Annotated in this window: 75 protein-coding genes, 2 tRNA genes and 1 pseudogene; 28 read left to right on the forward strand and 50 right to left on the reverse strand. The window is 53.3% G+C overall.

Features of this window, described 5'->3' with window-relative positions; all coding sequences use genetic code 11:
* Positions 1-103 precede the first annotated feature (103 nt).
* The 3 genes from RDM37_RS00965 (at position 104) to RDM37_RS00975 (ending at position 8,614) form a co-directional block, all read left to right on the forward strand.
* Positions 104-3,733, forward strand: a complete 3,630-nt coding sequence (locus RDM37_RS00965) for a fimbrial protein (protein ID WP_308554387.1) — start codon at positions 104-106, stop codon at positions 3,731-3,733.
* Between the two features lie 477 nt (positions 3,734-4,210).
* Positions 4,211-7,228, forward strand: a complete 3,018-nt coding sequence (locus tag RDM37_RS00970) for a TonB-dependent receptor domain-containing protein (protein WP_308554389.1) — start codon at positions 4,211-4,213, stop codon at positions 7,226-7,228.
* Positions 7,229-7,270: 42 nt separating this feature from the next.
* On the forward strand, positions 7,271-8,614 hold the full coding sequence (locus RDM37_RS00975; RefSeq protein WP_308554391.1) for a hypothetical protein: 1,344 nt from the start codon (positions 7,271-7,273) through the stop codon (positions 8,612-8,614).
* 172 nt (positions 8,615-8,786) lie between these two features.
* Here the strand turns inward: RDM37_RS00975 and RDM37_RS00980 are convergent, their stop codons facing one another.
* The 4 genes from RDM37_RS00980 to RDM37_RS00995 all read right to left on the reverse strand — a co-directional run bounded on the left by RDM37_RS00980 (position 8,787) and on the right by RDM37_RS00995 (position 12,919).
* On the reverse strand, positions 8,787-9,158 hold the full coding sequence (locus RDM37_RS00980) for a hypothetical protein (protein ID WP_308554393.1): 372 nt from the start codon (positions 9,156-9,158) through the stop codon (positions 8,787-8,789).
* Positions 9,159-9,344: 186 nt separating this feature from the next.
* Positions 9,345-10,544 carry a T9SS type A sorting domain-containing protein gene (locus RDM37_RS00985; protein ID WP_308554395.1) on the reverse strand — a complete coding sequence of 400 codons (1,200 nt, stop codon included), beginning with the start codon at positions 10,542-10,544 and terminating at the stop codon, positions 9,345-9,347.
* A gap of 16 nt (positions 10,545-10,560) precedes the next feature.
* Positions 10,561-12,183, reverse strand: a complete 1,623-nt coding sequence (locus RDM37_RS00990) for a hypothetical protein (RefSeq protein ID WP_308554397.1) — start codon at positions 12,181-12,183, stop codon at positions 10,561-10,563.
* A 49-nt stretch (positions 12,184-12,232) separates the two neighbouring features.
* Positions 12,233-12,919, reverse strand: coding sequence for an HmuY family protein (locus RDM37_RS00995; RefSeq protein WP_308554399.1), 687 nt, complete (start codon positions 12,917-12,919; stop codon positions 12,233-12,235).
* Positions 12,920-13,250: 331 nt separating this feature from the next.
* On the opposite strand from RDM37_RS00995, the gene RDM37_RS01000 reads away from it, so the two are divergent.
* The 3 genes from RDM37_RS01000 to RDM37_RS01010 all read left to right on the forward strand — a co-directional run bounded on the left by RDM37_RS01000 (position 13,251) and on the right by RDM37_RS01010 (position 14,927).
* On the forward strand, positions 13,251-13,757 hold the full coding sequence (locus RDM37_RS01000; RefSeq protein ID WP_308554401.1) for a sigma-70 family RNA polymerase sigma factor: 507 nt from the start codon (positions 13,251-13,253) through the stop codon (positions 13,755-13,757).
* Positions 13,758-13,795: 38 nt separating this feature from the next.
* Entirely contained in the window at positions 13,796-14,320 is a 525-nt protein-coding gene (locus RDM37_RS01005) for a hypothetical protein (protein ID WP_308554403.1), read from the forward strand.
* 76 nt (positions 14,321-14,396) lie between these two features.
* The gene (locus RDM37_RS01010) at positions 14,397-14,927 is read left to right on the forward strand and encodes a DUF4252 domain-containing protein (protein WP_308554405.1); all 531 of its coding nucleotides are present in this window, start codon (positions 14,397-14,399) and stop codon (positions 14,925-14,927) included.
* 277 nt (positions 14,928-15,204) lie between these two features.
* On the opposite strand, the gene RDM37_RS01015 is transcribed toward RDM37_RS01010, so the two are convergent.
* The 14 genes and pseudogenes from RDM37_RS01015 to RDM37_RS01080 form a co-directional block, all read right to left on the reverse strand.
* On the reverse strand, positions 15,205-15,747 hold the full coding sequence (locus RDM37_RS01015) for a CD225/dispanin family protein (RefSeq protein ID WP_308554407.1): 543 nt from the start codon (positions 15,745-15,747) through the stop codon (positions 15,205-15,207).
* Between the two features lie 278 nt (positions 15,748-16,025).
* A complete protein-coding gene (locus RDM37_RS01020; protein ID WP_000700631.1) occupies positions 16,026-16,505 on the reverse strand; it encodes a Csac_0668 family 2Fe-2S cluster-binding (seleno)protein in 480 nt (159 codons plus the stop codon).
* Positions 16,495-17,976 carry a 23S rRNA (uracil(1939)-C(5))-methyltransferase RlmD gene (rlmD, locus tag RDM37_RS01025; protein WP_308554409.1) on the reverse strand — a complete coding sequence of 494 codons (1,482 nt, stop codon included), beginning with the start codon at positions 17,974-17,976 and terminating at the stop codon, positions 16,495-16,497. Before rlmD ends, RDM37_RS01020 begins: the two co-directional genes overlap by 11 nt.
* A gap of 3 nt (positions 17,977-17,979) precedes the next feature.
* Positions 17,980-19,377 (reverse strand): phosphoglucosamine mutase, encoded by a 1,398-nt coding sequence (gene glmM / locus RDM37_RS01030; RefSeq protein ID WP_308554411.1) that lies wholly within the window; start codon positions 19,375-19,377, stop codon positions 17,980-17,982.
* An 84-nt stretch (positions 19,378-19,461) separates the two neighbouring features.
* Positions 19,462-20,091, reverse strand: coding sequence for a DUF4827 domain-containing protein (locus tag RDM37_RS01035; RefSeq protein WP_308554412.1), 630 nt, complete (start codon positions 20,089-20,091; stop codon positions 19,462-19,464).
* Positions 20,092-20,109: 18 nt separating this feature from the next.
* The gene (locus tag RDM37_RS01040; RefSeq protein ID WP_299369557.1) at positions 20,110-21,198 is read right to left on the reverse strand and encodes a bifunctional oligoribonuclease/PAP phosphatase NrnA; all 1,089 of its coding nucleotides are present in this window, start codon (positions 21,196-21,198) and stop codon (positions 20,110-20,112) included.
* 503 nt (positions 21,199-21,701) lie between these two features.
* Positions 21,702-22,616, reverse strand: a complete 915-nt coding sequence (gene cbiB, locus RDM37_RS01045) for an adenosylcobinamide-phosphate synthase CbiB (protein ID WP_308554413.1) — start codon at positions 22,614-22,616, stop codon at positions 21,702-21,704.
* A 1-nt stretch (position 22,617) separates the two neighbouring features.
* On the reverse strand, positions 22,618-23,637 hold the full coding sequence (locus tag RDM37_RS01050) for an aminotransferase class I/II-fold pyridoxal phosphate-dependent enzyme (protein ID WP_308554415.1): 1,020 nt from the start codon (positions 23,635-23,637) through the stop codon (positions 22,618-22,620).
* A complete protein-coding gene (locus RDM37_RS01055) occupies positions 23,634-25,115 on the reverse strand; it encodes a cobyric acid synthase (protein WP_308554417.1) in 1,482 nt (493 codons plus the stop codon). The genes RDM37_RS01050 and RDM37_RS01055 overlap by 4 nt, the downstream gene beginning before the upstream one ends.
* Entirely contained in the window at positions 25,108-25,638 is a 531-nt protein-coding gene (locus tag RDM37_RS01060) for a histidine phosphatase family protein (protein WP_308554419.1), read from the reverse strand. The genes RDM37_RS01055 and RDM37_RS01060 overlap by 8 nt, the downstream gene beginning before the upstream one ends.
* Positions 25,639-25,643: 5 nt before the next feature.
* Complete coding sequence (gene cobS, locus RDM37_RS01065) at positions 25,644-26,429, reverse strand: adenosylcobinamide-GDP ribazoletransferase (protein ID WP_308554421.1); 786 nt, start codon at positions 26,427-26,429, stop codon at positions 25,644-25,646.
* 22 nt (positions 26,430-26,451) lie between these two features.
* Positions 26,452-27,456: a nicotinate-nucleotide--dimethylbenzimidazole phosphoribosyltransferase gene (gene cobT / locus RDM37_RS01070; protein ID WP_308554423.1), complete on the reverse strand. Its 1,005-nt coding sequence runs from the start codon at positions 27,454-27,456 to the stop codon at positions 26,452-26,454.
* 6 nt (positions 27,457-27,462) lie between these two features.
* Positions 27,463-27,984: a bifunctional adenosylcobinamide kinase/adenosylcobinamide-phosphate guanylyltransferase gene (locus RDM37_RS01075; RefSeq protein WP_308554505.1), complete on the reverse strand. Its 522-nt coding sequence runs from the start codon at positions 27,982-27,984 to the stop codon at positions 27,463-27,465.
* A 60-nt stretch (positions 27,985-28,044) separates the two neighbouring features.
* A pseudogene (locus tag RDM37_RS01080) lies at positions 28,045-28,533 on the reverse strand (histidine phosphatase family protein); the annotation flags it as partial.
* 273 nt (positions 28,534-28,806) lie between these two features.
* On the opposite strand from RDM37_RS01080, the gene RDM37_RS01085 reads away from it, so the two are divergent.
* From RDM37_RS01085 to RDM37_RS01105, 5 genes are all read left to right on the forward strand, one after another.
* Entirely contained in the window at positions 28,807-29,568 is a 762-nt protein-coding gene (locus RDM37_RS01085; RefSeq protein WP_308554425.1) for an Ig-like domain-containing protein, read from the forward strand.
* 29 nt (positions 29,569-29,597) lie between these two features.
* Positions 29,598-30,092, forward strand: a complete 495-nt coding sequence (locus RDM37_RS01090) for a TlpA disulfide reductase family protein (protein WP_308554427.1) — start codon at positions 29,598-29,600, stop codon at positions 30,090-30,092.
* 146 nt (positions 30,093-30,238) lie between these two features.
* Positions 30,239-31,969, forward strand: coding sequence for a DUF6029 family protein (locus RDM37_RS01095; RefSeq protein ID WP_308554429.1), 1,731 nt, complete (start codon positions 30,239-30,241; stop codon positions 31,967-31,969).
* Positions 31,970-32,010: 41 nt separating this feature from the next.
* A complete protein-coding gene (locus RDM37_RS01100; RefSeq protein ID WP_308554431.1) occupies positions 32,011-32,835 on the forward strand; it encodes an Omp28 family outer membrane lipoprotein in 825 nt (274 codons plus the stop codon).
* Between the two features lie 454 nt (positions 32,836-33,289).
* Positions 33,290-35,470 (forward strand): cation-translocating P-type ATPase, encoded by a 2,181-nt coding sequence (locus RDM37_RS01105; protein WP_308554433.1) that lies wholly within the window; start codon positions 33,290-33,292, stop codon positions 35,468-35,470.
* 326 nt (positions 35,471-35,796) lie between these two features.
* Here the strand turns inward: RDM37_RS01105 and cdaA are convergent, their stop codons facing one another.
* The 13 genes from cdaA to trpS form a co-directional block, all read right to left on the reverse strand.
* Positions 35,797-36,579: a diadenylate cyclase CdaA gene (gene cdaA / locus RDM37_RS01110; RefSeq protein WP_308554435.1), complete on the reverse strand. Its 783-nt coding sequence runs from the start codon at positions 36,577-36,579 to the stop codon at positions 35,797-35,799.
* A 25-nt stretch (positions 36,580-36,604) separates the two neighbouring features.
* Positions 36,605-37,510: a dihydropteroate synthase gene (folP, locus tag RDM37_RS01115; RefSeq protein ID WP_308554437.1), complete on the reverse strand. Its 906-nt coding sequence runs from the start codon at positions 37,508-37,510 to the stop codon at positions 36,605-36,607.
* Between the two features lie 81 nt (positions 37,511-37,591).
* Complete coding sequence (locus tag RDM37_RS01120; RefSeq protein WP_299369528.1) at positions 37,592-39,073, reverse strand: acetyl-CoA hydrolase/transferase family protein; 1,482 nt, start codon at positions 39,071-39,073, stop codon at positions 37,592-37,594.
* A gap of 227 nt (positions 39,074-39,300) precedes the next feature.
* Entirely contained in the window at positions 39,301-40,827 is a 1,527-nt protein-coding gene (locus RDM37_RS01125) for an MBOAT family protein (RefSeq protein WP_308554439.1), read from the reverse strand.
* A 7-nt stretch (positions 40,828-40,834) separates the two neighbouring features.
* Positions 40,835-42,037, reverse strand: a complete 1,203-nt coding sequence (locus RDM37_RS01130) for a GDSL-type esterase/lipase family protein (protein ID WP_308554441.1) — start codon at positions 42,035-42,037, stop codon at positions 40,835-40,837.
* 46 nt (positions 42,038-42,083) lie between these two features.
* Complete coding sequence (locus tag RDM37_RS01135) at positions 42,084-43,478, reverse strand: hypothetical protein (protein WP_308554443.1); 1,395 nt, start codon at positions 43,476-43,478, stop codon at positions 42,084-42,086.
* Between the two features lie 31 nt (positions 43,479-43,509).
* Complete coding sequence (locus RDM37_RS01140; protein ID WP_308554444.1) at positions 43,510-44,127, reverse strand: DUF3109 family protein; 618 nt, start codon at positions 44,125-44,127, stop codon at positions 43,510-43,512.
* The gene (locus RDM37_RS01145) at positions 44,127-45,059 is read right to left on the reverse strand and encodes a type I phosphomannose isomerase catalytic subunit (protein ID WP_308554446.1); all 933 of its coding nucleotides are present in this window, start codon (positions 45,057-45,059) and stop codon (positions 44,127-44,129) included. Before RDM37_RS01145 ends, RDM37_RS01140 begins: the two co-directional genes overlap by 1 nt.
* A 28-nt stretch (positions 45,060-45,087) precedes the next feature.
* The gene (locus RDM37_RS01150) at positions 45,088-45,312 is read right to left on the reverse strand and encodes a hypothetical protein (RefSeq protein WP_308554447.1); all 225 of its coding nucleotides are present in this window, start codon (positions 45,310-45,312) and stop codon (positions 45,088-45,090) included.
* A 2-nt stretch (positions 45,313-45,314) separates the two neighbouring features.
* Positions 45,315-45,668 (reverse strand): PAS domain-containing protein, encoded by a 354-nt coding sequence (locus tag RDM37_RS01155; protein ID WP_273475009.1) that lies wholly within the window; start codon positions 45,666-45,668, stop codon positions 45,315-45,317.
* Between the two features lie 16 nt (positions 45,669-45,684).
* The gene (locus tag RDM37_RS01160; protein WP_308554450.1) at positions 45,685-46,164 is read right to left on the reverse strand and encodes a 23S rRNA (pseudouridine(1915)-N(3))-methyltransferase RlmH; all 480 of its coding nucleotides are present in this window, start codon (positions 46,162-46,164) and stop codon (positions 45,685-45,687) included.
* Positions 46,165-46,182: 18 nt separating this feature from the next.
* The gene (locus RDM37_RS01165; protein WP_308554452.1) at positions 46,183-46,665 is read right to left on the reverse strand and encodes a DUF3127 domain-containing protein; all 483 of its coding nucleotides are present in this window, start codon (positions 46,663-46,665) and stop codon (positions 46,183-46,185) included.
* Between the two features lie 49 nt (positions 46,666-46,714).
* The gene (gene trpS, locus RDM37_RS01170; protein WP_308554454.1) at positions 46,715-47,710 is read right to left on the reverse strand and encodes a tryptophan--tRNA ligase; all 996 of its coding nucleotides are present in this window, start codon (positions 47,708-47,710) and stop codon (positions 46,715-46,717) included.
* A 329-nt stretch (positions 47,711-48,039) separates the two neighbouring features.
* On the opposite strand from trpS, the gene RDM37_RS01175 reads away from it, so the two are divergent.
* On the forward strand, positions 48,040-51,492 hold the full coding sequence (locus RDM37_RS01175) for a T9SS type A sorting domain-containing protein (RefSeq protein ID WP_308554456.1): 3,453 nt from the start codon (positions 48,040-48,042) through the stop codon (positions 51,490-51,492).
* Between the two features lie 91 nt (positions 51,493-51,583).
* On the opposite strand, the gene RDM37_RS01180 is transcribed toward RDM37_RS01175, so the two are convergent.
* Positions 51,584-51,657: transfer RNA gene (locus tag RDM37_RS01180), tRNA-Arg, on the reverse strand.
* Between the two features lie 640 nt (positions 51,658-52,297).
* Here RDM37_RS01180 and RDM37_RS01185 point away from each other — a divergent pair.
* The gene (locus RDM37_RS01185) at positions 52,298-54,349 is read left to right on the forward strand and encodes an HDIG domain-containing metalloprotein (protein WP_308554458.1); all 2,052 of its coding nucleotides are present in this window, start codon (positions 52,298-52,300) and stop codon (positions 54,347-54,349) included.
* Positions 54,346-54,882 (forward strand): shikimate kinase, encoded by a 537-nt coding sequence (locus tag RDM37_RS01190; RefSeq protein WP_298886031.1) that lies wholly within the window; start codon positions 54,346-54,348, stop codon positions 54,880-54,882. The genes RDM37_RS01185 and RDM37_RS01190 overlap by 4 nt, the downstream gene beginning before the upstream one ends.
* 323 nt (positions 54,883-55,205) lie before the next feature.
* Here the strand turns inward: RDM37_RS01190 and RDM37_RS01195 are convergent, their stop codons facing one another.
* Genes RDM37_RS01195 through RDM37_RS01220 form a run of 6 tightly spaced genes read right to left on the reverse strand, consistent with a single transcriptional unit; the run spans position 55,206 to position 62,316 of the window.
* Positions 55,206-56,186 carry a hypothetical protein gene (locus RDM37_RS01195; protein ID WP_308554460.1) on the reverse strand — a complete coding sequence of 327 codons (981 nt, stop codon included), beginning with the start codon at positions 56,184-56,186 and terminating at the stop codon, positions 55,206-55,208.
* 4 nt (positions 56,187-56,190) lie between these two features.
* Positions 56,191-57,213: a hypothetical protein gene (locus RDM37_RS01200; RefSeq protein WP_308554462.1), complete on the reverse strand. Its 1,023-nt coding sequence runs from the start codon at positions 57,211-57,213 to the stop codon at positions 56,191-56,193.
* The gene (locus tag RDM37_RS01205) at positions 57,203-58,147 is read right to left on the reverse strand and encodes a hypothetical protein (protein ID WP_308554464.1); all 945 of its coding nucleotides are present in this window, start codon (positions 58,145-58,147) and stop codon (positions 57,203-57,205) included. Before RDM37_RS01205 ends, RDM37_RS01200 begins: the two co-directional genes overlap by 11 nt.
* Before the next feature lie 19 nt (positions 58,148-58,166).
* The gene (locus RDM37_RS01210; protein WP_308554466.1) at positions 58,167-60,302 is read right to left on the reverse strand and encodes a hypothetical protein; all 2,136 of its coding nucleotides are present in this window, start codon (positions 60,300-60,302) and stop codon (positions 58,167-58,169) included.
* A 12-nt stretch (positions 60,303-60,314) separates the two neighbouring features.
* Complete coding sequence (locus tag RDM37_RS01215) at positions 60,315-61,019, reverse strand: hypothetical protein (RefSeq protein ID WP_308554468.1); 705 nt, start codon at positions 61,017-61,019, stop codon at positions 60,315-60,317.
* 4 nt (positions 61,020-61,023) lie between these two features.
* Entirely contained in the window at positions 61,024-62,316 is a 1,293-nt protein-coding gene (locus tag RDM37_RS01220) for an SPFH domain-containing protein (RefSeq protein ID WP_308554470.1), read from the reverse strand.
* A gap of 454 nt (positions 62,317-62,770) precedes the next feature.
* Here RDM37_RS01220 and RDM37_RS01225 point away from each other — a divergent pair, with 454 nt between their 5' ends.
* The 6 genes from RDM37_RS01225 to smpB all read left to right on the forward strand — a co-directional run bounded on the left by RDM37_RS01225 (position 62,771) and on the right by smpB (position 67,628).
* Positions 62,771-64,024, forward strand: a complete 1,254-nt coding sequence (locus tag RDM37_RS01225; protein WP_308554472.1) for a sigma-54 dependent transcriptional regulator — start codon at positions 62,771-62,773, stop codon at positions 64,022-64,024.
* Positions 64,011-64,532, forward strand: a complete 522-nt coding sequence (locus RDM37_RS01230; protein WP_308554474.1) for an LptE family protein — start codon at positions 64,011-64,013, stop codon at positions 64,530-64,532. The genes RDM37_RS01225 and RDM37_RS01230 overlap by 14 nt, the downstream gene beginning before the upstream one ends.
* 8 nt (positions 64,533-64,540) lie before the next feature.
* Positions 64,541-65,251, forward strand: a complete 711-nt coding sequence (locus tag RDM37_RS01235; RefSeq protein WP_299369400.1) for a hypothetical protein — start codon at positions 64,541-64,543, stop codon at positions 65,249-65,251.
* Between the two features lie 24 nt (positions 65,252-65,275).
* Positions 65,276-65,677, forward strand: a complete 402-nt coding sequence (gene secG, locus RDM37_RS01240) for a preprotein translocase subunit SecG (protein WP_308554476.1) — start codon at positions 65,276-65,278, stop codon at positions 65,675-65,677.
* A gap of 181 nt (positions 65,678-65,858) precedes the next feature.
* Positions 65,859-67,133: a serine--tRNA ligase gene (gene serS, locus RDM37_RS01245; protein WP_308554478.1), complete on the forward strand. Its 1,275-nt coding sequence runs from the start codon at positions 65,859-65,861 to the stop codon at positions 67,131-67,133.
* Between the two features lie 24 nt (positions 67,134-67,157).
* Complete coding sequence (gene smpB, locus RDM37_RS01250; RefSeq protein WP_004331305.1) at positions 67,158-67,628, forward strand: SsrA-binding protein SmpB; 471 nt, start codon at positions 67,158-67,160, stop codon at positions 67,626-67,628.
* Between the two features lie 636 nt (positions 67,629-68,264).
* Here smpB and RDM37_RS01255 read toward each other — a convergent pair.
* From RDM37_RS01255 to RDM37_RS01280, 6 genes are all read right to left on the reverse strand, one after another.
* Positions 68,265-68,891 carry a hypothetical protein gene (locus tag RDM37_RS01255; protein WP_308554480.1) on the reverse strand — a complete coding sequence of 209 codons (627 nt, stop codon included), beginning with the start codon at positions 68,889-68,891 and terminating at the stop codon, positions 68,265-68,267.
* Between the two features lie 569 nt (positions 68,892-69,460).
* The gene (gene nadA / locus RDM37_RS01260) at positions 69,461-70,393 is read right to left on the reverse strand and encodes a quinolinate synthase NadA (protein WP_308554482.1); all 933 of its coding nucleotides are present in this window, start codon (positions 70,391-70,393) and stop codon (positions 69,461-69,463) included.
* Between the two features lie 48 nt (positions 70,394-70,441).
* The gene (gene nadC, locus RDM37_RS01265; RefSeq protein ID WP_298886661.1) at positions 70,442-71,299 is read right to left on the reverse strand and encodes a carboxylating nicotinate-nucleotide diphosphorylase; all 858 of its coding nucleotides are present in this window, start codon (positions 71,297-71,299) and stop codon (positions 70,442-70,444) included.
* Between the two features lie 12 nt (positions 71,300-71,311).
* Positions 71,312-72,931, reverse strand: coding sequence for an L-aspartate oxidase (gene nadB / locus RDM37_RS01270; RefSeq protein WP_308554485.1), 1,620 nt, complete (start codon positions 72,929-72,931; stop codon positions 71,312-71,314).
* Between the two features lie 423 nt (positions 72,932-73,354).
* Entirely contained in the window at positions 73,355-77,914 is a 4,560-nt protein-coding gene (locus RDM37_RS01275; protein WP_308554486.1) for a choice-of-anchor J domain-containing protein, read from the reverse strand.
* A gap of 450 nt (positions 77,915-78,364) precedes the next feature.
* On the reverse strand, positions 78,365-79,360 hold the full coding sequence (locus tag RDM37_RS01280) for a hypothetical protein (RefSeq protein WP_308554488.1): 996 nt from the start codon (positions 79,358-79,360) through the stop codon (positions 78,365-78,367).
* Between the two features lie 1,150 nt (positions 79,361-80,510).
* On the opposite strand from RDM37_RS01280, the gene RDM37_RS01285 reads away from it, so the two are divergent.
* Positions 80,511-82,823 (forward strand): TonB-dependent receptor, encoded by a 2,313-nt coding sequence (locus tag RDM37_RS01285; RefSeq protein WP_308554490.1) that lies wholly within the window; start codon positions 80,511-80,513, stop codon positions 82,821-82,823.
* 151 nt (positions 82,824-82,974) lie between these two features.
* Here RDM37_RS01285 and RDM37_RS01290 read toward each other — a convergent pair whose 3' ends face one another.
* Entirely contained in the window at positions 82,975-84,852 is a 1,878-nt protein-coding gene (locus RDM37_RS01290) for a hypothetical protein (RefSeq protein WP_308554491.1), read from the reverse strand.
* A 295-nt stretch (positions 84,853-85,147) separates the two neighbouring features.
* On the opposite strand from RDM37_RS01290, the gene RDM37_RS01295 reads away from it, so the two are divergent.
* From RDM37_RS01295 to tsf, 7 genes are all read left to right on the forward strand, one after another.
* The gene (locus tag RDM37_RS01295; protein WP_308554492.1) at positions 85,148-86,497 is read left to right on the forward strand and encodes an Ig-like domain-containing protein; all 1,350 of its coding nucleotides are present in this window, start codon (positions 85,148-85,150) and stop codon (positions 86,495-86,497) included.
* Between the two features lie 261 nt (positions 86,498-86,758).
* A tRNA-His gene (locus RDM37_RS01300) sits at positions 86,759-86,832 on the forward strand.
* A 340-nt stretch (positions 86,833-87,172) separates the two neighbouring features.
* Positions 87,173-89,902: a pyruvate, phosphate dikinase gene (ppdK, locus tag RDM37_RS01305; RefSeq protein WP_308554494.1), complete on the forward strand. Its 2,730-nt coding sequence runs from the start codon at positions 87,173-87,175 to the stop codon at positions 89,900-89,902.
* Positions 89,903-90,357: 455 nt separating this feature from the next.
* Complete coding sequence (rplM, locus tag RDM37_RS01310) at positions 90,358-90,813, forward strand: 50S ribosomal protein L13 (protein ID WP_299369733.1); 456 nt, start codon at positions 90,358-90,360, stop codon at positions 90,811-90,813.
* 14 nt (positions 90,814-90,827) lie between these two features.
* Positions 90,828-91,214, forward strand: a complete 387-nt coding sequence (gene rpsI, locus RDM37_RS01315; RefSeq protein WP_293964205.1) for a 30S ribosomal protein S9 — start codon at positions 90,828-90,830, stop codon at positions 91,212-91,214.
* Between the two features lie 245 nt (positions 91,215-91,459).
* Positions 91,460-92,353, forward strand: coding sequence for a 30S ribosomal protein S2 (rpsB, locus tag RDM37_RS01320; protein ID WP_308554497.1), 894 nt, complete (start codon positions 91,460-91,462; stop codon positions 92,351-92,353).
* Positions 92,354-92,364: 11 nt separating this feature from the next.
* Positions 92,365-93,189, forward strand: coding sequence for a translation elongation factor Ts (gene tsf / locus RDM37_RS01325; RefSeq protein ID WP_308554498.1), 825 nt, complete (start codon positions 92,365-92,367; stop codon positions 93,187-93,189).
* A 140-nt stretch (positions 93,190-93,329) separates the two neighbouring features.
* Here the strand turns inward: tsf and RDM37_RS01330 are convergent, their stop codons facing one another.
* The 5 genes from RDM37_RS01330 to RDM37_RS01350 all read right to left on the reverse strand — a co-directional run bounded on the left by RDM37_RS01330 (position 93,330) and on the right by RDM37_RS01350 (position 99,883).
* The gene (locus RDM37_RS01330; RefSeq protein ID WP_308554499.1) at positions 93,330-94,493 is read right to left on the reverse strand and encodes a hypothetical protein; all 1,164 of its coding nucleotides are present in this window, start codon (positions 94,491-94,493) and stop codon (positions 93,330-93,332) included.
* A 19-nt stretch (positions 94,494-94,512) separates the two neighbouring features.
* On the reverse strand, positions 94,513-95,211 hold the full coding sequence (locus tag RDM37_RS01335; protein WP_308554500.1) for a ribonuclease H family protein: 699 nt from the start codon (positions 95,209-95,211) through the stop codon (positions 94,513-94,515).
* A 14-nt stretch (positions 95,212-95,225) separates the two neighbouring features.
* On the reverse strand, positions 95,226-96,266 hold the full coding sequence (locus RDM37_RS01340) for a tetratricopeptide repeat protein (protein ID WP_308554502.1): 1,041 nt from the start codon (positions 96,264-96,266) through the stop codon (positions 95,226-95,228).
* A 12-nt stretch (positions 96,267-96,278) separates the two neighbouring features.
* Positions 96,279-98,366, reverse strand: a complete 2,088-nt coding sequence (locus RDM37_RS01345; protein ID WP_374043009.1) for a transketolase family protein — start codon at positions 98,364-98,366, stop codon at positions 96,279-96,281.
* A gap of 536 nt (positions 98,367-98,902) precedes the next feature.
* The gene (locus RDM37_RS01350; RefSeq protein ID WP_308554503.1) at positions 98,903-99,883 is read right to left on the reverse strand and encodes a leucine-rich repeat domain-containing protein; all 981 of its coding nucleotides are present in this window, start codon (positions 99,881-99,883) and stop codon (positions 98,903-98,905) included.
* Positions 99,884-100,318: the final 435 nt, after the last annotated feature.

The following is a 100,318-nucleotide window of genomic DNA, read 5'->3' on the forward strand; positions in this document are numbered from 1 at the left end:
GCTTCCGAAACGAGAAAAAACTTCGCTTTTTACTTGCATATGAACTTAGAAAGCAAAGGGTTACACGACCAACAGCCAATTCGCAAGAAAACACAATAACTATATGACACGTCTGACTAAATACACCATTCATCTCATCAGCGGCTTGCTACTCGCTCTGCTCACCGCAGGGTGCGTCGCCGACCGCAACGTGAGCGACTGCATCACCGAGGGTGAGGAGGTCGAGCTCGAGTTCGCACTACAGGTGCCAGCTCTCGAGACATCCCTGCGCCAGCTTAGCGAAGACCAGGAGAAGCAGGTTGATAATATCACGGTCCTCGTCTTCAACACACAAGACGGTAGTGGTCAAACTCTCCCCGAGTCGGCCGAGACTTTCGCCTACAAGGCTACAGTCAAGAGCACCTCCCCACAGGGCGATGGTACCACGCTACTACGCTGCGCACTCACGGCTACTGCAAAGAAGATGCGCGTCGTCTGTATTGCCAATCATAAGTTCGAAACTTCAGACCTCGTCGAGGGGGCGACTAAGCAAGCCATCCTTGAGGATACACGCATGGTCAATCAGTTCACGACAGCTGGCTGGAAGACCGACGGCACGGAGCTCATCCCTATGTGGGGTGAGAGCGATGCGCAACCCGTCAGCCGCGCCACTAAGTTCAACGATTGCACTGCCACCAACGCTAATGGCGTCATCCACCTCGTCCGTGCCCTAGCACGTATCGACGTAGGTATCAACTTTGACGAGACCAAGCCCGCCGACGAAACCGCTAATGGTGGGGCTAAGTTCAAGATTAAGTCCGTAAATGTCTACCGCTACGCACAGTCCATGTACGTGACCGGTACGCAGGCACTCACCTTCCGTATGGACGGCAACAACACACGTGACCCATTGCCTCACACGCCAGCTACGATGACCGCTGCAGATGACACTAAGCCTCTCGAGTTTACGGCAGGCGCTGGTGTCGATAGCTACGTACGCAACATTTATGTCCCTGAGATCGCTAACAAGACCAAGGACAATGACCATCGCACCTGCCTCGTCATCGGCGGATACTATGACGGTAGCCCCAAGGTGACCTACTACCGTGTTGACTTCATCACACGTGAGACCAAGTCTCCACGAGACGTTATCACCAAGCAGCTAGACGTACTGCGTAACCACCGCTACCGCTTCAACATCACCGATGTAAAAGGCCCTGGTACGGACACCCCCGGGGAGGCGCTGAAGACCGAGCCGGTCAACCTCGCTTACGACGTCGTCGTATGGGACGAGGCTAAGATCGACAAAATCATGTACGACGGACAGTACTACCTCTCCGTCTCCAAGGATAAGTTCCACTTCGGCAAGGATGCCACCAGTGAGAACTACAAGATCCGCACCAACTGGCCTGACGGTTACAAGATCGTCGACGAGACTGGCAAGGTATGGGCTACGAGCCAAGGCGAAGCTGAGACCAACAATCAGTGGGTCTACTTCACCTCCGATGGTAAAGCCTTTGAGAGAGACGTGGACATGACGAGCATCCTCAACGTCCTCGGCAACGACACTGGCAAGGCCCGTGAGATACCCTATAAGAAGCTCTTCGTCCAAGCCGGTCGTATCAAGTGGCCTCTCAAGGTCACCCAGTCCGACAAGATCGAGCTAGACATCAAGATCTACGAGCAGGACAAGACGACGGGTAAGCTCTCTGCCGAACCCATTAGCTTCCTAGAGCTTAAGGAGGGGGCTGACAATGCTAAGCTAGTAGCTGTACGATACACTCCGGGTGCTAATCTAGAGCGCCAGCCTCTGACCACTCCTGAGAAGTACACTTGGACTAGACTAGACAATGGCAAAGAGCCAGGCAAGGCTCTTTATCGGGTTGAGATGATGTCTGGAACAACTACTTCAGAAGACCTCAACATCATTGAGTCTTCTCGCTTTAGAATTACTAAGAGTGGTGCTGAAGCCTATGCCGACCTTGCCGTCTCCTATATGAACTACAACGCTATACCATATAGAGACAAATCCTTTACGGTCAACATGCTGAACAGCACGGAGAACTATGTCCTCATCAACGTTCCAGCGCAATTCTTCATCAAGGCCAATGCTCCTTACAAGCTGACTATCGAGTCTATCGAACCAGATGAAAACTCCGCAATGACTGACAAAACGAAAGTCGTACATGACTGGGTGCCCGAAATGACCCTTCGCGAGTCTGGTGGTATGATCACTGGTGAGAAGATTCCTTTCCAGCCTTTTGACTGGATACATGGTGAGACCTATAAGGGTAAGAGCACCACTACGGGAGGCCTCTCGGCAGCTGTCGTAACCTTTACGATTGCTCCAACAGACCCCGAAAAGCACTTTAAGCCCAAGACCTTCAAAATCAACCTAACTGCAGGTATCGTCCAGCCTGAGGCAAACTGCTACATCATGAAGGCTGATCAGCAGGTACCTATCTTGATTCCTCTCTCTCGCATCAACACTGCCGCTGAATGGTATAAGCAGTACGAAGAGGAGTGTAATGAAATTGCTGAGTCAAGGATTGGTCTTACTGGAACCATGACCATCAGCAAAGCCGACTATGAAGCATATGCACAAGATGGCTATGCGGCACTACCCCGACTAGAAGATGGAGATCATAATGTAGAGGCTGCTGTAATATGGAGCACCATCGGTGCTACCAACAGCGTCAATCCTACTTACAAAACAGGAATATCAGTCCTCAAGACAGTAGTTGTAGGTGGCAAGAATTACCTCTTGGTCGCTTTGGATGCCAAAAACAAGGGTGACGAAGGAAATGCTGTCGTAGGAGTACGCCGACCAAACACTCCAAATGAGTTCTTATGGAGCTGGCATATTTGGGTGGTCACGGAGTATCCTTGGGAACAGCTCTCCTCATACTCTCGTGGTATCTTTATGAATAGGAACTTAGGTGCGCTATATGCAGGTCATGGTCTATTCCCAGGAGAAACAAACTTGAACTACGTTGGCCTCTTCTATCAGTTCGGCCGTAAGGATCCATTCTATATGGATGATATTAGCGGAAATGACATTACCTCAAAGATACCTAAGGAAAGAATTTATCTAGGCTCTCAGACCTTTAAGTCAGGGATTATGAAGGGGCAAAAACCAAGAGTTTATGGAAATGCTGTAGCCGACTACAATAAGCTGTACACAATGAAGCAGCTGATACGCTATCCGTATAAGATTGCAGGGCATGACCGCAATGAGGAGTATATACTTGAGACTGCTGGCCCAAACAAAGGTCGTAAGGTCGGGACTCTCTTGTGGCAAGGTGAAGCAATATATACCCGTCACGATAGGCTCTCTCGAGACCAGATAGCCCTACGTACGAAGAAGACGCCATTTGATCCTAGCCCTTACGGCTGGAAGGTGCCTTCTGTAGGAATGCTGGAGATGGGACGCTTCTCTGAGCTAAACAGCATGTACTTTATCAACAATGGATTTTTTAAAGCGACTGGACTGTCTGCAGAGTATGTTAATAATGGGTTAGTACACCTACACACAGCGACGACAGATATCGGAAGTCAGGGAAATGATGCAGTTTTCAATAACGGAGCATTCTTGATGAAGTATGTAAATAACAGATGGGAGCAAGAGTTCAACACCTCAGCCTTCTATCCAAACGCTCCAGCATCTGCACTGCCCGTTCGTCCAGTTCAGAATGAGCGTGAGACTGACTACAAGAAGTACACCGTGGAGGGCTTCTATCGCTCAGCCCGCTAACCGTACCGACCGTCACGGCTGAGCCGCCCAAGAGCGTGGCTTTGCCGTGACCAACAAACGACCCGAGGGGGTGCCGCCTGCATGTTTGCAGGCAGCGCCCCCTCGCTCGTTACAATAATTTAGAGCCGACTACAGATCGATACGGGATTGTGTCGGGGAAAAGTGATCCCCACGTGGGGATTTTTTATTTCCCAGGTGGGGAAGAAAAAACTCTTCGGAGGAATGAAATGAAACTTCGGAAGAATGAAATGAAACTTCGGAAGAAATGATTCGCCCCCACGTGGAAAATAAAAAACATCCACGTGGGGAATTGAGATTTCCCACGTGGAAATCAGTTTTCCCCGACACAGCACCGTATCGATATGTAGCCGACTCTAAATTATTGCAACTAGCCAGTGAACTGTCTCCTTGTCAGCGAAACGAAACAAACGAGTAACCGTATGATAACATCGCCGCGCTACCTTTGCAGCGTAAGATTTGAAACAGGACACATTTCGTATGCTACACAAGGCGCTTTTCTACACACTCGCCCTTTTGACACTCTTCATCGCTGGCACTGCACTGATGGCTCAGCCACACGGACAGCCCATCCCTCACAGCGGGGCAGACCTACGACTAGGCACCCTCACGGGGCGCATCGTCGACGAGCACGGCGAGGGGCTCATCGGAGCCACTGTGCGCATCATAGAGACGGGTGGCGGACAGGTCACTGACCTCGATGGCAACTACTCCCTACAGCTTGCCCCTGGCACCTATACCGTAGAGATCGCTTACGTGGGCTATGCTACCAAGCAGATCAAGGAGGTACACATTACCGCTGGCAAAGAGACCAGTCTCTCAGTAGATCTCGCCATAGCAGACAATGTCCTCGGCACCGTCGTCGTGACCGGCTCCTACAAAACGAGCAATACGGCGGGTGCGATGAAGATACAGCAGAGCATGCCTCAACTCTCCACGGTCGTATCGAGCGAGATGATCGGTAAGACGGCCGACAAGAACCTCGGCGAGGCACTCAAGCGTGTCACGGGCGTCACCACGATGAGCAATAAGTATGTTGCGGTGCGGGGTATGGGCGAGCGCTGGAACGAAGCTTCGCTCGATGGCATCCCACTACCCAGTACGGAGAGCAACGCTAAGGCCTTCGGCTTTGACCTGATCCCCACCTCGCTCATAGACAATGTGACGGTCCTCAAGACCGCTACGCCTGATGTCAGTGGCAACTTCTCGGGCGGACTTATCCAGATCACCACGAGAGACATACCGACGAAGGACTTTATCTCCATCAGCGCCGGCACCAGCTACAACTCGCTCAGCACCTTCCAGACGCAGAAGTACCGCATCAGAGGTGGCTGGGACTGGCTAGGCTATGACGACGGTCGGCGCACGCTTCCAGAGGGACTGCACGAAATACCTTTCGACCCGTACAACCCCGTCCCTGAGCTCTTCGAGCAGAGCAAGCGACTGACCACAGACAACTTTACCATCCACGAGGGCAAGACCCCGCTCTCGCAAAACTACCAAGTCTCTCTCGGTAAGAGCTGGGATCTCAACAAGAGCGGCAACCATCGGCTCGGTCTGATCGCCTCACTCACCTATCGCAACACACAGCAGCAGACCATCATCGACCACATAGAGCGTGGCGAGTGGATGAATGCCAAGCAATATAATAAGGTACAGGAGAGCTTTGTCGATACCGGCATCCGCAATAGTGGTGCCAACTACAAGTACAACACGACCCTTGCCGGCGTCCTCAACATCGGTTGGCAGCGGGGCACTAATCGCCTCAGCCTGCGCAACACCTACACCCATAAGTATGACAACGACCTCTCAGAGCTAACCGGTCTGAGTGACGAAGACCCCAACCCCGAGAGCAATCCTTACCGACAGCAGGTCAACTACCCAACCTTCCAAGACCTCTTACAAAACAAGCTCAGCGGTAAGCATCAGCTAGGCGAGTCACTCCGTCTCGACTGGGCACTAGCACACACCTACGTACAGCGCAATCAGAAGGACGCCGCCTTCACACAGCAGGTGAGCCGGCTAGACGAGGCTGGAGCGCGTCACTTCTACAATCAGGTAGGCGTGCAGTCGGGGACACTCTTCCCGCTGACCCGTGCTTGGTACCTCAACCACGAGCGAGACTTCAACGGACAGGTCAATGTGGAGCTACCTTTCGACCTCTTTGGCAATGACTGGTCGCACAAGTTCAAGGCGGGGTACGATGGTGCCTTCAAGGAGAACCGCTTTGAGTTTTGGGAGCTCTCGATGCACCTCTTCAACACACGTGGCTTTGACTTCACCACCAGCACGATTGCTGACCTCATCAAGGAGGAGAACATGCGCGACGGGGGCTTCGCCTGGGACCTCAAGCGACTCCAGGGTGACGGGCGTATGTACCACGGGCGGGTTATCCAGAATGCGCTCTACGCCATGCTCGATGACCGATACAGCGAGCTACTGCGCCTCGTCTGGGGGCTGCGTGTCGAGCACTACCTCTACCAAGAACTGAGCAACCCCTCCATGTCGATGGGTGAGCTAAACATTGTCGAGCAGGATCGCAAAGAGAAGCCTGTGGCTATTATGCCTTCGATCAATCTCACGATCACACCCATCAAAGACCTCAACGTACGACTAAGTTACAGCCGCAACACGGTACGCCCGCAGTTTATGGAGCGCACAGCTTACCGCTTCTACGATCCCTTCCTCGGTGGGGAGATCTTCAACCAGAGCGTCATATCGACGACCGTAGACGGTGCTGACCTCCGTGTCGAGTGGTACCCCGGCGCTGGCGAGGTGATCTCCATCGGTGGCTTCTACCGTTACCTAGACAAACCTATCGAGCGCATCGCTCAGAAGACCGCTTCCTTTGCCCGCTTCTACATGCTGATGAATAGCGACAAAGCGCACAGCTACGGTGTCGAGCTAGAGCTACGTAAGAACTTCGGCTTCATACCTCTAGGTTCTTGGCTCGAGCATCTTTACCTCAATGCCAATGCGACCTTCACCCAGAGCATCGTCACCGGTATGGTCTCACGTGCCGACGAGAGCGGCATACTGCGCTGGGTACCTGTCACGCAGCGCCGACCGATGTACAGTCAGGTGCCCTATATGTACAATGTGGGACTCTCCTACGAGAGTGACACCTTTGGGGCCAATCTTACCATGAATCGCTCTGGACGCAAGCTCGTTCTCAACACGAACCAAGCCTACGAGCAGGAGTACGAGGCACCCTTCAGTCAGCTCGATGCACAGCTCTCCTACACCTTCCCCAAGTATGGCGTGACCATCAAGGTCAATGGCTCTAACCTACTCAACGCTAAGCATATCATCTACACCAACCATGTGGACGACTTCGAGCGTGCCGCTGACAATAATCAGATCCTAGACACCATGAGACATGGCACCTCTAGCGACTACGAGCCAGGGCACGACAACGTCGTCTACCAGTACCGCGATGGCCTCTCGCTGAGTGCCTCCGTTAGCTGGACTTTCTAAAGAATCAGAGATACCAACACTTTAATTATCTATCATAATATCATGAACAAGACAATCCGTTTACTAAGCCTCGTGATGGCTACCCTCATGAGCCTGGCACTACTTACCTCATGCGACGAAACAGGCAATGAGCCTAATGGTGGAGGCGACAACAACAAAGTCACTGGTCGCACCATCGGTGGCAAGGAGCTCGTAGTCGTCGAGGGACGCATCAATGGCAAGAACAATCACTGGACAGCCGACAAAGTCTACGCACTCAAGGGCATCGTCACCGTACCAGCCAATGAGACGCTCACCATCGACGCGGGCACCACCATCATCGAGGAGCCCACACCATCAGGTGCTACGGGCGTACTCGTCATAACCCGTGGTGCTAAGATTATGGCCGAGGGTACCGCACAGAAGCCTATCGTCTTCACCTCTTCCAAAGCTGTCGACAACAACGCTGGCCGTCCCGCTCCTGGCGACTTCGGCGGTGTCATCATACTGGGTAAGGCTAAGGTCAATACCCCAACCGACGCTCAGTTTATCGAGGGTCTCAACCAAGGTGTCGAGGAGTACCGCTATGGTGGCGACAATGACGAGGACAATAGCGGTGTACTGCGCTACGTACGCATCGAGTACGCTGGCTTCATCCTAGGCGACAGCAACGAGATCAATGGACTCACCTGCGGCGGCGTAGGTCGTGGCACCACGCTAGACCATATCCAGGTCAGCTGGGGGCTAGACGACAGCTTCGAGTTCTTCGGTGGTTGCGTCAATGCTACCCACCTCGTCTCCTACGCTTGCGACGATGACAACTTTGACTTTGACAACGGCTTCACCGGCAGCATCACTTACGGTGTCGCTATTGCCAACCCCGCCTCGACACACTCCGACAGCAAGGGTAAGTCTGACAGCAACGGCATCGAGCTAGACAACAATGCTAAGGCTCAGGACGAGACCTTCTCACTCATCCCTAAGACGCACCCCACACTGACCAACGTCTCTATCATCGGTGCATCTACCCGTGTAGCCAACGTCCACAACAACTTCCAGGGCGATGCCTACAAGTACGCAGCTCGTGTACGTCGTGGTGGTCAGATAACGCTCAAGGACTGCATCCTCACTGGTTATCCTAAGGGCTTCGTCCTCGATTCTGATGCCGACAAGATGGAGCATAGCAAGATCGAGGGTAGCTCCTTCCACGGTTTTGATACTGCCTTTGATATCAAGAACGGCTCCACCAAGCCTACCACAGGCATCATCGAGGTGATCAATAAAGACTCCGCAGCTACCTTCGGCATGAAGGCTCCTTTCGGCACTCCAGCCGACTTCACAGGAGCTCAGGTCGGCGCCTTCCCCGCTAGCAAGGGCAACTGGCTACAAGGCTGGACCGCCTTCTAGTCGTCTCTCTAGACGCACAAAGCACTAACCAAATAGGGACGGACCTTGTGTCCGTCCCTATTTTGTTTGGTGGTCTTGCTGTGATCCGGCTTTTGGCTACTACGTCTCCGGGTGTTGTGAGATTGAGCCTATGCGATGAGATGAGTAGCTAACTCAATAAGCGTAAGGTCGTCTAGCTCTTTTGAGGCTTACTAACTTCCCCGACCCAGAGAGAGACTATGAGCAGTAGCTGCAGCGCAAAGGCGTAGATCCAATATCTATCTAACCAGAATAAGAGGCTAAACAGAGGGAGTATATAGCTAGTGCCTAAGACTATGAGGAGCTTTTTGATACCTATGATTGGGTAGTCTCCACGATTGAGCTGGCGACACACCCAGGCGACCAGCACGATCAATAGGAATGTGACCGAGAGTGCTAGACTCTTTGCCATCTGCGCATGAAGCTCACTAGAGGCTTCTCCTAGAGAGGAGACCATCAGCACCCAAGCGGCAATAAAGGAGCAAAACCATGAGAAGTTGCTATCTAGGTGGAATCTGTTTTTCATAAGGATCGTACTACTTTTCTTTCTTCATTGAGTCTGGCTACAAATGTACAAATTGTCATTCAGCTCCCCAACTTCGCACATCTTACGTATAACGCACCCCATAGAGCACACGACTCGCTCATCCCGTATGCAAGTGCGCACGAGATGAGCGAGTCGTATACCTAAGGTTGCTGGCTAGAGTGGCTCCTAGCGAACGACCTTGAAGGTCTGGCTACCAACCTTGATTAGGTAAGAGCCAGCGGGGAGTGTAGCTGTACTGATAGTGGCCACGCCCTCGATGGGCTCTACGACCTGAAGGCATTGTCCCTGTAAGTCATAGAGAGCCACAGTGGTCGTCGCATTGGTAATCGTCCAGTTCATATCGTCACAGACCAGATGACTCTGAGAGGGTGTAGCTAGGGGCTCTAGGGCGAGTGGCTTATTGGACTCATAGACGAATGTTCCGCCATTGCTCACATCGGTTGCCACGGCATCTTTGGAGCCATTGTACAGTAGCGGATAGGAGAGAGCCTCTAGATTATAGTTCTTAAATCCATAGAGGAAAAGACGTGCCAACGTGGGGAGAGGATAGTAAGTCTTAGCGGCCGGTTGTCCCGTCGTAAATGTAAACTGATAGATAAACCCGCCACCTCCCAAGGTTGCTAGATTGCCATTGTCGTCATAGTCAAAAACCGTCTCAACGAGATCACTCCCCGCCTTGAGATAGGAGAGCCCTAGCATGTACCTCCCATCTGCGTCAAAGGTTATCTCCTCAGACTCAAAGGGGCTTCCGTCTGCATTCACCGCTGTGCGCTTGTAGAGCTGCCCCCTCTTGTTGTATTCGAGCGTAGTGGTAAAGCCTTCGGACCACTCAAAGGCATTAGGGTCCAGAAAGTGGATCGTAGCTTTGCTCGGGAGTCCCTCGGCACTATATTCGATATTGAGCTTGTAGTCCTCCACGAGGGCGGTGTCCTGGGGGTTGGTGTTGAGGTTGTTCCAGCGCACGAAGAGGGTCATCTGCCCCTGGTCGTTGTATGTATAGCAGTAACGCCTGGCGACGACAAGGTCGTCAAAGCCTTTACGCTCTCCATACTCCACCTGCTCGATGCACTGGTGCTTGTCGTTGTATAGATAGTCTATGTATAGCCCTGAGTTTCGTTGTCCCGTTATCGTATCCGTCTCGAAGTAGCTACAGCGAGTGATGTCGTTGTGGGCATTGTATTCAAACTCAATACCCTCATTACCAAAGACGCCGATCACCTTAGAAAGACGATAGGAGGCTTGGTCGGGTACATGATAGAAATCGCTGAGAGCCTTCAGATTGTTTTCCAGCATCTGAGCGGATAAAAGTATGGAACTACCTAATAGTAGGTAGAGGAGGCAGAGAGTCCTGTGTAGTGCTTTCATATTGAGTAGTCTTTGTCTAAAGAGATAGTTTGAGTGTCGTCTCACCGATTGTAAGGAGGTAGAGACCAGAGAGAGTATACGTAAGGTCTATCTGCTCCGTGCTAGCTCCCGTAGCCACGGTAGTGAAGATAGTCTCGCCGAGCCGTGTGTACAGTGTAATAGGAGTGCCAGCAGATGCTCCAGTGATGGTCAGGTGATCTGAAGAAACCTCTACGGTGTAGCAAGTCTCTCCTACTGGGCTACTGACTGCATTACTATTACCCACTCTAGTGAAGGTCGCCTCAACACGGACGTTGTCACCCTCTATGAAGAAGTATCGGTCCTCTAGGATGTCCTCACCGTTAGCTCTAAGGTACTTAAGCTCATAGCCCTCATCGGGAGTGCAGGTGAGCTGAACTTTGGTGCCGTCTGGCACCGCATTGGGGTCGGAGCAGTCGGCCTCTACCTTGCCCTTGCCCAGCTTAACGATTGTCACCTTGTAGGTGTCCACTGGGATAAGCTTGTAGGAGGCTCTGATCTCTACATCACTCGCTACGGAGATATACTTCTCAGCCGTAATATCTTTGTCGCCAGCCATTAGATGCTCTAGCTCGTAGCCCTCATCGGGGGTACAGATGAAGTGTAGGATAGCCCCTTCGGGGACTTTTGTGAGGTCATACTCTTGCTCCTTTACTGTAAGGGTACCGTGCTCAGGCTTCTGAAGCGATACACGATAGCTCTTGACTGGGCTAAAGGTTGGCGTGACGGTGACATCAGCCTTGACGATGAGTGTGCGGGTGTTTGTGATGTCTTCTGTGCCTGCCATAAGCTTGGTCAGGGCATACCCCTCCTCAGGCTCTGCGGTAAAGGTCACAGCACTACCTGCGAGGAGGTGCGTCAGGTCTACGCCCTCGGGAGCTACGATGCGACCATGCTCGGCCTGAGCTATGGTCACCTTGTGATAGCTCTGCTGGGGGGCGATGATTACTTTGCCCGCATACTCCTCCTTGCCGTCGAGAGTGATGGACATTACATCGTTGAGCTCTGCCACCTTAGCACCGCTGGGGGAGGTGATAGAACACCCCTCGAGGGTTAGCTCCTTGAAGTATCCTATGGAGACCATGCCCTGATCGTTTAGCGTTGAGGCGGTGACATAAGCTTTGTCGATCAAAAGGTGAGAAGAGACGAAGTCGCCCACGAGTCCGCCATTGAGCCCGATGGCTGTAACGGAGACTCCATCGGCAATAGTCAGGCTAGCCCCAGATCGACAAGCATAGGCATAAGCCTGCTCAGAGGTAATGCTGAGAGAGCCTGGCCCAGTGATCCGGACGGACGAGCGCATCGATATAGCATCATCAGAGCCCGTGCATACGAGCTGGTTGGTGCCCTCTACCTGTATGGTTGTCTCGTCAGGCATCCAGCCTGTGAGTATCCTCGAGACGGTGTTGATCTGGACATCCCGTAGCGTAAGCGTCTTAGTTGCAGCAGACCATGAGACGGTACCCTTTTGGTCAGCAGGCAGTAGCTGTGCATGATCCACAGAAGTGTCGACGTTAACCTCCATAAATATCAACTCTTGGGCACCCACTGGGAGGGTGAATAGCCACAAGGATATGGCTACGCCAAAGAGCTTTAGGAGCAGTGGTAATTGTTGATTCATTGATTGATCGCGTTTTGATGTTTGTATAGCATGTGGCATAGTTGCCTCGCTATTTCTTGTCTACCAGCATGGCGTACTGGATCGTGATATAGCCACGCTGCTTCTTGTTGTTCTGATAGTCTAAGACGCGTAGACGAACGATTTCTCCCGAAGCTGTCCGAATAAGGAAGATAGCGTTGTCTATATAGACTTGAGGTGGCATACCCTCTTGCGTGATGATCCCCTTGTTGAGAAAGCCTCCCCTGCCGTCACACTCCGAGGAGAGGAGGAAGTTAGCCTGCTGCATCTCATACTTAGTCCTATGGGAGCCAAGACCATCATCTTCAAACTGCATCAGGAGTAGCCCCTCACGATCTAGCTCCCACTGGCTATCCTTAGGTGTAGGTATTTCCTCTGTAAGGATCTTCTGCTTGGCAATGCGCACAGCAGCGCCCTTGCCTTTGCCCGACACTCCACCATTGGTCTTGAAGTCGTAGCGGTGCAGGCCGAGATCCCACGAGAGGTCATTGGCTGGGTCAGTCACCTGGACCAGCTCACCAGTAGCAAAGTTTAGGTAGACCCACTTGGTGTAGTCAGTCGCATCGATGGTCATTCGCTTGACCATCCACTCCTTCTCAGGATTAGAAGGTGGCACGACGGGCTTATCTGGGGTGTCTGGCGTAGGCTTCGGTGCAGGCTTGTTACAAGCAGTGCATAGGAGCAGTACTAGGAGTGTAAGTAGTGAGAGTTTCTTCATAATAGTCGTTTTGCTTTTATTATCTGTCAAATTAACTGTGCAAAGGTATGGTTTGGCACCTATACTTGGCAATACCTACCTAAAGGTATTTTCATGCTCATCGCTCCTGCTTCATCGCACTTGTGTGAAGAGGGAGTTCGTCTTCACGTGGAGAATCTATGACTTCAGCTTATGAAGGCTGTGAGAGTTGGCAGAAATTACAATCTTTGTGCTATGCGCTGCAACATTTTGGCGACTCACTCGTCTTAATGGTGTACGACGCTCTTCTGGACCGTTGGTTCGAGCGTTATGCAGTTACACATTGAATAGTTTTTAGTTTACAGTGATTACAATGGATGGAGCCACTTTCATACAGACCTACGTCCCCTTACGGCCGACGATCCTACAGGTCTGTATGGCTCTTCTATCCAACGAGATGGAGGCTGAGGATGTGACCCAAGATGTGCTGATCAAGCTCTGGGAGCAGCGTGCACATCTAGATGAGATCGCCTCGCCAAAGGCTTACGCCATCCGCATCGCTCGCAACAAGTGCATCGACACACTACGGGCGCCAGCACAGCGTCTGCGCAATGCGGAGGAGCCCACAGAGCTAGAGATGCCTCTAGTCACGGCGACGCCCCAAGAGCAACTCATAGCCCAAGAGCAGCTAGCACGTATCGACGACTGGGTCGCTACCCTCCCTGAGCAGCAGCAAGAGGTGTGGAGACTACGACAAGAGATGATGCTGACAAACGATGAAACCGCCCAGCGCATGGGACTCAAAGAGGTTACCGTTCGATCGATGATCTCACGACTGCGCAAGGAGGCACGAAAGCTTTTTGCAGATATGGAGGCGTAATCCGCATACCTTATTATATATAGAATACAGAAGCCACTATGATACATTCATCACACGACATAGATCAGCTACTAGAGCGCTACTACGATGGGTTGTCTACGCCCGACGAGGAGTTTGTCCTCTACCTAGCACTCCTTCAGGAGGAGCCAGGATCGCCATACTATGCCGATCGTATGCTCCTAGAGGCTACCCTACAGCGTGCTGCCTCACAGACGAAGAGTGCAACGCCAGCACCCACCCCTCGCTGGAAGATCTGGGTGCGCAAGTACGCAGCTGCGGCTGCCGTACTACTCATCGGTGGTGTAGGGGTCTCCGTCTTCCAGTGGGGACGCAATAGCCGACAGGCGGAGCTATCGCTTCGCAATGGTCAGCCCATACCGCAGGAGCAGGTCAATGAGTATACGCTCGCTGCTCTCACCAAGCTGGGCGACTGTGTAGAGCTGTGCTCAGAGCAAAATGAGCAGATAGACCAACTCTTCGGTCGCCTGCAAGACTCTTACCAGAGTTCGATGGAGAAGATCCCCTTTGTCTCAGAGGGTGGGTGGACCCTGACGGGCAATTGATTTCATCTAGGACTGCAACAATCTGCCCTCTCAAACGACTTATATATAGAACCTCTGATACAGACACACACAGATTATGAAAGCATACATAACTCATCTCTCACGCCTGAGCATCGTCACGCTCACGATGCTGCTCCTGATGGGACTCCCCGCAGTAGCGCAGCGTGGCTCAGCCCGTACGCGTATCAATACGTCTAGGCTCATGGAGATCAAAAACGTGGACGTCATATATATATCCCCAGCAATGCTCCAGAGCGTACCCAAGGCGAGCCTCAAGATAGACGGCACTGACGCTATGTCAGGCATCATGGACGGCATCACATCGATACATATCTACACCTCCTCCGACCGCAAGGCGATACAGGAGCTACGTCGTACCTTCGCCCCTATCACAGAGCTACGTCTCTCAGATTTGGAGCAGCTAATGTATGTCAAGAACGATGACGGGATCGTCAGCTTGATCGGACAGCTACAGGGCGACAACGCCTCCGAGCTATACATGATCGTCACTGGCGATGACGAGTACACGGTGATCAACTTCTCGGGGAGCTTCTCCCGCCGAGAGCTCGAGAAAGCGGTCACCCAAGACAACCGAAGGCGCAAGTAGCGACTCGCTACTAGTGTCCCCGAGTGAAGACCCATGCTACTTAACCTTTCAATAAGTACCTACAAACGGGCTACACGTCTACTGTAGCATCTTGCGGGGATGAGACCATACGTGAGTACAGTCTCCACTCCATACACGATAAGAGCCGAGAGGCTCCGTGTGGCAAGGCTGTTTTGTGATTAGTTTTAGTTGTAAATTGAACAGAAGCGACGAGAGGGAGCCCCACGACGGGACTCCCTCTCTTTATTTAAGTGGTGCTACAGCCTCTCTTTAGAGATCAAAAATCATTGAGAGCAAAGATAGATGCTCCCGTGATAGCAATTATGATAAAGTATATAACCCAAATAGATAGTGCAGTGATGGCTGATATCATCACCCACTTGCGAGCGTTACGGCTAGATGCGAGAGCACCTGCATAGTCTCCCTGCTGGAAGCGAGAGGAGACCTGCGTAGAGTAGACGATGGCGATGACACCTCCTGGTATACAGCAGAAGAGCGTTGCCAAGATACTCCATACGAGGTAATTGGGAGGAGCTACTTGTGTGTTAGGTGCCTGAGGCTGAGGATTGCCATAGGCTGGAGCTGCATTGTACGCTGGAGCCTGTGGTGTGGCTGTAGGCTGGGGTGCTTCTGGTGTAGGAGCGCTAGGAGCTTGTGGTGCAAAGAGTGAACTTAGCTCGGCAAACTGCTGTGCAGGTGCCCAGTCGCTCATGCCCTCTGTCCATACAAGGGTCTGAGGAGTAAGCTGCTGTGTAGCCAACTGGTCGATGGTAAATGGGCCGCTCTTCTCCCCATTGATTACGAGAAAATACTGCTTCATAGTTTTATGTGATTAGAGTTGATAGATGACTTGTTTTCATAGAGTGTCTAGAAGTCTATCCGAACTGAGTCGTAAACGACTGGCACTATGATTGGTCTTCTTTTACGCAAAGATAAACATTTCTTTCGAAGCAGGCAAGTGTTTCTTTTCTCTCGTTACTCCGTGCGCTCCAGTAGCACCACATGCTCAACCCCTATGGTTATGGGGAACATATCCACGCTCGTAGATGGAAACATATCAAAGATTGGCTCTCGTTTGTAGGAACATATCGACTGTAATTATTTCATTTTCAAGCCTTTATCGATAGCTTCCTGAATAATCTTATGACAACAAACTCCCAACGGATTGTTTTCTTTACAATTAGAATTTTTCATTGCCCCAGTGATGGCATTTACTTCTTTTACGGATTTCGCGCCATGCTTTACAACTGCTTCAATTACCTGATTTTCTGTGACTTCGCTACAATAACAAGCATACTTAGGATCTGCATCTTTCTTAAACCAGATAGGAACTCTAACTTGGTCTTTCAAGAATTTTATTTCATTATCTAAGTTATAGTAAACAACGTCGCAGTCCTCGTTCATGCAAATCTTATATTGATCTCCGTTAACAGCATTACGATAATCATCTACCACTAGATGTTCAACAGTTACTTTACTAACGGAAATCCCTTCATTATTACATACAGGACAATTGTCTTTAATTTGATCCGGCTTTTCTGTTTTGCATCCACAACAACATTCATTATTAATCTTCATCTTCCCCTATTTCTATATCTAAATGATGTTCTGTATTTAGTTTGGACAACAGAGCTACCGTCTCCACGTGATGCGTGTGGGGAAACATATCGACAGCGCAAGCTCGCACCGCCCGGTACTGCCCCTCAGCCATGAGGAGTGCTAAGTCTCGTGCCTGCGTCGCAGGATTGCAGCTGACATAGACGATGCGCTGTGGTGCCGCCCGCAGAATCACATCGACGACAGGCGTATCCATACCTGCACGCGGCGGGTCGGTCACCAGAACATCAGGACGACCATGCGCTGCGACGAAGTCATCTGTCAGGATAGCCTTCATATCTCCAGCGTAGAATGTGGAATTGACAATCCCATTCTGGTCTCTATTGACAAACGCATCCTCAACAGCCTCCGGGACATACTCGATTCCTATGACGGTGCGACAGCTCTGAGCTAAGTAGTTAGCTATAGTCCCCGCTCCCGTATAGAGGTCGTAAACGACCTCGTCTCCGGAGAGCTGAGCGTATTCACGAACCTTCTCATAGAGTCGCTCCGCTTGCCGACTATTCGTCTGGTAGAAGGACTTAGGTCCGATACGATAACGCAAGCCGTGCATATCCTCCTCGATATATGGCGCACCGCTGTAAAGCTGCGCTGGGAGGTCGGAAAGGCTGTCGTTGAGCTTCGTATTGACCATATAGTAGAGCGACGTAATCTGGGGGAAGCGTAGGCGCAGAGCTTCTAGGAGTTGCACACGCAGCTCCTCAGTGCTCTCAGCAAAGGCGACCAAGACCATCAGCCCGCCGAGCGTCGTCGTGCGAATCAGGAGTGTTCGCATCACACCCTCGTGCGCTCGCTGGTCATAGTATGGGTAATCCTCCCAACGCGCTAGGCAGTAGTCGTTGAGATAGTCTCGTATCTCCGAAGCTATCGGGTCGGCTATCTGACAAGTCACGCCGTGCAGGTCTAGTACCTTGTCAAACATGCCAGCCTTGTGAAAGCCCACCCCGCAAAGCTCCTGTTCGCTCGCCTCCTCGGGAAGGCTTTTGAGCTCCTCCTCGGTGAGCCAGCGCTTCTTGCTAAAGGTGAACTCGACCTTGTTGCGGTAGTGCCACGGATCCTCACAACCTACGATCGGCTCTGTCTCTTCTATCGCTATATGTCCGATGCGGGTCATCGCGTCTGCAGCTTGCTGCGCTTTGCCACGAAGCTGCTCCTCGTAGGGTAGCTGCTGCCACTTGCAGCCGCCACAAGTGCCAAAGACCTCACAGCGAGGCTCCACACGCAGTGGCGAAGGCTCTAGCAGCTCCTCGATGGTGCCTGTCATATAGCTCCGCTTGGAGCGACCTACACGTATGCGACAGCGGTCACCTGGTGCCGCATAGGGGACGAAGAGCACCTTGTCCTCGACATGTGCTACACATTGCCCCTCGGCACCCATCCGCTCGATGAGTACATCGTCTAGATATCTAGGCTCTTTGCGACCTCTTGCCATAGGCTACTTGCTGGCTAGCTGCAGCTCGACGAGAGAGACATACTCATCAGCCAGTGCCGAGGCAGCCTCCTCGGTAGGAGCCTCCGTATAGACACGGACGATTGGCTCCGTATTGCTAGGACGTACCTGCACCCACGAGTCTTCGAAGTCGATCTTCAGACCATCCTCTGTCAGAGGCTTCAGCGAGGCGACCTTGCGCTCTAAGTTTGCAAAGAGGGCTACCGCATCCGTCCCCGCAGGTAGCTCCACACGGCGCTTGCACATGGCGTAGTCGGGGTAGCGCTTACGTAGCTGGCTAACCGTCTCGCCGCTCTTTGCCAAGTGCGTGAGGAAGAGCGCGATGCCAACGAGCGCATCGCGTCCAGCGTGCAGATGCGGATAGATGACCCCGCCATTGCCCTCACCGCCGATGAGTGCGTCGGTCTCTCGCATACGCTTGACCACGTTGACCTCGCCGACCGCTGCGGGCGTGTAGCTCCCGCCATGCTGCTCGGTGATGTCGCGGAGAGCGCGTGTCGAACTCATGTTGGAGACCGTGTTGCCACCCTCATGATAGCCGAGGAGGTAGTCAGCGACAGCGACCAGTGTGTACTCCTCGCCAAAGGGGTGCCCCGTCTCGTCAATGATCGCAAGGCGATCCACGTCTGGGTCGACCGAAAAGCCCACATCGGCACGAGCTATGCGTACCAGCTCGCAGAGATCCACGAGGTGACTAGGTAGTGGCTCCGGATTGTGCGCAAACTTACCGTCGGGGGTGTCGTTGATCCCTCTCCACTCTTTGACGCCCAGTGCCTCAAAGAGCGGAGGCAGAGCGATAGCCCCGACCGAGTTGATCGGATCGTAGGCGACCGTCAGCTCAGCCTTGCGGATAGCCTCCACGTCCACCTCGGGCAGTGCGAGGATTGCGTCGATATGCTTCTGCAGATAGGAGTCGGTCGAGATGACTTGTCCCAAATCTTCTACCGAAGCAAAAGGCACGGTGTGATCTTCCGAGAGGCGTAGCACTTCGTTGCCACGATCTGCATTGAGGAAGGTGCCGTCGCTACCTAGGAACTTCAGCGCGTTCCACTGGATCGGGTTGTGCGAAGCGGTGATGATGATTCCGCCATCGGCACGGTGTCCTAAGACAGCCATCTCAGTAGTGGGAGTCGTAGCCAGTCCTATGTTGATTACATCGCAGCCCATGCCGAGCAGCGTGCCGATGACCACTTGCTGCACCATCTCTCCCGATAGTCTGGCGTCGCGACCCACCACAATGGTTGGTCTGCTGATAGACTCGTAGAGCTTGATGTGCTGTGCATACCCCACGACAAAGTGTGCTATCGTCAGTGGGTTGAAGCCGTCCGTCGGAGAGCCTCCGACCGTGCCACGTATTCCAGAGATTGATTTGATGACCGTCATAGTATTGATTAAGTGTGTTGTTGCAAAAGTGAATAGCCTGCATGTCCCATATCACGAGACAGCATCAGAGATACCGGTAAGAGGTTAGGCCTCCTCGACAAACTGGTACCATACCTCCTCGCAATACATCGGTGCACCCGCATTGTATGCGACATTGGGCCCGAGGAGGAAGGGAACGAGAAGGCGTATCCTAGCACCATTACCCACCATCGTGAGCGGATAGGCGACGCCCTCACACATCAGTGCGTCGATGGAGTGACCAAACTGCTCCTGGATCAGCTTATAGTGGATAGAACCAGTGCGGTCGCGGGTGTTGATGTAGATAAACTCCGTAGACTGCTGGTAGCCCTTAGAGAGATTGTCAAAGGCATAACTGTAGTCTGGTGCGATGAAGCGACCTTTCATACGCAGCATGACACGCGTACGCTCAGGCTTGGCCAGCTCACCACCTTTGTCGATGACCTGCATGTAGACGCCATTGGGGAACTTGTACCACACGTTGGGGTCAAACTCGCGCTGCTCCTCGACACCCTCCTGCACGTTCATTCCTTGCTCCTGAACGAAGTTGTCTATCATCTTCTTCTCGTCGCGTAGCATCTCCGAGAGCGACTTGATATGTTGCTTATCGCGACAGCTGGTCAAGGCACCCTGCCCCAGTAGGAGCATCAGGACGAGTGTCACAAGGGTGGTGATGGTATGGTTTGTTGCTTTCATATATCTATTGTCTAATCTCTAATTTCTAATCTCCGGATAATCCTGTACGAGCTGGCGCAGTCCCTGCCACACGAGTGCTAGCGCATCCGACAGCGTGCCCTGGTACTCAGCACCCGCAGCGTTCAGATGCCCGCCCCCATCAAAGAGTTTGCTCGCCACCTCATTGACTGGCAAGTTCCCTTGCGAGCGCAGCGAGATCTTGACCGGTTCGTCGGGATCACGTTGCTCCCTAAGGAACGCAACTGCTCGTATACCCGCCACATCAAGAGGCACGTTTACCAAGCCCTCCGTATCCCCAGGCTCTATGCCAAAGCGGTCAAAGTCCTCCTGTCTGAGCGTAAAGACCGCCACCCCTAGATCGAGGTCGTAAGTGGTGCGCTCATTGATGATATAGCCGAGGAGTCGCTGTCGGCTCAGCTTGTCACTCTTGAAGATCCGTAGCACGATCTCCTCATGCCTTGCACCGACCTCTAGGAGATGAGCGATCGTCCTAAAGAGCGTCGGGGTAATCTGTCCATGTCGCAAGAGACCCGTATCCGTGTAGGTCGCTGCCAGCAAGCAGGTCGCCATATCGGCGCCGCCATGTAGCTCTAGCTCTCTCGACTCACCGCCACCGAGTAGCTCCGCTATGAGGAAGCCCGTAGCACACGCCGAGGTGTCGCTATACATCTCATCGACCAGTCCCATCTCAGGCTCTGGATGATGATCTATCATCACAGAGCGTACCTCGGGCTTACGCACGATCTCAGCGATCAAGGGCTCAAGCGGGTTGCCGATGCGCCCCAGATGGTTGAAGTCGACCAGAAGCAGTAGCCTCGCTTGAGCCAATATATGACGTATCGGCTCTAAGTCGCTCTGCGGTGAGAGCTGATGTATCGTCTCAGCGCCAGGGAGCCAGAGGAGGTTGTCCGGCATACGCCCCACGACCATGATAGAGACCTCGTCAGCACCGCGTGCTAGCAGATAGCTACGTAGAGCCAAGGCACTGCCTATGCAGTCCCCGTCGGGCGACTTGTGTCCTACGATGACGACACGACGCTCGCCCTCGCCTCCTAGGGAGGTTAGATCCAGAGTGTCTGATAAAGGTCTATTGCTAAGTTGCGACATAGAGATCGGGAAAGGTATACACCCGCAAAGATACGAAATTAGAAGTTAGAGATTAGATTCTAGTGGCACTAGCTAGTGCCACTAGCCAACAGCCAACGGCCAACAACCAAAAAGCAGGGCAAATTCAACGCCGGCTCGTTACAATTATTTGGATCTGATTACATGTCGAGGCGGTGCCGTGTCGGGGAAAACTGATTTCCACGTGGAGATTTTGAAATATCCAGGTGGAGAATTTTTATTTTCCACGTGGGGAAGAAAAAATTCTTCGGAGGAATCAAATGAAACTTCGGAGGAAATGAATCACGCCCACGTGGAAAATAAAAAATATCCACGTGGAGATTTGAGATTTTCCACGTGGATATTCGAGAAAGGAGGGAATCGGACTAATTTCCCCGTAAAGATATGTTATTAGAGGTTGGAGATTAGAGACTTTCGCTAGGCGTGCTAGTAATCCTAGTGGCACTAGAGCTACTAGCCTTTGGCTTTTAGCCTTTTGCCGATTTCTAGCGATAGAGATAGGTGAGGAGGACGAGGAGACTGGCAAGCAGCGTGACAGCGATGACGATGCGGATGGTGCGTCGGAGTGTCTGTGCAGTGACAGGATGGATCGGGGTGCCGATATAGGGCTTCTCGACGAGCATACCGTGGTAGATGTTGGGCCCGCCAAACTGCACCCCAAGGATACCCGCCAGAGCTGACTCGGGATAGCCCGAATTGGGACTAGCATGCTTGCGCGCATCCCGCCACACGGTGCGTACGGCTCGCCGACTCGGAGCCACAAGGAGCATCAGGAGCGCCGTGAGACGAGACGGGATGTAGTTCGCAGCGTCATCGAGGATACGTGCAGCAAAGTAGCCGAAGTCTTTGTAGTGCTGGTCTTTGTAGCCGATCATGGAGTCGAGCGTATTGATCATTTTGTACGCCATCATGAGTGGCACCCCGCCCAGAGCGTAGAAGCAGAGCGGAGCGATGACGCCGTCGGAGAGATTCTCCGCAAGTGTCTCCAGCACAGCGGTGCGGATCTGCGCGAAGGTGAGCTGCGAGGTGTCACGACCCACGATCCAGGAGAGACGCTTGCGCGCCCCCTCGAGGTCATCAGCCACCACATAACGCTCTACCGCTAGAGCTTCGCCGATCAAGCTCCGCGGGCAGATCGCAAAGAAGAAAAAGATCGTCTGCCAAGCCAATAAGACGTAACGATAGTCCGCTAGAAGCCATTCGACAGCATAGAAAAAGCCCCAGACGCCCAGCACGAGTGTGAGGGAGAGAAGCGTGCCTTTTGCCTTCTGATGGGGCGGATGGTTGAGCCACCGCTCGCCCCATGCGATGAGCTGACCAAAGAGTCGTATCGGGTGGAGTGCCCAGCGGGGATCACCTAGGAGCAGGTCGAGGAGGAGACCAAAGAGTAGCGGGTACATGCTATAAGTAGCTTGACAAACCACGGAGCAACGCTTGACCAGCTTCGGGAGACTGCACCGAGAGGCGGAAGTGGCGAGGCGAGAGAGAGCGGAAGTTGGCCGCATCACGGATCAAGACGCCATGCTGCGTGACGAGGTACTCCTTGAGCTGGGCTGCGGTGCCGCGCTCCTCATCTAGGCAAGCGAGGAAGTAAGGCGTAGGACTGGGTGTCAGCGAGACACCGGCGATCTGCGCCACCTCGTGAGCGAGGTGCTGCGCCTCCCGCACCAAGCCCGCAGCGTCAGGTAGCAACTGGTCGTAATGCTGGCAGATGTAAGCTCCTGCCTCTAGGGCAAGGGCATTGACGCTCCACGGTGAGCGGAGCGGTTCCAGGCGAGCCAGTAGCGAAGGGTGAGCAACGATGTAGCCGAGACGTATGCCTGGGAGCGCGAAGCTCTTGGTCAGCGAACGAACGATGATCAGATTGGGATGATGTGCCACTTCGTCTAGGAGCGTCACCGGCTCGGCACAGAGCTCGGCGTAAGCTTCGTCCACGATTACGTAACTATCTGGATGCGCCGTGCAGTAGTTGAGCAGTGCAGCTCGATGCGAGATCTCACCGTCGGGATTGTTGGGCAGAGCACTCCAGAGGAGGTCGGCCGGGGCGCTTTGGCTGGCTATATCGCTTGTCGGGATATAGGTAATGTGATGGCGATAGAGCTGGCAGGCGTCTTCATACTCAGCAAAGGAGGGGACGGTGATGAGCGTCTCGCCTCCTGCAAAGAGATGCGCTAAGAGGTAAAAAGCCTCCGTCGATCCACTGGTCACCAGTAGCCAGTCGGGATCAAGGCACCAGTGCTGTGCCAAGAGTCCCCGCAACTCCTTCGCCTGAGGGTCTGGATAGTGTGTCAAGCTCTCTAGCCGCTCTGAGAGATAGTCTATAATTTCGCCCGCATGATTGCGGTAAGGCACATTGCTAGAGAAGTCGTAGCGCACGAGCGCTCCGTAGCTGTATCGGTCGTCCCCGTGTCCTACTATCATACGTTGCGCAGACTTTGTAGCATATACTCGATATCTAGATGCTGACGCATGTGCTCGGCGAGTCGGTCGTAAGCCGCTTCGCGCGTAGCAAAGGTGCGCTCTAGGTGGTAGGTTCGCGCCGGAGCTACCTCGTGCAGGATCTGCTGTACGATCGCCTCATTGTCCCAGATGCCGTGCATGTAGCTACCCCACAGGCGAGGAGAGACCCAGTAGCCGTCAGGCATGTCGCCAGCTCTCATGACTACGGGCGAGTCGGGCGCATCGACGGGCTGCGTCACCCCGCAGTGGATCTCGTAGCCCTGACAATCGGGAGTACCCGTAGGAAGGTAGGTAAAAGTGGAGGTACGTACCGCTTTATTGCTCTGCAGCGTGGTCTCTGTGGGTAGGAGTCCTAAGCCACGGACGGTGCGCGGTTCGCCCTCGACGCCATCGCTGTCTGTGATGCGCAGACCCATCATCTGATAACCTCCGCAGATGCCGTAGAGCGGTCGACCCGCCTTGTGATGAGCCTGGATGACCGCATCGAGCCCCTCAGCCTGTAGCCAGAGGAGGTCGTCGATCGTGTTCTTACTCCCGGGGAGCATGATGATGTCCGCCTGGCGCAACGCCTCCGCATCGGAAGTGAAGTAGAGCGTGACGCCAGAGATGAAGCGTAGCGAGTCAAAGTCGGTGAAGTTGGAGATGTGCGGCAGTCGCACCACCGCCACATTGAGTGTGTCGGGTCGAGGCTGCGCAGCGTAGCTATCGATGGAGACCCCATCCTCTGCATCTATCTGCATATTGGGCAGGTAAGGGAGTAACCCCACGACGGGCACTTTGGTCAACTCCTGAATGATCTTCCGCCCCGAGTCAAAGAGCGAGCTGTCGCCTCGGAACTTATTGATGATGATCCCCTTGATCGCAGCGCGCTCTGCTGGGGGCAATAGCTCGATCGTCCCGTAGAGACTGCCGAAGATGCCCCCACGCTCGATGTCTGCCACGAGGTAAACGTCAGCACCCGTACGCAGCGCCACCCGCATGTTGACAATGTCCATCGGCCATAAGTTGACCTCCGAGATGCTGCCGGCACCCTCTATTACGATCGGGTTGTACTGGCTCGCTAATCTGTCAAACGCTTTCATCGCCTCTATAAAGAGTGGCTTGCGCTGCTCCGCATTGAAATAAGAGCGTGCCGACTGATTGCCCACCGCCTTGCCGTTGAGGATCACTTGCGTGGTCTGATCGGCCGTCGGCTTGAGGAGGATTGGGTTCATATCGGTGTGGCAAGGTATGCCGCACGCCTCCGCCTGTACCGCTTGCGCACGACCTATCTCGCCCTCTTCGGGGGTGGGATAGCTATTGAGCGACATGTTTTGCGCCTTAAAGGGAGCGGGCTTGTACCCCTCCTGCAGCAAGATACGACAGATGCCTGTCGCCACGATGGACTTCCCTACGTCGGAGCCTGTTCCGACGAGCATTATCGGCTTTAGCTTATTCATATTGATAGATTTCTCCAAAGTTAACCTCCTGCGCCATCGCTTCGCTAGGCGAGAGCTTGCCCAGCAAAATACGATAAGCGCGAATGACCCCTGCGTGCGTCACAAGCAACGTCTGACGGCTCTTGTCCCGCTCCGCCTCAAAGTCGGCTACCCGCGCCAGTAGGTCGTCGTGACTCTCGCCGTCCGCTGTCTTAGCGTGCCAGTAGTCGGCAAACCACGCTCGTCCAGCCTCTTGCTCGTAGACCTCCTGCCAAGAGAGCCCTTCCCATGCGCCAAAGTTCAGTTCGCGCAGTCGCTCGTCCTGACAAGTGGTCAGCCCCTTTGTCAGGGCTATCGCCTCAGCGAGGACAGCGCAGCGGAGCGATGGACTACTGTAGATCTTGTCTAGCTGGACTTTCCTCAGCTCTGCGACGATCTGCTGAGCATAGCGAGGGTACTCCTCCGAGAGTGGCACTTCGAGCCAGCCGTAGCAGATGCCTTTCGGTAGGGCAACAGGGGTGTGACGCACGAGGTAGAGACTCATACTGGTCAGGCGTAGATAGTTACTACAAGTGTGACCAGCAGTAGCGTCAGCTCGGCGAGGCAGACAATAGCTCCCAGCACATCACCCGTGTGTCCGCCGATACGCTTGTTGCTAATGCGCATGATCAGTAGCGACTGCCCGATCATCAGCACGGGAGCCACAACAGCAGCCTGCCAGGGCAGGAGCAAGAGGGCTAGGAGTGCCCAGACAGCCGCTATGAGTAGCGTCTTCGTAGTGACCGCTTGTCGCAGATGCGTCGCCTTGCTCGCCTCGCCACTCTTACGTGCGTAGGTCGAGAGGCGCATCACGAGGATGGGCATCCAGCGTGCCACCACTGCCATCGCTACGATCGTCCCGATGGCGGTCTCGTAAGGTATGTAGCTCAGCAGGACGACACGACTCATGAGGAGCATCACCAGGCCCAAGATACCGTACACGCCTGTCGAGCTGTCCTTCATAATGCGTAGCGTCGTATCCCTATCGTGATACCCGCCGAAGGCATCGCAATAGTCCGACAAACCATCCTCATGCATCCCGCCCGTGACAACTAAGCCAACGATCACGCTCATCACCGCAGCCACCGCATTTGGTAGATAGTAGCCGGCCAAGGCATAGATCCCAGCCATCACAGTTCCTACGATCGCTCCCAGCAGAGGAAAGTAGCGAAAGGACTCCCCCATCCGCTCCTCACGATACGTCACATGCCCCACTGGTATGCGGGTGTAGAAGAGTAGCGAGAGACGAAGCAGGTCCCACTCAGAGCGTATCGTGCGTAGCAAGTGCAAAGCCATAGGTCTAGAGTCTCTTTTCTTATTAGTCTACACGGCAAACCGCCGCGTCGTCAAAGCCACGCATATTATTCATAAAGGCAACGGCCGACTGAACAATCGGATAAGCAACAAGTGCTCCCGTACCCTCACCGAGGCGCATGCCGAGCGACAAGATAGCCTCTCCGCCTAGGTAGTCGATCATCGCTTGGTGTCCTGGCTCTTCGGAGGTGTGAGCGAAGAGTACATTGTCCACAATACGTGGCTCCATCTCGTGTGCCACCATAAAGGCTGAGGTAGCGATCACTCCATCCGCTAGGATCAGCATACCTCGCTTGTATGCCTCTAGGACACCACCACAGATAGCAGCAATCTCTAGTCCACCCATCTGCGACAATAGCTCCATAGGACTTTGCGGATTGTAGCATGCAGCCACCGCCTCGAGCACCTTCGCCTTATGTTCTAGCCCTGAGCCACGCAGCCCCGAGCCTGGGCCAATGATCGAGGCGATAGAGCGTCCCGTAATCTTGTGTAGGATCAGCGTCGCTGGCGAAGTATTGCCGATACCCATCTCGCCAAAAGCGATCACATTAGACCCACGCTCCGCCTCTTGCGTCACACACTGAGCTCCGATTAGCATCGCTTCAGCACACTCCTCGGTCGTCATAGCCGGCTCGTGAAGCATATTGCGGGTGCCGTGCATCACCTTAGCCGACTCGATACGACAAGCCTCAGGGAAGTCGTAGTCGACACCCACATCTATGACACGCAGGCGAAAGCCATTTTGCCTAGCCAAGACACTACAAGCCCCGCCGCCCGAGACAAAGTTGATGCATTGCTGCCACGTGATCTCCTTAGGACATGGACTCACGCCCTCCTCGACGATCCCATGATCTGCAGCCAGCACCAGCAGCACAGGGTCGATCAGCTGAGGCGTCACGCTATGCTGTATCATGCCCACCTTGTAGGCGATGCGCTCTAGCTGCCCCAGCGAACCCTTTGGCTTTGTGCGGCTGTCGATCCGCTCTTGTAGTTCCTCCTCAAAAGTCATATCTCTCTATAAATCTGAAATTAGTTCCGTCCGCAAAGCTCTGCCAGAGACCATCAGGTAAGCTTCATCTGCCGTGGCAGAGATATATTGGTTGACCCACCCCTGCAGATCTACGAAAGCTCGTGAACTCGCATCGGAAGCGTGCAGACTCATACCGATCTCGTTGCTCACCACGATGAGCGTATCCGCCTCGCTGTGATGCAGCAACTGCTGCCACTCACGACGCGCCTCGCTGAGCGAAGCCTCTGCGTCAAACTCCAGGTCACTGTAGATATTCGTCAGCCACAGCGTCACGCAGTCTATCAATACGATACGCCCTGCTATCTGCGTCTGGCTCAGGTAGCGCGGCTCCTCGATAGTAGTCCACTCAGGTCCTCGATCCGCTTGGTGACGCGCTATGCGACGCTCGAAATCCTCGTCCCAGTGACGCGCCGTAGCAAGGTAGATCGGCCGGTCAGAGAGCGAGCGCGCCAGTCGCTGGGCGTAGCCACTCTTGCCACTGCGCTGCCCCCCAGAGATGTAGACCACTCGCGGACGCTTGCAGAGCTTGCCATCCTCATATAGACGGTAGTCCCCATTGGGTAGGAAAGTGATCTCCTCCACCTTGTCTAGCGGACCTCCCTGTAGCAAAGCCTCTAGCACCCTCATGGTAAAGCCGTGCCCCATGAGCAGTACCAGATCCTCCTCATTGTTATGCTTTTGCCTTAAGTCGTGCAACAAGCTCTGCAGACGCTCCGCAATAGCCTCCACCGTCTCGATCTCGTGTGGCTCCTCCTCTAGCGGCGGAATCTCGACAAAGGGGCGCCCCTCCCATCGTCCGAAGGCACGCTCGCGCAGTCGCTCATCCAGCACCAGAGGTGCCTTGCAGCCACTCGACGACATCATCAGCTCAGCCGAGCGGCGTGCCCGTAGCTGATCACTACTATATATATGTGTGATGGGGCATCCCTTCAGTCTGTCCCCCAACTGTAGACATTGCGCCACCCCTCGTCGGGTCAGCGTGCCAGCTGTCTGCCCCTGACAGATAGAGCGCAAGTTCTCCTCCGTCTCTCCGTGACGTGCTATAAGCAATCGCATAGATCAGTCTCTAGATTAAAAAGGCTCCTTACAGAAGCCTCATGCAAAGGTAGCGAATTTAGCGGTTAGCTATTGGATGTTGGCCGTTGGCTGTTGGCTGTTAGCTGTTAGCTAGACTCACTAGTGCTACTAGTGGCACTAGAGGCACTAGCACTCCGATAGCTCTGATGACTCTGATAGCTCTAGCCAAAAGCCAACAGCTAGTGGCCATTTGCGAGATATTTATTACCTTTGGCGGTGTTAAACGACTTCAAAACTTAACCAGACATTCCAATGAAAGCAACTTATCTATCACTCACACTAGCTCTCATCTCGCTAGTCCTCTTTACATCTTGTGGTCCTGATGCCAACAAGCCCACACCCAATGTAAACAGCATCACCCTCCAGAAGACCGCTGCCACCCTGCAGCCCGGAGAGAAGCTAGAGCTCATCGCCACCGTCTCACCAGCTGATGCTACCGTGACCTTCTCAACAGACAACCCTGCCGTCGCTACCGTTTGTAAGAAGGGCGTCGTCAAGGCTATAGCTCCTGGCACAGCTACCATCACGGCTCAGGCCGGTGACAAGAAGGCTACCTGCACCATCACTGTCGTTGAGGGCAAGAACGTTTCCATCTTTAACAAGCTAGATGGCAAGAAGTACCCCTCAGGGAGCACCATTGACTACGTAGCCACTATAACTAAGGAGGAGGCTGAGTTCTATAGCATAGACCTCCTCTTTAGCGTCATCAAGACGATGAACTACACGGCCGAGCTAACCTTCGACAATGAGTTCGATGGATCGATCTGCATAGGACAGTGCCAGATGGTCAAGAAAGTAAAGTCCTATAAGGTTGACGAGCCTGTCGAGTTCACGGCTGATAGCGAGGAGGGGCCCGTCAAGGAGAAGGGGAATATGACCAGTAATTGGCTCGACTTCGCTCTCTCCACACCAGTTGGTGAGACCTACAAGAACCGCGTCACCGTCAAGCTCTTCCCTGAGGATGGTAGCGAGACGCTCTCATGGGTAATCAACGTCGCACTCACTGTCAAGTAACATACACACCTAAATCAACAGACACAGATATGAAGCACTTACTAACTATCCTACTATCCCTCATAGTAGTCACCATAGCGCAGGCGCAGCTACCCCAAGTCGAGCTCAAAGATCTACAAAACAACGTAGTCAACACGAGCGAGCTGAGCAACGATGGTAAGCCCTTTATCATCTCGTTCTTCGCCACCTGGTGCAAGCCTTGTCTCCGTGAGCTCAAGGCAATACACGAGGAGTATGTAGACTGGCAGGAGGAGACGGGCGTCAAGCTCATCGCAGTCTCGATCGATGAGGGGCAAAACGCTGACCGCGTCAAGCCGCTTGTTGATGCCCTCGGCTTTGAGTACGAAGTCTTACTAGATCCTAATGGAGACTTCAAGCGAGCTATGAATGTCAACATGATCCCCCACGTCTTCGTCATCGACGGCAAGGGTCGTGTCGCATTCTCTCATAGCGGATACACCGAAGGCGGTGAGCAAGAGCTGATCGCTAAGGTGCGTGAGCTACTACAAGACTCTGAAGAGTAACTAGATAATTTCATAGCGCAAAGTAAGAGGAGAGACCTAGCACCCTAATGCTAGCATCTCTCCTCTGAAATGTTTTGACAAGCTAACCGGCTCTAATCAACGACCTCTCTTTATTTTTTCAATCCTCTTTATTAGACACTGACTATATGCGACATACGCTACGCCTCGTACGGCACCTTTGCATACTATCCTGTATGGGTCTCGCTGCACTAACGGCCCTCACAGCTCAAAGTGATAGCGAGTGGAAGCCTTGGAACAAGTTCTCTCCCTCCTTTAGCGTGCAGAGCGATATGCTCTTCTCCCTAGATAACAAAGCTAATGGGTACAAATCCTGGATGGGCAATAGCTACGTAACAGGGACCCTGCGCAATAACTACCTCGAGCTAGGACTTCGCTACGAAGAGCTACTACGCCCCATGCCCGGTCACGAGCCTGAGCAGGGACGCGGTATACCACACCTACACCTCAAGGGCTTCGTAGGTAAGTATGCCGAGGTCACGCTGGGTGACTTCTACGATCAGTTTGGATCAGGCATCCTCTTCCGCAGCTATGAGGAGCGTACCTTGGGCATCGACAATGCCGTACGAGGTGTACACGTATCCCTCACCCCATACGACGGTGTACGACTCAAGGGCTTCACAGGTCAGCAGCGCAACTACTTCGACCGCACCTTCCGCCTCTTCAACAAAGATCGTGGCTTCATATCTGGTGCTGATGGCGAGCTGGCTATTCACCAGTGGGCACCAGCACTACGAGACAATCAGATGACACTCACACTGGGCGGCTCTTATGTCAACAAGGTCGAGGACGATGAGATCATACCCGCAGAGACGCCCGCAGGGATGACAGGCCCCATGCGCCTCAACCTACCCCGTCAGGTGCACGCCTTCGGGGGGCGCGCTAAGTTTACGCTCGGGGGATGGGTACTCAATGGCGAGTACGCTTACAAGAGTAGCGACCCCACAGCGACCAACCACTACATCTACTCTCCAGGCTCTGTGGCTATGCTCTCGACCTCTTACTCACAGCGAGGGCTGAGCCTCTTGCTACAAGCTAAGCGTAGCGAAAACTTCAACTTCCTCTCCGCTCGCTCCACCGTCGGTACGCCTCTGCATATCAACCACCTGCCAGCCTTTACCGCTAATCACACCTACACTCTCGCTGCGCTCTACCCCTACGCTACACAGCCTGATGGCGAGTGGGCACTGCAAGGAGATATACGCTATACCATCCCCAGAGGTACCCTGCTAGGTGGTAAGTACGGCACTGGGCTGCGAGTCAACTATGCACATGTCAGAGGTCTCAAGAGCGTCGCTACAGACCAGCTACCTCTAGGTGCTGAGGAAAGCAAGCTATATGGCACAGACGGATACAAGCACCCCTTCTTCGGTATGGGTGAGCTATACTACTCAGACTTCAACTTCGAGCTAAGCAAGAAGTTCTCCCGCACCGTCTCCATGACCTTCGAGTACTACAACCAGATCTACAACCAGCAGGTCGTCGAGGGGCACGCCATCAATAACCCGCTCGTCTATAGCAACATCTTCGTCCTCGAGGGCAAGTTTAGACTAGCTCCTCGCTACACGCTACGCACCGAGCTGCAGTACCTATACAGCCGCCAGGCTGAGGGCAGCTGGCTCTTTGGGCTAGCCGAGCTATCCGTAGCACCTAACTGGATGTTCTCTCTATCGGATCAGTACAATATAGATGCCACCAAGGAGCACTACTACATGGGCTCACTAACATACGCCAAGGGCAATCACCGCCTACAGCTAGGCTACGGACGCACACGCGCTGGTATCAACTGCTCAGGTGGCGTATGCCGCTATATGCCCGAGACAAAGGGTATATACCTAAGCTACAACGGGTCCTTCTAACGCTCCGCCACTTCACTCACACATTTGACTATTATATCAAGATGAAACTATATACACGCTATACAATCCTCTCAGCTCTAGCACTGATCCTTATGGTAGCCTGCAAACCTATGCCTGAGAGTGAGCGATTCATCCCCAATGAGATCGAGACCACAAAGGGACGATCCGTACTCATTGAGGACTACAGTGGCGTGGGCTGTGTCAACTGCCCAGGTGCTGCCAAAAAAATCTCCGAGGCGGCCGAGTCGCATGGTGACAAAGTAGTCATCGTAGCTCTACACGGAAGCAATACTGGCATCGGCACACGACCCAAGGAAGACCCCAAGGGTCTATACAGCCCCGAGGCAGCCACCTACCTCGAGCGACTTCAGTCAAACTCGCTACCTGCAGCGACCTTTAATCGTCGGCCACTCGCTAGCAACGGAGGCAAGACCTATAGCTCCAGCGCTGCACAGTGGCCCGCCGAGATGCAGGCGGTACGCGAGCTTCCACAGCTCTACAAGATAGACCTGCAAGTCTCCGAGAGCAACCGCAAGGTTACGGCGCAGTGCACCGCTACCGCTCTAGAGGGAGCCGAGGTGGCAACAGATCCAGAGCTATACCTACAGCTCTGGCTCATCGAGGACAACATCATAGCTCCACAGCACTTCGCATCAGGACTCAAGGAAGACTACCAGCACAACCACATCTTCCGTCAGACGCTCAACGGCATCGACGGAGAGGCTTACCAACTGGGCAAGAGCTACGACAAGACCAGCGCCATCGAGCGAGAGGTCATCAACCCCGACCACTGCTCCGTCGTCGCTATACTCTACGACCACAAGACAGGCGAGGTCTACGAGGTCGCTAAGGCACCGCTACGGTAACCCCCCAGCGACCAACTAGTCAGCTAATACTCCTAAACGAAACGCAGACCATCAAGACACTCATCCGTCTTGGTGGTCTGCGCTTTTGTTAGCTATTGGCTGTTAGCTATTGGCTGTTGGCTGTTAGCTGTTAGCTGTTAGCTAGGGGCACTAGTGCTACTAGTGGCACTAGCTCTCCGATAGCTCTGATCACTCTGATCGCTCCGATGGCTCTGATGGCTCCAATCCGCTCCGACCACTCCGCCCCGCTCCGATTCCTCCGATCATTCCGATCACTCTAACTTCTAATCCGATTTTCTACGTAGAAATTAAAAAGCCAGCCCTTGGAACTCGTATGCACAACGGAATCAGAGCGATAGCATGACGACATCCGTACGCACGCAGTACCCCTAGTTTGCAACTCTCTTGCAATTGATTTTCCCTACCTTTGCCTATAGAGAAAATACCACTCACTATGAAACAAATTACCGAATATATTCCCATCGTCGGCATGCACTGCGCCGGATGCGCTGCTGCCGTAACAAACAAACTACAAGGTGTCACCGGTGTCCTCGAGGCCACCGCGCAGATAGACACCCGCTCCCTATACATCGTGTACGACGCAGAGCAGATCACACGCGAGCAGATCGCTACGCAGGTCGCCTCGCTTGGCTTCTCCCTCATACTCACGTCAGACGAGACCGAGGCCGTCAGCCAAGCGCTCGAGCAGGAGCGTCGCTCGGCACGTCAGCTAGCATGGCGCACAGCCATCGGAGCGACTCTGACCATCGGCGTCATGATCTGGATGTATCTACTCGGAGGCGTCGGCGAGCATTGGGTTGCCCCGCTCGTAGCACTCGTCGCATACCTCTATGTCGCAGGACCCTTTCACTGGAGAGCCGTGAAGCAGCTAAGACGAGGCGTCATGGGCATGGACACACTGGTCTCCCTCAGCACCACTTGCTCCGTCATCGGATTGATCCTCGCCTACGGCTCCGAGGGGCATCAGCTGCACCTCTACCTCGATGCACTGGTCATGATCCCCGCCTTCGTACTCATCGGCAAATGGCTCGAGCAGCGCGCCACAGCCTCGACAGCTAGCGCCTTGCGGGCACTCCTCGACTTGACACCTCGTGAGGCGTCGCTCGTCGTCGGCGAGGAGACAAGACGCGTGCCACTGCAGTTGGTACAGCCCGGCATGACCGTACGGGTACGCCCTGGCGAAGCGATCCCCGTCGATGGCGTGATCACCTCGCAAAGTGCTACCCACATCAACGAACAAACCATCACCGGTGAAGCAGAGGCTGTGGAGCGTGGCGAGGGAGACAAAGTCTTCGCCGGAACCATCTGCCTCTCCACCGCCATAGAGGTGCGTGCCGAAAGCGTCGGCGCCGACACCGCTCTGGGACATATCGTTGCGACCGTGCGCAAGACCTTGGCGGACAAACCTCCGCTACGTCTCTTGGCCGATCGCATCGCACAATACTTCGTGCCCACTATACTCATCCTCGGAGCACTCACCTTTGCCCTATGGTACTGGGTCGTAGAGCCGGGCGCACTCGATCTAGCCGCACGTTACGCTATCTCCGTCCTCGTCATCGCCTGCCCCTGCGCCTTGGGCTTAGCCACACCCACCGCACTGACCGTAGCTGTCGGTGAGTCGGCACGGAGGAACATACTCTTTGCAGAGGCCACGGCACTGGAGACGTTGCCCCGTGTCGACGCTTTCCTCCTAGACAAGACTGGGACACTCACCCTCGGCAGCCCCTCGGTCACGGAGATACAGTGGTTCATCGCCGAGGAGGAGCAGACTCCCATGCTCTCGCTCATCGCCTCTGCCGAGCAGCACAGCCTGCACCCACTGGCGCAAGCGATCGTCGCATACGGCGAAGCGCAGGGAGCGACGACCAGCGAACTGACCGTCACCGAGCAACCGGGGCAAGGCTTGCTCGTCACCACGCCGGAGGGTGAGCTGCGCATCGGACGCGCCTCGTGGATTGCCGAGGGGGGCGTTGCGTCGATACCCTCTTGCGACCTCACTGGCTCGCTCGTCTATGTGGCGCAGGGGACCCGGCTCGTCGCTATCATAGCCCTCTCGGACACGCTCACACCGCACGCTGCCGAGACGATTGCACAGCTTAAGGCACAAGGCAAAAAGCTCCTCATGCTCACCGGTGACCGCAAACCCGAAGCAGAGCGCATCGCTCAGCAAATAGGAATAGACACGGTACATGCCGAGCTCATGCCTCAAGACAAAGAGACGAGACTAGCCTCCCTACAAGAGCAAGGCCTCGTCGTATCCATGGTAGGCGATGGTGTCAACGACGGACAGGCACTAGCTCGTGCCGACGTGAGCATAGCACTCGCCGGGGGCAGCGACCTAGCCACCTCGATGGCGCAGCTGGTCATCTCCAAGCCCGACCTATCGCTCCTTCTCGAGGCTACCGAGATAGCACGACAAACGGTACGCACCATACGCTTCAACTTCCTCTGGGCGCTCCTCTACAACGTCATCGCCATACCGATCGCTGCGGGGCTCTTCACACGATGGGGCTTGACCATCACGCCCGCCATCGCGGCCGCTGCCATGGCGCTCAGCTCCATCTGCGTCGTCGTCAACAGCCTCCTCCTGCAGCGCCGCATAGCTACGCGCTAGACGTTGGCTATTAGCTATTGGCTATTAGCTGCTACTGCGCCCTGCTTTCTAAGTACTTAGAAAGCAGGGCGACGTGGACGGGGGACCCTCGGGTCGTTTGCCCCTCCCTGCGGCTTTACATATCTTTACGGGGAGATTGGTCCGATCGCCTCCTTTGTCGAATATCCCCGTAAAGATATGTTATTAGAGATTAGAGGTTAGAAGTTAGAGATTAGAGCCATCGGAGCGATCAGAGTGTATCAGAGCGATTGGGTCCGAAAACGAAAAGAAGGAACGCACCGAGCGTGCATTCCTTATGACCTGTATACTATATATGTATGTCTGGGCTAGCTGGCGTAGATGGCATCTAGTCGCTGGCGCAGTGTGTCGATGTCGACGTCGACGTCGATGACCCCGTTTTGTGCCAGAGAGATCTTGCCACGCTCCTCGCTGATGACGATGACGAGACAGTCCGTAGCCTGCGAGAGTCCTAAGGCACTGCGGTGACGTAGGCCTAAGTCTTTCGAGAGGGTGGGGTCGTTGGAGACGGGGAGGATACAGCCAGCAGCTCGTATGTCGTTATCGACGATAATCATGGCACCATCGTGGAGCGGGCTGTTTTTGAAGAATATGTTTTCGATCAGGCGGGCATTGACATCTGCCTTAAAGACTTCTCCTGTGTGGAGGTAGGCGGTGAGCTCCTGCTTGGCTTGGATAGCGATGAGGGCACCCACCTTCTTGCGCGCCATATTCATACAAGCTAGGACGAGTGCTGCGACACAGCGCTGCTCCTCCTGGGCACTCTGATCATCCCCCTTGAAGACCTTTCGTAAGAAGCGCCATCGGTGGGTACTGCCCAGCGTGATCAAGAAGCGTCTTATCTCCTCCTGAAAGATGATCACCAGAATGAGCATACCCGTGCCGACCAGCTCGTCAAGGATACCCCCCAAGAGGATCATACCGGCCCACTTGGAGACGATGACCCACACGAGGATAAAGGTGAAGATACCTAAGATCAGCGCTCTCGAGGCGGTCGCCCTCAGTGTCCGATAGACATAGTAGAAGAGGAGTGCCGAGAGGATAATGTCAAAGAGGTCGACAAGCGTAAAGGATAACCAGTCTAGCGTCACAGTCCTAAGTCTCTAAGCGTGATAGTTAATGGATTTCTAGCGGTCTCTGCCAGTGGGTGTAGCTACTCGCCCCCGTAGCGTCGGGGAGGTGCTTGCGAATCATGTCGGTCACCTTGATCGCTTCGACAGCGAGACGCACATCGTGGGTGCGGATGATCTGTGCGATGCCCTCCATCAGAGCGTAAGTATGTAGCACATTGGTCGCATCGCCTGAGTGCATGGCATCGGCTCCGATGACTGTCTGCACCATACGCTTGCGCGAGAAGCCGACCAGCACGGGCTCGGCAAATTCTTGTAGCGCCTCCCGCTGATGCGTCAGCAGGCGGTAGTGGTCGTCCATGCTTTTGCTAAAGCCATAGCCGGGGTCGAGGATTACATCCTTGACACCACAGTCGTGAAGCTGCTCGAGACGACGTCGGAAGTAGTCCGCTACGCACACCTCGACCGAGGGCTTGTAGTCTACCACCTGATGCATCCCCTCGACATTGTGCTCTAGGTGCATCAGTATGTAGGCGACGCCCAGCTCCCCCACGGTGCTGTACATCTTCGCATCGGCCTGACCGCCCGATATGTCGTTGATGATCTCCACGCCATACTCCTCGACGCACGCCTTCGCCACGTCAGCGCGGTAAGTATCTACCGAGATAGGCAGGTCGGACACTTCGGCACGGATGATCTCTAGTGCGTGGCGCAGTCGGCGTAGCTCCTCCTCGCCATCGACCAGTTCGCCTCCCGGACGTGTCGAGCATGCGCCAATGTCGATGATGCGTCCTCCCTCCTGGACGATCTCGCGGGTGCGCTCAGCGATCGCCTCGGCGGTCTGCTTGCGACTACCCGCATAGAAGGAGTCGGGCGTCACATTGAGGATGCCCATCACGACAGGCTCCGACAGGTCGAAGGCACGGCCCCCTAGATTGAGTATGTAAGACATAAGCGTGTCAGCTCTTGTGGGTTGTGATCGCTCCCCGTCACTTACTATAAGGTAGTGGCGAGGAGCGGTTGCTTTTATAGATTAAAGTTTAGCTTGGCGCATATCCTTTGACTCTGCCAGGGCTTTGTGGAAGGCGAAGGCTTTCTCCAGACAAACGGGTGTCTGTCCCTCCGAAGCCTGAGCTAGATAAGCGCGTAGCAGCGGACGGTAGTCGGGATGGGCGCAGTTCTCTATGATGCGCTCCGCACGCTGTCGTGGAGAGAGCCCTCGGAGGTCGGCGATACCATACTCGGTGATGAGTACCTTGACCGAGTGCTCGGTGTGATCCACGTGGCTCACCATCGGTACGATAGCGCTGATGGCGCCGCCCTTAGCGGTCGAGGGCGTGGTGAAGATAGAGATGTAACCATTGCGGGTGAAGTCGCCCGAGCCACCGATACCGTTCATCATCTTAGTGCCCAGGACGTGCGTCGAGTTGATGTTACCATAGATGTCCGCCTCGAGAGCGGTATTCATGGTGATGACCCCGAGGCGGCGTACGATGCCTGGGTTGTTGGAGTACTCCTCCGGGCGCAAGAGTAGCTTGTCCTTGAAGAAGTCCCAGTTCTGATAAATGTCTAGGATGACGTTACGACTGACTGAGAGCGAGCAGCCCGAGGCAAACTTAACGCGTCCCTCCTTCATCAGCCCAATGACGGCATCCTGGATCACCTCGGTGTAAACCTCAAAAGGTGGAATCTTAGGACTCTTGCCTACGGAGGCTAGAACCGCATTGGCGATATTGCCTACGCCACTCTGCAGTGGGAGGAACTCACGAGGGATGCGACCCGTGCGGATCTCCTCCTCGAGGAACTTCGTGACATTGTCCCCAATCGCCTGCGTCACCTCATCAAGCGGTGCAAAGCCTCCGTCATCGTTTGGCTCGCTGGTCTTGACGACCGCTACGACCTTCTTCGGGTCGAGCTGTAGGTAAGGCTTGCCGACACGGTCAGAGGGCTTGTAGATAGGTAGCTCGCGACGTGCGGGTGGGTCAAGAGGCTCTGCGATGTCATGGAGACCACGTATCTTGGCGGGGTGACGGTCATTGATCTCGACGATGATCCGGTCGGCAAGGCGGCAGATGGTGGGTAGGATACCAACGCCCGTGGTGGGTACCAGCTGACCATCTTCCGTTAGCTCAGCAGCCTCGACGATAGCTACGTCGATCTTGCCAAAGAAGCCAGCACGCAGCTCCTGCGCCAGCTGCGAGAGGTGCATGTCGCAGTAAGCGACCTCACCACTATTGATCTCGGCACGTAGGTCTTTGTTGGACTGATAGGGTGCTCTAAACTTGATCGCGTGAGCACGTGCCAAAGCTCCGTCGAGGCGGTCGCCTGTCGATGCTCCCGTGAAGACGCTTATGCGGAAGGGTCTTCCTGCTGCGTGCTCCTCTTCGGCGTAATGAGCTATGGCTTGTGGCACTACCTTAGGACAACCAGCAGGCGTAAAGCCACTAAAGCCTACCTGATCGCCATCGTGAACTAATCTCGCTGCCTCTTCGGCAGTCATGATTGGGTAAGACATACTATATATTGGGTTAAGTGTTTGTGCTATAAGAGCCCGCCACCGTCTCACTGCGGTAGCGTTTCTCAAAGGTACGGAAAAAAGAGATTGGCTGTTAGCTATTAGCCTTTGGCTGTTAGTTGTTGGCTAGGGTGATCGGAGCTATCAGAGCTATCGGAGTGCTAGTGTCCCTAGTGGCACTAGTGTCTCTAGCTAACAGCCAAGAGCCAAAGGCCAAAGGCCAGTCGCTAGAACTGGAAGTAGATAAAGGGCTGCACACCACTGCTCTGGAACTGGACGACGAGCAGCACGACGAGGGCGAAGAGCAGTGCCTGACCGACGAGCGGCATGCGGCTGATGCTACGCTCGAGGGGACGAAAGGCGCGTTGCGGGACGAAGTGAGCCACGAAGCCTAACACGATCAACGTCACAACGAGCCAGTAGCCTTCGAGGAACTGCGGGATGATCTCGGGGTGGAACTCGTACCGTATCATCTCAAACATTTGCCCGATGCCCTCCATCGTCGGCATACGGAAGAAGATCCACGCGAAGCAGACGAAGTGGAAGGTGATGAACATCCCTAGGTAGCGTCTGAACCGTCCCATAGAGGCTCCGTCGGGGCGTGCCCACGGGCAGATCTGCATATAGAGCTTATGCAGGGCAAGTGCGACGCCGTGCATACCACCCCAGAGGATGAAGCGCAGGCTAGCTCCGTGCCATAGCCCGCCGAGGAGCATCGTGATCAGAAGGTTAAGGTAGGTACGTAGCCGACCACGACGACTTCCCCCGAGCGGTATGTAGAGGTAGTCTCGCAGCCAGGAGGAGAGAGAGATGTGCCAGCGTCGCCAGAACTCGGTGATGGTAGCGGAGCGGTAGGGCGAGTCGAAGTTGATGTTGAAGCGAAAGCCGAGCCACAGGGCGATGCCGATAGCCATATCGGAGTATCCAGAGAAGTCGCAGTAGATCTGGAGTGCGTAGCCGTAGATAGCCATAAGATTTTCGAAGCCACTGTAAAGGGTAGGGGCATCGAAGACACGATCCACAAAGTTGAGCGAGATATAGTCGGAGATGATCGCTTTCTTGATGAGTCCCGAGAGGATCAGGAAGAGTCCCTCGCCAAACTCCTTTTTGGTGACCCATACGGGCTTGTAGATCTGCGGGATAAAGTCTTTGGCACGTACGATAGGCCCCGCGACGAGCTGAGGAAAGAAGGAGACGTAAAAGAGGTAGTCCACCCAGCGTCTCAGCGGACGTATCTCGCCTCGGTAGATGTCGATGACGTAGCTGAGCGACTGGAAGGTGAAGAAGGAGATGCCGACGGGGAGAAAGATGTCGAGCGGACCTAGCTGTGTCGTGCTTATTTCGGAGAGTCCGACTAGTCCACCGATCCACTGCACGAGCGGGGTGAAGAACTCTAGAAGGAAGTTGGTATACTTAAAGTACCCGAGCATTCCGAGGTTGAAGCAGAGGGAGAGGGTGAGCCAGCGGCGCTTGACTTTGCGCTCTGGGGCAGCTGCTATGAGGTGCCCGATGATGAAGTCGACCGTGGCGGTCATGATGAGGATCATAGCGTAGTAGCCGCTGCTCTTGTAGTAGAAGAAGAGCGAGAAGCAGACTACATAGATGATCCGTGCCAACGTGTGCCTACGCAGCAGGTAGTAGAGCGGCAGGAAGAGCAGGAAGAGGACCAGAAAGAGTCCACTATTGAAGAGCATCGGCGCGGAGCTATCGTAGGTGAGTAGCTCGGCAGCTCGTGAGAGATAGGGGGTGAGCATACGGAGGTTAGTCTTCGGAGGCTTGAGGGGTGACGTGGGAGGAGCGTTGGCACCACTGCTTATAGTCGTCTTGAAGGGCTGTGGCAATCGCCTCGCCTACCTTATTATAGCCAGCAGCTGTGAGGTGAACGCGGTCACCTGAGAGGATGCCCCTAGAGAGCAACTGCGGACCACCCGCCGCTCCACCGAAGTGGGCGAAGAGGTCGATGTAGCCACACCCCAGCTCCCGAGCTTGCTGCTGTAGCTCATCGGCTATGAGCTGGCAGTTGGCATTAGCGCGGTAACTGGTGCGGTAAACGGTGCGACGACGCCTACGCTTGCCACGACGACTTTTGTGAGCTGTGCGGATCTTCTGATAGTTGGCGAGAGGCGAGGTGAGGACGATGGCGCAGTCGGGGTTGTTCGCTTGGAGCCTGTGTACTAGTCGAGCGACCTCCGCGCCAAAGTTGTTGCGATCGAACTGCCGTGCGAGCGACTCATTGGTGCCCAGCGAAAGGATGATCAGCCGAGGACGCAGAGTAGCAACAGAACTGGTGAAGCTCCCCTTGCTGTAAGTGTAGTAGGTAGCGCCGTTGTAGCCGATCGTGTGGACGAGTGCGCCGCCGCTACTGCGCTCTAAACTAGCACCATACCAGACGGACGAGGCAGGAGCGGTCACCTGTGCCGAGCTTACGTAACGACCCACGAGGAGCGTGTCGGTGACGATCTGCTCGGTGGTCAAAGTGTCGTGCGCGATCTCGCTGGAGTTGCCGCCAGACAAGGTGAAAGGTTGCGTTCCCCGTTTACGGTAGATGACGATGCGGTCGAAGGTTTGCCCGCCACCACATTGCAAGGTGTAGGTGACGGCACCACTCGGCCTCGTCTGTAGCACCATGCCGGTAGGACTCTCCCGATCGTAGTCTCTCTGAGTGATCTTAACGCCCGACGTGCCAGCTGAGGAGGCTCGTATCACCGTGTGGATAGGCGGATTGGTCCCCAACAAGCGAAAAGGCCCTACCCAACCCATTCCACCGTCGCCCCAACGCTGTGTAAAGGATTGACGGATCGGCATGGTGAAGTGTCCCGCCTGTATGTGTGAGTCGCCTAGATGGATGATCGAGACAGTCTGACCAGTCGCTCTAGCCTCGTCACAAGCGGACCAAAACTTATCGAGGTAACCGTCGGGGGCTACGAGCTGTGGCACCCGCTGTGCCATAAGCGTCTGCGCCATAAGAAGTAGGCTCCCTATCACGGCACAACTGATCCGTATCAACCTGCTACTCCACATCGCCGATCAGATCTGCTGTGAGTAACTTAGCGAGCTGCCGCCCACCCGCCATAGAGATATGGGTGTAGTCTTTTGCTGCCCATCCTTTGTCCACAAAGCCTTTGATACCACCGAGCGAAGCCATCGCTTCATGCGTATTCCAGAAGAGAAGCCCGTAGCGCTGCGCCAAGCGGTGCTGCAGACGCAGCACACGAGCCACCCCATTGAGCGGATGAATCTCGCCATCACGTAGCGTGGCGCGGTCGGAGAGCGACATGAGTAGGATGGTGGCGTGCGGGTAGAGCTGCTGGATATGCTCGATGCTCTTAGCCATGGCAGTGTAGTACCAGTCGTAACTGTCGTTATTATCCTCAGCACTCACCACATTAAGTCCATAGGAGAGGATGATCAGGTCGTAGGGACGGAAGCGTGAGAGCTGTGCCGTCAGAGCTGAGGAGACAGCATTAAGCTTTGCGCCAGAGGAGCCACGGAGACTGAAGTTGTCCACGGCGACGCCCGTTACACCATCGAAGCAGACGCCGTAGAAGCGTGTGCCATCGCCTCCCTCGGTGGCTATCTCAACCCGCTTGACTCCACTCTGAGGCAGGGTGTACTCGGCCATTGCTCCGTGGCTAGCGGGTAGCTCGGCACGCTGACGTTCGCCACCATTGATGCCGTAACTGATCGTCACGGGGATTGAGTCGCTCACGTAGTGGAGCGTCACGCGGTCGGCGGCACTCTTTAGCTTGTAGCTTGTGGAGGCGGCAGCGGTAGCTGTGGCAAAGGTTTCGGCCAGTGTAAAGAGAGAGCGAGACTTACTCTTATTGGCTGAGGTTTCCTGCCAAGCGCCCTCGAAGCGCTGCTGGATGCTCTGCCTAAAGCGAGCCACAGGCGAGGTGAGCGGTACGTATCCCACGCCTTGCCCGCCATAAGTCTGCTGGAGTGCCTGACGAAAAGGTGCCACCAAGATGTCACCCTCTATAAAGGAGTCACCGACGAAAGCGATATGTACTGCCCGCGAGTGCCCCTCCCGTAGCGCTGCACGCAAGCGACGCAATGCACTCTGCCCCTCGGAGTAATCCATCAGACGGCTGGAGAGTTCTAGCGGAGGAAGCGTGTCGACCGCAGCTTGCGCACGACTGGCCGAGTCTCCTATTGCGCCAGTGGAGCCCTCCAAAGCTTCTTTCGGATCAAGAGGGTTGTCTGATTCGTCTAGGGGTATGGAGAGCGTTTCCGAAGACTGGTTTGCTGTCGTGTCAAGGAGGTCACTCAGCGGGTTGAATCCCTTGAAGTGGTAGCCCGTGATAGGGCCGACAGCGACGAGTAGCTCCGAGAGTCCATACGCTAGCAGACAGCCAACGAGGAGTAGCAAGCAGCTACGGTAGAGATGATTCTTTCTTTTCATGAGCTATGCGACAGCGTACCTCAGGAGTCAATCAGCGCTTGGCGCGTCGCTCTGCTTCCGCCTCTTTGCGCCGCGCCTCTTGGAGTAGCTTGTCCGCCTCAACGAGCTGATCGTAAAAGTGTGCCCCGAAGGCGGCTATCAGCGGCTCACGCACGAATTGGTAGACCTTGATGCCGAGCTTACGGCCTCGCTCCACAGCCGCCTGACAGATGTCCCAGCGGTCGTAGTGTAGTGACGAGAAGTACTTGAACTGACGCACCCGGATCGGGTAGAGACGACAGCTGATCGGCTTTTCTAGCTGAACCTCGGGATGGGTCGAGGCGTACCACTCGATGGCGCAGCGCACCCCTTCGGGGAGTGTGGGGTGGAGTGTGAAGGCGCAGTTCTCGCCGTTCACTATAGAGAGTACTCGCTCGCCAGTTATGTCCGTGTAGCTCACGCCCTGATGATGGATCAGCTCACAGGCCTCGGGGGCTAGGTGCGGCTCAAGGAGCGAGAGGTGACGCTGATAGCTCTGGCACTCACGCTCTGTGGCAGGAGGACCCGCATCGCCATGCACGCAGCAAGCGCCACGGCATACAGCGTAGTCGCAGGCGAAGCACTCCTCAAGGATCTCAAAGCTCACCACCTTGTCATCGATCTGTATCATCACTCTGCAGGCGTTAAGGTTATCATCAAAGCTTTGCCCTCGCCAGGTGCCACCTGCATCGGGAGCGTCTCGGCGGGGAGCAGTAGCGCTTCGTGGGAAGCTAGTTGCCACGGCTCTGTGTCTTCACCGCTTAGTACCAAGATCCCAGAGATACCGACAAGGATCGCACAGCTCGTCCCTTCGGTTGTGATGAGCTGAGATGAGTTTGGTGTGGCTATCACCTCGTGACAGACGAAGCGTGGCGTACCTAAGGGCAATTGGCGAGCGTCTAGCTTATGCGGCTCTAGTGTCGCACTGTGGAGTGCCTCCTCGATGTGTAGCGTTCGCTTGGTACCCTCGTCGTCTACTCGATCGTAGTCGTAGAGACGATAGGTCGTGTCGCTTGTGTCCTGCACCTCAATCAGCATCGAGCCAGCCCCTAGTGCGTGGATCGTACCAGCCGGTAGGGCGATAGCTTCTCCTGATCTCACAGGTTCCCAGTGCAGGTAGCGCATCAGATCACCACGCTCGATGGCGGAGCGCAAGGCGTCGGCCGTCATCGGCTCGGTCAGTCCGAGACAGATGCGGCTCGTCGGCTCCGTCTCTAAGAAGTACCAGATCTCATCTTTGCCTCCCTCCTCTGGCGATGGGTGTACCTGTACAGAGAGATCTGTCGCTGCGTCTAGCAGCTTGACCAATAAGGGGAAAGCTCCACCACATCGTGCCGTCTGTCCTGGTCCTAGTAAGCGATCGCCATAGCGAGATACCAAAGCATCTAGCGAAGCCCCCTCATAGTCGGCACCCTCTGTGGGTGTCTCCTGCCCTGCGAGAGCTGAGAGTAGCCACACCTCGCCGATTTGCTTGTCGCCTCCCGTAGGGGCAAGACGACCTCCACCCCATATCTTGTGATAGTATTGGGGCGTACAACGTATCGGTGTGAGCTTACGAGACATATATATAATAGGAGAGCTGTGGCGATGGTTACTTCTCTTCGTCCTCAGAGTGCTCTAGAGCACGACGCTCCTGCTCGGTGCGGTAGTTCCTATGCCATATCCAGGCGAGGAGTGCAATCACCACAAGCGTGCCGACACTGGAGCCGACACGTAGCCAGTCAAAGGGGGCACGCTGTAGGATCCAGACCCACACGTTGAGGGCGATCCACCAGATGAGGAGGAAGTAAAGCTTGAGGCGATCTCTACGAGACATGGCTAAGCCTTTTTCTCCGGTGGCACCTGACGTACATAGTGTGCCATCTCGTGGGGGATGATCATCGACAGCTCCATAAAGCCAGCGTACTCGCCATTTTCGTACCACGGGATCTGGTAAATGAGCTTCTTCTTGTCGCCCTTTGTGATGGTGTAGACATGCTTCGTCTGGTGTGCCATCATGTCAGCGAGTAGCGAGCGTGCCGGCTCTGGGTGGCAGTCGAGGACATTCTTGCCGATCAAGCTTTGCCCTGGCTTAAGATTGACCTGACGCGACTGCTCGTTCATCTCTATAATGCGCCCCTCACGGTCACAGATCGTGACCGCGACGTCGGCCTCTTCAAAGAATGGTATCATGTGATTGGGACTCTAATTAGTCGTGATGGTAAGGCTCTCCCCGCAGTATCGTGCAGGCACGGTAGATCTGCTCGACGGCAAAGAGACGCACCATCTCATGCGTCAGTGTCAAGCGACTGAGCGACCAAGCCTGCTGCCCGTAGTGCTGTTTAAACTCAGACGTAAAGCCATAGGGCCCGCCCACCACCAGGAGTAGACGCTTAGCACCGCTATTCATATAGCGTTGCAACTGCTCCGCCCACTGACGGCTCGTGTACTCCTTGCCACGCTCATCCAGCAGGACCACCAGATCACTCGGTGTGATCACCGAGGCGATAGCCTCGCAGGTCGCCTGTTGCTGATTTGCTATGGAGGCTTGCTGCTTGCGCCGCTTAGGGTCGGGCAAGACCTCAATGTCGAAGGGTATATACCCACCGATACGCTGCCGATACTCCTCGATGAGACGGTGTAGCTCTGGCGAAGAGGTCTCACCCACTACGAGGAGTGTCGTGCGCATACGATGCAGAGATAGCTCTTAGAAAGGTAGGTCGTCAGCGTTGTCACCAGCGGCTGGGTCAAAAGATCCGCCAAACTGGTTTTGTGCCCCAGCCTCAGGAGCTTGCGAAGCGAAGCCCGTGCTAGGAGCTGATGCTGCACCGCCCTCTACGTAGGGAGCTTTGCCTGCAAAGGGGTCAGCCTCAGGCGCAGCAGCTGCAGTCTTGTCTACCTTGGAGACGCTGTAAGCGGTCACGTCTGTGTACCAGCGCTCCATATACTCACGGCTCTCTACGTCAAAGCGCACCTCGACGAAGTCACCCTCAGTGAGTGCATACTCGTCGATACGATTATTCCAAATGTTGAAGCAGATGGTGCGTGGGTACTGCGACTCAGTCTCAATGACAAAAGCACCCTTGCGCCAATCTTTGCCAGCCTTGCTGACACCCTCCTGTACGGGGAGAACGCGTATGACGGTGCCTCTTACGATGAGTGGGGTGGGTTGGTTATTGTTGCTGTCCATATCTAGTCTATAAGTAGTTATTTATTAGTCGATAGTTGTTCGTAGTTAGTTATCGGAGTGTCGGAGCAAATCCAATGATCTCTCTGACCTCCTCGATGGTCTTGCGAGCACTCTCACGTGCCTTCATAGCACCTTCGGTAGCTACTCGGTGTAGCTGCTCCTTGTCGCTAGAGAGCTCTAGGATGCGCTCTCGGATGGGTGCTATCGCAGTAAGCAGGTCAGCTGCTAGCTGCTTCTTCAGATCGCCGTAGCGTATGGAGCAGTCCGCATAGGCCTGGCGAAAGTGTGCTACCGTCTCAGGCGTGGAGACCAGATCCATAATGGTAAAAAGGTTCTCCACCGGCTCCGAGGGCTTGCTGTTTGGCTCCGTAGGACCGGCATCTGTGACAGCGCGCATCACCTTCTTCGTGATCGCCTTGTCATCTTCGTAGAGATAGATCGCATTGCCCTCACTCTTGCCCATCTTGCCGGAGCCGTCGAGTCCCGGCACCTTGATCGGCTTAGACATAGCGGTCCACGAGGCAGGCTCTGTGAAGTACTCCACGCCGTAGATCGTATTAAAGCGGCGGGCGAAGCGACGCGCCATCTCCATGTTTTGCTCTTGATCCTTGCCCACAGGCACCTTGACGGCACGCTGCAGTAAGATGTCAGCCGCCATGAGCGTCGGGTAGGTGAGCAGACCGGCATTGACATTGTCCGGTTGCTTACGCGCTTTCTCCTTAAAGGTGGTGGTGCGCTGTAGCTCACCCAGGTAGGCATTCATGTTCAAGTAAAGGTATAGCTCCAGCACCTCAGGCACATCGCTCTGACGGTAGAGAACCACCTTGCTGGGATCAAGCCCACAAGCTAGGTACTCCGCGAGGATTGTGTCTGTATCCTGCACGATGTCCCCCGGGTGTGGATGCGTGGTCAGCGAGTGCCAGTCAGCGATAAAGAAGTAGCAATCATACTGCTCCTGCATCTCTAAGAAGCTACGCATAGCTCCGTAGTAGTTGCCTATATGTAGATGACCGGTAGGTCGTATACCGCTGACGACTCGTTCCATACTGATTCTGTTCTCTCTTTATTATATAGCTATAGCACAAAGGTAGTACTTTTTGCGCTCTTGGAGCAACTGTGTAGGATCGCAATGATAAATGCCTTCGCGTCACACCTTGCAGTGAGTGTGGGTGTTCAAGTCTTTGGCGGCTACCTAAATTGCTAAATCGAGATGTCAGAATACTAATAACTGGGTATAAAAAAGCTAGTCGTGCCTAGCATCTTTGAGATACCTTTGGATGTTAAAATGAGGAGAGGACAACGATGATGGCTTTACCATCAGTAGCTAGCTCCTCTCCCGCTAGATTCGTCTACATACAGTAAAAACAAGTTGATATGAAACGTACTCTTATCGCCCCGCTACTCATGCTCGGGCTACTGCTCTGGGGACTGCTGGCTCTTCCCGCCAAGGGGATTGCACAGGCTCCAGCAGATGCTGCTACCACAGCACTCAGACAGTCTCAGGGCTGTCTCATCAAGCTCACCACGGCACGCGCTGTCGGTGAAACCATTGACATGAAGCTCATAGCTGAAAATCCTAAGCTCAAAGACATAACCATCGAGGGTGTCAAGGAGACCCCCCAGATCGGTAATAAGAAAGTGAAGTACACACTCACTAGTCAGACTATCGTACTGAGAGGATCTATCAAGAGTTTTGACTGTGGCAAGAGTCAGATCACTAAGGTCGAGTTAATCCAGTGTCCTACGCTCGAGAGCTTCTTCCTCGGAGATAACCAAATTCCCGAGCTGGACTTCACCGCCTGTGTCAAGCTGACGAACTTCAATTGCTACAACAATCAGCTTACCGAGCTGGATCTCACTCCCCTCAAGAAGCTCAAATGGTTCAACTGCTACGGCAATAAGCTCACCAAGCTAGACTTAACCTCCTGTCCTGGAGTCTCAGCCATCCGCTGCCAAGACAACCAGCTCTCCGAGATAGTTATTCCTCAGGGCTCTCTCCTCTCTGCTATCGATTGCTCTAAAAATCAGCTCGCCAAGCTAGACATGTCTCACTGCACCAAGCTCAGAAGTCTCAATTGCAGTGACAACCTACTCACTGAGCTAGACCTCTCACAGAGTCCTGCACTGGACAATCTCGTCTGCTACAATAATAAGATACGAGGCAAAGCGATGACCCAGCTTATCAAGAGTCTCGCTGACCGCTCGCAGAAAAGTACCAAGGGCAAGTTTAAGGTACACTTTAACCCTACCCAGCGACCTCAAGATGGCAATGTATGCCTTAAGAGTGACGTAGCTCTTGCGACCAGCAAGAACTGGGCCGTATCCTATGCTGATCAAGACTTAAACGATCCGGCTTACGAAGGCGAAGAAGCCCCGCTCAATGGATCCATCACGCTCACCACGAGTCGCCAGATCGGGAGCAAGATAGGACTAATCATCGAGGCGCCTGGTGCCGTCCAGATAGCGGGAGTCAAAGAGACACCTGTGCTAGGTAAGTATCAGAACTACACCCTCACTAGCCAGCAGGTCACTATACAAGGAGAGATCACCAAGCTACAGTGTAGTAGTAACAACCTCTCAGCTCTCCAGCTGGCAGACTGCCCTACGCTACGGACGCTTGTCTGTTTCAATAATGAAGTCACAGCTCTAGACCTCTCGCATGCTCCTAGCCTTGACTCTTTGATCTGCTACATCAATAAGATTGAGTCGCTAGACTTCTCTCAGACTCCACAACTGCAACTCATAGATATAGAGCAAAATCAACTTGCCTCTATAGACTTAGCACCGCTCCAAAAGCTCAAGAAGATCAACTGCGCTAAGAACAAACTCAAGGCTCTCAACCTTACCACCGCCAAGGCTCTAGAGCGTCTAGACTGCTTTGACAATCAGCTCACGCAGCTCGAGCTGCCACAGACGGCCACCCTTACCTGGATCAACTGTGGAGGCAACCAGCTATCCTCACTAGACGTCTCTGCATGTACGGGACTGCAGACACTCTCTTGCTACAAGAATCAGATACGCAAGCAGGCCATGACTCAGCTCGTGCAGGCTCTCCCAGATCGTACAGGTATGGAGCCTGCAGGGATGTTTGGAGTGCACTTTGATGAGACCAAGATGGACGAAGATGGCAATATATGCCTCCCCAGCGATGTAGCCATAGCTCGGGGCAAGAACTGGCTCGTGCGTGCTGTATCCTCTCAGACAGACTACTCTGGACTAGCTACGGGTGTCATCATGATTACCCCCAGTGAGGGCGTTGAGGAGATATCGCTGACCATCCGGGCTGTCGGCGATGTCACCATAGAAGGTGTCATAGAGGAGCCCACTATCGGGGAGAAAGCGACCTACACGCTCCTAGACAAAGTTGTCACCATACGAGGTGACATCACCTCTCTCGGATGTAGTAGCTCCAAGCTACAAGAGCTGGACCTCATCAGCTGCCCTAATCTGACGCAGCTCTCCTGCTATAGCAACAACCTCGTATACCTCTCCCTCTACAAGTGCCCTAAACTCACCTCACTGAGCTGTCACACCAACAAGATAGAGAGACTAGAGCTCGTAGAGTGTTCCAGCCTCAGCACACTCGACTGCTCTAGCAATCAAATCAAAGGCGAGGCTATGACTCAGCTCATGAAGAGCCTACCCGATCGCACGGGACTCAAGCAGGGTGAGATGACCCTCTACTTCTCTAGAGACGAGATAGACTTTGATGGCAATGTGTGCTACGATACAGACGTAGCTATTGCTAAGGCTAAGAACTGGAAGGTGGGCTTCGCTATGTCGAAAGATGAGTACGAAGGCAAGGAGTCGCCCCAAGCTAAGCAAGCCACCATCACCCTTACCACCAGTCGCCCCATAGGTCAGAAGATCTCTCTAATGATCAAGGCTGAGGACGACTTCACCGTCGAGGGGGTCGATGGAGTACCTTTTGATGGATCCTATATCAAGTACACCCTCACTAGCCAGACTATTACCATACGTGGGCGCATCACGCAGCTCGCTTGCTGGGGTAATGATCTCACAGCTATCTCACTAGAGAACTGCCAGGACCTCACGATACTAACCTGCTCATCCAATAAATTGACCACCCTAGACCTCTCGCACTGCCCCAAGCTCTCACTCCTAGCCTGTGCTAGTAATCAAATCAAAGGCGATGCCATGAAAGCTCTCGCTGAGAGTCTCCCTGATAGGAGCAACACACAGCCTGGCATCTGGCAGGTGCATAAGTCTCTAGACAAGATAGCCGAAGATGGCAACATCTGTCTCAAGAGCGACGTAGCCATTGCGACGCAACGGGGGTGGCGAGTCGTCCTCTCAGAGACCAACGAGGACTACCCTGGAGCTGATCCCAGCCCATCAACCTATATGGTAGACCTCAAGATCGGCACTGGCGGTACAGCCTCTATCACAGGCTACTCAGACCTAAAGGCAGTCCCCGTGGGGACCACGCTTACAGTCGTTGCATCCCCAGATGAGGGATACAAGCTCGCGCAGATACTTGTCAATGAGGTAGACTGCACCGAAAGCAAGAGCTTTGTCGTCAAGCAAGCAACGATAGTCCAGGTGACCTTCCAGAAGGCAGATCGCATCGAGCACGTCACAACGCCAGCTCTAGAGATTTACCCCAACCCTGTCACAGACTATCTACTCGTGCGAGGTGGAGCTGGCGAAGCTACAATACTCCTATACGATACTACGGGAGTGCTCGTCCTGACGGATCAGACCGACTGCCAAGGCTCCGCCACGCTAGCACTCGGCTCCATCCCTAGCGGGCTGTACATCCTAGTCGTAGGCGACCAGCCTATGTCCGTCCTAGTTGCCAGGTAGAGCAAGGCCAGACCTACGGTCTATCTATAAAGAAGGGAGACGCTCCAATGGTGAGTGTCTCCCTTCTCATTTGTATAGCTGTTGTGTTAAGTGACTCGGGTGGGATTCAAACCCACGACCTTCAGAACCGGAATCTGACGCTCTATTCAGCTAAGCTACCGAGCCTCGTCTTATCGCCACAAAGGTACGGAAAAAAGAGATTAGACATTAGCTGTTGGCTAGAGGCACGAGTGGCACTAGCACTCCGATCGCTCTGATGGCTCCGATCGCTCCGACAGCTCCTATCAGGACTGGCTCATTACAATAATTTAGAACTGACTACATATCAAAATGACGCCGCGTCGGGGAAAAGTGATTTCCACGTGGATATTTCGAAATCCCCACGTGGAGAATAAAAAATTCCTCCGAGGAATGAAATGAAACTTCGGAGGAATGAAATGAAACTTCGGAGGAAATGAATGACGCCCACGTGGAAAATAAAAAATATCCACGTGGAGATTTGAGATTTTCCACGTGGATATTCGAGAAAGGAGGAAATCGGACGAATTTCCCCGTAAAGATATGTAAATGGGGATTAGAGGTTAGAAGTTAGAGATTAGAGATCGGAGAGTATCGGAGCCATCGGAGCCATCAGAGTGGATCGGGGGGTATCGGAGTGGGTCGGAGCCATCAGAGTGATCGGAGTGGATCGGAGAGTGGCGGATCTCTAGCCTCTAGTCTCTAACCTCTAATCTCTAATTTAGTACCTTTGCGGTAGAGATTGTCGCGAGGGGTAGTAGCTTCCTCCACATTAGCACACAAGACTATGACACAGTTCAAGACGACACACCTATATGCCCTGCTGACCTTTATCCTTCTGGCATTGGTTATCACCCTGCTCTCGCCACATGACGAGGAAACCTTTCAGTATCAAGTGGTGGAGGGTAAGCCGTGGGTGGGTGAGGAGCTACTGGTGGCGCCTTTTACCTTCCCAATCTACAAGTCGGACGAGATGATACAGCGGGAGCGCGACAGTGTCCGTCAGACGATCTTGCCCTACTATCAGATTGACACGATCACGGCCAGTAAGATGCTGCACAAGTGGGATGAGGACTGGAGCAGTAAGTGGAGCCGTGAGGTGACGGACGATGCCTATTACTTCTACATCCGTGACTACCTCAGGGACCTCTATCGCAATGGAATCATAGAGGAGGAGATAGCCTCTAAGCTAAGGCAGGAGGATGTACTGGAGGTCAAGCTACTGAGTGCCGATCAGGTGAGCCGTCTGACTCCAGCAACGCTCTTCTCAACGCCTATGGAGGCGTACCAGCAGGCTACTGAGAGACTGCCCCAAGGGATGAGTAAGTCTATCGTCCGCAAGTTTGACCCCAGCAAGTATATCGAGGTCAATGTCTATCCTAACGAGGCTAAGACGCAACAGGTGATCGACGATGAGCTGCGCAACCTCTCTAAGTCTATGGGAGTGGTCCAAAAGGGCGAGCGCATCATCGGTAAGGGTGAGATCGTGAGTCCTCATCAGTACGACATCCTACAGTCACTGCGTCGCGTCACGGAGGAGCAGCGAGAGGGTACCCTGCGGCAGGTGCTGCCAATGAGTGTGGGGACTTTTTTGATTATAACTTCGCTACTGCTGGGGCTGTGGTTCTTCCTCTTTTACTACCGACCGCAGATTGTCAAGGAGTACAAAAACACGCTCTTCCTCTCACTGCTGATCCTCATCTACTCGATCCTGACGATCATCTTCGCTCGCTACGAATTGGGCGCGTGGGTCTATGCGATCCCGTTTGTGTCGGTAGCGATACTGGTGCGTACCTTCTTTGAGTCTCGTACAGCGATCTACGTCTTTCTCATCACGGTGCTGATTTGCGCACTCTATGTCTCATTCCCGCTGGAGTTTGTCATCATACAGTTTGTCGCTGGTATGGTGGCGGTCTTTAGCCTTCGATCGCTCTCCTCACGAGCGCAGATCATACGTGCTACCTTCCTCATCTTCTTGATATACAATGTGATGACCTGTAGCTACTCGCTGATGACAGGGGGCACACTGGGCAGTAATGATCTGAGCAATCTGCTATACTTCTCCTTCAATCTGATCTTCAATATGTTTAGCTACCTGCTCATCTACCTCATCGAGAGGACCTTCGGCTATGTGTCGAACATTACGCTCGTGGAGCTGAGCGACGTCAATCGTCCGCTGCCACGGCAGCTATCGGAGCAGGCTCCTGGCACCTTCCAGCACTCGATGCAGGTGGCACTCCTAGCGAGCGATGCGGCTACCGCTATCGGTGCTGATGCTCGCCTCGTACGTGCTGGCGCACTATACCACGATATAGGCAAGATGCGCAATGCGGCATACTTTACGGAGAATCAGGGCGCGATCAATCCGCACGACCAGCTCTCTCCCACAGAGAGTGCTGAGGTCATCATCAAGCATGTGACCGACGGACTGGCCATGGCGCAAAAGCACAACCTCCCGCAGGCGATACAAGACTTTATCCGTATGCACCATGGGCGAGGCGTAACGAAGTACTTCTACAACCAGTATTGCAACGAACATCCCGACGAAACGGTTGATGTGGATAAGTTTACCTATCCTGGCCCCAATCCGAATACTAAGGAAACGGGTATCCTGATGCTGGCGGACGCTATCGAGGCGAGCAGTCGTAGCCTCAAGGATCTCAGTAAGGAGACCCTCATAACACATGTCAATAAGATCATTGACTCAATCGTCGCTGATGGACTGCTCAACGATACGCCGCTGACCTTTAGGGATATCCAAACGATCAAGGATGTCTTTGCTGAGAAGCTCGCCACCATCTACCACTCACGTATTGCTTACCCAGAGCTCAAGCGATGACCCTCTACTTAGTAGGCTATATGAGTGCTGGCAAAAGCACCGTGGGACGTGCTCTAGCGGAGCTGCTCGGCTATGAATTCGTAGATACGGACATCTACATCGAGAGTCGCTTTCGTCAGCGGGTGTCTGACCTCTTCCGGCTACATGGCGAGGAGTACTTTCGCCAGAAGGAGCGGATGATCCTAGAGGAGATCGCCGGACTTCCCGATGCGGTCATCGCCACGGGCGGGGGGCTGCCTATCTACCATGACAATATGGACCTCCTCCTAGAGAGTGGCACCGTGCTGTACCTACGTTATAGCAGTGAGGAGCTAGCTCAGCGCTTGGAGTTGACGAAGCGTACCCGTCCCTCGGTGGCGCACCTCACGGGCGAGGCACTACGGCAACATGTCGAGGAGGCGATGCGTCTCCGTGAGCCGATCTACAGCCGTGCGCATCAGATCATCGACATGGAGGCTCTCGCCACTCGCGGCATCTCCTCAGAGGCGAAGATAGCACACTGGATCGCTCAGCAACTGCCCCCTGCCGAGTGAAGCTTACTTCCTAGACAAGTGGAGACTGTTGCATAAAGTCAACAGTCACACAGTTTTGCTTGCAAGATTGTCCAGACTTTGCAGAAAGGATGAAGCGCAAGGCGCTGAGGGTGAGGTCTGAAGGGAGCATACCTCCGTATGTGACCGAAGCCGAATCCCGAAAGCAACACAGCGATTCGCCTTTATGCAATAGTCTCAAAGGACACAAAAAAGCTGTCGCACATGATAGTCTGCCAACTTAGTGGCTTACCATAGTGCGACAGCCTTGTGCTTATAAGAGGGTGCTGGCTCTCTATCTAGAGAGCGGGACTTCCCCCCCTTGCCTAGTGCTGCATACGTTCCGATATAGAGCTAATGCTAAAGGTGCCGTCTATCTCCTCAACGGTTATCTTGCCTCGCATCAGATCCATAAAGAAGTCATAGATGCGCTCGGGTGTCAGCTCGGCTTTTTTACCAGAAGCGTCAAGTCCTAAGTCGTAGACGTCTAGTAGCTTCGTATTGAGGCTAGCGGCGGTCAGGAGGAAGTGGTTTTGCATCTTCTCCCAGTCTATGAGATCAGCCGCTAGCACGCGCCCGATGACGGTGTAGCTCCTGACGGTGAGCTGACTCTCCTCAGACGTTAGCGTACTCTTGGTCTCATCGCTACTGAGGTTCATCATGATACGTCCAGTATTTGCCGTGGGGGGGAGGCCTCTGTAGAGTGCGCCTAGATCTGCCAGGGCTAGGTTAGCTAGCGTAGTCGTCTCAGGATTGTAGATGATGGGCTCTAGCGAGAAGGCACTGGGCAGCAAGAGTGCGCAGGCACCCTCCATAGAGACACGAGGAGCATTGAAGGTGCCCATGACGGAGCTCTCTACGGATAGCTCCTTGGTAGCAAAGACACCTCCGATGACCACACAGTTGACCAGTGAGATCTCATCGGCAAAGATGCTGCCTCCGACGAAAGCATTGGTTAGTCGTACCTCCTTAGCATTGACGTCTGAGAGCATCATCACTTTGCAGTCTCTAGCGTGCGAAACAACGGATCCAATAGCTCCGACAGCCTTCTCAAACTTGATGACGCCCTTGGCACCACTCCCGATGTGCAACTCTAGATGGGCAAAGAGTGCTCCACGTATGGTGACATCTCCACTGTCGATGCTTATCTTGTGCCCGTAGACGGCTCCATCGGCGACGGTGTCCTTGCGGATGGTTATATCACGTGTGAGTTCGTTCACGTTCTTAGGTAGTATGGAGTCTAGGACTCGGTTTGTGTCAAGGACTACGTTGTCTGTATTGAATTGTATCTCCTTTAGTTCTTTCATAAGGCTAGATGGTTTGTAGGGTCTGTATGGATTGGTTTTTTGCTAGATGCAGGATAGTCTTAGCTACCCGATCATCCATGCTGTCTGAGCTTTGTATAGAGCTATTGATAAAGGAGAGGAGCCTAGTCTGGGTCTCCTCTGGTAGCTCGGTCCACTCGAGACTGTTATCGAGGAACTGTGAGCGTAGCTGTGCGTCTAGCTGCTCGCTCTGTGCCATGCCCTCCTGAGCGTAGATGAGCTTGCTCTCGGCATTGCTCTGGGGGGTGCTGCCCTCTAGATAGAGTATGGGGAGCATAATCTCCTCGTTTTCCCCTCTCTCCTCGAGCATATTGCTGAGCTTGCTTGTGAGGGTGTAGGTACGCTCTAGGTACTCCCTCACTCGGTAAGTCATCTCTTGGGTTGCCTGCTTGAGATGCGATGAGGTCAGTGTCGCCTCAAGACGACGATTCTCCTCGGCCGATATGGTCGCTATGCCTAGTGTCTCAGTCGCTACACTTCGGTCGACAACCGCTTCGGCATCTTCGGCAAAGAGCATAGCGGCCTTGTCTAAAGTTTTGATTCTCGACTCTAGCTCGTGATTGAGATCCGCAAAGATCTTGGCATATCTCTCGGAGATACGTCTGTAGTCGGTCTCCATCTGCGTCTGCTTGGATGCGCAGCTATCCTTATAGCTTACGAGCTGCATCATGAGCGACTCACAAGACGCCTGCAGCTCCTGAAGACGTAGGGAGAGGTCTCCACCGAGATAGTCAAAGAAGTTCTTGACGATGCTGTTTGAGATCTTGGTGGCTGACTTTTCCTTTGCTAAGACATGTGCTGCTTCTGTCGCAGCGACAGAGGCGGTGAGTGCATCGACCCTATCGCGGCAATAGGATACGCTCTGGTCAAACTCGTCCGTATCCACATCAATGGAGATGGTGATAGGCACTGAGCCGGAGTAAGACTTAGTTCCGCCACTTTCACTACTAGGGTATGATACGGTGCCCGAGTAGTGAACCCGTCCAGTATAGGTCTTCCTATAACTCATAACCTTCTGAATCTAACTGTTGGATAGACTGTGCACGCTGAAACATCTTGCTAATCTCCTCCTTGACACGAGGATCCTCGTCTCTATCTGCAAGCAGCTGTCTAAACTCGGTGTCTACTCGCTCTCGTTCGCTCGGATCACCCTCTGACCACGAGCCATGCAGGACGGCATTGATAGAGTGGTCGTGTACGGAGCTGTCTATTTTTCTGTCGATAGATTCGTTGTCACTCTTTGCCACGTAGTAGTTGATAGCCGGCTCTCCGATAGCTGTCGTAGACTCTACGATAGATATAGGGATGAGTAGCTCCTCGACGGACTCCACCTTAGTGCGATCCATCGAGGCTTCAGACTTTTGCGCCTCTAGAGCTGTCTCTCTGACATAACGCGAGATGGCGTGGAGCGTTTGCTCCGCATTCTCTTTTACCCTAGAGGCCAGTAGTGTCTGCGAGGTTAGGATAGACTCTAGCTGATTGGTCGAGATCTGTGCTGAGTTTAGGTAGGCGCGATTGTCCATTAACTTGGCATCTCGCTCGACAAGCGAAAAGACTGGTACATCAAGCTCTGCAATCCTCGCATGGAGGTTGTTATTGATACTGCTAAAGAGCTTGATATATCGTCTAGAGATGAGGTTGTAGTCAGTCGTCATACGAGCCTGTATGGCTTGTAGAGACTGAGCATACTGCACGAGCTCCCAGAGCTCAGTCTCGACGGAGCTCTTGAGCTCAGCAATCTTTTGAGAGATCTGGGCATGCATCAGGGAGTAGAAGCCCTCGTTGAGTTGGTTGCAGACTTGATCACTCGCTTTCTCCTCGGCATCCAAGACGGCAGCCTTCATGGCAACCACAGCCCCTGTCGTAACGCTCACGCCCTTGGAAACCCCGTCAATGGCATTCGCCATGGGGCTTGTGTCAACTGTAAAATTAAAATCAGACATACGGATTCTCTTTAGGGTGTTAGTTTAGAGGCTCAGCATCTGGATCACTCTCGTCGAGATCCTCGTCATCATAGTCCTCGTCGTCTTCGTCGTCGAGATCCTCATCATCGACGTCCTCATCATCGACGTCCTCATCATCGAGATCTTCGTCATCGACGTCCTCATCGTCATCTTCTAGCTCCTCTGATGTATCGGAGTCTGATGATGTCCAGACAGGAGGTACGGCAGGAATCTCGGGAGCTTCGCCAGTCGCTTCAGCAGAGGTGGCTTCCTCTTGCGTCGGTATGGCGGGAGCCTGCGTGGTGTCGGCCTGACGGAGTGCCTCCTTGGCAATAGCGTTGAGGTCTATGCCAGCCACCTCGTATGCGAGGGCATCGACACTGGGTTGTGGTGGCAACTTAGCCTCCTGTGCTAGGAGTGGATCTACCGAGGCTAGAGACTGCCTGCGCTGCTCTAGGTTCTTGACGTTTTCCTTAGCCACAGCACTATCTCTAGCCTTTTGGTCTCTTAGAGAAGCATCGTAGTACTCTACACGACCAAACTTGTCTGCTCTCTCGGAGATCTCGTCTTGCAGACGATCCATGTACTCGGAGAAGGCCTTTTGTGCTGCTTGTATCTGCTCTGCCTGTACCTTGTATCCTGCGAGCACCTCTTCGGTTCGATCTTTTTCCTCAGTGACGGCAGACTCTAGGCTGCGAGACTTTCTCATGCTAGCCTCTGTCTCTTTGTACGAGGCGAGAGTGTTGTAGTCACGGCTGTACTTAGAGAGCGTACTGTGCATGAGGTTGATGACGTCTGCAGCCTCTGCACGGTTTCTGCCGTAGAAGTCTTCGGTATCCTGGTGCCACTTGGTTAGGTAGCTTAGCTTCTGGTCTTTGATCTGATTATAGATAGCGAGACGATCCTTTCTGGTGTCCTTAAGTAGATTGGTCACGATAGGAGCGATGATCTCGGACTGTATCTGGCTAATGCCAAAGGGGACGTTCGTACGACTACCATCCTCAGCGACCCAACTCATGGAGCGTATGTCCAGCTTGACCTTAGAGCTATCTCTAAGGTTAAATGGTCGGTAGTTGTAGTCGACGGTCTCGTAGTCAAAGGTCTCGTTTTGTATACGCTCTATCTCGTTAGCCTCTAGTACGGGCGAGTAGAAATTGTAAGGTGCCTTCAGTATGTTGAAGAGTATCCTATTGGAGTAGTCCACGAGGCTACCTGCAGATAGAACCCTCTTGGAGGCAGTCGACTGTACTGTGTCGGCGAGGTTTACCATGAGGCCTCGGAGCACCTTGTCCATCTCGCCAGACTGATCAGAGAGCGACTTGCGCACCTCGTTGAGCTCAGTGAAGCGATCGATCTCGTCGTCATAAAGGTGCGTGTCGAAGACCTTGAAGACGGGAGCCCCAGAGGCGTGTGTGGTCGCATGCTCCTTGAGGAAGTTGGCATATGGTGTGTCGGGGAAGACTACGGGTAGATCGACATTGTACTCCTCTACATTGCTGAGGCTGTAAGTGATAGTACGCAGCGTACGATCAAGGCGACCGAAGTAGTCATTGAAGTTGACCTTCTGTATAGAGCGTGAGAAGGCTCCTGTGTCGATCGTCTCAGGCTCTTTTGAGGTCTCTACGATAGGCGCTGTCTCGGTGAGGTCCTTGAGGGTTGAGACGGCATCGTTGAGTGTGTCAGCCTGCTTGACCACTTGTAGGGTAAACTTCTCACTGCGAGCCACGCCTCCCTGGTCTACGATAAAGCTCTTGTCGTTGTAAGCGACTCTCTTTGCCACGGGTACGTAAGCGACCCCCATCTTGGTCACACGATAGTCTCTAAAGATGCCCTTGTGCTGCTCTTGGAGCCCATTTATTCGAGCCGCCTCCTGATCGATCTGCTGGGTCAGCTGATTTACGCGGGCATTTCTCATGAGGGCAAAGACGAGCCCGACGATAGTCCAGCAGAGTATCCAGCCGATGGTGCGCTCCCTCTTGGCCTTCTCTCTATCTGCTTCATACTTCTCCGTCTGAAACTTGGCATCTGCTATCTGCGCCTCGATAGCCTTCTCCTCGGAGACTATCCTCTCGGCAGCTGACTTGTAGTACTCGTAGAGGACTTTAGCCTGATCCTGATAGATGTTGGCAGAGTCCTTAAAGATTTTCCCTTCCATAGCGTATGTGGTTTAGTATTGTTTCTTTCTTTGTTGTGCCAGCTCGAGGCAGTTTCTGAGCCTCTCGGCGATAGTGTCTTGCGCATCTCCCCAGTCTTGCTCGAGGCGGCTCCTTACGAGGCTTAGCTGGTCATATAGTTGAGCCTCTAGATCTCTAGCTAGGGCATTGTCAGAGGGGGTTACATACTTCATCGCCTCTCTTAGTTGACTGACTTGCTCTAGATATTGAGGCGTGCTTGCTTGCTGACACTTGACCTCTAGGACGCGAAGCTGCTGATTGATCTGTTGCAGGCAAGAGCCTCTCCTCTCAACGCGCTGACCAGCTCTCTCGACGTTGTTATTGACGATAGCAGCTATATAGAGCCCCAGGAGCATGAGGAGGACGAAGATAATCTGAATCACCAGGCACCACTTGAAGATCCACTCGAAGTATATCGAGCAGATCACGCAGCCGAGGCTCAGCAAGAGGTAAAGCCTCGTACTAGCCCACAAGATACCGTAGCTAGCACTCGACCGCCCGACTCGCTCTATAGGACCCAGTAGGTCGAAGCCTCGCAGGAAGAGAGCTCCGTAGGCGAGGCAGGTGACCACGAGGTTGAGGTAAAAGAGTCGCTCCTCCTGTTTGTCTCTCAGGAGGACGAAGTATACAGTGATAATAATTCCTATACCTCCGATGAGAAAGAGGTAGCCTATAAGCCTCAGAACCTTTTGTTTCATAGCTCTATTTGCTAATTTTCAGACCACAGTTAGGACAGAAAGCCATGCCTCGTGTCGGGGTACCACAGCGAGGACACTTATCCTCCGAGAGCGGAGCTCCACAGTTAGAGCAAAATGCAGCCCCAGGCACTGTCGCTGCGTGGCAATTAGGACAGGTTGGTGCTGCCTGACCCGAGAGAGATACCCCACAAGTAGAGCATCGAGTCGCATTGGCATCGACATCGGCACCACAATTGGGGCAAGGGTTGTATGCGTCTCCACAGTAGGGGCAAAACTTCTTGTCCGTCGTGTACTTACGACTACAATTGGAGCAGAAGACCTCTCTCACGGCTGGCTGTGGCTGACTAGGTGCGACCCCTGCGGGAGCATTGCCCGTGGTAGGGGTAGGCTGATCATACTTTGGAGCCATCAGTCCCCCAGCCATAGCACTGCCTCCGCCTCCGCCTAGACCTCCCATCATACCTGTCATCATGACCGCTCCGAGTATGCCTCCTCCCTGGCTATTGCGCATGGCCTCCTGAGCTGTCTCAAACATTTTGCTCTGCTGCCACGTATGCCCTGAGATCTTTTGAGCCGTCTGCTGGTTGATAGCCTCCTGCACGCTGCGGCCATACTCTGTCGTCGTGTCTACATCTATTGAGGTCACATAAAACTTCGACAAGCTGCACCCATAATCAGCAAAGAACGCCTCCAAGTCTGGCTGTAGGACGCTAGAGATGTCGGATAGATGTGCAGATATTTGATTGACACTGTATCCATTGGCCTGAAAGGCTTTTGAGATCAAACTCTTGGACTTGACCGTTAGCTCGCCTCGGAGCTGCTCTGTAAAGTCATCGACGGTGATTTCTTGAGCTCCATCTCCAGAGTAAGGGAAGCCTAGAGCCAGCTGGAAGACTAGTCGCTCGGCGTCCTCCACCGTAATCCCGTAGGTGCCACTCACGCCGATAGGTATCTGTGCCTGAAAAGCTGAGTCATAGACGGGAAAGTCACTGATACGCCACTGTACATCCCTCGGCTTGAGTTTATTGACAAACCATATCTGCACGGTCCAGGGATTTACCCCTCCAAAGGGAACTCCAAAGAACTCCCGCAGGATAGGCACGTTTGGCGAGTCAAGATTATATTGTCCAGGTCCAAACTTCTGGCTCTTAGTGCCGTTGACTACAACGATAGCTTCCTGCGCTTCGTTGACCTGTAGCTTGGCATACTTACTGATGTTGTTCTCCGGGTGACGATAGGCGAGTACTCCTATCTGACCAGACCACTGGATGAAGTCAATTATCGATCTCTTCTTCATAGTACAATCCGTATAAAGTTGGAGGATTTGTTATTTCAAGATGCTCCTCGAGGGACAAATATAGTGTTTTTTTAGAATATGTATGCCATGTTTCTATTAAGGTTCACATAAGCCAATTTCAGCTCTGACGAGTTCCTGTTTTTTTGAGCAGCTAGGGACCCAGATAGGATGCATTATCCCCCACTCGCTAGCGGACTAGCAGTCATATCTTATCTATTTCAAAGCCGTAGCACCACCACGTATGGTGCTGCGGTCTTTTCTATTTGTCGCCCTGCAGGAATGAGCTAACTGTCAGTGCCACTTGGGTGAAACTAAAGTTTCATAGGTAAGAAACTCCAGTTTCATTCGGAGGAAACTTTATCGGACAGCAATAAAATAGAAATGAGCGACAACACGCCATGGCAAAATTGATGAGGCGAGGTGTGATGTCGCTCATTTTAGTAACTTTGCACCTATGAATGTGGATCTACAACAGGTGATGCAGCGCTTTGGTATCGTGGGACGCAATCCGAGCTTCCTACGAGCTATCGAGACGGCCGTACAGGTCGCCCCGACAGACCTATCTGTGCTGGTGACTGGCGAGAGCGGTGTCGGCAAGGAGTTCTTCCCCAAGATCATACACGCTTACAGCCTCCGCAAGCATCAAGGCTATGTGGCGGTCAACTGTGGCGCGATCCCTGAGGGTACGATCGACTCTGAGCTCTTCGGGCACCGCAAGGGTTCCTTCACGGGTGCTATCTCTGACCGCAAGGGTTACTTTGAGGAGGCGGACGGTGGCACTATCTTCCTCGATGAGGTGGGGGAGCTGCCACTTGCTACGCAGGCTCGTCTGCTCCGTGTACTCGAGTCGGGAGAGTTTATCCCCGTAGGTGCTAGCAAGCCTCTCAAGACCGATGTGCGGGTGGTCGCTGCGACCAATGTCAATATACAGGAGGCTATCGCTCGTGGACGCTTCCGCGAAGACCTCTACTATCGTCTCAGCACGGTGCCTATCGTAGTGCCCCCGCTACGTAAGCGGCAGGAGGATATTGTGCTGCTCTTCAAGCTCTTTGCTTCGCTCAGTGCGGAGAAGAACCAGATCCCGATGCTCGAGATCACGCCCGAAGCTGAGGAGCTGTTACGACGCTACCCTTGGCCCGGCAACATACGCGAGCTACGCAACTTGACAGACCGTATCAGCATTTTGGAGTACGACCGTCATCTGACGGCTGAAGACCTTCGAGGCTACCTGCCTGAGAGGACCCCTGAGCTGAGCACTTCACTGGTTCCCGTGGAGCGTCAGTCGGAGGAGCGTAGCTTTGCCAATGAGCGGGAGATACTTTACCAGGTGCTTTTTGACATGAAGCGAGACATTACCTCGCTCAAGCAGACCATCGCCACCATGCGTCAGGAGCCTCACTATGAGCCGATCCATACGACGCTTGTGCCTACCGATATGGAGCCTATGCACACAGAGGCCGAGGAGGTGACCGAGCCAGATCCAGAGTCTTACCCAGAGTCTCACCCTGAGCCTTGCAGGCAGCTTGCAGAGACCCCTGCAGAGCAGCCGCTCCTACCTGACCGGCCGATGACTATCGATGAGGCTGAGCGCATATTGATCATGCGAGCCTTGGAGCGACATGGGGGCAACAAAACAGAAGCTGCTGAGGAGCTCAACATCTCTCCACGCACACTATATCGTAAACTGCGCAGCTATGGCGAGGAGTAGGTTACTATATATAATAGGTGTCGTGACGCTCCTACTGATCGGGACGAGCTGCTCGATCAGCTATAAGTTCAATGGAGCCACCATCGACTACACACGCATCAAGACGGTGACCATCGAGGACTTTCCCAATCAGGCTCCGCTGGTCTATCCGCCCCTGTCGCAGATGTTTTCGGAGCGTCTGCGCGAGCAGTTCCGTCGCAATACACGCCTCGAGCCGGTCGATGCTAATGGAGATCTGATCCTCGAGGGCGCTATCGTCGGGTATGAGCTCACCCCTATGGCGATGCAGGAGGATGCACTCTCAGCGATGACACGCTTCACGATCACCGTGCGCGTATCGTACACCAATATGGTTGAGGAGAAAAAGAGTTTCTCCGGGCGCACCTTTACCTCCTCGCAAGAGTTCGACAGCAACAACCTCTTCTCAGACATTCAGGAGGGGCTAGCTAATGAGCTGATCGATGACCTTGTCAAGCAAATCTTTAACGCCACAGTAGAGGACTGGTAGTGAAGACGATGACGCTAGACGAGCTGAATAGGCTGACGGCTCACCCTGAGGAGCTCAACCGCCACACGCTCTCGCCACTGGCCGAGCTGGTGGAGACCTATCCCTATGCGCAGAGCATCGTGATGCTCTACCTACTTAATCTGTCGATCCTCGGTGACTTGCGCTACGAAGCGGAGCTTCAGCGCTGGGCTCCCCACCTACCGAGTCGGGAGAAGCTCTACTTGCTAGCTCGGCTACACATGCCGCTAGCTGACTTGACGCCGGTGCTGGCTCACGACCCGTCAGACTCCTTTGCCCTCGTAGATCAATATCTGCGCAAGGTGGCCGAGCGCGAGGGACCACTCTCGAACGAGCTAGAGTACGACACGGCAGAAGCTCTCCCCACGGAGGAGCCTACCCCAGACTACTTCTCACAAACTGAGTACGAGTCGGCACCCACAGATATGTCGCTCTCGGGCCTAATCGCCACACCTTCACCAGAAAGTGCGTCAGCTACCGACACCGCCCCGCAGCCTATGGTGACGCCATCCGATGATGCGGAGCCGAGCGATACGCTTTTTACCGAAACGCTAGCCTCCATCTACATCAAACAGGGCCATTACGAGCGAGCAAAACAAATTATTGAGGGGCTAAGCTTGAAATTCCCAGAAAAAATTAGTTACTTTGCAGTTCAATTGAACTTCCTCGAGAAGCTAATCGACAATGCTTCTCACTCATAAATACGCATTCATAGACTAGTAGATATGCAAATCTTTCTAACCATCCTGATCCTCATCGCAGCTATCCTGCTGATCCTTATCGTCATCGTCCAGAACTCTAAGGGCGGTGGTCTAGCAGCAGGCTTCGGCGAGAGCAATAAGTACATGGGTGTGCGCAAGACGACGGACTTCCTCGAGAAGGCCACATGGACGCTCGCAGGAGCTATGGTCGTGCTCAGCATTGCCAGCTCATTCTTTGTCAAGCCTCACGTACAGGCTAAGCAGAGCGAGAGCTTCATCGAGCAGTCTCAGCAGAGCGCGCCCGTGCTTCCTCAGCAACCTGAGGCTACGCTGCCACTACCCGCAGCTCCTGCAGCTCCCGCAGCTGAGGCTCCTGCTCAAGCTCCTGCTACACAGCCTGAGACTCCGCAGCAGCCTGCCGAGTAACAACTGAAGAGGGCTTCGCCAGCTAGGTAGCTCGTCAGATATTGATGAGGGGAGGACTCACTCTTGTGTGGGTTCTTCCCTTGGTTGTGCCTATAAATGCAGAAGAAACTGTACCTTTGTAGCATAGCTTGTCGCCGTGCGTGACAAGCTCCTCACACGTAATAACTCAAAGAAGTAGGTAATGCTTACCATCAAACAAATATTGGATGACCCACAGGGAGTCATCGAGCGGCTCGCCGTCAAGCACTTTCCCGCAGAAGAGCCCATAGCAGCTATCATCGCTCAGGACAAGCTGAGACGCGATGCACAGCACAAGAAGGACGACAGCCTGGCTCAGCAAAAAGTCCTCTCACGCTCTATCGGTGAGAAGATGAAAGCGGGTGCCCGCGAAGAGGCTGAGCAACTCAAAGCTGAGGTGCAGGCACTCAAAGAGATCTCTAAACAAGCTGAGGAGACCATGCGACAGGCCGAGGAGACGATGCGGCAGCTCCTACTCTCCGTACCTAATCTGCCGCACCCCGACGTGCCACACGGCTCCTCTGCCGAGGACAACCTATGCGTCGCTACGGGTGGTAAGATGCCACACTTAGAGAATACGGCCAAGCTACCTCACTGGGAGCTGGCTAAGCAGTACGACCTCATAGACTTCGAGCTGGGAGTCAAGATCACGGGCGCAGGCTTCCCCGTATATAAGGGTAAGGGAGCAAGACTGCAGCGCGCCTTGATCAACTTCTTCCTCGACAGAGCTACGGCAGCGGGCTTTCAGGAGGTCGAGCCTCCTATTATGGTCAACGAGGACTCTGGTATCGGCACCGGTCAGCTCCCTGACAAGGAGGGGCAGATGTACCATGTGCAGCTGGACAACCTCTACCTCATACCGACGGCTGAGGTGCCTGTGACCAATATCTTCCGAGATGTCATCCTAGAGGCAGACCAGTTACCTATCTGTTGCACTGCCTATACGCCTTGCTTCCGTCGTGAGGCTGGTTCGTATGGCAAGGACGTACGCGGGCTCAACCGCCTGCATCAGTTTGACAAGGTAGAGATCGTCTCCATCGACCGTCCCGATCACTCGTGGCAGCAGCTCGACAAGATGATCGCACACGTCAAGAGCCTCGTCGAGGAGCTTGAGCTCCCTTACCGTATCCTCCGCCTCTGTGGTGGTGACCTAAGCTTTACGAGTGCTATGACTTACGACTTTGAGGTCTTTTCAGCTGCGCAGGAGCGTTGGCTCGAGGTGAGCTCCGTCTCTAACTTCGAGAGCTATCAGGCCAACCGTCTGATGTGTCGCTACCGTGATCCTGAGGAGGGGATTACCCTTTGTCATACGCTCAACGGTAGTGCCCTCGCTCTGCCACGCATTGTCGCTGCCCTCCTAGAGAACAATCAGACGCCCGAGGGCATTATCATCCCCAAGGCACTGAGACCCTACACTGGCTTTGACAAGATAGACTAAGCAATCGTCCCAACCCACACCGCTATGGCTAAGAAAGGCAAGCAATCCGCCCGAGCGATCAACATACGCAACAAGCGCGCGACCTATGACTATGAGCTCCTCGATCAGTACACCGCAGGCATCGTGCTGGTTGGTAGTGAGATCAAGTCTATACGTGCGGGCAAAGCGGCTCTCGTGGACAGCTACTGCTACTTCTCGCGTGGTGAGCTGTGGATCAAGAATATGTATATAGCGGAGTACAGCTACGCTTCCTACAACAATCATGTGGAGCGACGGGAGCGCAAGCTGCTACTCAACCGCAAGGAGCTGCGCAAGCTCGAGGAGGAGATGAAGAACCCTGGGCAGACGATCATCCCCGTGCGTCTCTTCATCAACGAGCGTGGGCTCGCTAAGCTAGTCGTTGCACTAGCCCGAGGTAAGAAGCAGTATGACAAGCGCGCCGCCATACGCGACCGCGAGGACAAGCGACGCCTAGAGCGTGCTATGCGCTTCTGACGAGCAAGTCCCCGAACAGCGAGACGTGTAACTCGCTGTAGGGACGCGCGGCTCGGACGCAGACTGTCGGTGCGTCCGTTGTATCAAAATGAAACCATATCCGTTGTCGAACAGCAATACGAATAACAATTTGTAGGGGCGGACCTATGTGTCCGTCCGTCTTCGTTGGAACGCAATATGCCTTGTGGGCGGACACGCAGGTCCGCCCCTACACGAACTACATCAACACGACAAGTCCAACCATCAGACGCTGTAATCTTTGACACAACGGACGCACGACCGTGCGCCCCTACAAGTCGTTACTTGTGAGACTCGCGAAGTCTAGTCCAAGAGATTGGGCGAAGTCTAATTATTAGACGATGCAAAGGTAATAGAACAGACCATCGAGCCTGCACTCAGCTGCACTCAGCCTCACTCTGTAGCTTGCAAACGCCTCAACAGGTCCTAACGTGGAGCGGACACAGCATACGACTCCCGATCTACAAGCGAGGCAATGTCGTGTGAACATCTTTTGCTGTTAGTACGGACAAACAACCCAACGAGGGGACTCAGCCGCTTCTAGTAAGCGATTGAGTCCCCTCGTTGTATTGTTGCTAGCTATACTAGAGAGCTGTCGTCATCTAGTGGGCGAATTGGCTACCACGCCATGCCAAAGACGAGCTGAGGCATACCCATAGTGACAACGGTCGTGGTGTGATGATCTTTTGGTCCCACTTGTATCATACGAGAGCTGTAGACATAGCCTAAACCTACATAATAGTGTCCGATGCTCTTACGCACGTCTACCGAGATATTTGACCCGAAGCCGTGCTGCAGGCTGTTGAACGCATCGTAGTCACCAAGTAGCGTAGCGCTATCTTTCGTTTTGCTCCTAAAGAGCAGGGTATAGCCGATGGCGAGAGAACCCTGAGCACTCCAGCCTGAGCGACTGTCGCGCAGACTACTAAGGGCGATAGAGGGGCCTATGAATAGTTGGTTGAGCAGGCGTTCCTTATGAGGGATCAGGGGCTGTGTACTCTTGAACTCCATCTGAGTATATGAGAGTTCTCCGCCCACCTTCCAGTGGTTGTTTAGCCAACCACTTACCTCCATAGCGGCATTAGCGACTATAGGCGATAGGATGTTATTGGTCGGGATGACAATGCCCGCACCACCTCGTACGGTGCAGTCTAGGATAGGTTTGTTTTGGGCATGAATTAGCGAGATGCTACAGAGGAGGGCTAGAATGAGTAGTCCAGACTTGGTCCATTTACTTGTTTCCATTCTAATACAGATTATGGTTTATAATATGATAGTGGCTTACGTTTGGTCTTAAGTCTACACCCCTTTGATAACGAAGTTGGGTCTACGCCATTCTTTCGAGTACAGCTAGTCATAGGTAATCGGATCTTGAAGAGCAACACACAGCCTCAGTGCCCTCAATCAAGATGAAACGGAAGTGTGCATCCTTTCGTTCCCAGCTCTGAAAGCGAAGTTACAAAAACATTCCGAAAAGAACAAGAGGCAACTTTGCTTCGTTACGCGCCCGCTGCTCTTGCACCGCGTGTGAGCGTAACGACATTGGACTCAACGTACCACAAATGTTCCGACTGAAATGCCACAAATATTTCGATTTGGTTGCGTATCTGTCTGACATTTAGATGTTTTGACTGTTATCCCATTTTGGGGTAAATAAGAAACGGATTAACCGCCTTCTCGAGGAAGACGACTAATCCGTTTCTTCTGTTTTGTAGGAGTGTTATGCCCTAGATATGAAGCATTAGCTTGCCCTAAAAACAGGGAGCTGCTAGAGCAGAGACTTAAAAGCCGAAGGCAAGCTTAGAGCTGGATCCTTAGAACTGGAGCATCCGCTCGATGGAGCGCCACGCCTTCTGGCGAAGCTCTTCGTCGACATGCACCTCGTACTGCTCGTAGAGGAGTGCATCGCGGAGTCCCTCGAGGGTGATCATCTTCATATATTCGCAAGTCTGATCGGGGAGGATGGGGATCAACTCCTTGTCAGGATAGCGTCTCGTCATCTCAGCCAGCACCTCAGGCTCCGTGGCGATGATGTACTGCTTCAGGTCTGAGACCCCAGGACGATTGATGATTGTGGTGGTAGAGCCAATGATGCAGCGAGGATTGTCGACGATCGACTGGTCGCTAGCGGCTACCGACTCAGGGTGTATCAGGATCTCTGCCTCGGGATAGCGATCCAGCATCGTGTGAACCAGCTCGGAGGTGATGTCAGCATGCACGTAGCAAGCTCCCTGCCATAGGTCCATCTCTCGTCCCGTCACATTCATGATGTACTGTCCGAGGTTCTTGTCAGGACCAAAGAGGATCGGTTGACCCGTGGGGAGGGCGCGTACGATCTTTAGCGCATTGGCACTGGTCACGCAGTAGTCGGTGACCGCCTTGACAGCTGCTGTCGTATTGACGTAGCTGACCACAATGCCGTCGGGGTGCTTGACGCGCCAAGTATTGATACCCTCAGCCGTGGCACCCTCAGCGAGGGTACAGCCAGCGTGAGGTACGGGACAGAGTACCTTCTTATTGGGCGAAATGATCTTTGCGGTCTCACCCATGAAGCTAACTCCGCAGAAGACGATCATGTCAGCCTCAGTCTCGCCAGCGATCTGTGAGAGTGCCAGTGAGTCGCCTAGGTGGTCTGCGATACGCTGTATCTCGGGGCGAGCATAGTAGTGCGCCAGGATGACCGCGTTTTTCTGCTCCTTGAGCGTGCGGATCTCTTTGTAGAGAGCCTCTATCTGTTGTTGTGTCATGTGTAAGTAGTCAGTTAGTGTGTTAGGTGTAAAAGAAGTCAAGTCGCTCTATTGGATCGGCTTGATCTTCATGCTTATGTCGAAAGCCCGTACCGAGTGGGTCAGTGCTCCTATGCTAATGTAGTCCACGCCGACAGCAGCCACGGCAGCTAGACGCTCGGCCGTCATATTGCCCGAAGCCTCCACCTTAGCTTGTCCATCGATGAGCTCGACGGCACGGCGCATTGTCTCTATATCCATATTGTCCAGCATGATGATGTCAGCACCAGCGTCTATAGCCTCCTGCACCTCCTCCAGTGTGGTGGTCTCCACCTCAATCTGTATAGAGATCGGCAGATGAGGACGCACCTCCTCCACGGCAGGCAGGATGCCACCCGCCATGGCGATGTGATTGTCCTTGAGCATCACCATATCAGAGAGCGAAGCTCGGTGGTTAGTGCCACCGCCGTCGCGTACCGCCATCTTGTCCGTGAGGCGATGTCCCGGAGCTGTCTTGCGGGTGTCTAGGATCTGAGTCTTGGTACCAGCGACGCACTGCACACATTGGTGGGTGTAGGTAGCGATGCCGCTCATGCGCTGCATGAAGTTGAGCATGATACGCTCAGCCCGTAGCAGGTCCGCATAAGGTGCCTCGATGGTGGCTAAGATATCGCCCTTGCACACCTCGTCGCCATCCTCATACTCTGATGTAAAGGTGATCTCCTCCTCAGGAGTGCATCGACAGAGGACCATATAAGCTACCTCAAGTCCAGAGACGATGCCGTCGTCCTTGGCTATCAGTGTGGCGATAGCTCGGTCGCTCTCGCTCAGTATGTAGCGTGTCGATAGATCTCCCGTAGGAGCATCCTCGCGGTAAGCAAGCTCGATGAGCGTGGCAAACTCCTCGCTGTTGTATATATCCGTCATACCTCTTGTGTGCTATTTGATCGGTTGATGTGTTATTTGTCCATTGAGCAGCCTCGTACGATAGGCTTCGCTCTCAGGCAGTGTCTCCGTGTAGTCGCTGCGGTAGTGACCTCCACGGCTCTCCTCACGCAGTAGTGCAGCATGCGCCATCATGTGCGCCACCTCTACCCGTCTGCGGGTCATGTAAGCGTGGATGCTGTGCTGTGCGTCCTCTGCGAGTCCGTCTGAGAGAAGCTGTAGCTCATGGAGCGCTGAGACGAGTCCCTCCTTAGAGCGGATGATCCCCACCCGGCTCATGAGTATGTCGCCCATCTGTCGATTGATTTTCGTCTGCTGCTCTAGCGCATAGATCTGCTCTTTGTCTAGGCTCCACGACAAGTCTGGTAGATTCGTCGGAACTGCTAGCGATGCAGTCTCAGTAGGCGTGGTCGGGTGGGCGATCGCATAGTTAGCAATCCGCTTGCCGAAGACGATACACTCAATGAGCGAGTTAGAGGCCAAGCGGTTGGCACCCATCACCCCTGTCGAAGAGACCTCTCCGACAGCGTACAGTCCAGGCAGGCGGGTACAGCCGTTGAGATCCACGCCGATGCCCCCCACCGTGTAGTGTGCTGCAGGAGCTACGGGTATCTCGTCCGTAATGTCTAGTCCCAGCTGGCGGCAGTGCTCCGAGATGGTCGGGAAGCGCTGTAACAGTCGCTTCGGGTCAATATGTCTCAGTCTCAGTCGTACATGGTCGGTACCCTCCTCTTGCATCTTGAGGAAGATGCTCCGCGCCACCACATCTCTCGGTGCCAGCTCTGCCAGAGGGTGTAATGCGGGCATAAAGCGCTCACCGTGCTTGTCTACAAGGTAAGCACCCTCGCCACGTACCGCCTCACTAATGAGAAAAGAGGCGTACCCAGGCAAATAAAGTGCTGTGGGGTGAAACTGTATAAACTCTAAGTCCATCAGCTCGGCACCCACCTCACTGGCTAGCCACAAGCCATCGCCCAGGGCCGTGGGAGGATTGGTCGTAGGGTAGTAAAGCGCAGCAGCACCGCCAGTGGCTAGTACGACAGCCGATGCGAGGATCGTATCGTAGTAATGTGCGCGCTCATCATAGGTCACCAGTCCCTGACAGTGCGACCCATCGGCAGAGCGCAGCACCTGTACGGCACTGTGATGGTCGAAGATCGTGATATGCTGCGCCTTCCTGACCTGCTCGATCATAAAGGTGGTCACCAGTCGTCCCGTAGCATCTCCACCTGCGTGGAGGATGCGACGATGGTGATGTCCCCCCTCGAGACCGAGGGCTAGATGTCCATCCTCGCTGTCGAAGGCCATACCCATCTGGATCAACTCATTGATCCGGTCGGGAGCTTCGTCGGTCAGTACCTTGACAGCTTCGGGGATACAGAGCCCACGTCCCGCTACGATCGTGTCCTCGTAGTGATCTGTCGGTGAGTCTTCCTGGTCGGTGACAGCAGCCATACCACCCTGTGCGTAGTAGGAGTTGCTCTCCTCGATGGTGCGTCGAGCGATGAGGGCTACCGACCCATGCTGCGCTAGAAAGTAAGCGCAGTAAAGCCCCGCCAGGCCACCACCTATGATGATGTAATCATATCGCTGAGGAGATTGCTGCTGTTTCATATACTATTGCCTGTTAACTTAAGTCGTACTATGCAGAAGCCGTAATTATAGCTCGCAGAGTACTATTGTGCAGGCAAATGTAGTGAAATAATCCTTACGAACGAGTGACAACGACCCTAAAAGCACATATTTCGCAACACAACCACATCTGTTTGTAAAGAGTGGTGGTCAATTGGCGACTTTCGCACCTGTTTCTGATAAGCGTGTAGAGCGTTTTAAGGTGCGTGCGAGACGAGCGTCCCGACAGTCGCTACTCGTTCCGTTGTCGTACAATAAGACGAGTGCAGGTGGCGAGCTCTCGATACGAGAAAAAACTGACCTTTACGTCTCTATTTTTATGGTTCAACCGCAGGCTGAAAAGATAAAGTGGGGGCGCATCGTTTCACACAATGCGCCCCCACTGAAGTGTTGAGGAATGTGGATTTATCCTTGGATGATAATTTTCTTATTCATTCCATTGATGGTCACCATATACACGCCTGCCGGCAAGTAGTAGGTGTGAGTATCCTGAAGGATTCCCGAGTGTATGGTTTTGCCATCTATAGAGTAGATGACCACTTCGCCCGGATTCAAGGTGCTTATTGTGAGCTTGTTGCCATCGACGATGAATTTGACCCCCGAATCTGAATCAGCCTTCAAGTCTTCTAAGCCACCCGTGTGATGGCCTACGTAGATGGGAAAGGAAGCCTTTGACTCGCCTCTGTTGTAGAGCACAGAGACTTGATAGCCATATTTCCCATCGGGCAGGTCGTGGTCGATGTATGTTGTCTCGGTCAACAAGTCACTGTTCAGTTTCAGCCCATTTCGGAAGATGTTGTAACCACTCACCTTTAAGGCGTAGAGGCCAGAAGTGTAGCTGATGTCATCGACTAAAATGCCAGTCTTTAACGATGCTGTATACCTGATGGCAAAGTATCTTGCATCGTCGGGTAGTGTGACAGAGACTTTTTCCCAGTCGGCGGGTGCCTCTTTTTCGACGATTTTCTTAAACTGGTCAGGCTCTTGAGTCGTCGAGGAGTACATGATTTCATAGGTCTCGCCTGTAAGATTGGGGTTGATTCTTTGGATGTAGAAGCTCATATCGGTCCCTCCCTTCACTTCGGGCGAAATAAGGTAATCATTGTTGTATGGAGTTGCGCCGTCAATGCTCACGTTGGCATACCATGAGACGAAGCACTGATTGCCGCTGCGTGGCTGCAGGTGAGGATAAGCCTCTGGGGTCACGCCCTCCAGCAGGCTCGGATTCCACACTTGGAAAGCCTGGTTTTTGCCCGTGTTAGGAAACTCGGGAAGGTCGGTCAGTTTTCCAGCGCCTAAGCCATCGCCGTCATAGGTGATCCAATTGCCGATGTAGTCGAGGATAAAGGCGTCATAGCCCTCTACGCCCTCCACTGTCGCTTGGTCGGCAGTAGGAAGGACGGGAGCTTCCCAATCTATAACAATGTCATTTTGATTGCTTTCGGCAGTCACATGCTCAACCCCAGGATACCATGAATCCTTGACTTTGGTATAGGCGTGCCCCGAGCGATTGTTGCCCGGCTCCTGGTCGGCAGAGAATGCGATTTCGGCATAGTAGTCGCATTCTTCCCCGGCTTTGGTGGAATAGATTAAGGACGGGATTTCAATTTCCTTGATCTCACCAGGCGTGATGGGTTCTCCAGCCAGCGAGTTGACGAGGGTGCCATCCTGATAGAGATTGATCTTGTAGTCATCAACTTCCTTCAGTCCTCTATTGAAATATTTCACTGAGTAGTAGCAAGTGTCGTTCACATGAGTCTCAGTTGGACCATTCAATTCCGAGATTGCCAAGTCTTCTTCATATTGCTCGTCGATATGTATGTTGTCAACGTAGTAGTACATCCAATCGTTGTCGGTTGACCCTCTCAAGCCTATCTTGATGTGGCTGTATTCTTTATACGGAGCCAATGGAATGCGGTGCTCCACCCAGCCATAGACTGGATAGGCTGCCGTAATCGTATCACTAACCACCTCGAACTCGCCATTCTCAGGGGCAACTTCAATCACGACCTTTGTTGCGTGATTGTCGCTCTCTACTGTTGAATCCAGCCAGTGGAACATGAAGAAGCTGAACATTGGCTTTTGGGCTTTTTTCAGGCAGATTGCTGGCGAAATGAGCCGGCTGTCGACTTCATTGTCTCCAGCGATGTTGTAGAATTTCGTCATTCCATTATCTTGGTCTTGAGAGTAGACTCCGCCCTCTACATCATCTCTGATGCACTCCCAGGAGAAATAGCCGTTTATCGCTTTAATCGTCCATGGTCTGATGTTGAATTGCCCATCTGGGAATGATTCGCTTACGGGGAAGTCATGAGGTTTCCCGACCACAATGAAAATGGGTTCTACTTCACTGCTGCCCGATTTCGTATCGGCTGTGACTGCATAGTAGAATGCGTCTTGAGCGCCTGCGAGCTCTTTCTCGATTTGGCTATCGGTGTAGTTGAGTTTCTTCAGGCTGGTTGCGACCTGCACGAAGTTTTTCGCGTCAAGGCTGCGCCACACAGAATAGGTGACTTCATCACGATTGAAGTAGCCACCGTGTACGCCTTTTTCGGGCTGTGCCCAAGTCAATTTCACGTGTAAATTGTTATCGATGGTCATGGCCTTCAAGTCACGCACGGGTTCTGAGATGTCGTGCCCTACCCAAACCTTACGCGACACAGGCAAGCCCTCTTTACCGTTTATACGCGCCATGACCTGATAGGTGTATTCTCCATCTTGAGCAGGCTTGTCCACATCGTCAACCTGCTGCCCTGGCGAGACGGGAATCGTTTTCACCAATTCATTGTCGCGATAAATCAGCATGTCGAATAGCTCAGGCATGTCATGCCCGTTCAATCGTAGCCTGGGGGCTTTGAAAGAGATTTTTGCCGACACCTCGCCGTTTTCGGCAGGTATAACGCTCAAGTTTGCCACCGAATCGGGAAGAGCGGTTTCAATCCCTTTCTCTACCTTCACGTCGAATAGGTTGAAATAGAAGCTCTCTGGATCGTTATAGTTATAGAATCCCACGTAATAGATGCTGTCCTTTGGCACTTTGACGCTGGCATGATACTCCGTTTTCCATGGGTCGTGAATGCCGTTGAGGTCAAGAATCGTTTGATGGTCAGCGGGATTGGGTGATGTTCCGATGGTAACTTTCAAGTTGGAGGGAGCGCCCATGTTGACATTGAAAGTGAGGTTGTACAGGTTTTTCGCATCCAGGTGGATGGCCGGAGTAATCAGCCAGTCGTTGCCTTGATGCTGCTTGTCAGAGCAATATTGCATCAGCTTTTCGTCTTCTTTCCAGAACCACATGCAGGTGTTGTCATGCCCGTCTTGATCAACATCAATAAAGGTATATAACTGGTTGCACAATTCCCCGTTGCTGAAATTGTCGTAGAAGGGCAGCTCATAGGCTCCCACAGACAGCACCTCGTTGGAGTAGGAGGTACCCCCATCGCCTTTGTCAGAGACCGAGGTCACGCTATATCGGTACTTTGCAGTGGCAGAGGGTATGTCTTCGGTGAAAGAGCTTGCCCCAACTTCTGTTTGCGCCACGGACACTCCGGTGTCGCTGCCGTCATATCTCATGATGTTATACCTCAATGAGGCTGGGTTGATGTAGCCATCGCGAAGACCCTTTTGTGGCGCTTTCCATGTCAAGCTGGCTTTTTGGTCATTGATTGCCAACTGCACATCCAAGGGGGCTGCGGCAATATCTGTACCGATATAGGTAGTGAGCGTCGATTTGCTGCTGCTTCCATGCTCGTTAGAGGCTTGAGCGTAGATTGTGTACAGGCTTTCTTGGTCAAACGACACGTTATCTTTTTCTACTTTTGCCCCAGGATGAACAGTTTCTTGCAGCAACACTTCATCTCCACAGAAGATGGTGACCTGCACATCATGAGTCAAGGCACTGCCGCCGGCTGCCGTTTGCGGGGCCACGCACGATAATTTTCCAACGGTCGCCCCCGCCGATGCGGGTTCAAACTTCAATTCGGTGACCCTTGCCGGAGCTTGAGCATGAATGGAGTCTTTAAGGATGTAAAGACCTATCATTTCCTCAAGATTAGGCATGTCGTCAATTTTGTATGCCGTGGCCGTTTGGGTATTGACTTGATAGAGGCCCGACTTCTCCTCTTCCATATATGCCCAGTAGAGCAGATTGGTGTTGGGGTCGAAAGTCAGTCCCTGGGCGTACTTTGGCGTCAGTCCTGTCTCGCCTATATATTCCGATTTTCCATTTGACTTGTCAATCGTGTAGAGCTGTCCCGTATCGGCGATGCCATAGAGCGTCCCGGTGCTTGACGCGGCCAGGGCAATGTAGGGGCGTTCCACGTCACACACTTTGGTAAACGTTCCGTCAGCCGTGTTCAGTGTGCTCAGAGCCATTCCGCCCTCATTGGTGAAGGTGATCCCGTAAATCTTTCCTGATTCTGGGTCGTAGGATAGCGAGGAGGAGTAAGGCACATTGTTCCACTCGGTGGGTGGCGTGAAAATGTTCTCGACTTCCCAAGTGTCAGTTTTCACGACGGTGCAGGCAATGTACGCCACCATGCCAAATGCCTGTTCGACATTGAATAAGTAGTACTTATCACGGGCATAAACGGCAGCATTCGCTTTGAAAAGCTTGTCTACCTTGATGGGGGCGAACTCAAAACCGCTTTTTATCGGCAAGCTGTACATGCCGTAGTCGAGTTTGTCTTGAGTCCATTTTTGAGAAAACACCATGCAGCCGTAGAGTGCAGTGTTGTCTCCAATTGACTTGACTTGCGTGGGAGACATCGAATGCTCTTTGCGTCTTGACAGCCACGGTGTGGCTTGGTCAGAAGCAGAAGAGGACAGTTGGCGCTGAAGTCCGGTAAACCTCGCCTCGTTGATTGACTGGCGAGTTGGGCTTGGAGGATTGATCACGCTCGATCGCTGTGCATACAGATGCTGCGAAATCAAAAGCAGCATCAGAAGTCTTAACCAAAGTTTCATAGACTGTTTCATAGACTAAAGGGTTAATAGATACAGAAAGAAATTTTGACGAGATAGGCACACGTCGTATTGCTTGGCTCAGTCAAAATGGTTACACTGGACGAAGTTATGGAAATATTCCGTTCTTAGCAAGTTTTCAATGAATTGATACTGAAAAAAATATGATTTGATCTTGAATGTCTGTGATTCTTACTAGACTTTATGCCAAGAAGCTTCGCTTTTTCGCTTCCATTTGAACATAGGAAGCAGGTCGTCATCCGTCAGGTTGTTCCCCGTCCCGCTGTCCTACCACAACTAGTCGACAGCTTCATTACTGGGAGCTTCATAAGCTACTCTCGGACATCAACCAAACCAAGTAGAGACTATTAATAATCTATGCCACAGTCTCAAATGTAGCTTGTGTGGAAACTCACCAGAATGAAGCCCATTCGGTTCAAGAGCGTTATCGCGTTATGCCGCTTTCTTGGCTGATCGCTTATGATGCCAAGCGAGGTAGCCTCCGATCAGGATGAAGGTGATGAGGATGGCTATCATCTCGCCGATATGCTCTAGCGGAGCAATCCAGATCTCGTTGAAGAGCTTGTTGCGCCCGAGGATTTCCACAGGTGTCCAAAGGACGATGACGGCTGGGATCGCCATACGTATGTTGGCACCCCACTGCTTGCGGGCGAGTTGCTTGCGAAAGATGAAGAAGAAGCCAATGAGGCAGCCCATCCCCACGGCGATCGTTACGGGATGGCTCTGACCGAGGAAGCGTGGATCGTAGCAAAACATCAGCAGCAAGTAGCAGGTCCACAGCAGCATCATCGTCTCCATAAAGGTCACCATAGCAGGGTGGCGTGTCATACCCAAGCGCACCACGAGGTCGCGCTTCTTGCCGAGGAGTACCCGCTGACACCAGAGCATAAAGTTGCACCCCGTACGTACATTAAATATATAGAGTAGCATGATCGACACCCAGAAGCCAAAAGTCGCTGGCATCAGTAGGTACTCCGGTCTAGTCACGACGATATCCTTGATATCGTGCATGTGCTGTACCGGTACGCCATCGATAGAGAGGACGGGGTTCGCCGCTATCCCCTGCACGTAGGTCGTCGTAGTGGTTACGACTCCATTGACAATCTCTGGGTGGGCACCGAAGCGCTGAGCGTAGTACATAAAGAGGAACTCGACCCACCCAGTCCATAAGAAGAGACCCCCGATGAGGCCACAGATCGTCTGAGGAGTATCTTTCTTAGCAAAGACACCACACACAGCGATTATCAGTCCTAGTAGCCCCAATCCGAAAGCACTGTATGGCAGTGCAGCGGGTGCTATGAGTAGCTCCATGAGGATCATAAAGGCGTGTCCTAGAGGCATCAAGCATAGGACGAGAAGGAAGGAGAGCAGCGACTGCCTCCATGCGAGCTTAGGCTGCAAACTAGCTGATTGCATAGATTTATTCATAAGGTTGTACCATGGCTTGTCGTGAATAACGACGCAAATGTACGAAATAGATTCGATATAGTTACAGTAGTGTACTAAAATCGCAGGGATGACGCATTATATACAATGAACTCATCGACCTCTCTACTCCTCGCTTGTCGCTAATGTGTAGCTCCTGAAAAAACGATGATGAAGCATCAGCCCTGGCTGGGCAAATTCAACGCAGGATTGTTACAATAATTTAGAGCCGGCTATATATCGAAACGGCACTCTGTCGGAGAAAACTGATTTCCACGTGGAGATTTTGAAATATCCAGGTGGAGAATTTTTATTTCCCAGGTAGGAAATAAAAAATTCCTCGGAGGAATCAAATGAAACTTCGGAGGAAATGAATGACGCCCACGTGGAAAATAAAAAATATCCACGTGGAGATTTGAGATTTTCCACGTGGATATTCGAGAAAGGAGGGAATCGGACGAATTTCCCCGTAAAGATATGTAAATAGAGATTAGTGGTTAGAGGTTAGAAGTTAGAGGGCAGGGGTGACACATTATATATAGTGACCTCATCTATGCCTTGCTTGTCGCTCATGTGTAGCTCCTGACAGAGCGATTATAGAGACTGTTGCATAAAGGCGCATCGCTGTGTTGCTTTCGGGATTCGGCTTCGGTTACATACTGATGTATGCTCCCTTCAGACCTCACCCTCAGTGCCTTGCGCTTCATCCTTTCTGCAAAGTCTAGACAATCTTGCAAGCAAGATTGTGAGACTGTTGACTTTTGCAACAGTCTCATTATAATGCGTCAGCCCTGACTAAAATCGTCTTCTCTTCGTACGAATGCTTTCTCAATTATGGGGTCTCTCTGAATAGCCACGTGGAAAACTCCAAATCTCCACGTGGATGTTTTTTATTCTTCACGTGGGCGAGAAAAAACTCTTCGGACTTATCATTTCATTCTTCCGAAGTTTTATTTCTTTCCTACGTGGGAAGTCTCAAATTCCTACCCAGGGAATCGTAATTTCCTACTGAGGAAATTGTCCTCCCTGACAGATGTTTCGCTAAGAGGCTCATCCTATGGCTGCCTGCCCATACGCTCTCTCTTTGCAACAAATAGGGTGTTAAGTCGTCTTCACAATAGAATCACATTAATAAACAAGTAGGCCACAAACTATGAGTAGCAAGAATTACCTCCGTTTGTGGGGAGTGATAGCACTCCTCCTCATCTCCGCAGGCGCACTGCGTGCACAGACCATCACGATCCAGGGGCGCGTACTCGCTAGTAGCGACTCGACCGCGCTCATTGGGGCTAGCGTCGGGCTATTTGACGACAAGGGGCAGCTAACCGCAGGCGTCTCGACAGAGAGCCAGGGGCAGTTTGTCTTACAAGCAAACCCACAGGTGGCTAGAGAGCTGCGGATCAGCAGCGTAGGCTACACACCGATCACCATCGAGATAGCGGGCGATGCACAAGGGGTGATCACTCTCGGCACGCTCTACCTGTCGGAGGATAGTCAACTACTAGATCAGGTGGTCGTGCAGGGAGCGCGAAGCCGTGTAGACAAGATGCTACTCTTCCCCAAGCAAGCAGAGCTGGCGCGCAGTCAGGACTTCCTCAGCTTGCTACAGACCATGCATCTACGTGGTCTGACCATTGACCTGATGAACAAGCAGGCGACTATCCGTGGCGGGGCGGTGCAGTGGCAGATCGATGGCGTGCCCCGCACGATAGAGGATGTGCAGAGCATCGACCCTGAGCGTATCCTACGCATTGAGTACTCTGACATGGTCTCAGCGCGCTACACCGATCGGGGTATCGGGGGCATCGTCAATGTGATCCTCAAGGAGCGTCTGCATGGAGGCTCCGTCTGGGCGCAGGTGGAGTCGGCACTGACGACGGGCTTTGTCAATGGAGCTTTGGGGGCTCGCTATGATCGGGGGCGTCACTCCTTTACACTCGACTATAACAATGGCTTCCGCAACTACCGCAAGCGCTTTGCCTACCTAGAGACGAAGTACATAGCTCCGCATCAGGAGCTGATCCGCACGGAGACGCCTGAGGCTAGCCCCTTTGGTTATTTGGTTCATGACCTTAACTTCTCCTATTTATATAAGCCCAGCGAGCGACAGCAGTTTAGTGCTACGCTACGCAATGAGTTCGTAAATTACCACAGCAACTCGACCTCGCAAATAACGCAGAGCGACAGCGACCCCTTTCATAGGGAGTCTAGCGTCAAGGAGCGTAGTTACACGCCAGCACTCGACCTGTACTATGCCAATATGCTGAGCAATGGGGGCAAGCTGGAGGTCAATCTCGTAGGCTCTTACAGCGGTGGCCATCGAGACTTCTTGCTACAAGATAAGATGCCCACGCAGCTACGTGAAGTGCAGAACTCTGTCGACGTGAGCCGCACGGCCCTCATCGGGGAGGTGGTCTACAACCATCCTTTCAGCAGTCACTTCATACTCGCCACAGGCTTGCAGCATACGACCGCCTACTCGCTCAATAAGTATGTTGAGGTGACGGACAATCTACTGGAAAACAACAGCTACCTCTTTGCTAATGCACAGGGGCAACTCGGTAAGGTGCAGTACAGTATCGGTACGGGTGCCAAGCTCTTTGTCGTGCGGGATGCGACCGACCGAAAGAGCTTCGTGCGAAATCAGAGTACGCTCTCGCTTTTCTACAGCCCGATCAACCATCTGACGCTCGTCCTCAAGTCTACCTACCTGCCGACGCTCCCCTCGCTGAGTATGCTCTCACGGGTGCGACAGCGTGTGGATGACCTGATGGTGACGAGTGGCAATCCAGATCTCAAGGCAGCTCAGTCGCTCTACAACCGACTCGGGGTCTACTACCAGACGGGCCTCTTCACGAGCAATGTAGACCTCTCAATAAACAATACGTGGTCGCCTATCCTCTGGGATGCGACCTACGATGCGACCGGCGGATACTTCCTCATGCGTGCTACGAATGGACGCTACAATCGCCAGTACAGTATCTCTTGGCAGGGCGGGCTAAACAACTTGTGGAACTTCCTGACGCTGCAAGGCACCGTGCGCTACGATATGTTTCGCACGCATACGGGTATCGCCGCCTACAAGCTCAACAGTCTCTACTGGGATGCTAGCGTGATGATGAGCTACAAGGGGTGGACGCTCGGCTACTCCTACGTTCATCCGCAGTGGACGCTGTCGGGGCATACGAAGTCGCTGGGCGAAAACTCCTCCCGTCTGATGCTTCTCTACAAGTATCGTGACTGGAGCTTCTATGCGAGCTGTATCTTCCCCTTTACGCCACGTGGCTCCGAGTACCGCAGCGAGTCTCTCTCGCCCGTCATACCCAGTACGAGCCACGTTTACATCCTAGACAACCGCAATATGGTGACTGTCGGGCTTTCTTGGCGACTGAACTTCGGTAAGCAGCTCCAGCTCATCGACCGCACGCTCCAAAACAAGGACTCCAACGAGAGCGTCGTCAAGTAGAGACTGTTGCAAAAGTCAACAGTCTCAAGTATCGAGCGGGATACTGCACATTAATGCGTCGAGTAGCTCACTCCTTGTAACGCAACAACGGATGCCCAGACTGCTCTCTGGACATCCGTTGTCAAGTAAAGTAAGATAAGCTTAGTACAGCCTAGGGCACTAGTAGCTTATAGATATAGTATGCCCCCAGATGCTCTACACGTACTATGTAGTTGCCAGTCTGGAGTGCGCATGGATCGCATCTAAAGCCCTCGAGGCTCCATACCTCATACTGGTCGTACTCGCCGCCCTCAATCTGGAGACAGCCATGGTCTACAGATACACGATAAGCGTCGGCAGCAGTGGTAGGTCTCTCGACAGAGGCCCACTTGTCAAAGGAGAGCATGCGACTATCTAGGACTGTCTTAGAGAAGAGCGACTCGTTCGATAGATCACGGCCGATGAAAGCTAGGATCTTCAGATTCTTTAGATCTCCCGTATAGAGCGTGTCTACATGGACGGTATAGCTCTTTGTAAACTTCTTCTGACTGTCAAACTCTATGGGATCCCCAACGAAGTCGGTCAGAGAGCGTACGTAGACATTCTGATGTATATAGCCTTCAGGCGCGTTGAGCTGATCGTGGGGCTTCACCTGATCCTCAAAGAGTGATACTGTGATCCTCAGATCCTCGATGTTGAGATGCTGTAGCTCCTCGATGTCGACCTTAGCTTCAAAAGTCATAGGATCCTCAGTGGGTGTGAGCGTAAAGTCAAAGCGGTAGGGAGAGTAGGTCTCCTTGTCTAGCTGCTTGATACGATCTATTGTGTAGCCCTCGCAAGCATAGCTGAGGCGTGTGATGTCGTACGGGATTCTGTTGAGAGCTAAGTTTGGAGCTGCTTTAGAGTTGCGATACTTACTATAGAGCTCAGTCTCTGGAGTGCTAAAGGGGTCTCCATCGAAATGGTAGGCGCAGAGATTGACTTTCGTATCTGTTCCTTCGAAAGCCTCGAGCGTCGACTTAATCTCTTCGGTTCCATAGCCAACAAAAGGACACCACTCACCCGTCATATACTCTAGGAGGTGCTGGCGCTTAGGCTTGCCCTCAGGCTGATCGTAGAGGATGACTCCGCACTTGAGTTGTTCTGAGGCATAGTCGTTGTCAACGCCGTTGAACTGCAAGATCTGTAGCGTTATATCGCCACTCATCTCAGGGACTACCTCGAAAAAGAGCGTGTCCCTACGCCCCTTGGGGAGGTCAAAGTCGATAGTCTTCTCGATGGGTTGCTTGGTGACACCCGAGAGCTTGTAGGTAATCGACTTGATATCCTTAGAGCCCATATTGTGTAGGTAGTAGTAAGCCTTGACAGACTTACCCGCGGTGGTGTAAAAGTCTTTGGCGCGTAAGTACTCTACCTTGCCACGGCTCGCTGTCGAGACACCCTGCGGAGCTTGGAGATAGACATCCATCGCCCAGTTATTTGCTGTCTTAGTTTTGGACATGTCCATAACTCCCCCACTGTACCATAGGTAGCATCCCTTGGCATGAGGTGGGGTCTTGTAGTCGATGCCTAAGTCCTGAGCAGCAGGTTCACACCACACCTTATAGCCTATGAGGAGGGAGTCGAAAACCGAAACCTTTATTTCCTCATCCAGGGGGATGTAGTTATACCCGAAGTGTAGCGATACTTGCTGGGAGTAAATGTTTTTACCCGTACGCTTGTTGATGATAAAGAGCTCCCCCTCACGCTGCACCGTGTCTGATGCAAAGGTCATACAGGGTTCGACAGCGCGAATTGTATAGCCAGCAAATCCCTCCTCAGGCGTGATCAGAAGGCAGGGACCATAGTAACCTGCATCGCGAAAGCCCATACCGCTATTGGCTTGAGGTGTAATGCGATTGGCATAGCTATAGCAGATGAAGTCTGACGTATCCGTTGTGGAGCCCGGATCTGTCACACTGCTCGTCGTCTGAGCAGTCAGTTGAGTCGTGATCACTCCTGCTAAGAGCAGTGAGAGCATGACTTGTAGTACTCTAGTTGCTTTTTCCATAAGCTGTTTTGAGATGAAATGAATAATTACGCAAAGTGCCGTGTGTGCGACAAATGCAAAGCGTTCGCAAAGATAGACAAAAGCAAAAACATCGCAGAATGTATGATGGACAGATCAAGAGGACGTCTTTGTTAAGTGCCTGACTAGTCTCCAAAGCGTCTGACGCTATCTTTGTGGAGTGTAAGCTCTTGTGTAGGTAGATATATTGTCGTATATTTGCCTGTATCGGGATTGGGACAAGAGTTGCCTCTTTGCCTTCTCTCTAGTAAATAGTTTAACCAGTTATAGAAATACTATGAGAAAGAATCTATGCTTTACCCCGCTGCTGATTTTACTAAGCTTAGCTTTCGTAGCTTGTAAGTCTGACGGTGGTAAAGAACCTGTCTGTATAGCGGTGGCTCCCTCTGAGTTGACCCTAGAGGTGGGGGATATGCAAACGCTATCCGTATCGACAGGAACAAGTGCTCGGGGGCTAGAGGTGTCATTTACGAGTAGCGCGACAGACATCGCCACCGTCGATGTCAAGGGGTGTGTGACCGCCATCAAAGTTGGCTCTGCCACCATCACCGTTCAAGTCGGATCTAGTACGACCTCTGTGCCAGTGACGGTCGTGCCCAACAAAAACGATGCTCCGCAGCAACTACCGCTGATTAAGTTTGACGTCACTTACGACGAATCGGGAAATGTCTCTGATGAGGATATCCTAAACTATGAAAGGAGCCTCGGGCGTGAGTCTCGTCCTATATTTTACTCTGAGACCATCGTCTACAAAGGATTCGTAAATACGAATCTTAGTACCATCACGGGTGCGATCTATGGTCTAGAGCTAGGAGACGGCTCGAAGATAATAGTCGCCTATGGTACAGAGACTATCAGTGACTGCCCCAAGACGAGGGAGATGCTCCGTCAGCTGGGCTTTAGCCACATAGAGGAGCGCTCCGTGGGACTGGATGTGCTAGGCAAGACGACGCCTGGACTCTATGCGATCCATGACAGTGATCCTAGTCTATCCGTCCTGATGTATGACCAGAGTAACAAGGACATCAAGGCCAATATGTACATCCAGTTTAGCCGTATAGCCACTGTCGAGGCGCCACACCCGCTCATCCCGAATGTGGCCGACTTCCCCTCTCTGGAGATCTTTGCCAAGCACGATGTGGATGCGATCAAGGCCTTCGAACAGCGTATCGGCTTCAGAGACTTCAGCGAAGATGAGTCTTATGAGACTAATCTGTGCTTCAACACAAAGAGCGATAAGGAGGACAAGAGCAATCTTGCTTGGGTCATTTATTGCAATGAGTCAGAGGCAGGACCCGCCTTTATCAACTCAGAGGTGACGGGTATCAGTACGCTTCGAGAGCTAGTCTCTGACGAGGTGCGTAACTACCTCAGCAAAAACGGCTTTGACCATAATTACAGCATCACTACGGGCAATTATATCCAAGTCTACAACGCACAGGGAGACCTCTGCCATCTCTTCATGCAGGCGTATGAGGATGGCAATGCCTGTATGATGCAGTTCATCTGCAAGTCTGATCTCGTAGATGAAGAGCAGCAGGTGCGGCTCCAGCTTCCGACTCAATTCGTGTCACCAAAGCCCCTTGCCAGAAAAGGTATGATGCGGAGCATCTCGAGGGCTAAGTGATCGAGTGAAAGGGGTAGCAACCCCTGCTGAGTGAGAAGACGACTAGTGTAGAGGCGGATGGGCGTGTCTGTCTCTACACTAGTCGTATTAAAGGAGAAGGCGGCGAATTGCTTTGCTCGCCAAGTGCAGGGCTGTGCCATACCTCAGGGTGTGGGGTATTGTGAGATCCAAAAAGAATGTGTACCTTTGCACCAGCAAACGTGAAGGGAGGTATCTCTCGGGAGTGGCGAAGTGGCTGCTTTTAGTACGATTGCTACGATGGTGATCATAGCTCAGCTGGTTAGAGCATCAGATTGTGGTTCTGAGGGTCGTGGGTTCGAATCCCACTGGTCACCCTATAGTTTCGCTAGGATTTTTCTTTTCTCTGTTCTAGCGTCACTAATTCGATCAGTTTTTGATTATAACTTTCTTTTTGAGGTTGCTAAGACGTTTGTCTTAGCAACCTTTTTCTTTCTTGGGGAGGGGAGAGGGCAACATTGCATAGCTACATGTTATGGCATTGCGGAGTCGGAGGTATGTCGTAGACAAGGAGATTTTTACTATCTTTGCATCGGATTGTTGTCTAGCAGATTGTATGAGACAACGATATCGAGGGTGACTATCACGGTGGTGACGGTCGCTCAGCTCAATCACTTACTTAATTACGAACAGAATACCAAATATAATTTCCCCCAAATGAAGAACAAGAAGAGAATCTACACCTTTGGCAATGGAAGTGCTGAGGGTAATGCTCAGATGAGAGATCTACTTGGCGGTAAGGGTGCTAACCTTGCGGAGATGAACCGCATAGGTGTGCCTGTACCTCCCGGATTTACTATTTCGACTGAGGTATGTACAGAATATTATGAGCGTGGCCGTGAGGCTGTTGTCGCTGACCTCAAGGATGACTTGATGGCTGCCGTCAAGCATATCGAGACTATCATGGGCTTTAAGTTTGGCGATGTAGAGAATCCTCTTCTCGTCTCTGTCCGCTCGGGCAGTAGAGCCTCCATGCCTGGTATGATGGACACGATCCTCAACCTCGGTCTCAACGATACGGTTGTCGATGGCTTGGCACGTAAGAGTGGCAACGAGCGCTTCGCTTGGGACTCTTACCGCCGCTTCGTGCAGATGTATGGCGATGTTGTACTCGGCATGAAGCCTGTCAATAAGGACGATATTGACCCCTTTGAGGCAATCATCGAGGAGGTCAAGAAGGAGGCTGGCGTCAAGCTCGACAACGAGCTAACGACAGACCACCTCAAGGATCTCGTCAAGCGCTTCAAGGCAGCCGTCATGAAGGCTACGGGTCACGACTTCCCCACTGATCCATACGAGCAGCTGTGGGGCGCTATCATGGCGGTCTTTGGCTCATGGATGAATGATCGTGCGATCCTCTACCGTAAGATGGAGGGTATACCCGATGATTGGGGTACAGCCGTAAACGTCCAGGCGATGGTCTTCGGTAATATGGGCGATACCTCCGCTACGGGTGTGGCTTTCACTCGTGATGCGGCTACAGGCGAAAACCTCTTCAACGGTGAGTACCTAGTCAATGCGCAGGGCGAGGATGTCGTCGCTGGTATCCGTACGCCTCAAGAAATTACAATAGAAGGCTCTCGTCGCTGGGCTGAGCGCGCTGGTATCGACGAGGCAACTCGCAAGGCTCAGTACCCCTCTATGGAGGAGACCTTCCCCGATATTTATGCTGAGTTGAATGGGATACAGCATAAGCTGGAGCAGCACTATCACGATATGCAGGACCTAGAGTTCACCGTACAGGAGGGTAAGCTCTGGCTCCTCCAGACACGTAATGGTAAGCGGACGGGTCAGGCAATGGTCAAGATCGCTATGGATCTACTCCGTGACAAGCAGATTTCCGAGGAGGAGGCTCTGCTCCGTGTCGAGCCAGCTAAGCTCGATGAACTACTGCACCCAGTCTTTGACAAGAAAGCCTTAAAGTCTGCAAAGGTATTGACCAAGGGACTGCCCGCTTCTCCAGGCGCAGCTACGGGACAGATCGTTTTCTTTGCTGATGATGCTGCTAACTGGCACGAGCAGGGTAAGGAGGTGATTATGGTACGCATCGAGACCTCTCCAGAGGATCTCGCTGGTATGAGCGTGGCACAGGGTATCCTCACGGCACGTGGTGGTATGACCTCACACGCAGCTGTCGTGGCTCGTGGTATGGGTAAGTGCTGTATCACGGGTGCTGGTGGGCTCATTGTCGACTACAAGGCTCGTACCGTAACCATCGATGATAAGGTACTCCGCGAGGGAGACTTCATCTCGATCAACGGCTCTACGGGTGAGATCTATGAGGGTCAGGTCGAGACCATCGCTGCTGAGATGGATGCTGACTTCCGCCAGCTGATGGAGCTAGCTGACAAGCACTCTAAGCTCGCTGTACGTACCAACGCTGATACGCCTCATGATGCTGCTACGGCACGTAACTTTGGTGCTGTCGGTATTGGTCTCTGCCGTACGGAGCACATGTTCTTTGAGGACAACAAGATCAAGGCAATGCGTGAGATGATCCTCGCTACAGACACGGAGGGTCGTCGCAAGGCTTTGGCAAAGCTCCTCCCGATCCAGACTGAGGACTTTAAGGGTATCTTCCGTGCTATGAAGGGGCTTCCCGTCACCGTGCGTCTACTAGATCCTCCTCTTCACGAGTTTGTACCTCAGACGGAGGCTGGTCAGGTAGAGCTGGCGAAGGCTATGGGCGTCGAGCCTAAGTTCGTTCACGATCGTGTCGAGCAGCTCCACGAGCTGAACCCAATGCTCGGACACCGTGGCTGCCGTCTAGGCAACACCTATCCCGAGATCACCGAGATGCAGACTCGTGCCATCCTGGGTGCTTGCCTCGAACTCAAGAAGGAGGGCGTCGAGACGCATCCTGAGATCATGGTGCCACTCGTTGGTGTCGTCGAGGAGTTTAAGCAGCAAGCTCGTGTGATCCGTGAGGCAGCTGAGGCTCTCTTTAAGGAGCAGGGTGATCGCATTGACTTCCACATAGGTACTATGATCGAGGTGCCACGTGCAGCTCTGACCGCCGACGAGATCGCTAAGGAGGCAGACTTCTTCTCTTTCGGTACGAACGACCTCACGCAGATGACCTTCGGATACTCTCGTGACGATGTCAATACCTTCCTACCTATCTATCTAGACAAGAAGATCCTTAAGGTGGACCCCTTCCAGCAGTTGGATCAGAGGGGTGTGGGTCAGTTGGTACAAATGGGAGCCGAAAAGGGTCGCTCCGCGAAGCCTACGATCAAGCTCGGCATCTGTGGTGAGCATGGTGGTGATCCCTCATCAGTAGAGTTCTGCCACCGTGTAGGGCTCAACTACGTGAGCTGCTCGCCCTTCCGTGTGCCTATCGCACGCCTCGCAGCAGCTCGTGCCGCAGTCGAGGATAAGAAGTAAGCAGCGCAGATGAGCAGCGCTCTCGTTGCAGAGCACTCTGTTCGCTAAGCTAACTACAATAATAAAGCAACTCTCTGGAGTCGCTCCCTAGGCGGAGTCTCTGGAGAGTTGCTTTCGTTTTGTGGCTCCTGACAGAGCGATTATGATGCGTCAGCCCTGTTATTCTGGTGGGTTTATTGCCAGTTTGCAAAATAGTTGTACCTTTGCGGTGCTGATTATTATCGAAACGAGATAACCAGAGCAAGCTTTTGACCTCACATGAGTGTCGTAGTGGTATCTGTGTCGGTGTATAAGGAGTGCGTCCACGCTCCGTCGATAGCCTACCGACAGGTGAACGGATCCCTCGCGACAGCCCCAGAGTGACTATGTCATGATGACAGGTCTTCGTCGGGGAGCTCGAGGAGCCTGCGCCTAGGGAGATCTCCTTTTGTATTAATCCCAATCAAACTATTAGCGTGAACACATTAAGCTATAAAACACAATCCGCCACCAAGGAGTCTGCTCAGAAGGAGTGGCTCGTGGTAGATGCCGAGGGGCAGCGTCTCGGACGCCTCTGCTCTATTGTTGCTAAGATACTGCGTGGCAAGTACAAGCCCTGCTTTACACCTCATGCAGACTGCGGTGACAATGTTATCATCATCAATGCCGACAAGATCGAGCTCACTGGCAATAAGTGGGACACACCTAGCTATCTGACCTTCTCAGGCTATCCTGGAGGACAGAAGGAGTTTTCACCAAGAGACTTCCAGAAGAAGAGCTCTCGCAAGCTCTTTGAGAAGGTCCTCAAAGGTATGCTCCCCAAGAACAAGCTCGGTGCTGAGCTGCTGACGCACGTCCGGGTCTTCGATGGTCCCGACCATACTATGGAGGGTGTACAGCCCCGTAAGATCGATATCAATACACTTAAATAAATACGCGGTAAACGATGGAACAAATCAATGCTATAGGTAGACGTAAGGCTGCGGTAGCCCGCGTATATCTCACAGAGGGTTCTGGCAAGATAACGATCAATAAGAAGGATCTCGCCAACTACTTTCCCTCATCAATACTTCAGTACATTGTGAAGCAACCTCTCCTCAAGCTAGAGGTGGCTGACAAGTATGATGTTATGATCAATCTTGTCGGCGGAGGCTTCAAGGGACAGAGCGAAGCAGCTCGTCTCGGCATCGCTCGTGCACTGATCAAGATCAACCCTGAGGACAAGGCTACGCTGCGTGCAGCAGGCTTCGTAACACGTGATCCACGTGTCGTAGAGCGTAAGAAGCCAGGACGTCCTAAGGCTCGTAAGAAATTCCAGTTCAGCAAGCGTTGATGGTGCTGGGGGGATGCTATCGCAGCGTGAGCGACTCATTGTGGTGCTCTTCCTGTGGTACTGCACACCCCGCACGATCTCTCGCGTTTAGTATCTAAATTGCATCGATGGCGTACTAGAGGTTAGACTTTAGAAGTTAGAGATTAGAGGTTAGACCTTAGTTGTCTCTTGCTTCAGTCTATACAGTTGCCCTACCCTGCAATTGCTTATTTCACAAGAACGTAAACGAAAACACAAAGACTATTATGTCACAAGTATCATTTGACCAGCTACTAGAGGCTGGTGCACACTTTGGCCACATGCCACGTAAGTGGAACCCCGCTATGGCTCCCTACATCTTTATGGAGCGCAACGGCATCCACATTATCGACCTGCACAAGACTGTCGCTAAGATCGATGAGTGTGCTGAGATTATCAAGAATATGGCCAGCTCTGGCAAGAAGATCCTCTTCGTCGGCACCAAGCGTCAGGCTAAGGACGCTGTCGCAGAGCTCGCTAAGAGCGTAGGGATGCCCTACGTCACAGAGCGTTGGCCGGGTGGTATGCTCACCAACTTCCCCACGATCCGCAAGGCTGTCAAGAAGATGGCTCAGATCGACAAGATGCGTGAGGATGGCACCTACAACAACCTCTCCAAGCGTGAGCGTCTGCAGCTCGATCGCCAGCAGGCTAAGCTAGACAAGAACCTCGGCTCTATCCGAGACATGAACCGTCTGCCTAACGCACTCTTCGTTGTAGACGTTATGCGTGAGCACATCGCTGTACGTGAGGCTCAGCGTCTAGGTATCCCCGTATTTGCTATCGTCGATACGAATGCTAATCCCAAGGATATCGACTACGTCATCCCAGCTAATGATGACTCTACACAAGCTATCGAGCTGATCATCTCGGCTATGTGCCAGGCTATCAACGAGGGGCAGGTAGAGTACAAGGCTATCAAGGCTGAGAAAGAGGCTGAGGAGGCTGCTGAGCTAGCACCCTCAGGACGTCGCCAGCGCACAGGTGCTCGCCGTGAGCGCATCCGCCCCACCAATGCTGAGGCAGAGCGTGAGGAGGAAGTTGCTGAGGAGGCAGCTCCCGAGACTGTAGAGGCTGAAGAGACTGCTCCAGCTAATGAGGAAGCAGCTAACCAACAATAATACTATACACCATGAGCGTAACAATTGAAGATATCAAGAAACTTCGTAAGATGACCGGCGCTGGTCTCTCTGACTGCAAGAATGCACTCAACGAGACTGCCGGAAACTTTGAGGAGGCTATCGAGATCATACGTGCTAAGGGTAAGGCTGTCGCTGCCAAGCGTTCTGATCGTGAGGCTGCTGAGGGCTGTGTCCTAGCAGCACACAGCAAGGGCTTTGCGGCCATCGTGTCACTCCAGTGCGAGACTGACTTTGTTGCTAAGAACGAGGGGCACATCGCTCTCACACAGCAGATCCTAGACGCTGCTATGAAGGAGCAACCCGCCACTAAGGAGGATCTGCTTAAGCTACCTCTAGCTGATGGGCGTGCTGTCGCTGAGCATATCACCGACCGCATCGGTAGCACGGGTGAGAAGATGGAGCTGGGCAACTATGAGTTCCTCAAGGCTCCCTACACCACGTCCTACATCCACTTCGGCAACAAGCTGGCTGCTATCGTAGCTTTCAACGAGGCTATCGATGATGAGATGGCTCGTGAGGTAGCTATGCAGGTAGCGTCTATGAATCCAGTCGCAGTCTGCGAGAATGACGTACCAGCTCACGTCCTCGAGGAGGAGCGCAAGATCGCTATGGATCGTGCTCGTGAGAGTGGCAAGCCTGAGGCTATCTGTGAGCGCATCGTAGAGGGCTCCATCCAGAAGTTCTACAAGGAGAATACACTCCTACACCAGCCTTTCGTACGTGACCCCAAGATGGATGTCCAGGGCTACCTGCACACTGCATCTAAGACTCTGACGGCTACAGGCTTCAAGCGTGTCAATCTAAACGAAGACTAAATCAATACTGAGGATAAGTAGTCGCTTTCCGGCGGCTATGAAGCCTAATTGAGAAAGCCCTGTACACCTTCATGGTGTGCAGGGCTTCGTTGATGTTAGGGGGCGCTATAGATGTTTTGCTTTCGCTTGCCTTGGTCATCTCAGAGAGTGCGTAGGTAGGCGAAGTGTGAGGCGGTGGTGAGATCAGTGGAGGTGAGCGGGAGAAGACCCGAGCAGAGGCATCCAGTGTCGTCTAGGGTAGGGGCATCTGCTGTGGAGAGGAGTGCTTTGGCTCGTGGTGCCGAGAGGATGCCAAAGCGGTATTGGTCGTAGCTTCCTTGAGGGACGCGCTCACGGTAGAGGTCGAGGGCGTAATGCCCCATCGTGTAGCGCAGATTGATCTCGACCCACGGGTGCAGGGCGGTACGGCTGCTGACTCCATCGGGGCGGTAGGTGAGTAGGTCGATGCCGACGGCACCACAGTAGTAAGGCGCCACCTCACGGGAGAGGTAAGCTCGGTGCTGCGCTAGAGCTTGGGTGAGTTCATTAGGATCGGAGAGGCTCTCGGTGAGTTGTCGGAGCGTCTCCTCGGGAGCTTGGCAGAGGCTCTCTAGATAGCGTCCCTGGTCGTCCGTCTCGAAGGCGCTCAGTCCGACGAACTGCACCTCGCCTGCCTCGTCTATATAGTACTCGGCACCATAGTCCTGCATCTTGTCGAGTAGAGGCTCCACGAGGAGGGTGCCGTGCCGGCGCAAGAGCTTGCGAAGCGTCTCCTCAAGTTGGCTGTCCAGCCGGTTGATGCGCCAGAGTCCTCTCCCCGAACTGCTATACGGGAGCTTCACGAGACAGGGCCCCTGGGTCAAAAGCTCTACCAACTCCTCTATCTGCGTCATCATCGCCACACGACTGCGCCACGGCACGCTACTGTACTTCGCAAAGAAGCGCGCACTAGCAGCTCTCGTCCAGCAAGGCATCAGCTCCTGGGGCAGTTCGCTGTATGTCTCTCCACCGCTCAGCCCGTACTGCTTCGCCAAGCTATGCGCCAAGCTTCGCTCGTGCCCCCATAGTATGAGTTCCAAGTTTCCGACGTTCCCTTTCGCTATATGGCTCAGCTCACGGTCGGTCAAATAGGGCGAAAGGCTTTCGCTAAAAGGGTGTACCCACCACGAGGCTCCATCTAACCACGCTGGGACCGCCCAGAGCGGAAGGCTCCAAAGGGCGGAGCGTATCTGTCTAATAAGTCGTGGAGGGGTGTAGTGGAGTGGGTCGCCAGCCTCCAGAGCGACCTCGTGGCCGATGTTGCAGACGATGAGTGGCGTGCGCATGGCCTCAGTGACGGCGCGGCTACTTACGGCCGAAGTCTGCGGGGATCTCACCCCAAGCGACCGTGTCCCACTTCATCAGTGGTACCCGAAAGGTGTGCGTCTTCAGCCAATGTGTGGCACGCACGATCAGTTCGTAGGTCTTAGCACTACGTGGATCCGTCGAGTCGAGCCGCGTGCGGCAACGAGCCTGCGCCACCCAGCCGAGTGCCACCTTGCTGTCGGAGTAGATAGGCAGTGGCGGGAGCTTGCCCTGCTCCATCAGCGCCAAGGCGTGCACGATGGCTAGGTACTCGCCAATGTTGTTAGTTCCCCATGGGATCACTGCCCGAAAGAGCTCCGCGTGGCTAAAGGTGTAGACGCCACGATACTCCGTCACGCCTGGATTGGACGAGCAGGCGCCATCGACCGCTATCGAGTGGTTGAGGAAACCTTTTGGTGCGACCTTGTCACCGATCAACTGATCAGGAGCTTGTGCCACACTGTGCTGCACTTGTAGCTGATTGCTCTGTGGCTTAGCGACACGATGCTGCTGTCCCAGCTTGCGACCCTCATGGTAGCCTAGTTCGAAGGCCTCTTGCGCTTGCTCTGCCGTCGGGTAGGACTTATACTTAGCCCCTTGGAAGCCCTCGATCTGCATCTTGCAGTCTTGCCAATCATCATAGATGCCTGGCCGATAACCCTCCCATACGACGTACCACTTGCGCTGCTTGGCTGACATAAAGCTTGTCTTTTCTAGTAAAAGCCACCAGCGTACAGATTGGCGAAGTTGACTTCGCCCGCCTTTGTCTCTGCATCCTCGGGAAGGTCTGCCAGCAGTTGCTGCACTCCCTCACACTGCTCTGTGCGGTCGCACTCCTTATATAGTATAGCCGCATAGTCTAGGAGCGCACGAGTCGGCTGGGGGATCATATCTAGAGCCTGCTCCATCTCATCGGCAGCAGCCTCCTTGCCCCGCAGCTCCTCTACAAGATGCGCCAGGTGCATGTAGCCCTCCACGTTGAAAGGATCCGTCTCTACCACCTGTCGGAAAGCCCGCTCAGCGCGCTCCTTGTCGCCCTCGTGGTAAGTGATCAAACCCTCGTAAAGGTAAGCTCGCTCCTCCTCGGGAAACTTCTCAGCCGTCTCTAGAGCAACTGCCAAAGCATCCTCCCAACGTTCCAGTGCTATCAGCACCTTCACCTTGATCAGCCAGTAAAGTGGCACTTCGTCCGTCAGCTGTAATGCTTGGTCGATGGTCGCGAGTGCTTGCTCAGACTCACTTAGAGCCAGCTGCGCCTGCGCTTTCATACGGTGTAGCTCAGCTTGCTGAGCCGTCTCCAGCTCGGTCGCCAAGGCGCGCTCAGCGTAGGCGATCGTTTCGCTGTGCTGATCCAGCCCATTCGAGACTTTGGTCGCCTCATAGAGAGCCATCGGATAGTCAGGATAAGCCTCCAGTATGGTCGTCAGCTCGGCCATCGAACCCGCTAGGTCGGGCTTGCGCTGCAAAGCCTGCGCTAGGTAAAGACGACACTCAGGATCGTCGATCTCCTCCAGCGAAGTACGCAGAGCGCGTATCGCAAAGTCCACCTCGCCTATCTTGAGTGCACGGAGCGCGTCAAACTTCAGCGTGTTCGCCTTGAGCGTGTCCGCCCTAGGTTCAGACACCTGATCAGACACCTGCTCCGTTGCTTGCTCCGCTACCTCCTGCGTGACGTCAGTTGTCTCCTGCTCGACCTCTTCGGTTGAGACAGGAGACTTTTTATTTGATTTCTTGAAGCGTGAGAATAGTCCCATAGCTCTTGTTCCCTAGCGGCAAAGCTCCTCGATACGCTGTGCCACAGCCTCAGCGGTGAAGCCGAGCTTCTCATCGAGCACTGTGTAGGGAGCGGAGAAGCCGAAGCTCTCCAATCCGTGGATATGCTCCATATCTCCGACCAAGCGGAGGAGCGTCACAGGCAGCCCAGCGGTCAGACCGAAGCGTGCACCCCCTGCGGGGATCACGCTCTCACGATATGCCTCTGGCTGATCGAAGAAGATCCCTTCGCTCGGTACCGAGACGATGCGTAGCTTGTGACCCTTGTCCTTAAGTAGCTCAGCGGCTTGTACCAGCGTACTCACCTCACTACCCGAGGCGATGAGCGTCAAGTCTGGCGTCTCACCCGCAGGCGTTGTATCAGAGACCACGTAAGCGCCATGCTTCAACTGGCAAGCGCGCTCGTAGGTGGGATTAGGTAGGTCTTGGATGTTTTGGCGAGAGAGGATGAGAGCTGTCGGCGTGTGGAGGTTTTCCATAGCCATCTGCCAGGCGACTGTAGCCTCATGCACATCGGCTGGGCGCAGCACCTGTAGGGCACGACGACCCGAGTGATTGTGCAGATGCTCGAGGAGACGTATCTGCGCCTCCTGCTCGACCGGCTCGTGCGTCGGCCCGTCCTCACCAACTCTAAAGGAGTCGTGCGACCAGATGAAGATGACCGGTTGCTCCATCAGCCCAGCCATACGAACGACGGGCTTCATATAGTCTGAGAAGACAAAGAAAGTACCGCACGCCGCACGCATACCGCCATGCAGGGTGATACCCACGCAGAGCGCTGCCATCGTAAGCTCCGAGACACCAGCCTGGAGGAACTTGCCTGAGAAGTCGCCCGCCTCCAGAGCCTTCGTACCCTTGAGATAGCCGTCCGTCTTGTCCGAGTTCGAGAGGTCGGCCGAGGCAACGATCATATTGTCCACCCGCTTAGCCAGTTCGCCCAGCACTGTTGCCGAGGCGGCACGCGTTGCCTGATTAGCCTTCTGGGCTATCTCCTGCCAAGCCACATCGTAGGTAGGCTCTGCAGCAAACCAGCGGTCATAGAGCTTCGCCTGATCAGGGTGCTCCTTCTTGTATTTCTCCTGGATTTTGTACTGACCATCCCAGTAGGCGATCAGCTCCTCGCGACGATCAGCGTAGAAGGCAGCCACATCCTCATATATGGTAAAAGGATTGTTTGGGTCAGCACCCAGCGCCTCCATCGTCTTAGCATACGAAGCACCCGCCTTAGAGAGCGGTTGGCCGTGCGTTGCGATCAGATTAGCCAGCGGATTACCCTCCTCATCGACCGCCTTGTAAGCCATATTGGTGTAGCCAATGATAAGCGTCGGCGCGCCTGTCTCTTCGGAAGTCTCAATAGCGTCTTGTAGCACCTGACCCAGCGCTGCTGGGTCATTGCCCGGCACCTCAAAGACGTTCCAGCCCCACGCATCATACTTAGCCGCAACGTCCTCAGCCGTGATATCCTCGACACGCGTCGAGAGCTGTATGTCGTTGCAGTCGTAGTACATGATCAGGTTGTCTAGCCCTAGGTCGCCAGCGATGCGCCCCGCACCCTGACTGATCTCCTCCTGGATACCGCCATCAGAGATAAAAGCGTAGATACGTTGTGGCATCAGCGTATCGCCAAGACGGTGCTGGAGGAACTTCGCTGCGATGGCTGCACCCACAGCGTAGGTGTGTCCCTGCCCCAGCGGACCACTCGTGTTCTCGATCATACGGCTACGACAAAGCTCTGGGTGTCCAGGCGTAGGACTGCCCCACGAGCGGAAGGCTGCCAGTTCCTCCATCGTAAAGAATCCCGCCAGCGCCAGCTGTGCGTAGAGCATTGGCGACATGTGGCCGGGATCCATAAAGAAGCGATCCCGTGCGGGGTGCTCCGGGTTACGCGGGTCATAGCGCAGTTGCTCGGAGAAGAGGACCTGGATAAAGTCCGCTCCGCCCATAGCCCCACCCGGGTGGCCACTCTTAGCACGCTCGACCATCGAGATAGCGAGGGCGCGAATATTGTCGGCAGCACGCTCAGCGATGCTCATAGGATGCTCTTGGGTTGATAAAGTCTGATCAGTCATTTCGTTGCTCATAATGCGATAGAGGTTCTTTACTTAAAAGGTGAGACCTACGGCTCACGGGTAAAACTTACGACTTCAAAGGTACGAAAATTAGAGATTAGAAGTAAGAGAGCATCGGAGCTGTCGGAACTATCGGAGCAATCAGAGCGATCAGACGGGGAATCGCTGTCGGGACGCACTTTGCATATGTCTAATTAATTGACGGTGCAAAGGTAGCACAGCACGCAAAAGAGTCTACACTCTGGTGCACTCAAGGTCACCTTGAGACCTGCGCGCTCCTCAGCAGACCATAACGATGAGCGACTCAACGGCTGATTAGAGACTAGACGTCAGAGCGAGACGCATCCCTATCAGTCCTAGGATAAGCCTCATATTGAGTACCTAAACAAACTGCTACGCCAGTTTATCCCTAAGTCCTCTACTTTCGAGGACTTAACCGACGAAGACCTTAGACGCTTTCAGAACCTGCTAAACAATAGACCTCGTAAAAACCTAAACTATAAGACGCCCAATGAAGTCATCAAAAACATCATTCTTGAGAAATTGCATTAGCGGGTAGGCAAGCACACAGTTTTGGCGGGTGGAATGTACGCTTTCCAGTTTTTCTTCTTTGCTGTAGTTACGTCAGCAGCGCTACACCTATTTCTATCTCTTTTCTTAGAGGAGCGATTTACTAGATCAATAATACCACTACTCTTTCTCCTTCGATTGGGAAGACTATTCACCAACTTGGTCATAGCCTTGCCATTGATACAATTACTGGAGCAATAAAGAGTATTCAATCTAGCACACCCAGATATGTTCAAGTTAGTCAGCTGATTGTTGGAGCAGTTAAGCTCTTCCAAGGCGGTGTTCTTTGACACGTCCAAACTGGTCAGTTGATTGTTGAAACACCAAAGCGATGTCAAGGCGATACAGCCCGACACGTCCAAGCTCGTCAGTTCATTGTTGAAACACCAAAGCGATGTCAAGGCGGTGTTCTTTGACACGTCCAAGCTGGTCAGTTGATTGTAGGAGCAGTCAAGCTTTTTCAAGGCGGTGCAGCCCGACAGGTCCAAGCTCGTCAGTTGATTGTAGGAGCACTCAAGCTCTGTCAAGGCGGTGCAACTCGACACGTCCAAGCTGGTCAGTTCATTGTAGGAGCAGTCAAGCTTTTTCAAGGCGGTGTTCTTTGACACGTCCAAGCTGGTCAGTTGGTTGCCATCGCATATAAGCTCTGTCAAGGTGGCGCAGCCAGAGACATTCAAGCTGGTCAACTGAGTGGTCATGCAGTTAAGCTCTGTTACATCGCCTCGGATGGTGATCGTTTGGCTAGTGAGCCTGTAGGACTTGCGATTGACACCGTCCGTTTCTCCAGTCTCTTGAGCCCCCTCAATGGTGACGTTGCCATTGGCCTCAACCCTCAGTTTGATTTTCTCTCCAACGGCCTTGGAGGTGGTCATGGTGATGACACCTTCGGCGAGGAGGGAGCTGCTCGCGAGCAGCGTGCCGATGAAGGCGAAGAGCCAGATGCGGAGTTGTTTGCTCATAGTGTAGCTAGAGATTAGAAGTTAGAGATTAGAAGTTAGAAGTGACGGGGAGCTGTGAGGGCTTTGCCGTGTGAGTGATGTTTCCTGCGAAGTTATACCTTTACTTTGAGGTATGCAAGAGATTGGAAAATAGAGGTTAGGAGTTAGAGGTTAGCTCGCAACAATAATTTAGAGTTGGAGACGTATCGATACGGGGCTGTGTCGGGAAAAACTGATTTCCACGTGGATATTTCGAAATTCCCACGTGGGAATTTTTTATTTCCCAGGTAGGAAAGAAAAAATTCCTCGGAGGAATCAAATGAAACTTCGGAGGAAATGTTTGACGCCCACGTGGGAAATAAAAAATATCCACGTGGAGATTTGAGATTTTCCACGTGGATATGTCCTCTTCCTGAAAAAAGTACACAGTTGGGAAGGTATTACTGAGATGGTACT

The sequence above is a fragment of the uncultured Porphyromonas sp. genome, from assembly GCF_902489635.1.
Taxonomy (GTDB): Bacteria; Bacteroidota; Bacteroidia; order Bacteroidales; family Porphyromonadaceae; genus Porphyromonas.

What these genes read in the sequence shown, in the direction of transcription:
- RDM37_RS00965 (WP_308554387.1), top strand. Translation starts at nt 104, where the DNA reads ATGACACGTCTGACTAAATACACCATTCATCTCATCAGCGGCTTGCTA.
- RDM37_RS00975 (WP_308554391.1), top strand. Translation starts at nt 7,271, where the DNA reads ATGAACAAGACAATCCGTTTACTAAGCCTCGTGATGGCTACCCTCATG.
- RDM37_RS00980 (WP_308554393.1), bottom strand. Translation starts at nt 9,158, where the DNA reads ATGAAAAACAGATTCCACCTAGATAGCAACTTCTCATGGTTTTGCTCC.
- RDM37_RS00985 (WP_308554395.1), bottom strand. Translation starts at nt 10,544, where the DNA reads ATGAAAGCACTACACAGGACTCTCTGCCTCCTCTACCTACTATTAGGT.
- RDM37_RS00990 (WP_308554397.1), bottom strand. Translation starts at nt 12,183, where the DNA reads ATGAATCAACAATTACCACTGCTCCTAAAGCTCTTTGGCGTAGCCATA.
- RDM37_RS00995 (WP_308554399.1), bottom strand. Translation starts at nt 12,919, where the DNA reads ATGAAGAAACTCTCACTACTTACACTCCTAGTACTGCTCCTATGCACT.
- RDM37_RS01000 (WP_308554401.1), top strand. Translation starts at nt 13,251, where the DNA reads ATGGATGGAGCCACTTTCATACAGACCTACGTCCCCTTACGGCCGACG.
- RDM37_RS01005 (WP_308554403.1), top strand. Translation starts at nt 13,796, where the DNA reads ATGATACATTCATCACACGACATAGATCAGCTACTAGAGCGCTACTAC.
- RDM37_RS01010 (WP_308554405.1), top strand. Translation starts at nt 14,397, where the DNA reads ATGAAAGCATACATAACTCATCTCTCACGCCTGAGCATCGTCACGCTC.
- RDM37_RS01015 (WP_308554407.1), bottom strand. Translation starts at nt 15,747, where the DNA reads ATGAAGCAGTATTTTCTCGTAATCAATGGGGAGAAGAGCGGCCCATTT.
- RDM37_RS01020 (WP_000700631.1), bottom strand. Translation starts at nt 16,505, where the DNA reads ATGAAGATTAATAATGAATGTTGTTGTGGATGCAAAACAGAAAAGCCG.
- rlmD (WP_308554409.1), bottom strand. Translation starts at nt 17,976, where the DNA reads ATGGCAAGAGGTCGCAAAGAGCCTAGATATCTAGACGATGTACTCATC.
- glmM (WP_308554411.1), bottom strand. Translation starts at nt 19,377, where the DNA reads ATGACGGTCATCAAATCAATCTCTGGAATACGTGGCACGGTCGGAGGC.
- RDM37_RS01035 (WP_308554412.1), bottom strand. Translation starts at nt 20,091, where the DNA reads ATGAAAGCAACAAACCATACCATCACCACCCTTGTGACACTCGTCCTG.
- RDM37_RS01040 (WP_299369557.1), bottom strand. Translation starts at nt 21,198, where the DNA reads ATGTCGCAACTTAGCAATAGACCTTTATCAGACACTCTGGATCTAACC.
- cbiB (WP_308554413.1), bottom strand. Translation starts at nt 22,616, where the DNA reads ATGTACCCGCTACTCTTTGGTCTCCTCCTCGACCTGCTCCTAGGTGAT.
- RDM37_RS01050 (WP_308554415.1), bottom strand. Translation starts at nt 23,637, where the DNA reads ATGATAGTAGGACACGGGGACGACCGATACAGCTACGGAGCGCTCGTG.
- RDM37_RS01055 (WP_308554417.1), bottom strand. Translation starts at nt 25,115, where the DNA reads ATGAATAAGCTAAAGCCGATAATGCTCGTCGGAACAGGCTCCGACGTA.
- RDM37_RS01060 (WP_308554419.1), bottom strand. Translation starts at nt 25,638, where the DNA reads ATGAGTCTCTACCTCGTGCGTCACACCCCTGTTGCCCTACCGAAAGGC.
- cobS (WP_308554421.1), bottom strand. Translation starts at nt 26,429, where the DNA reads ATGGCTTTGCACTTGCTACGCACGATACGCTCTGAGTGGGACCTGCTT.
- cobT (WP_308554423.1), bottom strand. Translation starts at nt 27,456, where the DNA reads ATGACTTTTGAGGAGGAACTACAAGAGCGGATCGACAGCCGCACAAAG.
- RDM37_RS01085 (WP_308554425.1), top strand. Translation starts at nt 28,807, where the DNA reads ATGAAAGCAACTTATCTATCACTCACACTAGCTCTCATCTCGCTAGTC.
- RDM37_RS01090 (WP_308554427.1), top strand. Translation starts at nt 29,598, where the DNA reads ATGAAGCACTTACTAACTATCCTACTATCCCTCATAGTAGTCACCATA.
- RDM37_RS01095 (WP_308554429.1), top strand. Translation starts at nt 30,239, where the DNA reads ATGCGACATACGCTACGCCTCGTACGGCACCTTTGCATACTATCCTGT.
- RDM37_RS01100 (WP_308554431.1), top strand. Translation starts at nt 32,011, where the DNA reads ATGAAACTATATACACGCTATACAATCCTCTCAGCTCTAGCACTGATC.
- RDM37_RS01105 (WP_308554433.1), top strand. Translation starts at nt 33,290, where the DNA reads ATGAAACAAATTACCGAATATATTCCCATCGTCGGCATGCACTGCGCC.
- folP (WP_308554437.1), bottom strand. Translation starts at nt 37,510, where the DNA reads ATGTCTTACATACTCAATCTAGGGGGCCGTGCCTTCGACCTGTCGGAG.
- RDM37_RS01120 (WP_299369528.1), bottom strand. Translation starts at nt 39,073, where the DNA reads ATGTCTTACCCAATCATGACTGCCGAAGAGGCAGCGAGATTAGTTCAC.
- RDM37_RS01125 (WP_308554439.1), bottom strand. Translation starts at nt 40,827, where the DNA reads ATGCTCACCCCCTATCTCTCACGAGCTGCCGAGCTACTCACCTACGAT.
- RDM37_RS01130 (WP_308554441.1), bottom strand. Translation starts at nt 42,037, where the DNA reads ATGGCGCAGACGCTTATGGCACAGCGGGTGCCACAGCTCGTAGCCCCC.
- RDM37_RS01135 (WP_308554443.1), bottom strand. Translation starts at nt 43,478, where the DNA reads ATGAAAAGAAAGAATCATCTCTACCGTAGCTGCTTGCTACTCCTCGTT.
- RDM37_RS01140 (WP_308554444.1), bottom strand. Translation starts at nt 44,127, where the DNA reads ATGATACAGATCGATGACAAGGTGGTGAGCTTTGAGATCCTTGAGGAG.
- RDM37_RS01145 (WP_308554446.1), bottom strand. Translation starts at nt 45,059, where the DNA reads ATGTCTCGTAAGCTCACACCGATACGTTGTACGCCCCAATACTATCAC.
- RDM37_RS01150 (WP_308554447.1), bottom strand. Translation starts at nt 45,312, where the DNA reads ATGTCTCGTAGAGATCGCCTCAAGCTTTACTTCCTCCTCATCTGGTGG.
- RDM37_RS01155 (WP_273475009.1), bottom strand. Translation starts at nt 45,668, where the DNA reads ATGATACCATTCTTTGAAGAGGCCGACGTCGCGGTCACGATCTGTGAC.
- RDM37_RS01160 (WP_308554450.1), bottom strand. Translation starts at nt 46,164, where the DNA reads ATGCGCACGACACTCCTCGTAGTGGGTGAGACCTCTTCGCCAGAGCTA.
- RDM37_RS01165 (WP_308554452.1), bottom strand. Translation starts at nt 46,665, where the DNA reads ATGGACAGCAACAATAACCAACCCACCCCACTCATCGTAAGAGGCACC.
- trpS (WP_308554454.1), bottom strand. Translation starts at nt 47,710, where the DNA reads ATGGAACGAGTCGTCAGCGGTATACGACCTACCGGTCATCTACATATA.
- RDM37_RS01175 (WP_308554456.1), top strand. Translation starts at nt 48,040, where the DNA reads ATGAAACGTACTCTTATCGCCCCGCTACTCATGCTCGGGCTACTGCTC.
- RDM37_RS01185 (WP_308554458.1), top strand. Translation starts at nt 52,298, where the DNA reads ATGACACAGTTCAAGACGACACACCTATATGCCCTGCTGACCTTTATC.
- RDM37_RS01190 (WP_298886031.1), top strand. Translation starts at nt 54,346, where the DNA reads ATGACCCTCTACTTAGTAGGCTATATGAGTGCTGGCAAAAGCACCGTG.
- RDM37_RS01195 (WP_308554460.1), bottom strand. Translation starts at nt 56,186, where the DNA reads ATGAAAGAACTAAAGGAGATACAATTCAATACAGACAACGTAGTCCTT.
- RDM37_RS01200 (WP_308554462.1), bottom strand. Translation starts at nt 57,213, where the DNA reads ATGAGTTATAGGAAGACCTATACTGGACGGGTTCACTACTCGGGCACC.
- RDM37_RS01205 (WP_308554464.1), bottom strand. Translation starts at nt 58,147, where the DNA reads ATGTCTGATTTTAATTTTACAGTTGACACAAGCCCCATGGCGAATGCC.
- RDM37_RS01210 (WP_308554466.1), bottom strand. Translation starts at nt 60,302, where the DNA reads ATGGAAGGGAAAATCTTTAAGGACTCTGCCAACATCTATCAGGATCAG.
- RDM37_RS01215 (WP_308554468.1), bottom strand. Translation starts at nt 61,019, where the DNA reads ATGAAACAAAAGGTTCTGAGGCTTATAGGCTACCTCTTTCTCATCGGA.
- RDM37_RS01220 (WP_308554470.1), bottom strand. Translation starts at nt 62,316, where the DNA reads ATGAAGAAGAGATCGATAATTGACTTCATCCAGTGGTCTGGTCAGATA.
- RDM37_RS01225 (WP_308554472.1), top strand. Translation starts at nt 62,771, where the DNA reads ATGAATGTGGATCTACAACAGGTGATGCAGCGCTTTGGTATCGTGGGA.
- RDM37_RS01230 (WP_308554474.1), top strand. Translation starts at nt 64,011, where the DNA reads ATGGCGAGGAGTAGGTTACTATATATAATAGGTGTCGTGACGCTCCTA.
- RDM37_RS01235 (WP_299369400.1), top strand. Translation starts at nt 64,541, where the DNA reads ATGACGCTAGACGAGCTGAATAGGCTGACGGCTCACCCTGAGGAGCTC.
- secG (WP_308554476.1), top strand. Translation starts at nt 65,276, where the DNA reads ATGCAAATCTTTCTAACCATCCTGATCCTCATCGCAGCTATCCTGCTG.
- serS (WP_308554478.1), top strand. Translation starts at nt 65,859, where the DNA reads ATGCTTACCATCAAACAAATATTGGATGACCCACAGGGAGTCATCGAG.
- smpB (WP_004331305.1), top strand. Translation starts at nt 67,158, where the DNA reads ATGGCTAAGAAAGGCAAGCAATCCGCCCGAGCGATCAACATACGCAAC.
- RDM37_RS01255 (WP_308554480.1), bottom strand. Translation starts at nt 68,891, where the DNA reads ATGGAAACAAGTAAATGGACCAAGTCTGGACTACTCATTCTAGCCCTC.
- nadA (WP_308554482.1), bottom strand. Translation starts at nt 70,393, where the DNA reads ATGACACAACAACAGATAGAGGCTCTCTACAAAGAGATCCGCACGCTC.
- nadC (WP_298886661.1), bottom strand. Translation starts at nt 71,299, where the DNA reads ATGACGGATATATACAACAGCGAGGAGTTTGCCACGCTCATCGAGCTT.
- nadB (WP_308554485.1), bottom strand. Translation starts at nt 72,931, where the DNA reads ATGAAACAGCAGCAATCTCCTCAGCGATATGATTACATCATCATAGGT.
- RDM37_RS01275 (WP_308554486.1), bottom strand. Translation starts at nt 77,914, where the DNA reads ATGAAACTTTGGTTAAGACTTCTGATGCTGCTTTTGATTTCGCAGCAT.
- RDM37_RS01280 (WP_308554488.1), bottom strand. Translation starts at nt 79,360, where the DNA reads ATGAATAAATCTATGCAATCAGCTAGTTTGCAGCCTAAGCTCGCATGG.
- RDM37_RS01285 (WP_308554490.1), top strand. Translation starts at nt 80,511, where the DNA reads ATGAGTAGCAAGAATTACCTCCGTTTGTGGGGAGTGATAGCACTCCTC.
- RDM37_RS01290 (WP_308554491.1), bottom strand. Translation starts at nt 84,852, where the DNA reads ATGGAAAAAGCAACTAGAGTACTACAAGTCATGCTCTCACTGCTCTTA.
- RDM37_RS01295 (WP_308554492.1), top strand. Translation starts at nt 85,148, where the DNA reads ATGAGAAAGAATCTATGCTTTACCCCGCTGCTGATTTTACTAAGCTTA.
- ppdK (WP_308554494.1), top strand. Translation starts at nt 87,173, where the DNA reads ATGAAGAACAAGAAGAGAATCTACACCTTTGGCAATGGAAGTGCTGAG.
- rpsI (WP_293964205.1), top strand. Translation starts at nt 90,828, where the DNA reads ATGGAACAAATCAATGCTATAGGTAGACGTAAGGCTGCGGTAGCCCGC.
- rpsB (WP_308554497.1), top strand. Translation starts at nt 91,460, where the DNA reads ATGTCACAAGTATCATTTGACCAGCTACTAGAGGCTGGTGCACACTTT.
- tsf (WP_308554498.1), top strand. Translation starts at nt 92,365, where the DNA reads ATGAGCGTAACAATTGAAGATATCAAGAAACTTCGTAAGATGACCGGC.
- RDM37_RS01330 (WP_308554499.1), bottom strand. Translation starts at nt 94,493, where the DNA reads ATGCGCACGCCACTCATCGTCTGCAACATCGGCCACGAGGTCGCTCTG.
- RDM37_RS01335 (WP_308554500.1), bottom strand. Translation starts at nt 95,211, where the DNA reads ATGTCAGCCAAGCAGCGCAAGTGGTACGTCGTATGGGAGGGTTATCGG.
- RDM37_RS01340 (WP_308554502.1), bottom strand. Translation starts at nt 96,266, where the DNA reads ATGGGACTATTCTCACGCTTCAAGAAATCAAATAAAAAGTCTCCTGTC.
- RDM37_RS01345 (WP_374043009.1), bottom strand. Translation starts at nt 98,366, where the DNA reads ATGAGCAACGAAATGACTGATCAGACTTTATCAACCCAAGAGCATCCT.
- RDM37_RS01350 (WP_308554503.1), bottom strand. Translation starts at nt 99,883, where the DNA reads ATGAGCAAACAACTCCGCATCTGGCTCTTCGCCTTCATCGGCACGCTG.